Origin of the sequence: Haloferax gibbonsii ATCC 33959 (genome assembly GCF_000336775.1) — an archaeon.
GTDB lineage: Archaea > Halobacteriota > Halobacteria > Halobacteriales > Haloferacaceae > Haloferax > Haloferax gibbonsii.
This window is the reverse complement of record NZ_AOLJ01000005.1, coordinates 1-115,343: the sequence shown is the minus strand read 5'-3', so window position 1 is coordinate 115,343 and position 115,343 is coordinate 1. Positions and strand designations below refer to the sequence as shown.

97 protein-coding genes and 3 pseudogenes are annotated in these 115,343 nt (G+C 64.5%); 41 read left to right on the top strand and 59 right to left on the bottom strand.

Annotation, left to right across the window (positions count from 1 at the left end):
• Window positions 1-111 precede the first annotated feature (111 nt).
• Window positions 112-876 carry an IclR family transcriptional regulator gene (locus C454_RS01780; protein WP_004972015.1) on the bottom strand — a complete coding sequence of 255 codons (765 nt, stop codon included), beginning with the start codon at window positions 874-876 and terminating at the stop codon, window positions 112-114.
• Between the two features lie 362 nt (window positions 877-1,238).
• On the opposite strand from C454_RS01780, the gene C454_RS01775 reads away from it, so the two are divergent.
• Window positions 1,239-2,651, top strand: a complete 1,413-nt coding sequence (locus tag C454_RS01775; RefSeq protein WP_004972013.1) for an amidohydrolase — start codon at window positions 1,239-1,241, stop codon at window positions 2,649-2,651.
• Between the two features lie 77 nt (window positions 2,652-2,728).
• Here C454_RS01775 and C454_RS01770 read toward each other — a convergent pair whose 3' ends face one another.
• Window positions 2,729-3,433, bottom strand: a complete 705-nt coding sequence (locus C454_RS01770) for a creatininase family protein (protein ID WP_049904908.1) — start codon at window positions 3,431-3,433, stop codon at window positions 2,729-2,731.
• A 161-nt stretch (window positions 3,434-3,594) separates the two neighbouring features.
• Here C454_RS01770 and C454_RS01765 point away from each other — a divergent pair, with 161 nt between their 5' ends.
• The 4 genes from C454_RS01765 to C454_RS01750 all read left to right on the top strand — a co-directional run bounded on the left by C454_RS01765 (window position 3,595) and on the right by C454_RS01750 (window position 9,931).
• Window positions 3,595-5,238: an ABC transporter substrate-binding protein gene (locus tag C454_RS01765; protein WP_049904919.1), complete on the top strand. Its 1,644-nt coding sequence runs from the start codon at window positions 3,595-3,597 to the stop codon at window positions 5,236-5,238.
• 60 nt (window positions 5,239-5,298) lie between these two features.
• Window positions 5,299-6,306, top strand: a complete 1,008-nt coding sequence (locus tag C454_RS01760; protein WP_049904907.1) for an ABC transporter permease — start codon at window positions 5,299-5,301, stop codon at window positions 6,304-6,306.
• A complete protein-coding gene (locus tag C454_RS01755; RefSeq protein ID WP_193363448.1) occupies window positions 6,299-7,279 on the top strand; it encodes an ABC transporter permease in 981 nt (326 codons plus the stop codon). The genes C454_RS01760 and C454_RS01755 overlap by 8 nt, the downstream gene beginning before the upstream one ends.
• Window positions 7,280-7,459: 180 nt before the next feature.
• Window positions 7,460-9,931: a dipeptide ABC transporter ATP-binding protein gene (locus C454_RS01750; RefSeq protein ID WP_004972002.1), complete on the top strand. Its 2,472-nt coding sequence runs from the start codon at window positions 7,460-7,462 to the stop codon at window positions 9,929-9,931.
• Between the two features lie 27 nt (window positions 9,932-9,958).
• Here C454_RS01750 and C454_RS01745 read toward each other — a convergent pair whose 3' ends face one another.
• Entirely contained in the window at window positions 9,959-10,783 is an 825-nt protein-coding gene (locus C454_RS01745; RefSeq protein WP_004971999.1) for a polysaccharide deacetylase family protein, read from the bottom strand.
• Between the two features lie 97 nt (window positions 10,784-10,880).
• Window positions 10,881-11,834 carry a TIGR03560 family F420-dependent LLM class oxidoreductase gene (locus tag C454_RS01740; RefSeq protein ID WP_004971997.1) on the bottom strand — a complete coding sequence of 318 codons (954 nt, stop codon included), beginning with the start codon at window positions 11,832-11,834 and terminating at the stop codon, window positions 10,881-10,883.
• Between the two features lie 174 nt (window positions 11,835-12,008).
• Between C454_RS01740 and C454_RS01735 the strand changes: the two genes are divergently transcribed.
• The 4 genes from C454_RS01735 (at window position 12,009) to C454_RS01715 (ending at window position 16,467) form a co-directional block, all read left to right on the top strand.
• On the top strand, window positions 12,009-12,734 hold the full coding sequence (locus C454_RS01735; RefSeq protein WP_004971995.1) for an SDR family NAD(P)-dependent oxidoreductase: 726 nt from the start codon (window positions 12,009-12,011) through the stop codon (window positions 12,732-12,734).
• Window positions 12,735-13,340: 606 nt separating this feature from the next.
• The gene (locus C454_RS01725) at window positions 13,341-13,748 is read left to right on the top strand and encodes a PPC domain-containing DNA-binding protein (RefSeq protein ID WP_004971991.1); all 408 of its coding nucleotides are present in this window, start codon (window positions 13,341-13,343) and stop codon (window positions 13,746-13,748) included.
• A gap of 547 nt (window positions 13,749-14,295) precedes the next feature.
• Window positions 14,296-15,159: an HFX_2341 family transcriptional regulator domain-containing protein gene (locus C454_RS01720; protein WP_004971989.1), complete on the top strand. Its 864-nt coding sequence runs from the start codon at window positions 14,296-14,298 to the stop codon at window positions 15,157-15,159.
• A 78-nt stretch (window positions 15,160-15,237) separates the two neighbouring features.
• A complete protein-coding gene (locus C454_RS01715) occupies window positions 15,238-16,467 on the top strand; it encodes a PQQ-binding-like beta-propeller repeat protein (protein ID WP_004971987.1) in 1,230 nt (409 codons plus the stop codon).
• 65 nt (window positions 16,468-16,532) lie between these two features.
• On the opposite strand, the gene C454_RS01710 is transcribed toward C454_RS01715, so the two are convergent.
• The 4 genes from C454_RS01710 to C454_RS01695 all read right to left on the bottom strand — a co-directional run bounded on the left by C454_RS01710 (window position 16,533) and on the right by C454_RS01695 (window position 20,858).
• Window positions 16,533-18,161 (bottom strand): hypothetical protein, encoded by a 1,629-nt coding sequence (locus tag C454_RS01710; protein ID WP_004971984.1) that lies wholly within the window; start codon window positions 18,159-18,161, stop codon window positions 16,533-16,535.
• The gene (locus C454_RS01705) at window positions 18,158-18,934 is read right to left on the bottom strand and encodes an ABC transporter ATP-binding protein (RefSeq protein WP_004971982.1); all 777 of its coding nucleotides are present in this window, start codon (window positions 18,932-18,934) and stop codon (window positions 18,158-18,160) included. The genes C454_RS01710 and C454_RS01705 overlap by 4 nt, the downstream gene beginning before the upstream one ends.
• A gap of 86 nt (window positions 18,935-19,020) precedes the next feature.
• A complete protein-coding gene (locus tag C454_RS01700) occupies window positions 19,021-19,887 on the bottom strand; it encodes a DUF7847 domain-containing protein (protein WP_004971979.1) in 867 nt (288 codons plus the stop codon).
• Between the two features lie 152 nt (window positions 19,888-20,039).
• Window positions 20,040-20,858 carry an alpha/beta fold hydrolase gene (locus C454_RS01695; RefSeq protein ID WP_004971977.1) on the bottom strand — a complete coding sequence of 273 codons (819 nt, stop codon included), beginning with the start codon at window positions 20,856-20,858 and terminating at the stop codon, window positions 20,040-20,042.
• Between the two features lie 133 nt (window positions 20,859-20,991).
• Here C454_RS01695 and C454_RS01690 point away from each other — a divergent pair, with 133 nt between their 5' ends.
• Window positions 20,992-21,678 carry a helix-turn-helix domain-containing protein gene (locus C454_RS01690; RefSeq protein ID WP_049904906.1) on the top strand — a complete coding sequence of 229 codons (687 nt, stop codon included), beginning with the start codon at window positions 20,992-20,994 and terminating at the stop codon, window positions 21,676-21,678.
• A gap of 43 nt (window positions 21,679-21,721) precedes the next feature.
• Here C454_RS01690 and C454_RS01685 read toward each other — a convergent pair whose 3' ends face one another.
• Both C454_RS01685 and C454_RS01680 read right to left on the bottom strand, forming a co-directional pair.
• Window positions 21,722-22,945 (bottom strand): outer membrane protein assembly factor BamB family protein, encoded by a 1,224-nt coding sequence (locus C454_RS01685; RefSeq protein WP_049904905.1) that lies wholly within the window; start codon window positions 22,943-22,945, stop codon window positions 21,722-21,724.
• A complete protein-coding gene (locus C454_RS01680) occupies window positions 22,942-24,231 on the bottom strand; it encodes an outer membrane protein assembly factor BamB family protein (protein ID WP_004971971.1) in 1,290 nt (429 codons plus the stop codon). The genes C454_RS01685 and C454_RS01680 overlap by 4 nt, the downstream gene beginning before the upstream one ends.
• A gap of 129 nt (window positions 24,232-24,360) precedes the next feature.
• Between C454_RS01680 and C454_RS01675 the strand changes: the two genes are divergently transcribed.
• Together C454_RS01675 and C454_RS01670 are read left to right on the top strand one after the other, a co-directional pair.
• Window positions 24,361-25,551: a PQQ-binding-like beta-propeller repeat protein gene (locus C454_RS01675; protein WP_004971968.1), complete on the top strand. Its 1,191-nt coding sequence runs from the start codon at window positions 24,361-24,363 to the stop codon at window positions 25,549-25,551.
• Complete coding sequence (locus C454_RS01670; RefSeq protein WP_004971965.1) at window positions 25,541-26,797, top strand: outer membrane protein assembly factor BamB family protein; 1,257 nt, start codon at window positions 25,541-25,543, stop codon at window positions 26,795-26,797. Before C454_RS01675 ends, C454_RS01670 begins: the two co-directional genes overlap by 11 nt.
• 45 nt (window positions 26,798-26,842) lie before the next feature.
• Here C454_RS01670 and C454_RS01665 read toward each other — a convergent pair whose 3' ends face one another.
• On the bottom strand, window positions 26,843-27,157 hold the full coding sequence (locus C454_RS01665) for a hypothetical protein (RefSeq protein WP_004971963.1): 315 nt from the start codon (window positions 27,155-27,157) through the stop codon (window positions 26,843-26,845).
• A gap of 124 nt (window positions 27,158-27,281) precedes the next feature.
• Between C454_RS01665 and C454_RS01660 the strand changes: the two genes are divergently transcribed.
• Complete coding sequence (locus tag C454_RS01660; protein WP_004971961.1) at window positions 27,282-28,292, top strand: HEAT repeat domain-containing protein; 1,011 nt, start codon at window positions 27,282-27,284, stop codon at window positions 28,290-28,292.
• 80 nt (window positions 28,293-28,372) lie between these two features.
• Here the strand turns inward: C454_RS01660 and C454_RS01655 are convergent, their stop codons facing one another.
• The 4 genes from C454_RS01655 to C454_RS01640 all read right to left on the bottom strand — a co-directional run bounded on the left by C454_RS01655 (window position 28,373) and on the right by C454_RS01640 (window position 33,055).
• Window positions 28,373-29,509, bottom strand: a complete 1,137-nt coding sequence (locus tag C454_RS01655) for an ABC transporter ATP-binding protein (RefSeq protein WP_004971959.1) — start codon at window positions 29,507-29,509, stop codon at window positions 28,373-28,375.
• Window positions 29,510-29,511: 2 nt separating this feature from the next.
• A complete protein-coding gene (locus tag C454_RS01650; RefSeq protein WP_049904904.1) occupies window positions 29,512-30,510 on the bottom strand; it encodes a carbohydrate ABC transporter permease in 999 nt (332 codons plus the stop codon).
• A complete protein-coding gene (locus C454_RS01645) occupies window positions 30,510-31,502 on the bottom strand; it encodes a carbohydrate ABC transporter permease (RefSeq protein WP_004971956.1) in 993 nt (330 codons plus the stop codon). The genes C454_RS01650 and C454_RS01645 overlap by 1 nt, the downstream gene beginning before the upstream one ends.
• 62 nt (window positions 31,503-31,564) lie before the next feature.
• Window positions 31,565-33,055: an extracellular solute-binding protein gene (locus tag C454_RS01640; RefSeq protein ID WP_049904903.1), complete on the bottom strand. Its 1,491-nt coding sequence runs from the start codon at window positions 33,053-33,055 to the stop codon at window positions 31,565-31,567.
• Window positions 33,056-33,152: 97 nt separating this feature from the next.
• Here C454_RS01640 and C454_RS01635 point away from each other — a divergent pair, with 97 nt between their 5' ends.
• The 3 genes from C454_RS01635 to C454_RS01625 all read left to right on the top strand — a co-directional run bounded on the left by C454_RS01635 (window position 33,153) and on the right by C454_RS01625 (window position 37,616).
• Window positions 33,153-35,162, top strand: a complete 2,010-nt coding sequence (locus tag C454_RS01635; RefSeq protein ID WP_004971949.1) for a glycoside hydrolase family 15 protein — start codon at window positions 33,153-33,155, stop codon at window positions 35,160-35,162.
• 107 nt (window positions 35,163-35,269) lie between these two features.
• Window positions 35,270-36,334 carry a TrmB family transcriptional regulator gene (locus C454_RS01630; protein WP_004971946.1) on the top strand — a complete coding sequence of 355 codons (1,065 nt, stop codon included), beginning with the start codon at window positions 35,270-35,272 and terminating at the stop codon, window positions 36,332-36,334.
• 235 nt (window positions 36,335-36,569) lie between these two features.
• Entirely contained in the window at window positions 36,570-37,616 is a 1,047-nt protein-coding gene (locus C454_RS01625) for a PAS domain-containing sensor histidine kinase (protein WP_004971945.1), read from the top strand.
• A 101-nt stretch (window positions 37,617-37,717) separates the two neighbouring features.
• On the opposite strand, the gene C454_RS01620 is transcribed toward C454_RS01625, so the two are convergent.
• The 5 genes from C454_RS01620 to C454_RS01600 all read right to left on the bottom strand — a co-directional run bounded on the left by C454_RS01620 (window position 37,718) and on the right by C454_RS01600 (window position 43,842).
• Window positions 37,718-38,572, bottom strand: a complete 855-nt coding sequence (locus tag C454_RS01620) for an MBL fold metallo-hydrolase (protein WP_004971943.1) — start codon at window positions 38,570-38,572, stop codon at window positions 37,718-37,720.
• A 90-nt stretch (window positions 38,573-38,662) separates the two neighbouring features.
• Window positions 38,663-40,468: a hybrid sensor histidine kinase/response regulator gene (locus tag C454_RS01615; RefSeq protein WP_004971942.1), complete on the bottom strand. Its 1,806-nt coding sequence runs from the start codon at window positions 40,466-40,468 to the stop codon at window positions 38,663-38,665.
• A gap of 188 nt (window positions 40,469-40,656) precedes the next feature.
• The gene (locus tag C454_RS01610) at window positions 40,657-42,153 is read right to left on the bottom strand and encodes a TrkH family potassium uptake protein (protein ID WP_049904902.1); all 1,497 of its coding nucleotides are present in this window, start codon (window positions 42,151-42,153) and stop codon (window positions 40,657-40,659) included.
• Window positions 42,150-43,487 (bottom strand): Trk system potassium transporter TrkA, encoded by a 1,338-nt coding sequence (trkA, locus tag C454_RS01605; protein ID WP_004971939.1) that lies wholly within the window; start codon window positions 43,485-43,487, stop codon window positions 42,150-42,152. The genes C454_RS01610 and trkA overlap by 4 nt, the downstream gene beginning before the upstream one ends.
• A 103-nt stretch (window positions 43,488-43,590) precedes the next feature.
• Entirely contained in the window at window positions 43,591-43,842 is a 252-nt protein-coding gene (locus C454_RS01600; RefSeq protein ID WP_004971938.1) for a hypothetical protein, read from the bottom strand.
• Window positions 43,843-44,293: 451 nt separating this feature from the next.
• On the opposite strand from C454_RS01600, the gene C454_RS01595 reads away from it, so the two are divergent.
• From C454_RS01595 to C454_RS01575, 6 genes are all read left to right on the top strand, one after another.
• Window positions 44,294-47,326: a PGF-pre-PGF domain-containing protein gene (locus C454_RS01595; RefSeq protein ID WP_049904901.1), complete on the top strand. Its 3,033-nt coding sequence runs from the start codon at window positions 44,294-44,296 to the stop codon at window positions 47,324-47,326.
• Between the two features lie 324 nt (window positions 47,327-47,650).
• Entirely contained in the window at window positions 47,651-48,304 is a 654-nt protein-coding gene (locus tag C454_RS01590) for a ribonuclease HI family protein (RefSeq protein ID WP_049904916.1), read from the top strand.
• A gap of 328 nt (window positions 48,305-48,632) precedes the next feature.
• A complete protein-coding gene (locus C454_RS21100) occupies window positions 48,633-48,755 on the top strand; it encodes a hypothetical protein (protein WP_004971932.1) in 123 nt (40 codons plus the stop codon).
• The gene (locus C454_RS01585; RefSeq protein WP_004971930.1) at window positions 48,756-50,042 is read left to right on the top strand and encodes an RNA-guided endonuclease InsQ/TnpB family protein; all 1,287 of its coding nucleotides are present in this window, start codon (window positions 48,756-48,758) and stop codon (window positions 50,040-50,042) included.
• Window positions 50,043-50,061: 19 nt separating this feature from the next.
• Window positions 50,062-50,364: a hypothetical protein gene (locus C454_RS01580; protein ID WP_049904900.1), complete on the top strand. Its 303-nt coding sequence runs from the start codon at window positions 50,062-50,064 to the stop codon at window positions 50,362-50,364.
• 320 nt (window positions 50,365-50,684) lie between these two features.
• Window positions 50,685-52,238, top strand: coding sequence for a glycoside hydrolase family 43 protein (locus tag C454_RS01575; protein ID WP_004971927.1), 1,554 nt, complete (start codon window positions 50,685-50,687; stop codon window positions 52,236-52,238).
• Between the two features lie 71 nt (window positions 52,239-52,309).
• Here C454_RS01575 and C454_RS19685 read toward each other — a convergent pair.
• A pseudogene (locus tag C454_RS19685) lies at window positions 52,310-52,740 on the bottom strand (hypothetical protein).
• A 95-nt stretch (window positions 52,741-52,835) separates the two neighbouring features.
• Between C454_RS19685 and C454_RS20230 the strand changes: the two are divergent.
• Window positions 52,836-53,273 (top strand): hypothetical protein, encoded by a 438-nt coding sequence (locus tag C454_RS20230; protein ID WP_074795656.1) that lies wholly within the window; start codon window positions 52,836-52,838, stop codon window positions 53,271-53,273.
• On the opposite strand, the gene C454_RS19680 is transcribed toward C454_RS20230, so the two are convergent.
• The 8 genes from C454_RS19680 to C454_RS01535 all read right to left on the bottom strand — a co-directional run bounded on the left by C454_RS19680 (window position 53,270) and on the right by C454_RS01535 (window position 62,710).
• Window positions 53,270-54,037: an IS6 family transposase gene (locus C454_RS19680; RefSeq protein WP_081605176.1), complete on the bottom strand. Its 768-nt coding sequence runs from the start codon at window positions 54,035-54,037 to the stop codon at window positions 53,270-53,272. The genes C454_RS20230 and C454_RS19680 overlap by 4 nt on opposite strands.
• 700 nt (window positions 54,038-54,737) lie before the next feature.
• Window positions 54,738-56,381 (bottom strand): BCCT family transporter, encoded by a 1,644-nt coding sequence (locus C454_RS01565; protein ID WP_004971919.1) that lies wholly within the window; start codon window positions 56,379-56,381, stop codon window positions 54,738-54,740.
• A gap of 226 nt (window positions 56,382-56,607) precedes the next feature.
• Window positions 56,608-57,366, bottom strand: coding sequence for an HpcH/HpaI aldolase family protein (locus tag C454_RS01560; protein ID WP_004971917.1), 759 nt, complete (start codon window positions 57,364-57,366; stop codon window positions 56,608-56,610).
• A 152-nt stretch (window positions 57,367-57,518) separates the two neighbouring features.
• Complete coding sequence (locus tag C454_RS01555; RefSeq protein ID WP_004971916.1) at window positions 57,519-58,283, bottom strand: IclR family transcriptional regulator; 765 nt, start codon at window positions 58,281-58,283, stop codon at window positions 57,519-57,521.
• Between the two features lie 344 nt (window positions 58,284-58,627).
• A complete protein-coding gene (gene xacF / locus C454_RS01550; protein ID WP_004971914.1) occupies window positions 58,628-60,076 on the bottom strand; it encodes a 2,5-dioxovalerate dehydrogenase in 1,449 nt (482 codons plus the stop codon).
• Window positions 60,077-60,203: 127 nt separating this feature from the next.
• The gene (locus C454_RS01545; RefSeq protein WP_004971912.1) at window positions 60,204-60,650 is read right to left on the bottom strand and encodes a universal stress protein; all 447 of its coding nucleotides are present in this window, start codon (window positions 60,648-60,650) and stop codon (window positions 60,204-60,206) included.
• Between the two features lie 60 nt (window positions 60,651-60,710).
• Window positions 60,711-61,121 (bottom strand): EamA family transporter, encoded by a 411-nt coding sequence (locus C454_RS01540; RefSeq protein ID WP_004971910.1) that lies wholly within the window; start codon window positions 61,119-61,121, stop codon window positions 60,711-60,713.
• Window positions 61,122-61,462: 341 nt separating this feature from the next.
• Entirely contained in the window at window positions 61,463-62,710 is a 1,248-nt protein-coding gene (locus C454_RS01535; RefSeq protein ID WP_081605173.1) for a saccharopine dehydrogenase family protein, read from the bottom strand.
• A gap of 169 nt (window positions 62,711-62,879) precedes the next feature.
• Here C454_RS01535 and C454_RS01530 point away from each other — a divergent pair, with 169 nt between their 5' ends.
• Window positions 62,880-63,107 (top strand): hypothetical protein, encoded by a 228-nt coding sequence (locus C454_RS01530; RefSeq protein ID WP_004971905.1) that lies wholly within the window; start codon window positions 62,880-62,882, stop codon window positions 63,105-63,107.
• Between the two features lie 70 nt (window positions 63,108-63,177).
• On the opposite strand, the gene C454_RS01525 is transcribed toward C454_RS01530, so the two are convergent.
• Window positions 63,178-64,224 carry a zinc-binding dehydrogenase gene (locus C454_RS01525; RefSeq protein WP_049904898.1) on the bottom strand — a complete coding sequence of 349 codons (1,047 nt, stop codon included), beginning with the start codon at window positions 64,222-64,224 and terminating at the stop codon, window positions 63,178-63,180.
• Between the two features lie 2 nt (window positions 64,225-64,226).
• A complete protein-coding gene (locus C454_RS01520; protein ID WP_004971900.1) occupies window positions 64,227-65,033 on the bottom strand; it encodes an aldo/keto reductase in 807 nt (268 codons plus the stop codon).
• 137 nt (window positions 65,034-65,170) lie between these two features.
• Here C454_RS01520 and C454_RS01515 point away from each other — a divergent pair, with 137 nt between their 5' ends.
• Window positions 65,171-65,515, top strand: a complete 345-nt coding sequence (locus C454_RS01515) for a hypothetical protein (RefSeq protein ID WP_004971898.1) — start codon at window positions 65,171-65,173, stop codon at window positions 65,513-65,515.
• A 240-nt stretch (window positions 65,516-65,755) separates the two neighbouring features.
• Window positions 65,756-66,919, top strand: coding sequence for an MFS transporter (locus tag C454_RS01510; RefSeq protein ID WP_004971896.1), 1,164 nt, complete (start codon window positions 65,756-65,758; stop codon window positions 66,917-66,919).
• A gap of 100 nt (window positions 66,920-67,019) precedes the next feature.
• Here C454_RS01510 and C454_RS01505 read toward each other — a convergent pair whose 3' ends face one another.
• The 8 genes from C454_RS01505 to C454_RS01470 form a co-directional block, all read right to left on the bottom strand.
• Window positions 67,020-67,691 carry an ABC transporter permease gene (locus C454_RS01505; protein ID WP_004971894.1) on the bottom strand — a complete coding sequence of 224 codons (672 nt, stop codon included), beginning with the start codon at window positions 67,689-67,691 and terminating at the stop codon, window positions 67,020-67,022.
• On the bottom strand, window positions 67,684-68,721 hold the full coding sequence (locus C454_RS01500; RefSeq protein WP_004971892.1) for an ABC transporter ATP-binding protein: 1,038 nt from the start codon (window positions 68,719-68,721) through the stop codon (window positions 67,684-67,686). The genes C454_RS01505 and C454_RS01500 overlap by 8 nt, the downstream gene beginning before the upstream one ends.
• Window positions 68,718-69,467, bottom strand: a complete 750-nt coding sequence (locus tag C454_RS01495) for an ABC transporter permease (protein WP_004971890.1) — start codon at window positions 69,465-69,467, stop codon at window positions 68,718-68,720. Before C454_RS01495 ends, C454_RS01500 begins: the two co-directional genes overlap by 4 nt.
• 1 nt (window position 69,468) lies before the next feature.
• Complete coding sequence (locus tag C454_RS01490; RefSeq protein ID WP_081605172.1) at window positions 69,469-70,410, bottom strand: glycine betaine ABC transporter substrate-binding protein; 942 nt, start codon at window positions 70,408-70,410, stop codon at window positions 69,469-69,471.
• 343 nt (window positions 70,411-70,753) lie between these two features.
• Window positions 70,754-71,440 (bottom strand): RraA family protein, encoded by a 687-nt coding sequence (locus tag C454_RS01485; RefSeq protein WP_081605171.1) that lies wholly within the window; start codon window positions 71,438-71,440, stop codon window positions 70,754-70,756.
• A 50-nt stretch (window positions 71,441-71,490) separates the two neighbouring features.
• A complete protein-coding gene (locus C454_RS01480) occupies window positions 71,491-71,889 on the bottom strand; it encodes a Rieske (2Fe-2S) protein (RefSeq protein WP_004971883.1) in 399 nt (132 codons plus the stop codon).
• On the bottom strand, window positions 71,886-73,046 hold the full coding sequence (locus tag C454_RS01475; RefSeq protein ID WP_049904896.1) for an amidohydrolase family protein: 1,161 nt from the start codon (window positions 73,044-73,046) through the stop codon (window positions 71,886-71,888). Before C454_RS01475 ends, C454_RS01480 begins: the two co-directional genes overlap by 4 nt.
• A 105-nt stretch (window positions 73,047-73,151) precedes the next feature.
• The gene (locus C454_RS01470) at window positions 73,152-73,928 is read right to left on the bottom strand and encodes an IclR family transcriptional regulator (protein ID WP_004971879.1); all 777 of its coding nucleotides are present in this window, start codon (window positions 73,926-73,928) and stop codon (window positions 73,152-73,154) included.
• A 985-nt stretch (window positions 73,929-74,913) separates the two neighbouring features.
• On the opposite strand from C454_RS01470, the gene C454_RS01465 reads away from it, so the two are divergent.
• Window positions 74,914-78,084 carry a right-handed parallel beta-helix repeat-containing protein gene (locus C454_RS01465; RefSeq protein WP_004971876.1) on the top strand — a complete coding sequence of 1,057 codons (3,171 nt, stop codon included), beginning with the start codon at window positions 74,914-74,916 and terminating at the stop codon, window positions 78,082-78,084.
• Between the two features lie 488 nt (window positions 78,085-78,572).
• Window positions 78,573-79,613 carry an NAD(P)-dependent alcohol dehydrogenase gene (locus tag C454_RS01460; RefSeq protein WP_004971875.1) on the top strand — a complete coding sequence of 347 codons (1,041 nt, stop codon included), beginning with the start codon at window positions 78,573-78,575 and terminating at the stop codon, window positions 79,611-79,613.
• Here C454_RS01460 and C454_RS01455 read toward each other — a convergent pair.
• The 14 genes from C454_RS01455 to C454_RS01390 all read right to left on the bottom strand — a co-directional run bounded on the left by C454_RS01455 (window position 79,608) and on the right by C454_RS01390 (window position 95,968).
• Window positions 79,608-80,375 (bottom strand): SDR family NAD(P)-dependent oxidoreductase, encoded by a 768-nt coding sequence (locus tag C454_RS01455; RefSeq protein ID WP_004971873.1) that lies wholly within the window; start codon window positions 80,373-80,375, stop codon window positions 79,608-79,610. The two genes, C454_RS01460 and C454_RS01455, sit on opposite strands and share 6 nt — an antisense overlap.
• 126 nt (window positions 80,376-80,501) lie before the next feature.
• Complete coding sequence (locus C454_RS01450; protein ID WP_004971870.1) at window positions 80,502-81,800, bottom strand: TRAP transporter large permease; 1,299 nt, start codon at window positions 81,798-81,800, stop codon at window positions 80,502-80,504.
• Between the two features lie 48 nt (window positions 81,801-81,848).
• Window positions 81,849-82,400, bottom strand: a complete 552-nt coding sequence (locus C454_RS01445; RefSeq protein WP_004971867.1) for a TRAP transporter small permease — start codon at window positions 82,398-82,400, stop codon at window positions 81,849-81,851.
• A 25-nt stretch (window positions 82,401-82,425) separates the two neighbouring features.
• Complete coding sequence (locus tag C454_RS01440; protein ID WP_239639873.1) at window positions 82,426-83,496, bottom strand: TRAP transporter substrate-binding protein; 1,071 nt, start codon at window positions 83,494-83,496, stop codon at window positions 82,426-82,428.
• 169 nt (window positions 83,497-83,665) lie between these two features.
• A complete protein-coding gene (locus C454_RS01435) occupies window positions 83,666-84,619 on the bottom strand; it encodes a mannonate dehydratase (protein WP_231608335.1) in 954 nt (317 codons plus the stop codon).
• 196 nt (window positions 84,620-84,815) lie between these two features.
• Window positions 84,816-85,589 (bottom strand): IclR family transcriptional regulator, encoded by a 774-nt coding sequence (locus C454_RS01430; RefSeq protein ID WP_008096797.1) that lies wholly within the window; start codon window positions 85,587-85,589, stop codon window positions 84,816-84,818.
• A gap of 570 nt (window positions 85,590-86,159) precedes the next feature.
• Window positions 86,160-88,103 carry an archaea-specific SMC-related protein gene (locus C454_RS01425; RefSeq protein ID WP_004971858.1) on the bottom strand — a complete coding sequence of 648 codons (1,944 nt, stop codon included), beginning with the start codon at window positions 88,101-88,103 and terminating at the stop codon, window positions 86,160-86,162.
• A gap of 204 nt (window positions 88,104-88,307) precedes the next feature.
• Window positions 88,308-88,949, bottom strand: a complete 642-nt coding sequence (rdfA, locus tag C454_RS01420) for a rod-determining factor RdfA (RefSeq protein ID WP_004971857.1) — start codon at window positions 88,947-88,949, stop codon at window positions 88,308-88,310.
• 101 nt (window positions 88,950-89,050) lie between these two features.
• On the bottom strand, window positions 89,051-90,340 hold the full coding sequence (locus C454_RS01415) for a sensor histidine kinase (protein WP_004971856.1): 1,290 nt from the start codon (window positions 90,338-90,340) through the stop codon (window positions 89,051-89,053).
• A 204-nt stretch (window positions 90,341-90,544) separates the two neighbouring features.
• Complete coding sequence (locus tag C454_RS01410) at window positions 90,545-91,504, bottom strand: energy-coupling factor transporter transmembrane component T (RefSeq protein WP_004971854.1); 960 nt, start codon at window positions 91,502-91,504, stop codon at window positions 90,545-90,547.
• The gene (locus tag C454_RS01405; protein ID WP_004971851.1) at window positions 91,501-93,327 is read right to left on the bottom strand and encodes an ABC transporter ATP-binding protein; all 1,827 of its coding nucleotides are present in this window, start codon (window positions 93,325-93,327) and stop codon (window positions 91,501-91,503) included. Before C454_RS01405 ends, C454_RS01410 begins: the two co-directional genes overlap by 4 nt.
• Before the next feature lie 18 nt (window positions 93,328-93,345).
• A complete protein-coding gene (locus tag C454_RS01400; protein WP_239639867.1) occupies window positions 93,346-94,155 on the bottom strand; it encodes a hypothetical protein in 810 nt (269 codons plus the stop codon).
• Window positions 94,156-94,440: 285 nt separating this feature from the next.
• On the bottom strand, window positions 94,441-95,238 hold the full coding sequence (locus C454_RS01395) for a sugar phosphate isomerase/epimerase family protein (protein ID WP_004971846.1): 798 nt from the start codon (window positions 95,236-95,238) through the stop codon (window positions 94,441-94,443).
• Entirely contained in the window at window positions 95,231-95,968 is a 738-nt protein-coding gene (locus C454_RS01390) for a 2-phosphosulfolactate phosphatase (protein ID WP_049904895.1), read from the bottom strand. Before C454_RS01390 ends, C454_RS01395 begins: the two co-directional genes overlap by 8 nt.
• An 810-nt stretch (window positions 95,969-96,778) precedes the next feature.
• Here C454_RS01390 and C454_RS01385 point away from each other — a divergent pair.
• The 6 genes from C454_RS01385 (at window position 96,779) to C454_RS01360 (ending at window position 102,117) form a co-directional block, all read left to right on the top strand.
• Window positions 96,779-97,222: a DoxX family protein gene (locus tag C454_RS01385; RefSeq protein WP_004971843.1), complete on the top strand. Its 444-nt coding sequence runs from the start codon at window positions 96,779-96,781 to the stop codon at window positions 97,220-97,222.
• A gap of 96 nt (window positions 97,223-97,318) precedes the next feature.
• Window positions 97,319-98,293 carry a deoxyhypusine synthase gene (locus C454_RS01380; protein ID WP_004971841.1) on the top strand — a complete coding sequence of 325 codons (975 nt, stop codon included), beginning with the start codon at window positions 97,319-97,321 and terminating at the stop codon, window positions 98,291-98,293.
• Between the two features lie 161 nt (window positions 98,294-98,454).
• A complete protein-coding gene (locus C454_RS01375) occupies window positions 98,455-99,558 on the top strand; it encodes an extracellular solute-binding protein (protein WP_004971839.1) in 1,104 nt (367 codons plus the stop codon).
• Window positions 99,559-99,560: 2 nt separating this feature from the next.
• Window positions 99,561-100,499, top strand: coding sequence for an ABC transporter permease (locus C454_RS01370; RefSeq protein WP_004971837.1), 939 nt, complete (start codon window positions 99,561-99,563; stop codon window positions 100,497-100,499).
• A complete protein-coding gene (locus tag C454_RS01365) occupies window positions 100,496-101,377 on the top strand; it encodes an ABC transporter permease (RefSeq protein WP_004971835.1) in 882 nt (293 codons plus the stop codon). Before C454_RS01370 ends, C454_RS01365 begins: the two co-directional genes overlap by 4 nt.
• Window positions 101,377-102,117, top strand: a complete 741-nt coding sequence (locus C454_RS01360; protein WP_004971833.1) for an ABC transporter ATP-binding protein — start codon at window positions 101,377-101,379, stop codon at window positions 102,115-102,117. Before C454_RS01365 ends, C454_RS01360 begins: the two co-directional genes overlap by 1 nt.
• Window positions 102,118-102,133: 16 nt before the next feature.
• On the opposite strand, the gene C454_RS01355 is transcribed toward C454_RS01360, so the two are convergent.
• The gene (locus C454_RS01355; RefSeq protein WP_239639866.1) at window positions 102,134-103,384 is read right to left on the bottom strand and encodes a DUF6498-containing protein; all 1,251 of its coding nucleotides are present in this window, start codon (window positions 103,382-103,384) and stop codon (window positions 102,134-102,136) included.
• A gap of 122 nt (window positions 103,385-103,506) precedes the next feature.
• On the opposite strand from C454_RS01355, the gene C454_RS01350 reads away from it, so the two are divergent.
• On the top strand, window positions 103,507-103,854 hold the full coding sequence (locus tag C454_RS01350) for a hypothetical protein (RefSeq protein ID WP_004971829.1): 348 nt from the start codon (window positions 103,507-103,509) through the stop codon (window positions 103,852-103,854).
• Window positions 103,855-103,927: 73 nt separating this feature from the next.
• Window positions 103,928-105,355, top strand: a complete 1,428-nt coding sequence (locus C454_RS01345; protein ID WP_004971827.1) for a DUF6498-containing protein — start codon at window positions 103,928-103,930, stop codon at window positions 105,353-105,355.
• A 109-nt stretch (window positions 105,356-105,464) separates the two neighbouring features.
• Here the strand turns inward: C454_RS01345 and C454_RS01340 are convergent, their stop codons facing one another.
• The 3 genes from C454_RS01340 to C454_RS01330 form a co-directional block, all read right to left on the bottom strand.
• Window positions 105,465-105,776 carry a DUF7521 family protein gene (locus C454_RS01340; RefSeq protein WP_004971825.1) on the bottom strand — a complete coding sequence of 104 codons (312 nt, stop codon included), beginning with the start codon at window positions 105,774-105,776 and terminating at the stop codon, window positions 105,465-105,467.
• A 1-nt stretch (window position 105,777) separates the two neighbouring features.
• Window positions 105,778-106,149: an ArsR/SmtB family transcription factor gene (locus C454_RS01335; RefSeq protein WP_004971823.1), complete on the bottom strand. Its 372-nt coding sequence runs from the start codon at window positions 106,147-106,149 to the stop codon at window positions 105,778-105,780.
• Between the two features lie 343 nt (window positions 106,150-106,492).
• Window positions 106,493-107,677, bottom strand: a complete 1,185-nt coding sequence (locus tag C454_RS01330) for a LolA family protein (protein ID WP_049904893.1) — start codon at window positions 107,675-107,677, stop codon at window positions 106,493-106,495.
• 343 nt (window positions 107,678-108,020) lie between these two features.
• On the opposite strand from C454_RS01330, the gene C454_RS01325 reads away from it, so the two are divergent.
• The 5 genes from C454_RS01325 (at window position 108,021) to C454_RS01310 (ending at window position 114,622) form a co-directional block, all read left to right on the top strand.
• Window positions 108,021-108,587 (top strand): hypothetical protein, encoded by a 567-nt coding sequence (locus C454_RS01325; RefSeq protein WP_004971818.1) that lies wholly within the window; start codon window positions 108,021-108,023, stop codon window positions 108,585-108,587.
• Window positions 108,588-108,676: 89 nt separating this feature from the next.
• A complete protein-coding gene (locus C454_RS01320) occupies window positions 108,677-110,242 on the top strand; it encodes a PAS domain S-box protein (protein ID WP_004971817.1) in 1,566 nt (521 codons plus the stop codon).
• A 733-nt stretch (window positions 110,243-110,975) separates the two neighbouring features.
• Window positions 110,976-113,840 carry a bacterio-opsin activator domain-containing protein gene (locus C454_RS01315; protein ID WP_004971814.1) on the top strand — a complete coding sequence of 955 codons (2,865 nt, stop codon included), beginning with the start codon at window positions 110,976-110,978 and terminating at the stop codon, window positions 113,838-113,840.
• A gap of 116 nt (window positions 113,841-113,956) precedes the next feature.
• The gene (locus tag C454_RS20225) at window positions 113,957-114,100 is read left to right on the top strand and encodes a rubrerythrin-like domain-containing protein (protein ID WP_004971811.1); all 144 of its coding nucleotides are present in this window, start codon (window positions 113,957-113,959) and stop codon (window positions 114,098-114,100) included.
• Between the two features lie 60 nt (window positions 114,101-114,160).
• Window positions 114,161-114,622 (top strand): nucleoside deaminase, encoded by a 462-nt coding sequence (locus C454_RS01310; protein ID WP_275039246.1) that lies wholly within the window; start codon window positions 114,161-114,163, stop codon window positions 114,620-114,622.
• 422 nt (window positions 114,623-115,044) lie between these two features.
• On the opposite strand, the pseudogene C454_RS21320 reads toward C454_RS01310, so the two are convergent.
• Together C454_RS21320 and C454_RS01305 are read right to left on the bottom strand one after the other, a co-directional pair.
• Window positions 115,045-115,128, bottom strand: a pseudogene (locus tag C454_RS21320) (IS6 family transposase); the annotation flags it as partial.
• Window positions 115,129-115,142: 14 nt separating this feature from the next.
• Window positions 115,143-115,343, bottom strand: a pseudogene (locus C454_RS01305) (integrase core domain-containing protein); the annotation flags it as partial.

Here is a 115,343-nt window from a genome sequence, read left to right as displayed (position 1 = left end):
TCTCGTTTTTTCGCACCCGCGTCGAGACGCACTCCGGGCTGAGCGCCCCGTTTCGAGTTACACTATTAGGTGTGTCACGAGTCGAGTGAATCCGACGGCCGCGAACCGCGCTCAAGAGAGCGCGATGCTCAGTTCGAGTTCCTCGGCGATGCCGAGGAGGACCTCGGTGAGTCGGTCGAACTGCTCGCCTTTCATCCGATTGGACGGGCCGGCGACGCTCAGCGCGCCGAACACGTCGCCGTCCGGTCCCATGACGGGAGCCCCGACCGCGCGGACGCCGCTGATCTGTTCTTCGACGTTCAGCGCGTAGCCGCGCTCTCTGATTTCGGCGAGTTCGTCGAACAGCGCCTCCTCGTCGTGAATCGTCTGCTCCGTCTCCTGCGGGAGACCGACCCGGTCGATGATTTCGTGGACCCGCTCTGTCGGCATGTGGGCGAGGATGGCCTTCCCGCTCGCCGTCGAGTGGAGGTAGACGCGCTTTCCCACGGTCGACTGCGTCCAGACGCCGTGTTTTCCGGGCGAGGTGTGGACGTACACTCCTCGGCCGTGCTCTTCGACGGTGAAGATGGAGCGCCGCTCGGACTCCTCGGCGAGCACGTTGGTGTAGTGTTCGGCTTTCCCGAAACGGCGTTTCCGCGTCCGGACGAAGTTCCCGAGGCCGAGGAAGCGAAGCCCGAGATGGTAGGTATCGCCCTCTTTGACCACGTATTCCTGCGCTTCGAGGGTCGTCACGTGGGTGTGCGCGGTACTCGGAGCGATGTCGAGTTCGCGGGCGATTTCGGTCACGCCGGCACCGTCGCGTTCCCGGAGTAATTCGACGATTCTGAGGGTTGTGACCGTCGTTTTGAGCGAGCGGTCGTTCGCGTTTGTGGTCATTACCTGCGGGTCGTCACCACGACACATAGTATTTTCGGCTCTCCCGAATGATGATTGCTAGATGATGAATCTAGGGCGTACCGACGCCGAAACGAGTCGTTTGTGAACGATACGCACGATACGTGCCCGATTCGGAGGATACCACCCCGTCCCTGATTCGGCGAGCGAGACAATCGAAACCGGGAGATAGCGGCTCGAACGCCCCGGGTATCCGGTGCTACGCCGCTTTCTCGGTTTCGGCGTCTCCCACCGCTCACATTCGCCCCTCGTGAATCACAATCTCTAACCCGAATATGGCGCCTGAACGTCCACCGCTCCGGAAGTGTTATTATGGTTTCTCCAGTCGAAGCACACGAGACGCAATGAATCACAACGAGACGTTCGAGACGGTCGAGTCGCTGGAGGCGGAACTCGTCTCGCTCACCGAGTCGCTCTGGGAGACGCCCGAGCTCGGGCTTCACGAGACCGAGTCAGCCGAGTTGCTCTCGTCGGTTCTCCGCGACGCCGGGTTCGACGTCACCGAGGGTCTCGGCGGGATGCCGACGGCGTTCAGCGCGACCTACGGCGAGGGCGAACCGCACGTCGGCATCCTCGGCGAGTACGACGCTCTTCCCGGACTGTCGCAGACGGTGTCGTCGAGCAGAGAGCCGGTCGAGGCCGGCGCGCCGGGCCACGGCTGCGGGCACAACCTCTTCGGAGTCGCCGGTGTCGGGGCCGCGCTCGCCGCGAAGCGCGCCATCGACGACGGGCGGGCCGAGGGGACGGTCACGTTCTTCGGCTGTCCCGCTGAGGAGATACTCGTCGGCAAGGTGTTCATGGCCCGCGACGGGGCGTTCGACGACCTCGACGCCGCGCTCACGTGGCATCCGAGCCACCTCAGCGCGCCGTTCATGGCCCAGACGCTCGCGATGAACTCCGTCGAGTACACGTTCTACGGCGAGTCGGCCCACGCCGCCGACAGCCCCCAGTCCGGTCGGAGCGCGCTCGACGCGGTCGAACTGCTGAACACCGGGTCGGAGTTCATGCGCGAGCACGTCTCCGACGACGCCCGCATCCACTACACCATCCCCGACGGCGGCGGCGCGCCGAACGTCGTCCCCGCGGAGGCGACGGCGTGGTTCTACGTCCGCGCGCCGACTCGCGACGAGGTCGACCGCATCACCGACTGGCTCGACGACGTGGCCGAGGGCGCGGCGCTCATGACTCAGACGACGGTGTCGCGGCGGTTCCACACCGGCTGTTACGACTACGTGGCGAATCACGCGCTGTCCGACCAACTGTTGGAGAACATGCGACTCGCCGGTCCCATCCCGTACACCGACGAGGACCGCGAGTTCGCGGCGGAGCTTCAGGAGACGCTCTCGGCCGAGACCATCGAGGCGCGGACGGCGCAACTCTCCGAAGAGCGACGCGAGGCGGCGCGCTCGTCGGTGCTGTATCCCGACGCCCAACCCTCCTACGACGTGGGGACAGTGCTCAACGGCTCCACGGACGTCGGCGACGTGAGCTGGATTACGCCGACCGCGCAGTTCTGGGCGGCGTCGTGGCCGGTTGGGACGCCGTCGCACACGTGGCAGGCGGTCGCCGCAAACGGGAGCTTCGGGTCGAAGGCGGCCGTGTACGCCGCGAAGGTCCTCGCGGCGACGACGCTCGACCTCCTCTCGGACGAGGCGCTGGTGGCGGCGGCCCGCGAGGAGTTCGAGGCGTCGGTGCCCGGCGAGTACGAGTCGGCGCTGCCGGAGGGGACGGAACCGCCGTTCCACCTCACGCTGTAGGCGGTGGACGTCGGTAAAATCTCGTTTCGTTCGGGGTTTCGTCGCTACAGTTCGTCTCTCGGTCGTCGAGCGTCGCGTTACTCCAGTTCCGACCGGAGGTGCGTCAGGATGCGCTCGGTCGTCGCCTCGATGACTTCTTCGAGGAACTCGGGGTCGGACTGCGTCGGGTCGCCGAGGCCGCCTTCGACGGTCAGGTCGTCGAAGTGGGCGTACTGGCGGACTTCGTAGCGGTTCTTCTTCGTCTGCGGCGTCTTGCGGTCGCCGTGGACGAGTTCGGGGCGGTAGTGCTCGATGACGCTCGTCTCGTACTCGCCGGCGTGACCCCACTCGGTGCCGAACCGCTCTTCTAACTGGTCGCGGGCGAAGTCGGTCCAGTGGGCGTAGTACGAGTCGAGTCCGTGGTCGCGCTGGAGCCGGTCGAGCGCGAGCTTGTGCGGTTCGATGTTGCCACCGTGGAAGTTGGCGACGAGAAACCGGGTCGCGCCGTGGCGCTGGACCGACCGGCCCACGTCGATGATTATCTCCTGGTACGTGTCGGCTCCGAGCGAGACGGTCCCCGCGTAGTTGATGTGGTGCTCCGAGTAGCCGTACGGGAGAACCGGCAGAACGAGGAGGTTCAGGTCGTGTTCCGGGGCCGCCGCGGCGAGTTCCGCGGTCAGGTTCTCCGCCCGGATGGAGTCGACCGAGGTCGGGAGGTGCGTCGAGTGCTGTTCGGTTGCTCCGCAGGGGAGCACGACGAAGTCCGCCTCGTCGAACGCGGTTTCGGCTTCCTGCCACGTCATCTCCGCTAGGAGTGACTGTGACTCCGTTGAGTCCATACGGAGATACGCACAGTTGTCGTATATAATACTTCACGAAGCGGCAGCCTGAGGTAATAAGAGGAAACGGATGTACAGTATGCAAATGCTTATGGTGGTGATGCCGAAATGATTCGGCGTCAATGATGAGAGAGAGTGTCTCACGTAGAAACATACTGAAAGCGACGGGTGCGTCGATACCCGTCTTACTCGCCGGCTGTACGTCCGACTCCGGTTCCGAAACGACGACCGAGGGCGACGGCGGCGGCGGAACGACCACGAGCGGCGGGACGGAGACGACCACCGGGAGCTCCGACGCGACGATAAACATCGGACAGTCGCTGAACCCCGTCCGATTCGACCCGATAACGCAGCTTTCGAACCCCGACGCGCTCGTCGCGAACCGGGTGTTCAGCCAGCTGTACACCTACGGCGAGGGGACGGACGTGGTCCCGAACCTCGCGACGAGCATGCCGACCATCGAACGGGACAACACCCGTTATATCGTCGAAATCGTCGACAACGCGATGTTCCACAACGGCGACCCGGTCACCGCCGAGGACGTGGCCTACTCGTTCCGCGCGCCGATAGAAGAGGAGACGCCCCTCTTGGGCATCTTCAGCGTCATCGATTCGGTCGAGGCCATCGACGAGACGACGGTCCAGTTCGACCTCTCGAACCCCTACGCGATGTTCCAGCACGTCCTCACCCATCAGGTCGTGCCGGAGGCCGTCCGCGAGGAGGACAAAGAGGCGTTCAGCACCCAACAGCCCATCGGTTCGGGGCCGTTCAAGTTCGTCGAGTGGGAAGAGAGCAACTACGTCACGCTCGAACGCTGGGACGACTACTGGGGCGACGAACTGCCCAACGTCGCGGGCGTCGAGTTCACGCCCATCACGGAGTCGACGACGCGCGTCACCAACCTCCGGACGGGCGACGTGGACGTCATCGAGACGATTCCGCCCCGACTCTGGGACACCGTCGAGAGCACCGAAGACACGAGCATCTCCGAAATCGAGAGCGTCGGGTACTTCTACGTCGCGTTCAACTGCAACGAGGGCCCGACCGCCGACAAGCGCGTCCGCGAGGCCATCGACTACAGCTTCTCGATGGACGACGCGGTCGACCGCTACATCGACCCGGCCGGCCTCCGTCAGTACGGCCCGCTTCCGGGGCCGATGGTCGAAGAGTGGGACATGCCGCTCGAAGAGTGGATGGAGATTCCGAACGACAAGGACGTCGAGCAGGCGACGGCGCTGTTCGAGGAGGCGGGCGTCCCCGCCGACTGGGACGCGAAGATTATCGTCCCGCCGGACGACAACCGCGAGAACATCGGCCTCTCCATCGCCAACGGCATCAAGGAGGCCGGCTACGAGGCCCACGTCGAACGGCTCGACTGGGGCGCGATGCTCAGCCGCGCGTACACCGGCAACGCCTCGGACTACAACATCTACGTCCTCGGGTGGGTCCGCTACCCCGACCCGGACGACTTCATGTTCAACCTGTTCCACGAGGAGTCCGAGGGCGTGAACCAGGGCGTCTACTACAAGAACGACGAGGTCATGGACCAGATTAAGGGCGCGCGCGAATCGACCGACCGCGACGAGCGCCAACAGCTCTACCAGTCCGCCATCTCGACGCTCTTGGAGGACAAAGTCCACCTCCCCGCGTTCAACTACAAGAACTCCTACGGCGTGAAGTCCACCGTCAGCGACTTCCAGGTCCACCCGGTCTCGCCGCAGAACCCGCGGCTCCTCACCGGCTACAACAACGTCTCTGTCGACAGATGACGTTACCTTGTCGGTAACAGTTACCAAACGTTATATGCTCACTCCCCATCCACTCCACCCATGACGACAACCGGTTACATCGGACGGCGATTACTCCAAATCGTTCCGGTCATGCTGTTCGTCGTTACGGTCACGTTCGTCCTCATCAACTCGATACCCGGCGACCCGGTTCGCATCCTCGTCGGGCCGGCCGCCGACGCGGCGGCTATCGAGGCCGCCCGCGCGAAGTACGGCCTCGACCAACCGCTGTACGTCCGGTACGTCAGGTACCTCGCGGCGGTCGCGACGGGCGACTTCGGGACGAGCATCCACTACGGTGGGGTCGCGGTGACGGAGAAAATCTTCGAGCGGCTCCCGGTGACGCTCTTGCTCCTCGCGTCGAGTTTCACCCTCGCAATCGGCACCGCAATTCCGCTGGGCATCTTCGCCGCCAAGAACCGTAACAACGGCTACGACCACCTCGCCCGCGTCACGTCGCTCATCGGCGTCAGCACGCCGAGCTTCTGGGTCGGCCTGCTGCTCATCATCGTGTTCGCGTACTACGGCGACCTCCTGCCGCCGAGCGGGCTCATCATGCCGTGGGCCGACCCCGCGTCGGTCGACGGGGCGACGTCGAGACTGGACGTGCTCGTGACTGCGGCGTCGCATCTGATACTCCCCTCTATCACGCTGGGGACGCTTCAGATGGCGGCTATCACGCGCATCGAGCGGTCGTCGATGCTCGAAGTGCTCAACAAGGACTACGTCCAGCTCGCCCGCGCCTACGGCGTCTCGGAGCGGACGATTCTCCGGCGGCAGGCGTTCAAGAACGCGCAACTGCCGGTGCTTACCGTCATCGGCATCCAGATGACGACCGCCCTCGGCGGCGCGGTGCTGACCGAGACGGTCTTCAACATCAACGGGATGGGGAACCTCATCATCACCGCGGTCCGGGCGCAGGACTACCAGCTCATCATGGGCACGACGATATTCTTCGCCATCGTGTTCGTCCTCGGCGTGCTCGTCGTGGACGTGCTGTACGCGGTCATCGACCCGCGCATCTCCTACGGGGGTGGTTCCGGTGAGTGATTCGACGGCCGCCGTCGGCGACTCGGCCCGCACGGGCGGCGTCGCGGACGCCGACGAGCGCTCCGCCGTCTCGCGCTCCTCGCAGGTGCTCCGACAGCTCAATCGCAACTCGGCGTCGCGCGTCGGCCTCTACGTCATCGGGCTCGTGACGCTCGTCGCGCTGTTGACGACTATCGACGCCGACCTGTTCGACTACCAGTTCGCGGCGACGTTCTGGTACCACCCGGAGAACGACCCGGCGGGAAGCACCATCCTGCTTCCGCCGGTCGGCATCGAAAACAGCTTCGGGACGGGGTCGTGGGCGCATCCGCTCGGGACGGACCACCGCGGCCGCGACATCCTCGTCAGGCTGGTCTACGGCACCCGCATCGCCGTCCAGGTGGGTCTCATCGCGACGGGCATCGGGATGACCATCGGGACGGTCGTCGGCGCGGTCTCCGGCTACTACGGCGGCTGGGTGGACGACGTGCTCCAGCGGTTCGTCGAATCGCTGTACGCGATTCCGTTCCTCATCCTCGTCATCGCCATCATGTCCGCGTTCGGCCGTGAACTCGGCATCGCCATCGTCGGCGTCTCCATCACGACGATTCCGGTGTTCACGCGGCTGATTCGCTCACAGGTGCTGAGCGTCCGGGAGATGGAGTACGTCGAGGCCGCGAAGGCCGCCGGCGTGCGCGACCGCCACATCATCTTCCGCCACATCATCCCGAACAGCTTCGCGCCGGTGCTCGTCCAGTCGACGCTGCAGGTCGGCGTGAACATCCTCATCGTCGCGTCGCTGTCGTTCCTCGGGTTCGGGGTCCAACCCCCGACGCCGTCGTGGGGGCAGATGCTCGCCCACTCGCGGCAGTACATGATCGTCAACCCGTGGTTCAGTATCTGGCCCGGCCTCGCGATTCTCGCGACGGTCATCGGCTTCAACCTGCTGGGCGACGGCCTGCGCGACGCAATCGACCCGCGGTCGAACGACTGACGATGAACGGACCACACGTCTCACCGACCGTCCGCCGCGGGGCCGGGAGCCGCCCGGCCTCCGCCAGTCGCTCGCTCGCCGAACTATCGCTCCCTTCCCGGGACGGCGTCGGAACTCGCTCTCGCGGTTCTGCAGAGGCACCCATCTCACGCACCGACGCCCCCCACCACTCCACGACCAATGTCTGATACGCTACTCACCGTCCGCGACCTGCACACCCACTTCCGCACCGACGCGGGGACCGTTCGGGCCGTCGACGGTATCTCGTTCGAGGTACAGCGCGGCGAAGTGCTCGGCTTAGTCGGCGAGAGCGGCGCCGGAAAGAGCGTCGCGGCGCGGAGCATCATGCGCCTCATCGACTCGCCGGGCGTCATCGTCAACGGCGAGGTCCGCTTCGAAGACGACCTGCTCGTCGGCGTCGAGCGCGGCGACGACCCCGACGACGAACCGCGTCAGGACCCCGAGATGCTGTCGAGCCGCGAGATTCGCGAGCGTATCCGGGGCCGCGAAATCGCGATGATATTTCAGGACCCCACGGAGAGCCTCAACCCGGTGTTCACCGTCGGCGAGCAGTTGAGCGAGATTATCGGGCTCAACCGCGACGTGTCGGCGGTCGAGGCCGAGGCCATCGCCGTCGAGCGCCTCCGCGAGGTCGGCATCCCCGAGGCCGAACGCCGGATGGACGACTACCCCCACGAGTTCTCCGGCGGGATGCGCCAGCGCGTCCTCATCGCGATGGCGTTCGCGTGCGAACCGAGCCTCGTCGTCGCCGACGAGCCGACCACCGCGCTCGACGTGACCGTCGAGGCGCAGATTCTCGACCTCGTGAAGGACCTCGCGGCCCGCTACGACACCTCGTTCGTCTGGGTCACCCACGACATGGGTGTCGTCGCCGAGATATGCGACCGCGTCGCCGTGATGTACCTCGGCGAAATCGTCGAGCAGGCGACCGTCGACGACCTCTTTCACGACACGAAACACCCCTACACCGAGGCGCTTCTCGGGTCGATTCCGCGGCCCGACCGCGACGTGGACGGCCTGTCGCCCATCGAGGGCATCATGCCGGAGGCCATCAACCCGCCGAGCGGCTGTCGCTTCCACACGCGGTGCCCGCACGCCCGAGAGGCGTGTCTGCACGTCCACCCCGACGCCCGACTCGTCGACGAGGGCGGCGAAGGAGACGGCGACGTGGCGATACAGGCCGGTGACGGAACCGCCGTCACCGAAGTCGCCGCCGCGCCGCACCGGGCGGCGTGCCTGCGCAACGACTCGTTCGCCGAGGCGGGCTACTGGGAGAGCGCCCCGCTCGACGACGCCGAGTCCGCCTCCGGGTCGGCCGCCACAGAGTCGGATTCCGCCGAGACCGGTGACGCCGCCGAGACTGGGACCGGTTCAACCTTCGACCCCGACGCCGACCCGCTCCTCAGCGTCCGCGACCTGCGGAAGTACTTCGACGCGAGCGACGGCTTCCTCGACCGCCTCCGGTTCGACCGCGACGCGGGACTGCTTCCCTTCTCGGTCGACCGCGAGTACGTTCGCGCGGTCGACGGCGTCTCGTTCGACATCCTGCCCGGCGAGACGCTCGGCCTCGTCGGCGAGTCCGGCTGCGGGAAGTCCACGCTCGCGCGGACGCTCCTCCGGTTGGTCGACCCGACCTCCGGCGACATCGTCTTCGACGGGGAGAACCTCGCCGAACTGTCGAAAGAGGAGCTTCGCAAGCGCCGCAAACGCATGCAGTTCGTCTTTCAGGACCCGCAGGCGTCGCTCGACCCGCGGATGACCGTCGGCGAAATCGTCGAGGAGCCGATGCAGGCCCACGGGCTCTACGAGGGCGAACGCGAGGCGCGGGCGCGCGAACTGCTGGAGACGGTCGGCCTCGACGCCGACCACTACAACCGCTACCCCCACCAGTTCTCGGGCGGCCAGCGCCAGCGGGTCAACCTCGCGCGGGCGCTCTCGGTCGACCCCGACTTCATCGTCTGCGACGAGCCGACCTCGGCGCTCGACGCGTCGGTGCAGGCGCAGGTGCTCAACACGATGAAGGAACTTCAGGACGAGTTCGGGCTGACGTACCTCTTCATCAGCCACGACCTGAGCGTCATCCGCCACGTCTGCGACCGCGTGGCCGTGATGTACCTCGGCGAACTGGTCGAACTCGCGGACAAGGACGACCTGTTCGAGTCGCCGAAACACCCCTACACGCGGGCGCTCCTCTCGTCGATTCCGGTGCCCGACCCGCGGGTGTCCCGCGAGACCGTCCCGCTGTCCGGCGACGTGCCGTCGCCGATTCACCCGCCGAGCGGCTGCCGGTTCCACACTCGGTGTCCGAGCCTCGTCGCCCCGGAGGACCTCGACCTCGGCGACGAGGACTGGGACCGCGTGCGCCGGTTCGTCAGAGCCGTCCAGCGCGAGTCCCCGGATGTCGTCGCCGACGATGCTCGCGCGACCTACTTCCCAGACGGCCTCCCCGCCGGCGACGCCGGCACGACCGTGGAGCGCGCGCTCTCGCTCGCGGCCGGCGGCGCGTGGCGCGACGCCGCGTCGCTCCTGACCGAGACGTTCGTCGAACCCAGCGTCTGTACCTCCGAGGTGCCGGCGCTGGACTCGCCCGACGAACTCGACCGTATCGTCAGCTGTCACCACTACTCCTGAAAAAGCGCCGCCGGCTTTACCTCGCCCTCACGCCGACCCGAACCGGTCGGCGACTTCGTCCACGGTTTCGAAGGCGACGCCCGGCGCGTCGGCGACGTGTTCGACGAACGATTCGAGCCGGGCGAGCCGGTGGGACTGCCCGATGACCTGCGGGTGCATCGTGAGGACGAACACGCCGCCGTCGACGTTGTCCACCATCCAGTCGAACTGCTCGCGCCACTGGCGGAACACCGCTTTCTCGTTCGCGTAGCCCCGCTCGCGGTTGAAGGCGAACGCCGGGAAGTCGTCGCGTTGCCACGAGACAGGCACCTCGACGATGTCGGTCTCGGTGCCGCGTTCGAACGGCGCGTCGGCGGGCGCGGCCCACCCCTCGCGGATGCGGTACGGCTCGAAGTCGGTCGCCATCTGGCTCGAGTCCCACTCGAAGCCGAGCTCGTCGAGGATGCCGAGCGTGTGGGTCGAAAAGTCCCACGAGGGCGAACGGTAGCCGGTCGGCCGCCGACCCGTGAGGTCGACGATGCTCTCGACGCCACGTTTCACGTCGTCGTACTCCGCCGCTCGCGACTCGTACTGTCGCGGGCGGGTGTGGGACCAGCCGTGGTGCTGGACGTCGTGGCCGCGGCTCCACACCTCCTCGGCGGCCTCGGGGAAGCTATCGATGGTGTGGCCCGGCGTGAACCACGTGGTCTCCACGCCGAACTCGTCCAAGAGGTCGAGGACGCGGGGCGCGCCCACGTCGACGCCGAAGAGTCCTCTCGACAGTTTCGTCGGGCTGTCCGGCGATTCGAACGAGTGTATCCACGAGGAGACGCCGTCGAAGTCGAAGGTGAGGCAGACGCTGTGGTGAGTCACGCTTCGACGTACGAAAATAGATGTGATAGCTGTTTCCATGCCGCACTCGCGGGACGCGGCCCACGCCGGGTCGATTCGCGGACTCCCGACCCGCAGGTTACCGAAACGCCGGCGCGACGCGCTCGGCGAACAGCTCGGCGCTCGTGGTCTCGGGGAAGTCCACGAACTCCACGACGACCTCGCCGAAGCCCATCTCGTCGAACGTCTCCAGTCGCTCGCGGACCTGCTCCGGCGTGCCGACGAGCGGGTACTCGCTGTCGGCGACGTTCTCGGGTTTGAACCGCGGGAAGTGCTCGTCGAGCAGGGCGTCGAGTTCCGCCTCGTCCTCGCGGAGCAGACACCGTGCGAACCACGAGCGCTCTATCTCCTCGAACGGACGGCCGTAGCCCTCGCAGTGGCGTTCCAGCACGTCCAGTTTGTGTTGCATCACCTCCGGCGGCCCCCAGAAGTTCCACGAATCGGCGTACTGGGCGGTGATTCGGAGCGTGAACGACTCGCCGCCGCCGCCGACCATGATGGGCGGATGCGGGTCTCGGACGGGATGCGGCTGACACATCGCCTCGTCGAGGGTGTAGTAGTCGCCGTCGAAGCTGACCGTCTCCTCGGTCCACAGGCGCTTGAGCATCCGAATCGACTCCTCGAGCATCCGGAGGCGAGTCGGGGCGTCCGGCCAGTCGTAGCCGTAGGCCCGCGCCTCGCTCTCCTTCCAGCCGGCACCCATGCCGAGTTTCAGCCGTCCGTCGCTCACGGCGTCGAGCGTCGCGGCCTGCTTGGCGAGGAGCGCGGGGTTTCGGAAGTGGTTGTTCACCGTCTTCGGGTAGAGGTACACGTCCTCGGTCTCGCGGGCGATGGCGGCCAGCGTGACGAAACACTCCGTCGTCGGGCCGCTGCCGGTCATGACGTGGTCGGGGACGGCGACGCCGTCGAAGCCGAGGTTCTCCATCGCCACGGCGAACTCGACCTGCGCGTCCCACGAAATCTCGTCGCAGAACGCCAACTGGGAGTGAACGGAGTCGCCGGCGCTGGTCGGAACGTTGACTGCGAACTGCATACGAACGGCTCACGCGCGACCACGAAAACAGTTACCACTCCACTCACCGCGTTATTCGCCTCGACCGCGTCGTTCGCACCGCGCTCGGCTCCGACAGTACCGCTCGTCGGCACCCCGACAGTACCGCTCGCCGCCACCCCAACACGTACTACGGTTCGCGCCCTCCCGAACCACATGACGGACAATCAGCGCGCGGCAGTCGTGACCGGCGCGTCCAGCGGTATCGGGCGGGCGGTCGTCGAGCGACTCCGAGCGGACTACGACTACGTCGCTTGCTTCGATATCGAGACCGGCGAGACCGACTGGGACGACGAGCGCGTCCACGAGTTCGCCGTCGACGTTCGCGACCCCGACGCGGTCGCGGACGCGGTGGCGGCGGTCGAATCGGTCGCCGACGTGGCGGCGCTCGTGAACAACGCGGGCATCTCGCGGGCCGTCTCTCTCGCGGACCTCGACCCGGACGAGTGGGACCGCGTCCTCGACGTGAACCTCAAGGGGCAGTACGTCGTCGCCCGCGCCGTCGCGCCGGCCATGGTCGAGCGCGGCGAGGGTGCCATCGTCAACGTGTCGAGCGTCGCCGGCCTCCGCGGGAGCGCCACCGGCGGCGTCCACTACTCCTCATCGAAGGCGGGCGTCTTCGGGCTCACGAAGGGGCTGGCGAAACAGCTCGGCCCCGAGGTGCGCGTCAACTGCGTCGCGCCGGGGCTCGTCGAGACGCCGCTTCTCACCGAGTCGAACCTCTGGACCGAGGAGGCGCTCGCCGAGTACGCCGCCGACCTCCCGCTCGAACGCATCGGGACGCCCGAGGAGGTCGCCGACGTGGTCGCGTTCCTCTGCGACGGCGCGGGCTACGTGACGGGCACGGTGCTGACGGTCGACGGCGGGTCGATGCTCCGGTGACTCGCCGGCCTACCGCGGTCACGGACAGTTCCGAGTTGCGCCGGGCCGAACCGAGTTGGTCGTCAAATATATCGAAAACAAACATATATCAAATACCGGAACTACTGTCGCTCGTCCGAATACCTTCGGGCGATTCGCCGTCGGTCGGTCTCTCCGTCGGTTCGACACGCCCCGCCCGTCGGTCGCGATAACGCTGCCCGGCGAAAGAACGCGCTACTCCGCCTCTGTGCCGGATTCCATCCACTTTCTGTGCGTCCGAGATGACGACCGGACGAGCGCGGTCGGATTGGTTGTCGTGTCCGCGGTCATCCGTGACTTCGACGACCACCCCGCCGACCGAATCCGTCTATTAGAGGGACAAGCCGTCTATCACGGGCCGGAAACTGGGGATACTGGCGAATGGGAAGATTGGCCCGCGGTCATCGATTTGATGTGACAGTGGGCGGGCGGGGAGTCGAGAACGAGACCCGACTAACATACGTGTGAATCGACTGTTCTTGTGACTATCTAGAAGTCAAACAATTTGGAACCCCGTTCGTCCCGCAACGTTGAGCCTTTCAAAACATATTACGCCGCCGCCGCTGTACCGGACGCTCGGGCACAACCATGGACTACGTCAAAGAAGACGACACGGTCGTCGTCAGGCTGGACCCCGGCGAACAGGTCCTCGACTCGCTCGCGACGGTGCGCGACGAGTTCGACATCGAACACGGCTTTCTCACGGGTATCGGCGCGGTCGACTCCGTCACGCTCGGCCACTACGACGTGGGCGACCAGGAGTACCTCGAAGAGGAGTTCACGGGCCAGTTCGAGGTGACGAGCTTCCTCGGCAACATCGGCCCCGACAAGATTCACACGCACATTCAGGTCGGCACGCGCGACTTCGAGACGCTCGGCGGCCACTGTTCCGGCGCGCGCGTCTCCGGGACGTTCGAGGTCGTCATCCACCTCGGCGAGACGCCGTTGACCCACCACCTCGACGAGCGGACCGGTCTCGACGTGTTCGACATCTGAACCGGGCCGGACCGGGGCGGGCCGAACTGAACCGGACTGACCCGAGTGAGCCGCAGTGCGGACACTCGGTTCCTTTTCTGCGCGGCTGTCGCGGGTCGGGAGCGGCGCGCTCGTCGGGCGACGAGTGAGTTCGGAGAAAGAAAAGACGGTGCTGTCGGGGCGTCGGCCGGCGGTGGAGGGCCGAAGCGAGGGGGGCTGGAGGGCGCGTGGTCGGCGGACTGGCCGACGCCCCGAGCGCACCGAACGAGGGTTCCGGGGGGTCGTCCGCCGACGCGGGGTCCGCCGCGGGGACGCGACCGGGGACCGGTGGTCGCGCCGCCGTCGGCGGGTCGCAACCGCCGGTCCGTTGGAGCGCGGCCGGCGGCAACTATTCGTAGTCGACAACCCACATTGGCGGTTCCTCGGCAACTACCGTAAGTTACGTGAGTAGCATGAATAGCGTGTATAGATCTCGATTCGGAGTTTATGGGTCCTCTACCGTTCGCTCACGCGAGAATCTCCCAACCGAATGACTTTCGACGCGGGAAGTCGTGGCCGAGAGTGACAGATGAAACGACACCTCCGCGTTCACATCGTCCCCCTGTGGCGCGAACACGACCGCATCGTCGGCCCCATCGAGGACGACCGGCCGGACAAGGTCTACCTCCTCGAACACGGGGACCCCGCGGTCGAGCGCCCGACCTACCACGACGCGGTCGTCGACCGCATCGCCGACGTGGTCGGCACCCCGCCTGACGTCGAGTACCTCGACCTCTTCGACATGTACGAGGTGATGGGCGCGATTACGACCATCGCCGACTGGCACCCCGACGACTTCGTCCGCGTCAACGTCACCGCCGGCACAAAGCGCGCGGCCGTCGGCGCGACGATGGCCTGCATGGACGAACGCACCGACGCCGAACCGTACGTCGTCGACCCCGAGGTCCGGCCGCACGGCCTCGACGCGCCGGTCACCGAGGGCTTCGCGCAGGCGTCGCTCCTGACGACCTACCAAATCGACTCGCCCTCCCCCGACCAGGTCGCCGCGCTCGCCATCATCGAGGCCCACGACACCGACGCCAAACACGCGAAGAAGAAGACGCTCATCACCGAGGCGGCCCGCTACGGCCTCGAGTTCATGCGCGGCCGCGTCGACGGCGAGGCCGCCGACTACGAACCCGTCACCGGCGACTACAACGTCCTCGACAACCGCGTCACCGCGACGCTCGAACATCAGGGCTACGTCACCGTCACCCAGCGCGGCACCCGCCGCTACCTCGAACTCACGGAGGAGGGCAGACAGACGCTCCGCGCGTTCCGACACCGCGCCGAATCGGTCGTCTCGGACCTCGAAGCGCGGACCGACGACCCGTCCGAGAACGTCGATTTCGCCCTCGACAACCCGGTCGACGCGCTCGTCGAGGGCCGGTAAGCTGCGTCGTTAGTCTCTCCTTTTCGCTGTCGCCCCAGGGACAACTGTTAGTACGGTAGCGACGGGACACAGACATGTATGCCCTCCAACATGCACACGCGCAGAGCCGTCCTCGCGGCCGGCGGCGCGACCGCCCTCGCGTCGCTCTCAGGCTGTGTCGCCCGCGCGTTCAGCACCCTCGACGTCGAGCGCGACTACCGACGCGACGCGCCCGTCGGCGACGTGACGGGCGCGTGGCCGACCTACCAGCGCGACTTCGCCAACACCGGTTACACGACCGACTCCGGCCCCTCGGCGGACGCGGGCGTCGAGCGAATCGCGTCCGGCGACGCGGCGCTCGCCACCTCAGTCGCGGTCGCCGACGCCCGCGGCGTGCTCGGCTACAGCGACGGGGACGGCGAGGACGGCGTGTATCGCGCGCTCGACCTCGACGCCGAGACCGCTCCCGCGGACTCCGACGACGCGTGGACCGTCGACTACGCCCACGGGAAGTCCACGCCCACGCTCGCCGGCGACGCGATGTTCGTCTCGACCGCGGAGTTCGTCGCGGCCTACGACGCCCGGACCGGCGAGCGGTGCTGGCGGACGAGCGAGGGCGGGTACGGGACTCCCGCGAACGCGCCGGTGCTCGCCGCGGAAACGCTCGTCGACGGCGGCGGTTCGACCGTCTTCGGGCGCGACCCCGCGACCGGAGAGGAGCGATGGAGCTATGACGCCGGCAGGGCCTCGCCCGGTCTCGCCGCCCGCGACGGCGTCGTCTACACGCCAATCGGCGTCGACCACGAGCAGACCGGCGTCGCCGCGCTCGACGCCGCGACCGGCGAGGAGCGGTGGCGGCGCGAGGATCTCCCGCAGAGCGCCGTCCCGCTCACGGTGGACGACGCCCATCTCTACTACAGCGCTCACCGCGGGAACGTGCTCGCCCTCGCCCTCGAAGACGGGTCGACGCAGTGGCGGGCGTCGGTCCCGCTCCCGGAGAACGGAAGCCCGCAGACAGCCGTCGCGGACGACACGCTTCACGTCCAGTCCTCGCGGGGGAGTCTCGCCGCGTTCGACGCCGGCGACGGCGCGACGAAGTGGACGCTGTCGCTCGATGCGGATACGTTCGCCCGCCCGCCGGTCGTCGCCGGCGACACCCGGTTCGTGGCGAGCGACGACCGCCTCTCGGCCGTCTCGGCGGCGTCCAGCGAGGTACTGTGGTCGAAGGCGCTCGACGTCCGACCCACCGGCGGCCTGTCGGTCCGCGGGTCGGAACTCTACTTCGCCGGGACGGGCAGGAACCCCGGCGTGTTCCGCGTAGCGGACTGAGGCCAGCGGGCCGTCGCCGCGGTTGCGGCGCGACGCCGAGTTCACACCTCACGACGCGCTCGCCGTCACTCGAACGTGTACGTCCGGTACCGTCGAACCGCGTACCGGTACGAACCGTAGGAGACGCCGACGGTCACGAGGAGGTACAGCCCGAGCCCGGCGGCGAGAAGCGGCGTCGCGGAGAGGTGCCCGGTGACGCCGAACCACGTGGCGACGAGGCCGATGACGGTGCCGGGGCCGACGACGAACATGAACGCCATCAGCACGAGCGTCGAGGGGACGACGGTCGTCGCGCCCCAGAACTCGCGTTCCTCGTATATCGGGTACGCCGCGCCGATGCCGACCGCGAAGGCCGCGGCGGCGACGCACATGAACACGCCGACGAGCGCGAAGCCGACCGCCGACAGCGGCGACGTGCCGAGGGCGACGGTCGCCAGCGGGAGCGCCGCGGCGACCGGCACCCCGAGAATCACGCCGGCGAGCACGCGACCGCGAACCAGTTCCCGCGGCGCAGTCGGAGTCAACAGCAACATCGGGAACTGCGGGCGGTCGTCGCCGATGGGGTTGAGACCGAACGTCGCGCCCGCGAGGTAGGTTCCCAGGCCGGCCCCGCTCGCGGCGAGCAGCGGGCCGAGGCCGTCGGCCGAAGACTGGACGATGGTCGTACCGAGCGGGCCGAGGAAGAACACCAGCATCACGAGGTGCGTGAACTTCTGGGGGTGGCGGACGCCGCGGACGAGTAGTCCCCACGCGACGTGGCCGCCGTTCGTCCCCGCGAGCGGTTTCGGCGTCGAGAAGCCGCCGGTCGAATCGGTCGCCTTCGCGCCTGCCGCCGACGAGCCTCGGTCGCCCCCCGTCGCGCGGTCGGTGAACCAGAGGGCGCTCGCCTGTCGGGTGGCGACGACGAGGCCAACGGGCGTGAGTGCGACGATGGCCGCGAAGGTGACGACGGCGGCCGCCGAGAACGGTCGGGCGAGTGGAGTCCCGACGAATGCGAGCGCGAGGTAGTCTGCGAGCGGGCCGACCGTCAGCGTCGCCGCCAGCCACTCGAGCGGGAGCGACCCCTCGGCCAGCAACCGCCCGAACGACTGCGAGACGAGGACGAGCCCGACCATCGCGACGAAGCCGACGACCTTGAGCGTGCGTCGGACGCCGGGCAGGCGCTTGAACGCGCGGAGTACGGCGACGCCGACCGCGTAGCCCCAGACGGTCGTACAGCACGCCAGCGGGGCCGCGACGACGGCCGTCGTGAGCAACAGCGACGGCGCGCCGAGGCCGGCCGTGAACGTCGCGGCGACGACCGCGAGCGGGAGCCCGAACCAGAGTCCAATTCGACAGATTTCGGCGGTGATGAGTCCGATGACGACGGCCCGCGGATGAACCGTCGTGAGCACGAGCGACTCGTTTTCGACGCGGCCGATGCGTTCGAGCGTTCGGAACGTCGCGAGGAGCGCGAGCCCCACCGGTATCGCGGTGGCGACGAGGTCGAAGAAGGGAATCTCGGTCACGGACTGCGCGCCCCGGCCGACGACGTAGACGGCCGGGAGCGAAAACAGGAGGCTGCCGCCGAAAAACAGCAAGAGCAGCAGCAGGCCGATGATTCGGCGCGTCTCGGAGGCGTACCCCCGGAGGCTCCGCACGAACTCGGCGCGCCCGATTCGCAGGCCGTGGCGAACGTCTCGTCGGAGGCTCATTCGTCGGCGACACCCGACAGCTGCGTCTCGTCGCTCGTGACCGCGAGGAACGCGTCTTCGAGCGAGCCCTCGCCGCCCGTCTGGGCGCGCGATTTCACCTCGTCGGGCGTCCCCTCGGCGACGACGCGACCGTCGAACAGGACGCCGACCTCGTCGGCGACGGCCTCGACCACGGGGAGGATGTGCGTCGAGAGGAAGACCGTCGCCCCCGCGTCGGCCACGTCGCCGATGGAGGTCCGAATCTGTCTCGCCGCGCGGGGGTCGAGCCCGGAGGTCGGCTCGTCGAGAAACAGCACGTCCGGCTCGTGGAGCACGCTCTGGATGAACGCGGTCTTCTGTTTCATCCCCTTCGAGTACGTGCCGATGCGCTTGTTCGCGTCGCCGACGAGGCCGAACCGGTCGAGCAGGTCGTCGATGCGCGCCTCGGCGGTCTCCGACGGGATGTCGCGGAGATCGGCGACGTAATCGAGCTGCTCGCGGGCGCTGAACTCGTCGTACAGCGGCGGCGTCTCCGGGAGGTAGCCGACGTGCGGCGCGAGTTTCCTGCGGTCGCTCACGTCGAGTCCGCAGATGCGGACCGAGCCCGAGGTGGGCTGTGAGAGCCCCGTCAGGATGCGCATCGTCGTCGTCTTCCCCGCGCCGTTCGGCCCGAGAAATCCGTACACCGTTCCGCTCGGAATCGACAGCGAAACGCCGTCGAGCGCGACCTCGGAGCCGTAGGACTTCCTGAGGTCGGTCGCTTCGACGGCGACGTCCGCGTTGGTGGAGGGCATGGGACGGCCCGCGTTTCGCCCCCCGGACGCCTAACGGTTGCGAATTGATACACGACCGACAGAAATGGCGGCGGTTCGCAGCGTAGTCAGGCGTTTACTCCCTCGGAGTTCGCCGGTCGAATCGACCGGTAGAACGCGGTCGAGTAGGCGGCGAAGAAGCCGCCGGTGAGACCGCTGACGAGGACGAGGCCGACCGCGATGGCGACCATGCCGACGACGCCGACGGTCGGAAGGCTCGAAAACGCCGACGCGGCGGTCGCGCCGGTTTCCGACCCGGCCACCGCGGCCCCCTGATGCTGGAGCGACGGGGTGAGTAGGAGTGAGGCCACGCCGCCGACCACGCCGGCGAGGAGGCCGCCGAGTCCGACGATGACGGAGTAGCCGAAGACCGACACGAGGTTGTTCCTGACGCATGAGATGCTGCGCTTGACGCCGTCGACCGCGCCGAGGTCGTCGATAACGATGGCGTGACCGAAGAACTGCATGACGAACACCACGGCGAGGTAGGTGAGGGTCACGGCGAGGACGATGACGGCCAGAACCGCGAGCGTGGCGGTCCCCGGTTGGCTGCCGCTCCCGATGAGGAGGAGGCCAAAGAACAGCGAGGCGAAGACGCCGATGAACGCCAACACGAGGTTGACCGCGAGCAGGCTGAAGTAGACCGCGAGCAGCGAGACGTAGTGCGACTTCCCCTCGTTGACGAGCGTCCCGAGCGAGGTGTGACCGTCGATGGCCTCGTTGGCCATGCCGAGGACGCCACCGAGGAAGAACGGGACGACGAACACGGTGAGGCCGCTGAATCCCAGCGAGACGATGCTTCCGATGAGCGGGCTGACCGCCTGCGCGAACAGCGACGGGAGTTGGATGAGGCTGAACGCCGCGGCGACGACGAACAGTATCGGGTTCCGTCTGAGAGAGCCGGCGGCTGTGCCGATGGCTTGGAGGGCTGCCATACCGACCACGTCTCCGCACCGAGCAAAGAATGTTGGGTTGACAGGTCGTCTCGCGCGTCCGGTCTCCGACCCTCGATTCGGTCGCAAACGAGCGCGAGACGGCTCGTGTCTCTGAGATTGCGATTACACCTGTACCCGTGTAATCGACGTTTTCACGCGTGACTGGCCCGATCACGGAGGAACGAATCGACCGCGGCCGCGACCCGCTCGGGGTCGTCGCCGGGGCCGCCGTGACCGAGCGCGTCGAACTCGACGAACCGACTGGTCGGCAGGGAGTCGTGGACGTTTCGGGCGCTCTCGCGGAGGAAGTCGGGGCCGCCGGTGCCGGCCATGACCACGGTGGGTGCGTCAACGTCCAGGCGGGCCGGAAGCCGGTAGCGTTCGACGGCGCGGTTCATCCGGACGACCTCCTCGGCGAGGGCCACGCAGTCGGGCCAGACGGGCCACTCGTCGAGCCACGCGTCGAGGTCGTCGATGCCGTCGGGGTGGAGCACCTGCTCGACGTAGCGTTTGACCGCCTCGCGCCGCTCTCCCGCCTCGACGAGCGCGGCCATGCGCTCCGAGAGGTCCGCCTCTCTCCGGTACGCCTCCGGGAGCACCGCCGGCTCGTAGGCGGCGACGGCGGCCACCCGCGCGTCGGTCGCCGCTTCGAGAGCCGTGAGCGCGCCGAAGGAGTGACCGAACAGCGCCGGGTCGCGTCCGGTCGCCTCGCGAATCTCGTCGACGGCTTCCCGGACGTACTCGACCTCGCGCTCCAGCACCGCCTCGGCGGGCGTCGTCTCGACGTCGTCCAGACAGGTGCCGAAGCCGGGTCGCTCCGGGACGACGACCTCGTAGCCGTCGAGGTGCGGGACGACCGCGTCCCAGTACGCCGGCGGTGCCATCCCGCCGTGACAGCACAGAAGCGGCGCGCCGCTCCCGAATCGCTCGTCGGACAGTTCTGTTCCGCGTTCGAATCGAATCGGTTGCATCGCGGCCTCGCTTGTCGCCGGCGGCGACTAAGTCGCACTCTCAGCCGTGCGGTCGTTTAAGTGGCCTCCGAGGGCGGGCGACCGCCTCGGCCGCTTCGACACGTCCATGACCGACCGCCGAGACAGCGGACGTATGGGTCTCATCGCCGAGTTCGACATCGACTGCGACGCGCTCCCGCTGACCGGGGTCGCGGCGGCGGTTCCGGAGGCGACGCTCGCGTTGGAACTCCAGTACAACCACGGCGAGCGGCCGATGTTCATCGTGACGGTCACCGGCGGGGCACACCGGGCACTCGAAACCGCCATCGACGACGCCGTCGACGTGGCCGACTGGACGCGAATCGGCGAGTCGGGCGAGACCCGCCGGTATCAGGCCGTCCCGGCGCTGAGCTTCGAAGAACAGCTCGGTGACAGCCTCGACGACCTCGCCGGGCTGGAGGCCCTCGCCACCGCCGACGCCATCATCGAGCGCATCGAGGTCCGACGGGGTGGTTGGCGACAGACTGGTTGGTTCGCGGACCGCGACGCGTTCGGGCGGTTCGCATCGTTCTGGCGGCGGAACGCCGGCTTCGGGCTCCGGCGCCTCGCCCGCGACGGCGACCCCGAACCGCCGGGCGAGGGGCTCACCGACCGACAGGACGAGGCGCTCCGGACGGCGTACGAACTGGGTTACTTCGACATCCCCCGCGGGGCCACCCTGCGGGAGGTCGCCGACGAACTCGGCATCACCGCTTCTTCGACCTCCGAGCGACTCCGACGGGCGCAGACCCGGCTCATCGCCGAGACGGTGGCGACGACGTGGCCGCCGCTTCCGAACTGACGGGTCGACGAACCACTCGGGTCGGTCGCGTCCGAAGACCGACCTAACTGAGTCGGACGACGGCGCCCCGGCCGGCGAAGTAGACGCCGCCCTCGGCGACGCTCGGGCCGATGTCGAAGCGCTGGCGTTTGCCCGCCGCCAGCTCTTGTCGCGTGTTTCCGGTGGGGGCGTCGAGGACGGTTATCGCACCCCCGCTGTCGTCGTGCGTCGGGACGAACACCTTCCCCGCGCCGACGGCGATGCCGCTCGCGTAGCTTCCGGCGTAGTTTCGGTTGTCCCAGCAGCGGGTCCCGTCGGCCAACGCGAGCGTGACCAACCGGTCGTCGGTCGCGACGTACACCCGGCTGCCGTCGGTCGCGATGGTCTCGGGCCGCCTCGGTCGACTCTCGCCGCCCGCCCGCTGCGGTTCGAGTCGATAGCGCCAGCGCTCCGCGCCCGTCTCGGCGTCGAGTCCGAGCACGCTCCCGGCACCGGTCCCGACGAGGACGGTTCCCTCGACCACCGAGACGTTGCACGCGATTCGGGCGCTCGTCTTCGCGCGCCAGCGCTCCGTCCCGTCGGCCGTCGCCAGCGCCCGGACGTAGGTGTCGTCGCCGGCGGTGTAGACGGTGTCGCCGGCGACGGCGGGCGTCGAGTCGGAGGGGAACCCGGTCGCGGCCCGCCAGCGGGTCTCGCCGGTCGAACGCGACAGCGCGTGAGTCGCGACGCCCGCTTGGACGTAGACGGTGTCGCCCGCGACGATGGGGCTCGCGCCGAAGATGCCGCCGCCGAGTCCCTCCCGCTTCCAGCGTCGGTCACCCGTCGCCGCGTCGAAGGCGTGGGTCTCCTCGCGGGTCACGACGACGAGCGTTCCGTCGCCGACTGCGGGCGCGGGCTCGGGGTCGGTGAGCGGTCTGGTCCACGTTCGCTCGCCCGTGTCGGCGTCGACCGCGGAGAGTTCGTCGTCCATGTCGTGGACGTAGACGGTGCCGTCGGCGACGACCGGGACGTGGTGGCCCACGTAGGTCTCCACGGGCACCGTCCAATCGACGGCGAGGTCGCCCTCGGGGACGGCCTCGGACGCGACGGCCCCGGTGTTCGTCGTCGGACCCATCACGCCGCGCCAGTCCGCGGTCGCCGGCTCGACGGGGTCGTACTCGGGGCACTCCCCGCTCGTCGGGTTGTGCTCCGACCGCGTTCCGAGACAGCCCGCCGCGCCGACGGCGGCGGCGCTTCCGAGACTCGCCAAGAGTCGACGCCGAGTCGGTCGCTGGCCGGTGTCGGTCATGCGACCTTCACCACCCCGTGGTGCGCGTGGGTCAGATACATCGCTTCCTCGGTGATGACCGGCGACGCCATCGGCCGCCTGTAGTACGGTTCGGCGAAGTAGTTCCCCGACTGGAGCCACTCGTCGGCGTCGCCGCCCCACAGCCGCGTCCCGTCGGCGGCGTCGACGGCTCCGGTTCGGAGGTAGACTCGCCCGTCGGCGACGGGCGGGCGAGCGAGATACGGGAGGGTCGTCGGGTCGCGGTCGTGGCTCGGTGGCGCTTCGTTCACCACGCGCCAGCGCTCGCCGCCATCGGTCCGGGAGAGCGCGTAGAGGTTCTTCGCGCCGACGTAGACTCGCTCGCCGTCGACCGTCGGCGGGCCGGCGGCCTCCGAGCCGGTCACGAACCGCCAGCGCTCCTTGCCGGTGTCGGCGTCGAGCGCGTAGACGGTTCCGCCGACGGTCGCGTACAGCGCGTCGTCGGTGACGGCGAGGCCGTTGGGCGACCGGCCGTACCGGCCGTCGAGCACCGTCCGCCAGCGCCGCCCGCCGCCGTGGTCGTAGCCGAGGACGACGACCGCCTCGCGCTCCCGCTCGAACGGCGTGAAGGCGGCGTAGACGCCGCGGTCGTCGGCGACGGGCATCGTCGTCTCGACCGGCTCGTCCGGGCCGACGAGGAGTTCGAGCGCCCCCGGCCGGTCGGCGGTCCACAGCCGGTTCCCGTCGCTTCCGACGGCGTGCAGGCGGCCGTTCCCGCTTTCGACGTACAGTCTGTTCCCGTACGCCGTCGGGGTTCCCAGCCGGCCGCCGAGGTCCGCGGCCCACTCGCTCGACCCGTCGCTTCCGACGGCGTGGAGGGTTCCGTCGTAGCCTCCGACGACGACGATTCCCGGGTCGTCGCCGACGACCGCGGGGCCGCCGCTGAGCCCGTCCGGGAAGCCTTCGACCCACCGGACCGACCCGGACGCGGCGTCAATCGCGGCCAGCGGGCTGGTGAAGTCGTCCGGCCTGTAATAGTGGGTAGCGACTCCGGTGACGTAGACGGCCCCGTCGGCGACGACCGGCGGGGCGAGCGCGCCGTAGAGCGGCGGGTCGAGGCTCCCCCGCGAGACGCTCCACGAGACGGTTCCCTCGGGCGGGCCGGCCGGTGCGTGGCCCGTCGCCTGCGGGTCGTAGCCGGTGGTCGGCCACGCCGTCGTCGGCGCGTCGAACGTCGCGTCCGGAGACGGTGGTGAGCCACCGCACCCGGCGACCCCGCCCGCGAGCGCGACTCCGCCGGCGGCCAGTACCTCGCGTCTGGAGAGCATACGACCGCCGTCTCGGCGCGGGATAAAAACCTTCGTGGCTCCCCGCTCGAAGGGTTCGCCGGCCGCGGCCGGTCGCGCCGCCGTCGAAACCAACAGGAGTATTATCAGCCGGCCCACACGTCCTCGCTGATGCCCTCCTATTCGCGACGCGACGCGCTGAAGGCTCTCCCGGCGCTCGCCGCTGGCCTCGCCGGCTGTGCGAGTCTCACGGGCCACGAGGACTCGCTCCCGATGCCGACCGCGTGGACGGCGGGCGTTCGGACTCCGACCCGCGCCCTGCGCCCGCCGTCCGGCCCCCTGCTCGTCGGAACCGGGAGCCCGTTTCACGCCGACCCGATGGTGTCCGCGCTCGACCCCGAGACCGGCGAGGAGCGCTGGGCGGTGACCGGCCGGAAGGGCTACCGGTCGCCGCTCGGCGTCGACGACCAGTATGCGTACCTGTTCTCGAAGGCGGGACGGGCTACGGCGGTCGATTACGAGGCGGGCGAGCGAGCGTGGAACATCGGGCTGACGGGCGTCGGTAGCGCCGACCCGGGCGTCGTTCAGTACCCGCCGGTCGTCGCCGACGACACCGTCGTCTTCCCCATCTCGGGCACGGAAAACGACGTGGTGGACCGACTGCTCGGGCTGTCCCGCGAGGACGGCGAGCGGCGTTTTCGCGCCGAACTTCCGGCGTCGCTGGCCGGCGCGCCCGCGTCCGCACCCGCCGGCGACGGCTCCCAAGCCGGCGTCATTGCGCCCATTCTGGACGGAACAGTCCGCCGGTTCGCCACGGATGAGTCCGAATCGTGGCGCGCCGACGTGGGGGCGTCCCCGTCGTCGGTGGCGGTCGCCGGCGACACCGTCTTCGTCGGGAGCGCGACCGAGGAACTGTTGGCGCTCGACGCGGCGACCGGCGAGCTTCGGTGGCGCGGGTCGCTCCGAAACACCGTGTTCGCCCGGCCGCTCGTCTCCGACGGCCGCGTGTACGTCGGCGGCGCGGACTACTTCCTGTACGCCTTCGACGCCGAGACGGGAACCCGACTGTGGCGGCGCGAACTGGCCGGCCCCGTGACCTGCGGACCGACCCGCGTCGGCGACCGACTGGTGACCGTCGTGGGGTCGGACCTCCTCGTCCGGGGGCACAGCGGGACCGTCCCGTTCGAACCGACCGCGCTGTACGTCCACGCGACCGACGGCACCCTCCTCGGCGAGTACCGGTTCGAGGGCTACCTCGACGGCGGCACGGTGAACTGGGTCGTCGCCGCGGGCGACGGCGTCTACGTCGGACAGGAGTGGCAACTCGCTCGCCTCGACGCGGAGGTGCTCGATGCCGAGTGAGCGTCCGGTGCGGACGGGTTCGGCCGGAAGCCGGGAGCAAACCGTCACCCGCCGCGAGGTGCTCGGGACGCTCGCGGCCGTCGGCTCGCTCTCCGTCGCCGGCTGTAGCTCGATTCCCGGATTCGGCGGGAGACGACCGGTCTGGCGACGCGATATCGACGGGGCGTTCATGGCCGGCCCGCCCGCCGTCACCGACGGACTGGTCCTCGCCGGGATGCAGGACAAGGCGTTGTACGGCCTGCGGCGCGAGGACGGGTCGACCGCCGTCCGGTTCGAGACCGGCGGCCCGATAGAGACGCGACCCGTCGCCCCGCCGTCCGGCGGCCCGTACCACGTCCACAGCACCGACGGCGACCTCTACGCCGTCGATTCCTCGGGCGACGAACTGTGGCGCGACGAGGGCACGGCCCATCGAGCGAGACTCGTCCGCACCGAGTCGCTCGTCGCCGAACTCGACTTCGCCGGCCCCGAGAACACGCTCACCGGATACGACCCACAGACTGGCGACCGACGCTTCGAACGGGCGGTTTCGTCGTACTCCCTCGACGGTGTCGCCGACGACTCGGTCGTGGTTCGCGTGCCGGTGAGCGAGACCGAATCGCGCGTCGTCTCGCTCTCGCCGGCGGACGGGAGCGTCCGGTGGCGGACCGAATCCCAGCCGCGGCACCCCGCGGTCGTCGCGGACTCCCGACTCGCCGTCGCCGTGTGGGACGGGACGCTGGTGGCCTACGAACCGTCGAACGGGAGCGTTCGCTGGCGAACCTCTGTCAGCAGCCCCGGGCGCACGATGGTCCTCGGGTCGCAGTTGTACCTTTCCCACGACCGACCGGACGGGCACGCGGAACTGCTCGCGTTCGACCGGAAGACGGGCGAGAAGCGGTGGGCGAATCCCGTGGGCTATCAGATCCGGTCGGTCGAGGCCACGGACGACGCGGTGTTCGTCGGAAGCCGCGTCGACGACCCCGACGGCGGGATGCTCGGCCGAATCGACCGCTTCGACCTCGACGGCACGCGGCGGTGGCAGACCGTAACCGGACTCCCGTCGCTGGACTCGCTCGCCGTCACGGGCTCCCGCGTCGTCGCCGGCTGGGACCGGGGCTTCGAGGTGCTTTCCCGGGAGTCGGGCCAGACGCGGTGGTCGTACGAACCAGACTCGCACAGCCGACTCTCTCTCCGCGTCGAGCCGTCGTCGGTGTTCGTCTCGTACGTCGACGACGGCGCAGTCGCGCGGTTCCCGCTGGAGTGACCGCGAGGACGACGCGGCTCGTTGCCTCGCGTCGCTTCGACTCGACTACGCGGCCACCGCGGCACGCCGGTAGTGGATGAGTGCCGTCGCACCGGCGACCAGCCCAACAGCGATAGTCACGCCGTGGAACGCCACCGGAGGGACCGCCTCGACGACCCCAGCCGAGGACGTGGCGACCAGCGTTGTTCGGACGGCGCCGAGCCCCACTTCGGCCGCGAGAAGTGGCGCGAGCAGGAACGTTGCTCCGACCTCCGCGCTCCACCTCGTCGGGTTTCGGTCGCGGCGTCTCGCGTGTCGATACGTCGCGGCCGCGGTCACACTCCCAAGGAGCGCCGCCGCGGCAAGCGTAATCGGGCTCACGGTTCTGTCGTCGCTCCGCGAAAATGTAGTCTTTTTGTCTGTTCTGTTCGGTGTCGACGACGCGGTCTCCCACCAACTTATTGACGTACCGAGGAGATACTTCGCTAACGAGGCACACGAACCGATGGACGACACACGTCACGCGCCCCCGCTGGAGCGCCTCGTCGAATCAGCCGAAAACCGCGCCTACGAGGCGGTGAGCGGGGCGCTCGGGGAGCTCCGAACGGCGTCGACCGAGGACCGAAAACGGGCGCTCCGAGAGCTTCGGCGCCTCGCCGACGACCGGCCGACCGCGTTCGAGTCGGTCCTTCCCGCCGTCACGCCCTTTCTCACCGACGACGACCGCGCCGTCCGGCTGTTGACCGCGAAGGCGCTCGTCGCGGTCGCGGAGGCCGCTCCCGACGCGGTCGCTCCCGCCGTTCCGTCGCTCGCCGAGCGACTCGCCGACGAGGACGAGTTCTACTACGTCCGCGCCCGGTCGGCCGAGGCGCTGGGCTACGTCGCGCTCGAACACCCCGACGCGGTCGCCTCGCCGGAGGTGCTCGCGGACCTCCGCGTCGGTCTCTCGTTCGACGAACCCGAGGTGAAACAGAAGCTGGCGAAGGCGCTCGAATGCGTGGCGCTCGGCGACCCCGGTCGACTTCGCCACCGCGTCTCGGCGCTCGCCGAACACCTCGACGACCGGGACGAACTCGTTCGCTATCACCTCTGTACGGCGGTGGCGGTCGTCGGCTGCGACGCGCCGGATTCGCTCGCCGAGGCTCGGGCGGCGCTCTCGGCACGGCTCGCCGACGAGAACGCCTTCGTCCGGGGCCGCGCCGCCGAAGCGCTCGGACTGTCAGTCCGCGGGGGCGGCGAGGCGGTTCGGGTACCGGATTCGGTGCTCGACGCGGAATCCGACGAGGCGGACGAGTTCGTCGCCGAACGGGTCCGCTTTCTCCGGGCGGCGTCGGAGGGAGAATCACTGGAGTCACCGGCCGAAGGCGTTGGGTCGCTGGCCGGCGTTCGGGGCACGACCGACGACGCGGTCGACGAGATGACGTCGCCAGACGCCGACGGGAAGTGCCCCCACTGCGGCGTCGACCTCCCCGAGGGCGCGCCGCCGATGTGTCCGAGCTGTGGCGCTCCGTACTGAGTCGAGCGCGCGGTTACTTCCGGTAGCCTCCGGGAGTTACTGCGTCTCGCCGTCGCCGACGGCGAGGTTGCCGGGTCGCTTCAGTCGTCTGCGTCGGCCGTCGTCTCGGTCTCTAACTCGGCTGAAACGGGGGGAAGGCCGTGGGCGAGTGCGTTTCCTGACGCCGTATCGAAGAGGTGGACGTTCCCCCGGTCTATCACCACTTCGACGTCCGTGTCTTCTCGAATCGTCGAGTCGGGCTCAACGCTCATCAGCAACTGGTCATCAGCCCCTGACTGGTCCATCGAGGTTCGGCCTTCGCCCAACAGCATGTACGCGAATATCTCGTCGCCCATCGGTTCGAGAATATCGACGCGCGTGGCGATGAGCGAAGAGGGGTCTTCGACTTCGACGCGCGCTCCGCTGGGATAGATGTCTTCGGGACGAATCCCGATGGTTACCTCGTCACCCACGTCCACAGCCTCGACAGACGCCGGATCGAACGCGAGCGAGAAGTTTGCTGTCGAGAGCGCGTCTTCTGTGACCGTCGCCTCGGCGAAGTTCATCGAGGGCGAGCCGATGAAGCCGGCGACGAACAGGTTCGCGGGCTCGTTGTAACAGACGAGCGGCGGGTCGATCTGCTGGAGTTGGCCAGCGTCAAGGACGGCGATACGGTCCGAGAGCGTCATCGCCTCTTCTTGGTCGTGGGTGACGTAGATGATGGTCGTGTCCAGTTCCTTGTGGAGGCGCTGGAGTTCGGTTCGCATGTGGACCTTGAGCTTCGCGTCGAGGTTCGCTAACGGCTCGTCCATGAGAAAGACATCGGGCTCACGGACGATGGCGCGGGCGATGGCGACGCGTTGTCGCTGGCCGCCGGACATCTCGTCGGGCATGCGTTCGAGCATGCCCTGCAGCTGGACNTCGTAGTTGCGGAGGCGGAGCCCGAAGGAGATGTTGTCGTAGACGTCCATGTGGGGGAACAGCGCGATGTTCTGGAACACCATCGCGACGCCGCGGTCCTTCGGCGGGAGGTTCGTCACCTCGCGGTCACCGATGTGGATTTCACCCTCACTCGGCTTCGTGAGTCCAGCGATACTTTCCATCGTCGTCGACTTCCCACAGCCTGACGGGCCGACAAAGCAGATGAATTCGCCGTGGCCGATGTCGAGGTTCATGTCGTCGACCGCCGTTACGTCGTCGTAGTGCTTGCTTACGTGTTCGAGTCGTACTCGTGCCATTGTTATTCTTTAAGTGCTCCTGCGGTCAGTCCGCTGACGATGCGTTCCTGTGCGATGATGACGAGGACGACGACGGGGATGACCCCCACAACACTCGCTGCGGCCATGAGGTTGTACTGCGTCGTGTACTGAGTCTGGTAGCTGAGAATCCCGCCGACAATCGGCGACCACTTGGACGCTTCGGGTGACGTCGCCATAATCGAGCTGAAAAAGTACTCGTTGTAGACGCTGATGAACGTGAGGACGCCCGCGGTCGCCACGCCGGGTGCCGAAAGCGGCACGATGACGCGGAACAGTGCGCCCAGTCGGGTCGTTCCCTCTACCCGCGCCGCGTCCTCCAACCCGTCGGGAATCTGCCCGTAGAAGGTCGTGAGGATGAATATCGACAGCGGCAGGAACAGCGCGCTGAACGGCATGACCATCGACCCCGGGGTGTTCAGCAGTCGGGGCGGCGTGAATAGCGGGACACCTATGAACGGAATCGTTATCGGGGCGTTACCGGCGAACGCCTGAAACAGCGGAATGACGAACGCTGCGGGCGGGAAGTAACTGATTGCGAGGATACCGAGCATCAACAGCGCGCGCCCGGGGAACTCGATTCGCCCGAACACGTAGCCTGCGAGGCTCGCGACGAGGAGGACGATAACCGTCGTCGTGGCAGCTAGCACGAAGCTATTCAGCACGTACAGGTGGAACGGGACCTGTTCGAAGACGGTAACGAACGCTGCCGGATTGAACCCCTTCGGAACGGGGAGCGGGAACGTGCCGCTGACGCCGAATAGGTCGACCGTCGGGAGGAAACTCCCGGAAAGCAGGTTCTCCTGCGGCGTCACCGCGAGGACGAGCAGCCAGTAGAACGGGAACACTGTCGTGACCATGAAAAACGCCATCGCGACGTAGAACAACGCTCGATACACCCGTCGTGGGTTGTGGATCGCATTCCGTGCCCACCGCGCGAGCGGACCGGCATCGTCTGCCGTGCCGTCGGCTTCGCTGGACATTATATCGCGTCCTCCCCCTGCCACAGGATGATTCCCATCACGACGACGCCGATGATGGCCGCTGTCACGAACGCGATAGCGGCGGATGTCCCCTCGTGCGTGTTGAACGTCGAGACGACCATGCAGGAGAGTGATGGGACCACGGTACAGCTCGAGACCGTATCGATGATACCGTACACGCGCATCGCCTGCACCGAGCGGAATAATACTGCAACTCCGATGGTCGGCAGGATGAGCGGGAGCGTGATGTATCTGAACTGCTGCCACTTGCTCGCACCGGCGACGCGGGCCACGTCGTACAGGCTGCGATTGATGCTCTGGAGCCCGGCAAGGATGAGGAGCGCCATGAACGCCGAGGTCTTCCAGATGTCGGCGACGATAATGATGAACGTCGCGCTGATTGTGTCGTTCAGCGTGTTGGTCGGTGCCACTACTCCGAGGTCGGCGAGAATCGGCGTCGCGAATCCGACGTTCGAGTCGAACATCAAGAAGAACATCATCCCCTGGATGACGATTGGAACGGCCCATGGAATGATAATCGCCGCACGGACCCACCGCCGGCCGTAGAAGTCTTGATCTAAGACGAGCGCTTGACCCAGTCCGATGAGGGTCTCGAACAAGACGCTGGCCACGGCGAAGATGAGGGTGATTACGAGGGCGCTATCGAGGAGACTCGCGGCGTCGAATCCGGTCGGGAGGAACGTCGTTCCGCCGGGGAGGAACCGGTTTTTCTCCCCGGTGAACAGCGCGACGTAGTTGTCGAGACCAACGAAACGGACACTAGAGAGGTCGGTCGAGACGGCGTACAGTGACAGCTCGAACGTCCGCAAGAGCGGGTAGATGGCCACGATACCAAGCAGGACGAATACCGGGGTGAGCAGTAGGTACGCGTACTGCGTGTCGCTCAGGTTCTCCAGCCACCGCAAGAAGACGACGACTGGCCCCGACTGCCGTGACTCACGTGCCGGCTCTGCAGCCGTATCGGCGCTCATACTATCCCTCCGAGAGGTGTGGGACTCATGTTTGATCTGTTGAGTGTGGAGCTCTCAGCTCGTCAGTCGCTTCTCTCAGTCTCTTCGAGGCTGGATTGGAGCGTCGCCATCGCCTCGGCCGAAGACACCTCTTGTCCGACCGCGCGATTTGCTTGTTCTGCGATTTTGCTCGATTGGTTGTTCCAGACCGACGTAACCGGTCGGGCCATCGTGTTCTCACCGGCGACACGGAGCGTGTCCATGTAGTCACCGGTCGGTTCGAGCTCCGCAGCCGTCTCGGAGTTGAACAGGCTCGCCCGCGGCGGTAGCCACCCCTCGACCTCCAGGAGGAACAGTTGGAACTCCTCGCGCATCGACGCTTGGATGACTTGGGTCACAGCGTCGAGCTTCTGGCTGTTCGGGTTGACAGTAATGTGCCAGCCGCCGAGTGCAGAGGTGGACCCACCGGTTCCGGGGAACTGCGCCTCGCTTTCGGGGACGCCGTAGGGAAGCGGCATCGTCCCGAGGTCGTCACCGAACTCCGACGCTGCTTGGTTAATCGCGTACGGCCAGTTGCGGTGGAACACGGCGTTCCCGTCGACGAACGGTGCGAGCGAACTGTCTTCGATCCACCCGAGGATGTTCGTCGGTGTGAAGCCACCGCCGTAGTCGCTGAACTGCCCGTCGAAGCTCTCGTCGTGGACGAACTTTCGCATCATATTCAACGAGTTGACGACCGGGTCCGACTCGACGGTGACGGGTCGTTCGCCGACGGGACCGAAGAGGTTCTCGCGACCACCGAAGTAGGCACCGCCCCACGAAGACAGCACCTCGTTGAAGGTACAACAGGCGGTGCCGACGTAGATATCCCACTGGGTGGTGAAGCCGTAATCGACGCCCGAGAGCTCCTGTGCCTCGGCAGCGATGTTCGACCACCGTTTCCACGTCATCGGCTCGGTGGCCCAGTTCTCCTCGGTCGGATTGTAGCCGGCCTCTTCGACGAGATCTTTCCGGTACAACATCGTCGGGTAGTCGGGGTACAGCGGAACACCGAACAGGTCCCCGCTGGCGGGGTCGATGGCCGTCTCAGTGAACCCGCCGAAGTACTCGTTTTCGATGGTCGAAAGCGCACTCTCGGGGAGAACCTCAGAGAGGTTAGCGAGCTGTCCCCGCTGGATGAAGATGTTCACCCAGCCGTTGTCCATCATGAACATGTCCGGCGTCGTCTCCTGAGAGCTCAAGAGCCGGTTGTACGTCGAGCGACGCTTCCCGCTGTCCGGCTGGCCCGGCTGGAACTCGACGCGGATGTCGTCCGAGAGCCCCCCTTTCTCGTGTAGCGCAGTACGGAGCTGGTCCGCGTGGTCCTGTGCGACAGTCGCGTCAAAGCCCCAGACGACGGTCGTTCCGCCGCTTTCGGACTCACCGACCTGTCCACCGGTCTCGGAGCCGTTGCCGAACATACTCGCACAGCCGGAGAGGCCCGCTGTGACTCCCGTCGCACCTGCAGCGGCGATAAACCGCCGTCGTGAGACGCTCTTCTTCGTCGTCTTGCTCGTCTCTGGGTTCGTTGTCATCGTCCGAATTGTTCATCAAAATAGGCCCACTTATACTTTAGGGATTATCTTTGAGATATCACAAGAACTTTATCTGAACTCTGTGGCCAGTAGGTGTATGGGACTCCGACGGTCACTCGACGATTACAAGCAGAACGAAGACGCGACCGACGTATTTCCGGGCGAACGGCGCACGCGACAAGGCAGATTCAGCGGGTCGGACCAACGCCTCGTTCACGTTTCACCAGCCGGGTCACTCCGAGACTACTCGTACCCACTTTCGGGCTTCGGCGGCATCGTGTCCTCACGCTTCGGTATCCGTATCGGCGACGCCGTCGAGTGGTTCGATGCGCTCGACGCGGGGTGCCAGACGTACCGAGCGGGCCGGTCGCTCGTCGAGACGACGCACCGTCTCGATGGATTCGACGTGATACAACGCGACGTTACCGATGGACTCGTCCACACGACGACGTTTGAGCTTGGCGACGATGCACCGGAAGATATCGAACTGGTCGGGTTCGTCGAGATCAGCCCGGAGGGGCGAGACGGGCGGGTCGGGCAGCTAGTCCACGACGACGCTATCGAGGTGTACCACAACCGAGAACACGACTATCTCGGCACCTCGACCGAGTTCGTGGAGTGTACGCCCCAAGTGCTCGAGCGGTTCGACGAGATACTCGCCGCGGAATCGCGGTCGTTTCCGGAGTTCGGCGCGTCCGAAGAGTACGAGGAGAGCCGCCTCACCGGCGGCGTTGGTGTCCGCGTCGCTTTCGAGGACGGTGAGACCAGTCTCGTCACCCTGCTGTCGGACATCGAAACGCAGTCGCGCTCGGATGCGCTCTCTGCGGTCGCGACCCGGACGCGACGAACCAACAGCGATTCAGCCGCGCTCCTCGCGACGGCACGGCAGGCAGGACAGTACCCCACGGTCGCGGACCAACTCGTCGCGACTGACCTTTCGGTCCTTGAGTTACTCTCCGCACCGACTGGGGCCCGAATTGCGGGTCCGGACTTCGACCCGTACTACCAGTACTCCGGCGGCTACGGCTACACGTGGTTCCGAGACGACGGAGAAGTTTCGACGTTTCTCTTGGAAGCCGACGAGTCGCTCGGGTTCGATGCAGCCGAGATACACCGACAGAGCGCCGAGTTCTACCTGCGGACGCAGTTACCTGACGGCCGGTGGCCTCACCGAGTGTGGCCGATGAACGGCCGGCTTGCGCCGGGATGGGCGAACGGCCACATCGAGGGCACGGAAACGCAGTACCAAGCCGACCAGACTGCGAGCGTCCTCGTTTTCCTCGCCGAGTACCTCTCGGCGTACCGACAGTCGCTCCGAAACGTCACCGTCGAGGCCATCGAGAACGCGTTACAGTCGGGAGTCGACGGGCTCGACAGTTCGCTGGAAGACGATGGCTTCCCGACGGTGTGCGAAAACGCGTGGGAGAATACGAATGGTCGTTTCACGCACACTGCCGCGAAGTTCGTTCAGGCCTACAGTACGATTGCGGCCGTCACGTGCGATGCGGCCACCAGAGAGCGCGCAGCTACGCGGGCAACGCAGGTTTTCGACGCACTCGATATGGCGTGGTCCCCCGACGAGGGTATCTACGCGCTCCGATTAGACGCCGGTGACGGTGACTTGGACGACCGCGTCGACAGCACTACTTTCTCGCTCGTCGACGCCTATCTCGCCTACCGGGCCATCGAGGACATCGACGAAACGCGACTGCGGCGGCTCGAGCGCCATCTCCACACCGCGTTCTCCAGGCTCTGGAAAGAGACCGACGACATCTCCGGACTCACGCGATTCGAGGGCGATACGTGGCGGCGGCGGGGGCAGGGAAGCGAGAAGGTTTGGACCGTCTCGACGGGTTGGGGCGCGTACGCGGCCGAGAAGTCGATTCGGCTCTTCTCGTCGACCGACGAATACGACCCCGAAAAATGGGCGGACCGGTTGTTCGACGAAATTGACCTCGACGGCAGTCTGTGCCTTCCATCGGGGTACCTCCCAGAGCAGTTCTTCGACACCGGCGCGCCGGACAGCGCGACGCCGTTGGGTTGGTCCCACGCCATTCGACTGGCCACGCACGCGTCCCGTGTCACCCGAGGTGCCCGCACCGAGTAGGGTTGTTACACTCGAACAACGGAGTTCGAGGCGGTCACGCGCCGGACAGCACCCTGTCTGTACTCCCATACTAAGATTTATCCCCCGCCTTGGCCGAACACTTGGGTATGGTGGAAGACGAGGTGGTGGACAGCCTCATGCGGATCGGGCTCTCGGACAAGGAGTCGCGAGCATACGTGACGATACTCCGTAACGGGGCGACGACAATCCGGGTCGTCTCCGAAGAGGCTGACATCTCTAAGAGTTACGCGTACGATATCGTCGGAAAACTCGAGGAGCGCGACCTCATCGAAATCGACGACCACGTCCAACCGACGCAGTTACGAGCGATTCCGCCCGCAGAGGGTATCGACAATCTCGTTTCTCAACTACAGACCGTCGAGTCCCAGTTAGAGGACCTGTTTGACTCCGAGAGCTACGAACAGCAGAAGTTCAGTATCATCAAGTCTCGACGGACGATACTCGCTCAGCTCAACAAGCTGATCGACGCCGCTGAATCCGAACTCGTTCTCGCACTTCCCGCATCGGTTCTTCATCGGGTCGAAGACTCGCTCAGAGATGCCCAGAGCCGGGGAGTATTTTGTATGCTTCTCGTCACGGAGTACGACGGCACGAGTTCGATCGACGGTGCGACCGGGAGTATCATCCAGACGTGGAGCGCCCCGGCACCAGTGACGCTTACCGTTGACCGGGGTGACGGTATCATCGCCTCGGCAGATGCGATACTGAACTCGAACTCGGATGAGTACGCCATCTATCACGCCGAGGAGCATATCGTCTCCTCGTTGTTCGACTCGTTTATCGCCAACTACTGGCCGATGGGCGAGCAGGTGCACGTCGGGTCGAAAAGCCAACTGCCGGCGACGTTCACGAGCTTCCGCCACGCGGTGTTCGACGCGACGCTACATCTGATGGACGGCGCCGTCGTCACGGCCGAGATGGACATCCGTCCCACCCAGAGTAACGCGGCGTTCGAGACGACTACTGGGACGATCGTGGCGGTGAAACAGAGCCTCGTCCGGCCCTTCTCGAACGACTTTCCGACTCAGGAGTCGTTCGTCGTTGAGACGTCTGACGACACGTTTACCGTCGGCGGCTCGAAGGCGTTCTTGGAGGATTTCGAGGCCCGACGCGTCGTTTTCCGGTCGGTCAGCGATACAGAACAGGAATAGCGTTTCCTGCGCGTACTCACCGACCAGTCGCAGTGGACTGCTCCAAGTGGGACTCCTCGGTTATCCTTCCGGTCGGCTCGAGCCGACTTCCTTCGACGTCACTCGATTAGCGCGAACGTCCGGTTTGCTCATCCACGACGGAATCCCACCCTTCAGAACGGAGCTTTGACGCCGGCTACTCCGCCGTCGGACTCCGGGACTGGTACTTATTTCACTCGCCTCGAAACACCCCGGTATGAGTAACAGCTCGCTTGGTCAACGGCGCGATTTCCAGGACCTGTTCGACCAGCTTGATGGGGTCGCGCTTTGGACGGTATCCGCGCCCGGCGAGTTCGACTACATTAGCGCTGGCTTCGAAGACATCTGGGGGATACCACCCGAGGCGGTCATGGACGACATCGCGCTGTTGCTCGACGCCATCCATCCCGAGGACCGCGACCGGGTGCGACAGAATATCGAGGCCTCAGCCCAAGGGGCCCACGACGAGGCGTACGAGGGCCGCGTCGTTCGACCCGATGGGTCGATTCGCTGGGTGCTGACGCGGCAGGTGCTCCTCCGCGATGACGACGGTGACGTCTCGGAGGTCGTCGGCGTCTGTACGGACATCACGGAGCAGAAACGCCGGGAGCGAGAACTCGAACTGCTGAACCGAATCGTCCGCCACGATATCCGCAACGATATGGGGGTCGTACTCGGGTGGGCGGAGATGCTCGAAGACCACGTCGATGATGACAGGAGCGAGTACCTCCAGAAAATCCTCGACAGCGGTGAGCACGTCGTCGAACTGACCGAGGTCGCACGCGACTACGTGGAGACGATTGCATCGAACGAGAGTGTCACTATCGCGTCGGTACCGATTCGCTCGATTCTCGAAACCGAGCTATCGATTCGCAGGGAGTCTTTCCCGGAGGCCACGTTCGTGGTCGAGGGAACGCTCCCCGACGTCGAGGTCGCCGGAAATAGCATGCTCAGTTCGGTGTTTCGGAACCTCCTGAACAACGCCGTCCAACACAACGACAAGGACGCGCCTCGCGTCGAGATCTCGTGTACGGCCCGAGACGACGACGTCGAGGTTCGAATCGCCGACAACGGGCCGGGCATCCCGGACGACAGGAAAGAACTCGCGTTCGGAAAAGGTGACCGAGGTCTCGGGAGCCCCGGCACGGGTATCGGACTCTACCTCGTCGACACCCTGGTCACGCAGTACGGCGGTTCGGTCCGGGTCGAAGACAACGAACCGACGGGTGCTGTCTTCGTCGTCGAACTCCCGTGCACCGACTGACTCGACCGCGGTTTCTGTGGTACAGTACGACATCGCCGTTGAGTGGGGGCGCCGCGCGACGTCGCCGGTGAGGCAGGAGAATTCGGTGACGTGTTAGAGATTCACTCGCCGCCGAGACGCGCCGGTGGGACGACGCCCGGCCGGCCGAGTCGGAAGCGGTCGCCGACTTCGACCTCCTCGATCACGTGCGGGTACTCGAACGTCGTCGCGGCCTTCGAGAGCGCGCCGGGGTCCGCGTGAATCGACCGCCAGCGCCGCCAGTGCTCGGGAATCAGGCGGTCGATGCCGAGCGCGTTCGTGGCCTCGATGATTTCGTCCGCGTCGTTGTAGAGCTTGCGCGTGATGACCTCGCCGTCTTGGACGACGCGGGCGTCGGTTCCGTAGGAGAGCATCCCGAGGTCGATGTCGAACTCCGCACCGATCTCGTGGAACGCCTCGCAGGGCCGGTTGTCGCCGCCGTGGAAGATGGTTCCCGTCTCGTGCTCGATAACGTACGTCACCGTGCCGGTCGCGTCCGGGTCGTACCCGCCTCTGACGTGGACGGTGAGGTCGCCGACCTCGTAGCTGTCGCCGGGTTCGACGGCCGTCCGCTTGTCCTCGTCGATCGCGCTCACGTCGAAGTTCTCGTAGCACTCGACGGGCGCGTGGACGTCGCCGCCGTGGTCGAGAAGCGGGCCGAACGAGGGCGGCCAGAAGTGGTCGCGGTGGTCGTGGGTGCAGAAGACCGCGTCGCAGGCGTCCGCCCACTGCGGCTCCATCGGCACCGGCGACATCCGAGCGACGTACTCGCGGTCCCGCTCGGTACTGAAGTAGGGGTCGATGTAGATGGCGGTCTCCGGCGTCCGTATCGCCCAGCCGGCGACGCCGAGATACCACAGCGAGACTCCCTCCTCGACGTCGACGCCGTTGAGTTCCTCCCGGGCCCACCATTCGCCCCAATCGCTCGTAATCGTCATCGTACGCTCCGCGCCGCGCTGCCGGATTCGCCGTGATAGTACATGTGACAGCGGTCCGCACGGGGCCTGTAAAAGCTTCCGGCGTGGGGCTCAGTCGTCGACATCAGCGAACGTGACTCCCGTAATCTCGAATCGTGCCCCGCCGGCGTCAGAGTCGGCGACGCTAACGTCCCATCCGTGGGCCTCGGCGACCTGCTTGACGATTGCGAGCCCGAATCCGGTACCCGTACGCGAGGTTGTGCGGCCGGCTTCGAAGATGGTGTCGCGGCGCTCGGCTGGGATGCCGACACCGTCGTCCTCGACGTAGAAGCCGTCCGGAAGTTCACCAACTGTCACCGCCACGCCGTCTCCACCGTGTTCGATGCTGTTCCTGACGAGGTTCTCGACGAGCTGTTGGAGCCGACTTCGGTCAGCGATGACCGTCGCCGTCACGTCCGTCTGGAGTTCAGCGCCGGCCGTTTCGATGGTCTCCCAGCAGTCGGAGACGAGCGGACCCAAGGACACCGGTTCCAGTTCACCGACGTTGTCGCCCTTTCGGGCGAGCGTGAGCAGGTCTTCGATGAGGTCGTCGATGCGGTTCAACGCCCGCGCGGCGGTCGCAAGACGGTCGCTTTCGTGGTCTTGGCGGGCCAGTTCCACGTTCCCAGCAGCCACGTTCAGCGGGTTCCGGAGGTCGTGGCTGACGACGCTCGCAAACTCGCTCAGCCGCTCGTTTTGGCGCTGGAGCTGTTGCTCTCGCTTTCGCTGTTCGGTCGTGTCGCGATACATCCAGAGGTGGCCGGTCCCCTCGGGGAGTTCGATCGGTTCGTAGCTTCGGTTGAGCGTCCGACCGTTCGTCAGAGCGACTGTCTCGTTGTGGATCGACTCTGTCCCGGCGATCAGTTCGTCGACGCGCTCGACGAAGCCCTCCGAGTCAACCGCGAGTTCGCTGGCCATCTGCGCCAGTTCCCGACAGTCTGCGCCGATGAGTTCCGTCGACGGTTCCGAGACATCGAACAGTTCGAGCAGTCGCTCGTTAATGGCGAGGACGGTTCGGTCGCTGTTTTCGGCGAGGACGCCGACCGGGAGCGACCGAATGAGCGTCGAGAGCAGGGCGTTGGTCCGTTCGAGTTCGTCCTCACGGTGGGTTCGTTCGGTCACGTCCTGGAACAACGAGATGATGCCGACGACCGCACCGTCGTCGTTAGTGATGGTTCGGTTGTGCCACTCACAGCGGATGTGTTCGCCGTCCTTTCGGACGTTCTCGTCGATGCTGTGGTAGCCGCCCTCCGCGACTGCAAGCTGGTCTGTCACGGCGTCGACGTTGTCGTAACTATCGTCCGCGACGATGAGTTCCCAGCTGTGGCCGCGGAGTTCCGCTTCGGTATAGCCCAGAATCTCCTCGCCGCGCTCGTTGAGCCCGACGATTTGGAAGTCGCTGTCGTACTCGAGGACGCCGAGCGGAGACTGTTCGATGAACAGGGAGAGGCGTTGTTCGCTCGTCTCGAGCGCGCGCTGTGAGCGGTACTGCTCGACCGCGTTTTCGATACGGTTGGCGAGTACGGTGTACTGGCTGGTCCCGTGTTCCTTCTGGAGGTACTCGGTGACGCCCGCGGAGATTGCGTCGCTCGCGACCTCCTCGCTTCCCTTGCCAGTAAAGAGGATGAAGGGGAGGTCCGGCGCGTCCTCGCGGAGGGCTTCGAGGAAATCCAATCCGTCGCGCTCGGGCATGTCGTAGTCCGAGACGACGCAGTCGAACTCCGTGTCTGCCACGCGGTCGAGCCCCTCGGCGACCGAGGTGGCCGTCTCGACCCGGAACCGGTCGTGTTCCCGTTCGAGGAACGTCGCCGTTAGTTCGGTGAAGTCCTCGTCGTCGTCGACGTACAAGACGACCACCTCATCCACTAACTCGCTCATATCTATCCCGCTTGAATGTTCGCTAAGTAGATACTTAAGGGTGGGCGCGGTCGGAGGAACACGACTCTCCCGTGTCGGAGTAGTTGACCTCCACGCTCAGCGTGACCCGACGAGTCCCAAGAGGGTGATGAGCGCCCGGACATCGAGAAGTGGAACGCAAGTAAACTAGTGTCATTTCACCTCGCTTTTCACGACCGCCAGTAGGACGGCGTCAGTAACACCAGCACCGGAATGATTTCGATCCGACCGACCCACATGAGGAAGGTCATCACGATCTTCGTCGACTGCGGGAACGGCTCGTAGCTCTCGAGTGGTCCCGCGATTCCGAACGCCGGCCCGACATTGAAGAACGTGGCTGCCGCAGCGCTCATGGCCTCGAATTCGGTGACTGACAGCTGTACTCGGGATGCGTCGACGACGACGAAGATTGTCGCGACGATGAAGAACACGAGACTAACCAGCGTGTAGGCGTAGATGTCCCGGACCGTCTCTTCGTCGACGACGTTCCCACTGTGGCGGACTGGTCGGACCGCGCTCGGGTTCGAGGCCGTAAACAGGTCTCGGCTGAATGCTTTCACGACGACGAGCCACCGGAGGGTCTTGATCGAACAGGTCGTGCTACCGGCCATCCCACCGATGAACATACAGACGAACAGGAGGTGTTTGGCCGCTGCCGACCAGAGGTTGAAATCCGTGCTCGCGTACCCTGTCGTCGTCATTATCGAGACGACCTGAAAGAGTGCGTGCCGAGCTATCTGTTCGAGGCTCGTATAGGGAGCACCGTCGACCAACAACACTCCCCCGACACCGACCGTGAAGAACCCGAGCAGTCCGACGTAGAAGCGGAATTCGTCACTATTGCGGAGTCGGTCGAAGTTCCCCTGAAAGGCGAAGTACAGTAGAATGAAACTCGTGGCACCGATTGCCATGAACGGGATAATCGCCCACTGAACGGCGGGCGAGAAGGCGGCGATGCTGTCGCCACGGGGTGAAAAGCCACTCGTCGAGATGGTCGTAAACGCATGCGCTACGGCGTCGTACAGCGTCATCTCCGGCGCGTATCCGATCAAATGGAGTCCGTAGAGAACTGCCACCTGGAGCCCGGTCAGGCCGATGTAGATCTTCCAGAGAAGGGCGGCTGTTTCCGAAATCCGGGGTGTGAGCTTGTTGACGTCCTGTATCTGGGTTTCGGTCTCCATGAGCTGTGCACCGCCGACGGACAGTTGGGAGAGGACAGCCGTCGCCAGAACGAGAATGCCGAGTCCACCGAGCCATTGCAGGACCGCTCGCCACATGAGGATGGCCCGCGAGTGGCGTTCGAAATCCACGATGACCGTCGCGCCGGTCGTCGTGATTCCGCTCATACTCTCGAATAGGGCGTTCACCGGCGTTGCAAGCATTCCATCGCCGGCAAGAACGAATGGGGCCGCACCGACGAGCGCGATGCTCAACCACGTCAGCGAGACCATCAGAAACGCCTCCCGCGCTCGGAGGTCACGCTCGTCGGTGAGCTGTTCGAGCCCGACCCCGAGGAGCGTTGTACCAAGTATCGGGAGGATGAACGGGAGCAGCGCCGTTCCGTCGTAGAGAGCGATTCCGAGTGGAAGGAGGAGTGGCACCCACAGCCATTTGAGAATCGTCCCGACCAGTCGACAGCTAACCCGCCAATCGACGCGAATTCTCATACGAGCTCCATAACGCGAGAGAGGACGTCTGCGGCTACGAAGAGAACGACGTGGTCACCTGCGTTGATGACGGTCCCGCCACGGGGAACGATGAACTCCTGATCGCGAGTGATCGCACCGATAACCACATCGGATGGAAGCTCAGTAACGCTCTCGTGGATGGGGCGTCCCGCGAGCACGCTTGCCTCGTCGACCTCGATCTCTAGCACTTCTGCCTGGCGACCTTCGATGAGCGAGAGGTTTTCGACCTGTCCCTCCTGTGTGAAGCGGACGATTTCCTCCGCGGTCGCTTCACGGGGGTTGATCGCGACGTCGGTTCCGACCGCTTCGAATAAGCTTGCGTACTGGCCTTGCTCGACGACGGCGACCGTACGAGCGACACCGATGTTCTTTGCGAGCAACGAGACCAAGAGGTTCTTTTCGTCGCTGTCGGTCGCCGCGATGACTGCGTCCGCCCGGTCGATGTGTTCACCGACAAGGAAGTCCACGTCCGTCGCGTCGTGTACCATCACGATTGTTCCGGGAAGGTCTTCGGCGAGTTGGCGGCCGCGATCCGCGTCTTGTTCGATCAGACGGGGTTCGAGGCCGCGCTCTTCGAGCAGCCTAGCCGTGTGATACCCGATGTCACTCCCACCAACGACGACGATATCGCGAGCCTCATCCGCGGTTTCGGCTGAGGCAACAGTTTTCGAAAACGCTTGGACGCTCTCCGGACTGCCGATGACGATCACTTTGTTTCCGGCTTCGATTCGGGTCTGTCCACGGGCGATTACGACATCGCCCTCCTGAACTAGTGCAGCGAACGTGAGCGCATCGAACTTGTCCGCCTCTTCGACGGTCCGTCCGACGATTTCACTATCTGCCGCCACTTCGAACTCGGCCATCTGGACGAGTCCACCGGCGAACGGGTCGACGTCGACGGCGGCCGGGAGCCCGACGACGCGGACGATATCGTTGGCCGTCAGCAGGTTCGTCGAGACCATGAAATCAACCCCGAACGCCCTCTCTGATCGCGTCCACGTATCGAGGAAGTTTGCGTTCCGGACCCGAGCAATAGTGAAGACATCGCCCGTCGTCTTCGCCGTCCCGCAGGTGACTAAGTTCGTCTCGTCGTCGTCCGTGCTGGCGATGAGCATATCCGCCTCGGCGATGCCTGCCTCTTCGAGTATTCCGAGCGAGGTCCCATCCCCTTCAATCGCCAATATATCGCTCGAATACGTGAGCTCCTCGACTTTCTCCGGATTAACATCGATGACGGTGACGTCGTGACTCTCAGCGAGACTGATCGCGATGTTCGCTCCGACTTCACCAGCCCCGACGACAATCACGCGCATGGCTGTCCTCTGGACGTAACCATTAGGATACCTAACGCATGGGACCTACTAAAAAGCCGTTCTCGGTATTCCGGGTCTGGAATCATCTTTCTCGGACTGGGTGCTACAGGGGCAGGATGCGGAGCAGGGACAGCTGCCACACGAACAGCAGAGCGAGGAGTGTCACCACCGAGTAGTGTAACCGAGCGGACCGAGTCCAGTAGCCATCGCGCCACGCGAACCCGGTCGTGACGACGGCGCCGGCGGTTCCAACGAGGGCGATGTACCGGAGCACCTTGCCGGCCCGAAGTGCCAGCGACGGCGAGGCAATCTCCGCGTTGAAGTTGATCCAGGCCAGCAGGAAGATCACCAGCACTGCGAGCCAGCAGTAGAACCAGCAACGCTAACTAGTACTCCCGGACGCACAGGGAATCTGCAGTGCAGAGGCCACTCCGATTAACGACCCGACCTATTGGATATAAAGAATTAACCAATTACTGAGAAACCCTTGGGTGACTATGGAGAACAGACTCCGGATGTGGCGACGGACCTTGCTTGGACTATCCATAGCCAACGTCCTTCCACTCGTCGGAATTATCCTATTCGATTGAGTGCATCACACCCGCCGGCGTGTCGGCGTCACCGCCACACGGCTGCGACTACGGTTCTGATTTCTCAAATGACATTTGTCTCATTCGGTGAAACACCGTCTCAGCCAATGACTATACTTGCGGTTGAATTCGTACTGAATATATGAATGAAACCGCGTTACGGACGGCCGTCGACCGCAGTCGGCGCAGCCGAGGGTTGGACGGAGTGAGTGCCTGATGGGCACGACGGGCAGCCGCCGCGTACTCGTGGTAATAACACTCCTCGTCGTTTCGTTGGGTGTCGGTGCCACCGTCTTTTCGGGGGCGGTAGCCGCCGATATGCCGGATGCCTCACAGTGTAGCGCTATTTCGTGGACGAATCAGACCATTTCGGGACAAACGTACTACGAGGTCGACAGTCTCGACAAACTCCAGTGTATCGAGGACAGGGGACTCGGAAACAACTACGTCCTGACCCGAGATATCAACGCGAGCGAGACGTCGACGTGGGACAGCAGCAATGGGTTCGACCCGATTGGCAACAAAAGCAATGAGTTCATGGGCACCTTCGACGGTGACAACCACACGATTTCGGGGCTGACTATCAACCGAGGTGGGGCGTACTCCGTTGGCCTGTTCAGCGAGGTCGGTCCGGGAGGAACGGTCAGAGCGGTTGGCCTCGAGGGCGGGTTCGTCACCGGTGCCAGAAGGGTCGGACAGCTCGCCGGGTTTAACAATGGGACGGTCGAGGGTTCCCACGCCACCGGTGAGGTCACCGGGCGGGAACGGGTTGGCGGCCTGGTCGGCCGGAACGACGGGACGATTCGTCGTTCCTACGCCAACGGGGACCGCAGTAGTGCAGACGACTGGGTCGGCGGGCTGGTCGGTTACAACCGGGGGACGGTTACTCGCTCCTTCGCGGCGAGAGCCGTCGTCGGAGAGGGGGGTGGCTTCGATGGCGCTTCTGTTGGTGGGCTCGTCGGCGTCACCACCGGAACGATAGCGGATTCCTACGCCACTGGCGCGGTTTCCGGAAGCTGGTACGTCGGTGGGGTGCTCGGGGCCTACCAGATGGCCTCCGGGGGGACGGTTCAGCGTTCGTACGCCACCGGGGCACTCAGTATCGGCGACGAGACACAGGGTATCGGTGGCATCGTCGGTGGCACCGCTGTTAGTCCTGTTACCGTGGAGCGGTCCTATTGGGACGTGGGAACGACGAACGAGTCGAGTGTGAACCATGGAAATGGCTGGGACCCGATAACTGTGACCGAAGTCGACGGCTTCGGAGCGACGTCCGATACCGCCCCCGCTCCCGAGATGCGGGGGGCGAGTGCGGAGACGAACATGACCGGCCTCGACTTCACCAACACGTGGGAGATGGTCGAACGCGAGGAGACGGACGCGGCGACGGACGGCTATCCGATACTGCGGGGCATCGACCGGACGGCGCAGCTTCGAGCGCAGGGTATCGCAAAGCCAGTCGTCGAGTCCATTACCCGGAACGACCCAGACGTTCAGGCAACCACCGCCGAACGCGTGAACCTCACCGTGACGTTCTCGGAGCCGGTCACCGGCGTCGACGCCGACGATTTCACGCTTGCAACCACTGGCACCGCGACAACAACCAACGGGGACGACGACATCTCGGTTACCGGTGCTGACAGCCGATACGTCGTCACCGTCGACACCGTCTCGGGCACGGGCGACCTCCGAGTCGACCTCGTCGACGACGACAGTATCACCGACGCGGACGGGAACGCGCTGGTCGAAGCCGGAGCAGCCGGGAGTCCCGACGGGAGCTATACGGACGGCGAGTCGTTCGCCGTCGACAACACGGGGCCGTCGTTCGCCTCCAGTGAGAACTGGACCGTCGCCGAAAACACCGTCATTGCAGCCGACGTGAACGCCACCGACGGAAACGGCAACGACACCGACATCATCTACTCGCTCGTCGGTGGAGTGGATCGGTCAGCGTTCAACACCAACGCCACCACCGGCACCCTCTCGTTCGACAGCGCACCGGACTTCGAGAACGCGACCGATGCCGACGGAGACAACGAGTACGTGGTCGACGTGCAGGCGGCTGATGAGTTCGGCATCAACACCACCGAGACGATCACCGTCACCGTGAGCGATGCTGCCGAACCCCGGCTCGCACCCGACAACGGCTCACAAACGACTCGCGAGGACACCGTGCTCTCGATCGCCGACGGCGAGAGCGCCGACCTCCTAGAACTAGGGACCGCCACCGACGCTGGCAACTCACTGACCGTGGTCAACGGCACGATGTTCAGCGACGGGAGAGTCCTCACGCTCGGCTCGGGGGCGAATCTCACCGTCTACGGGAACGGAAGCTGGACGTACGACCCGAACGGGCAGTTCGAGTCCCTCGATGATGGGGAGAACACGACGGACAACTTCACCTACACCGTTTCGGATGTCGACGGTGATACTGCACGTGGGACGATCACGGTAACGATCATCGGCGTCGACGAACCCGCCCGTCGCTCGGGGTCGTCTTCGTCGTCCTCGTCGTCCAGTGATGAGCCCGACGTTCGCGTAACCGTCGGCGACGGCGGGGCCGAGGGCACGTGGCGCGTCGACGTCTCGGACCCCTCGACCGACAAGCCGGTCGAGATTCTGCTCGGAGAGGCCAGTCCTGACGATGCCGAACGCGACCTATCACTCACTGGTCTGCGGATGAACGTCGACGACAGCTCGGATTTCGAACTCGACATCACGACCGGCGACGCCGGAAGCGACGAAACCGAGCCGTCGTTCACCGCTGAAACGGGGTCGCAGTCGGTGGGGACGATCGCCGTCAACCACACAATTGCCGACGAGGATGTCGAAAACGTCACATTCACGGTTAGTCTCCGCAAGTCACGCCTCGCCGACTCGGACCTCGATCCCGACTCTGTCGCACTTTACCGCGACGAGACGACCCAGTGGAACCGGCTGCCGACCACTATCGTCGAGGAGACTGATGCACAGTATACGTTGGAAGCCACCTCGCCAGGACTGTCGACGTTCGTGATCGGAGCGGCTCCAGTTGTAAATACGACCGACACGACGGTCACAACTGACAAACCAACCACGACGACCGAACCGAACACCACGGACACGACGGTCACAACTGACGAGCCGGCCACGACGGCTGGTGACGCGCCTGGATTCGGCGTCGGGCTGACAGTAATCGCGATGTTGGTTAGCGCTTTCGGCGTCCGACGAGCTGGGTACCGGTCGAAAGAGGACTCCGATTCACCGTGAGACCGGCGATCTCGTTCACGAAGTGAGTGCCGCCAGACACGGTCACGACTTGCGTGGGTGTGGGTCGAACGCGTCCGTTTCGACCGGCGAGGTCCGAACCGGACGTGAGGCTTCGTCTTGAACTGGACAGTGCCGTCTGGTGAAGTGCCACCGCTGTTCTACCCGAGGAGGCTGTCGTACCGACGTCCCTCGCCAACCAACCTGAAGGAATTATCTCGTTCGACGACCGAGTGCTGCTATGCAGCTGTTCGACGGGCTGGTGAGTGCATCCAGGTGCGACAGGGCGAGGGACCGGAGCGGAAGCCGGGGAGAGGTGTCGGCGACGTGACCGAGGAGTCGCTTCCCGCCGAACACCTCTCACCACTCGCCACGCTCGTCGACGAGGTCCTCGCGGGCGTCGGTTACGAGATGGCAGCCGCCACCGACGTCATCGACGACGCCGTCCCCGGCTACGGCGGCCTGTTCGACCCCGCGACGACCCCGGGTGAGTTGCGGCGCGCGCTCGATGACCTGCTGTCGTCGGAACTCACTCACCCGTCAGTCCCCGCACCGACCGACGATTCGTTCATCCTGTACGTCGATGGCAGTTCGCGCGGCAACCCCGGTCCGGCGGGTGCGGGCGCGGTCATCATGGACGCAGAAGAGAACCAACTCGCACGGCTCGGCCGTCCCGTCGGGTCTCGGACGGGAAACAACACCGCCGAGTACGTCGCCCTCCAACTCGGGTTATCCGAACTGGTGTCTCGCTACGAGCCACACAGCCTCGAAGTCCGAATCGACTCGATGACAGTCATCCGCGATGTCTGGGGAGGTAACGAGCCGACAGAACCGGGCGTCGAGACGTACAGCGAGGCTATCGCCGCAGCGCTGTCGAGCGTCCCGAACCACCGGTACACGCATCTGGCTGACCGCGACCCGAACCCCGCCGATGCGCTGGCGACAGTCGGTACCGACATCGCAGCCTTGGGGCCGGGATAGCTCGTCTCGTCGCGGGTGTCCCGAACTCCCGTCGGCGACGTGCCCACCCCGCTCGCGCGAGCCGCAACCCACCCGGTCACCATGTGCCACATCGTTTCGAACTGACGCCAGTGAGTGGCCGTGGCTTTTACCTGAATTGAGGCGCTAAGGCCACTTCCTCAACGAGCGAGTAGGGAGGGGATACAGCGTTCACAAGAGCAGGGCTCTTGTGTGCGGACGAGACGCAAGCGTCTGGTCAACGCCGCACAGTTCTCAAACACGTCCGACGCTCGGCCCACAGGTCCACGCAATCACAACTCTTATTTGTGTAGTTTGTGTATTGTGTGGTATGGCAACGCGCAAGAACATCTCTATCCGCGACGACCAAGCCGAGTGGGTCGAGGACAACCACCTCAACCTCTCGTCGTTCGTCCAAGAGAAACTTGACGAACTTATCGAAGAACGCTCGTAGATGAACTACAACTACAGGTATCGACTTCGACCGTCTGACGCTCTCGCAGACCAGTTAGCGTGGACTGTCGATACCTGTAGACAGGTCTACAACCACTTCCTCCACCGTCTCAATCGAGTAGACAATACCTCGTCGTACTCCGAACAGAAACGCTTGCCAAGCCTCAAGAAGTGGTGGAACGACCTGAAAAGCGTTCACTCGAAGGTTCTTCAGAAAGTCGTTCAACGGTTGTACGACAATCTCTCGACGCTTCGCGGGCGCAAAGACAACGGCTACCGCGTCGGGACGCTCAAGTGGAAAGCACCGGGCGAGTACCGCAGTTTCACCTACAGTCAATCAGGCTTCAAGCTCAAGAACACGAGCGGTCGGACCCGACTGTGGCTCTCGAAACTCGGAGAAATCCCGCTCACCTTCCACCGCGACCTGCCCGACGACGCCGACATCAAGACCGTCACCGTCAAACAGGAACCCACCGGGGAGTGGTTCGCCATCCTCGGCGTCGAAACCCCAGACGACCCACCCGCGAAACCCGAGAATCCCGAGAAGTGTGTCGGCATCGATGTGGGGATTTGCAAGTACGCCCATGACACGGACGGCACCGCCGTCGAATCTCTCGACCTATCGGACGAACGCGAACGGTTGGAGCGCGCCCAACGCGACCTCTCGCGGAAGAAACACGGGTCAGAGAATTGGGAGAAACAGCGCCGTGTTGTGGCCGAACGTCACGCCGACCTCAAGCGAAAGCGCCGGGACTTCCTCCACAAGCTCTCGAACTACTACGCCCGTGAGTACGACTTCGTGGCCGTGGAAGACTTGAATACGAAGAGTTTGGTCGAACTGCCGGGAAACTCGCGCAACCGCGCAGGCGCGGCGTGGGGGACGTTCCTGCGGATGCTCGAATACAAGTGCGAACGCGAAGGGACGCACTTCGTCGCCGTGAATCCGCGTGGGACGACCAAAGAGTGTGCATCCTGTGGCGTTTCAACGGACAAGCCGTTGTGGGTTCGCGAACACTCGTGTCCGGCGTGTGGGTTCGAAGCAGACAGGGATGCAAATGCGGCGTGGAACATTCTTTCTCGCGGTATCAGGAAGCGGTTAGGAGCGGGACGCTCCGAATCAACGTCCTCAGAAACGCGTCGCGTTTCTGATGGGCGAACGAGAGATTTGCTCTCGTTAACGCCTGTGGAGACTGCGCTCCCTGTGGATGCCTCGGTATCTGCAAAGCGCGTCGTGGAAACAGGAAGCCCCACCCTCAAGGAGCGAACGGCGAAAGCCGTGAGCGAGTAGGGTGGGGTAGTTCACTGGACTGGAGGATCTCGAGGAACGAGTCGGGACCGCCCTCAACCGAATCGGCGAACTGCAAGCGGGTACTCGGGTCCAGTCGGACACCTTCTTCTCGCAACCGTTCATGCGCGACCACACCGAGTTCGACTCGTTTGCCGCGTTCTGCGATCAGAGCCCGTGGGCGTTCGACGACGTTGCCGACGTACGGGACGTCTCGCGTGCCCGACTCGACGAGTACGTCGCCGGCAGAACTGATTTCGAGACGTGGGAGGAGATGAAGACCCGGGCCGCCGAAGAAGAGATTATCGACCAAATCGTCTCCTGATTACGGAAGTCTGAGGAGATAGCCCCATGCTTTAGCGCGGGCATGAATCCGGCAGGATGTTTTGCAGAACTAATACAGTTCATACGGACACCGAGCTCGGACGGTCTGCTCGCGGGAGTTACGCTGTGTTTCGGATGGATGAACGTCGCTCGCGGCGGGGTCGTCGACTGCAACTCGATTCGGTTCGTCTCACGCGGGACACATCGGTCGTCGGCCACCCGATGCCCTCAGTACCGAATGTCTGGTGAGAGCGTTCAACGCCGTGCAATCGAGGGACCTGAACACAACGTTTATTCATGCGTTACTTGTTGTCGGCTATCATGAAACACACCTCGGCAGTCTGGGACCCGAACCTCGACGACGGCCGGTATCGGAACCCGATCATTTACGCGGACTACTCCGACCCCGACGTGGTTCGCGTGGGTGATGACTTCTTCATGACAGCTTCGAGCTTCAACGCCGTCCCGGGGCTTCCGATACTCCACTCGCGCGACCTCGTGAACTGGCGACTCATCAACCACGCCATCGACGAGCTACCACCCGATTTCGACCGTCCGCAGCACGGGAACGGTGTCTGGGCACCCTCCATCAACTACCACGAGGGGACGTTCTACATCTTCTACGGCGACCCCGACCGCGGCGTCTACATGACCAAGACCGACGACCCCCGGGGTCGGTGGTCCGACCTGACGCTCGTGCACGAGGCCGAGGGGTGGATCGACACGGCACCGCTGTGGGACGACGACGGGAACGCGTATCTCGCCCACGCGTTCGCGAAGAGCCGTGCCGGATTCAACAGCGTGCTCAACGTCGCCCCGATGGCACCCGACGGGACACACATCACCGGCGAAAGCCGACAGGTGTTCGACGGCCACGACGACCACCCGACAATCGAGGGGCCGAAGCTGTACAAGCGAGACGGGAGTTATTACATCTTCGCGCCCGCCGGCGGCGTTAGCGACGGGTGGCAGACGGTCCTGCGTTCGGACGACATCTACGGCCCGTACGACGACCGAATCGTCCTCGCCCAGGGAGAGACACCGATTAACGGGCCGCATCAGGGAGCACTGGTGGGCTTGGACAGCGGCGAGGACTGGTTCGTCCACTTCCAAGAGGTCGACCCGTACGGCCGCATCGTCCACCTCCAGCCGGTCGCTTGGGCCGACGGGTGGCCCGTCATCGGTCGCGACGAGGACGGCGATGGGACCGGCGAGCCGGTCCGAACGCGCGAAAAGCCCGACGTCGCCGCTGAGACGCTTCCGACGATGGTCCCGCAGACCTCCGACGACTTCGAAGCGGCCCGCTTAGGGCTCCAGTGGCAGTGGCACGGGAACCCGAAGTTCGGTTGGCACTCGCTTACTGACCGCCCCGACGCACTCCGTTTATTCCAACAGCGTGTCGATGCGTCTGAGAATCTGTGGTCCGTCCCGAGCCTCCTCCTCCAGAAGTTCCCCGCCCCGGCGTTCACGGCGACGACGGAGGTCCGGTGCGGTCTCCAAGAGGGAGCCGGACACGGGGGGCTTCTCGTCATGGGCTCCGAGTACGCCTACCTCAGTGTCCGCAAGACCACGGACGGAGTCAGTCTGATACAGGGTCGCAACACCAGCCCGTCGGAGGATGACCCTGACACGGTCGTTGAACGAGTACCCCTCCGGGGCTCGTCCGCACGACTGCGGGCGACTGTCGAAGATGGGGGCCGCGTCCAGTTCGCGTACGCGACCGACGATACCGGCTTCGAGTCGATTGGAGAGCCGTTCCAAGCCCAGCAGGGACGCTGGATCGGTGCCAAAATCGGTCTGTTCGTCGCGCAGTCGAGCGAATCTGCGGTCGACGGTGGATACTGCGACTTCGAGTACTTCGAGGTCAGCGACTAAGCTGTCTCCAGAGACGCGAACTATTTCGTCTATTTAACAGTAATTTTATAAGTCTTTTAGGGAGGCACTGTCTAGTTAGTGACCTCCTCAACCGGCGTTCGTCCGTCGAGCGATTGATGCGGTCGGTGGAAGTTATAGTATTGCGCAAATTGTATAAACCNTTCGACATCGAGAATCAGCTTTGTCTCGATGTCTATTGCAGCGTACAACCAAGACCATTCGCCATTGATTTTGACAGCGGTCTCGTCGACTGCAACCCGCTTCGGCTTCGCCTCAGGCGGGTTGTGACCGCTGTCAGCCAGCCGATGTACCCATTGCCAAACAGCTTGATGAGACCGTTCAACGCCGAGCAATCGAAGAATTTCTTTTGTCTCTCTAAGTGAACACCCGGTCGCGTGGAGCTGGAGGCGAACACCCTGACGGGTGTCGCCGTCCGCTCACGCTCCCAAGTTTCTTCTAAATCCGCCGCAAAGCACTCGCTGAGAAGGTCTGCGAGCGTCATGATCAATTCACTCAAGGACCTGCTCGTTCCTCAAACTGGCTTAACTAGACAGTGCCGAGTGGGATTTATTTGTCGGCGAATATTTTATTAGCGATATGGGTCAGTATTTTATTCGAACGACAGAAATTGATAAATCTGAAAGAGAAGAAGTGGTGCGCGAGATCGCGAGAGCAGTCCTGAGTTCAAGCAGACGTGATGTTTCAAAAATCCATATTGAAGCGATGGATGGGCTTGAAAAGAAGGTAGAGTTCAAACGACTCCAGAATATCAAAAATATAGAATATAAAGATAACTATCTGGACGAAACATTTGAAGCAACTCCAGAAGCAGTTGATGCCGTTTTGAACCTATTTTCAACGCCACTTATTAGAGCAATCTTCTACGACAGTAGTGACACTCCCATTTTCGCAAGACATGAGATGTCTTCAATAAAATTCGATATTGACGAAGATACATTTGCCGAGGTCTCACAGAGTATAGGTGACAAATCTAGTCAGTATATCGAAGAAAGCAATTTGGGCGGCACTGTCTAGTTAGTCGCCTCCTCGACCGGTGTTCGTCCGTCGAGCGCTTGATGCGGTCTTTGAAAGTTGTAGTATTGCACAAATTGTATGAACCACTCGCGGACGCTTCCGTGACTTCCCACCCACGAATTATGGAAGCGGTCGACTCGCACTTTGAGGGTGTGAAACCACGTTTCGATGAGGTTTCGCTCGACGTAGTCAAGCCGACCGCTCAATCCTAATCGAGAGAGGGCAGTCTGATAGCCGTAGCCATCAACGAGAAACACAGTGTCTGAGAGATCGTGTTTCTCGGAAAGTCGATGGAGAAACGCAGCAGCCGGGTCGGTACCATGTCGTCCAAACAATTCGACGTCAAGAATCAGCTTTGTCTCGGTGTCTATTGCAGCGTACAGCCAAGACCACTCACCATTGATTTTGACAGCGGTCTCGTCGACCGCAACCCGCTTCGGCTTCGCCTCAGGCGGGTTGTGACCGCTGTCGGCCAGCCGATGTACCCATTGCCAAACCGCTTGGTGGGAGCGTTCAACGCCGAGTAATCGAAGAATTTCTTTTGTCTCTCTAAGTGAACANGCCAGCCGATGTACCCATTGCCAAACCGCTTGGTGGGAGCGTTCAACGCCGAGTAATCGAAGAATTTCTTTTGTCTCTCTAAGTGAACAACCGGTCGCGTGGAGCTGGACGGCGAACGCCCTGACGGGCGTTGCCGTCCGCTCACGCTCCCAAGTTTCTTCTAAATCCGTCGCAAAGCACTCGCTGAGCAGGTCTGCGAGCATCTTGACCAACTAACTCAACGACCTGCTCGTTCCTCAAACTGGCTTAACTAGACAGTGCCNAAAGCACTCGCTGAGCAGGTCTGCGAGCATCTTGACCAACTAACTCAACGACCTGCTCGTTCCTCAAACTGGCTTAACTAGACAGTGCCTTTAGGGACATAGTAACATAAAATAAACATACAATATAGAAGTGAAGGGGTCACGAGAGGGAACGCGATAACCGTACGTTCGGGGGCGATGTGGTTAACGCCAGAACGAAGCGGTGTCTGGCAGCGAATTCGGGTGGTGATACCCCGATCACCCACTGCAAGTTGTGGATTCGAACCCCGAGAGTGGGATTCGAACACCGGCTGAGGGATCGGTAGATGGCTTGTAAATTCTGTCCAACACTATTCGTTCAGAGTTCCCTGTTCGGGTGTGCCGGATTCGACATCTCCGACCCGTTCGAACCGAAATCCCGAATACAAACTGAACGTTCAACTCATCTCTGGGGTAATAGCGCTACAGCGTCAAACGAGTACTGAGACGTTCACGAGCAGCCATGGTCGGGAGACTCCACCAGTCTCGGGCAGCTATCGACTGCTCTCACAATACTCGGCCGTCGCGCGGTCGGTCCGCTCCCGATGGTGTGGAGAAACAATTGACCGGGTCTTGGTGAAGTCCCGAACTACATCAAATCCGATTCGTTACCGATATTTGACTAATCATTGTCCGTACTCTTATCAGAATTACTTTGTGACTGTTTCGCCGACGAGATCCAGTTCACAAGCGCGTTCGACGACCCCCAGTCTTCTTCGCGCGTGAGTAGGACGGGACGGCTCTTCTCCAGTTGATACGCGAACCCGACCACCGTCACCAAGGCGAGAAGCGCCATCGGGAGCCCGGCGATAATCGTGAAGTTCTGGAGGATTCCCACGCCGCCGATTATCAGGAGCAGCGACGTGAGTAGCCCGATAACCACGCCCCAGACGAACCGATTGGCAATTGACGGGTGCTGTGTTCCCCCGCTGGTGGTGAGGATGGCCAAACTGATCGTCGCGGAGTCGATGGTCGTGATGAGGAAGGTGAACACGAGCAGTAAGAACAGCACGACGAACAGTTCCCCGAACGGCAGTTGTGCCAGAATCGGGTACGTGGCGACTGAGATTCCGTAGGAATCGATGATGGACAGCAGGTCGACCTGCCCCGAGTGCTGGAGCAGCATGGAGTAGCCGCCCATGGTGACGAACCACGGAAGCGTTGCGGCGGTACCGCCGACCATCGCGCCGAAGATGACCTGTTTGAGCGTCCGACCGCGGCTGATGCGCGCGATGAAGATGCCGGTCATCGGGGCGAAGCTAATCCACCACGCCCAGTAGAACACCGTCCACGAGCCGACCCACGACTGCCCGCCGCCCACGTTGACGTACAGCGACATATCGACGAAGTTCGCGATGTACCTCCCCATGCCAGCGGTCCCAAGGTTGAATATCGACGCGAACGGCGAGAAGACGAGAATGCAGACGAGGATGAACAGGAAGAGTACCACGTTGAACGTGGACACTCGCTTTATTCCCTTTTCGATTCCCAACACGGCCGAAGCGGTGTAGCCGACCGTCAGCCCCGTCACGAGGGCGATAATCCCGAAGTCACCGACCGACACGCCGTAGTTGTACGACAGTCCGGTGATGAACTGTTGGGCGGCGAGGCCGACGGTGACGGTCGCGCCGCCGGCCGCGGCGACCACGGCGATGACGTCGACGACCTTCAGCCATGGCTTATCCAAGTTGTTCACGCCCAGAAGCGGTGCGAACACCGAGGAGGGTTTCATCGGCGCGTCCTTGCGGTGGACGTAGTACGCGAGCGGGACCGAGAGTATCATGTGGTTGACCCACGGCGAGATGCCCCAGTGGAACATCGTGTACTGCATCGCGCCGATCATCGCACCGACCGATTGTGGTTGCGCGTTGACTAAGGGAGGGACGGTCTCGTAGTGAGACAGCGTCTCTGCGGCCCCCCAGAACACGATTCCGGCCCCGAAGGTCGCCGCGAACACCATCATGATGTACGACCCGTAGCTGAACTCCGGCGGCTCGTCCGGCTTGCCTAATTTAATCTCTCCCCACGGGCTGATCATCACGAACAGGAAGAATATTACGAGCGCGAAAATCAGCGCCTGAAAGTACCACGAGAGGTTCGTCGTGATGACTTCGTTGACGTTCCCGATCACGGTGCTCGACGCTTTCGGGTAAAAGGCTAACGCCGAGACGAGAACGCCCGTTAGGAAGACCCCGATCGCGAACACGGGGGTGTCGATCTCGTCGTACAGGTTGGCGATCTCATCGCGGATTGGTGAGCCTGTCATTGGAATAGTTACGTCCGGGTGAAGTTACTGCGCACTGGCCCGAGCCGGTAGAACGTCTTCTGCGTCTCCGCGACTCGGAGACGGAGTACGCGTTCCGCAGTTCCCACAAACTGCCTGTTAATACCTGACATACACTACGTGTGGTCAATCTTTATATATTTAAATCCTTTGGATCTCTACTCAAATTGGTAGTCGCGCACAGCGGCCGCCGCCGTGTCGTGACTGCTCAGCGCTCGACCGCCCCGGCCAACTCCGAGAAGGCGTTGCGGAGAACGGGGGCGTCCTCGGCGAGCGTGACGTATTGGACCCCCGTCTCGAGCCACTTTTCTGCCTGCGTTGGCGTGTCGGCGTACGTTCCCACGACCGTGCCGGAGTCTTTGGCCTTGCGGACGACGGACCGCATGGTCTCGACGACGTCTTCGTGCTGTACGTCGCCGGGGACGCCCAGCGATTGCGAGAGGTCGTACGGTCCCAGAAACAGGACGTCGATGCCGTCGACGTCGAGGATGGAATCGATGTTCTCGACCGCTTTAACGCCCTCTACCTGCAACGCCAGCACCGTCTCTTCGTTCTGCGTCGATTCGAACTCGGGTCCCCCCTCGTACGTTCCGGCGCGGCCGTAGGGCGAGAGTCCGCGTTCACCTACCGGGTGGAACTTGGCCGCGTTCACCGCGCGTCGAGCGTCGTCCGCGGTTTCCACCTGCGGGACCTGCACGCCGTCGGCGCCGACGTCCAGGGCCCGCTGGATTTCGCCCGGCGCGTTCTCCCGGACCCTAACGACCGCCGACCCACCCTGTGACTGCGCGCCGGCACAGGCCCGCATGGTCGACTGAGCGGTGGCGGGGCCGTGTTCTTGGTCGATGACGACGAAGTCGAACCCCGCCACGGTCGCGATTTCGGAGACCATCATCGAGTTCACGATCTGAAACGTGCCGAGGACGGAATCACCGTCTACGATCCGCTCGCGGAGAGAATTTCCAGGCATATCGACCACGTTTCGAGGGCCAAAGTATCAATCTGCCGCTGGCCGCACTACTCCGGGTGTTTCGCGTGATAGAATACTGTTCGGCGTCGCGGGGGGCTCCCGATGGCACTTTCGAGCGCGCCCGAGGGACCGGGGAACGGTAGCCCCGCGCGTCAGTAATCGCGGAGGTTCAACTCGATCCGGTTTCTGACCTGCTTGAGGTGCGTGGGTAGCTCCGTCGTCAGCCGCTCACCGACTACCTCCGTCGCGGGCCCCGACGCGCTCAGCGCACCGATGACAGCGTCATCGCCGTTCAGAACCGGAACCCCGACGCATCGCAGTCCCTGTCCGTACTCTTCGTCGTCTACCGAGTATCCTCGCTCGCGTATCTCGGCTAACTCCGAGTGGAGCGTCTCGCGCTCCGTTATCGTGTTTTCCGACCGCTTCGGAAGGCCGTGTTGGTCGAGAATCGATTCGACCCGACGCTTCGGCAAGTGCGCGAGAATCGCCTTTCCGGTGGCGGTGCAGTGTAGCTCGTGAACTTCGCCGGCCCGCGTCGACAGGCGGATGCGGTCATCGCCTCTCGTCCGGTAGAGGTACACGCCCTTCCCCCGGTCCTCGACGCTGATGTTGACGAGTAGTCCGGTCTCCCGAGAGAGCTCGTCGGCGTGCGGCCGAGCGACCTCGTATATCTCCGTGTTCGTGCGGGCGCTCTCGCCGAGTTCCAGAAACCGGAGGCTGAGTTCGTAGCCTCGCTCGCCGTCGACCACGTACCCGTGTTCGCGGAGCGTGCTCAGATGGTTGTGAGCCGTGCTCTTCGAGACTCCCGCGTGAGTGGCTACGTCGCTGACGCTCGGGGCCGTCCGCGCTTCCAGCGCCTCGAGTATCGCCAGCAGCGTTTCGTCCGACCGTATCGGCCGGGTCGCTTTCTCGGTCATGTGACCCCTACCGCGTCCAGCCCATAGAATGTTTCCCAACCGATAATCGTTCAGCGTGGTCGAACGCTCGTTTGAAAAATTATCGACGCCTTTGGTGACGGTTTGTGACACCGCTGGTGGACTGTTGTTTTGGTACGGACATGTTTTACAGGCCTATGCTTGTAACGAATTTGGCGGACAAACGACCGCTCGGCAGGCACGAACCCGTTCGATGCCATAGAACGCCCCGTCGACGTCCCGTGGTCTCGTCGTGTTAGTACCCTGTCGAATGCGGACGCGACGCTCTGCGTGGTCGGGAAGAAAAAACGGCGAAAAGTGCGGGGCGCGTGAACCCGGAACCGGGCTCAGTAGTTGAGATACACCGTCTTCGACGTCGTGAAGAAGTCGAGGCCGGCGTCACCCTGTTCGCGCCACGTCTCGCTCGACGACGACTTCATGCCGCCGAAGGGGACGTGGAGTTCGAGACCGGTCGTCTTCTCGTTGATCTTGACGACGCCGGCTTCGACGTCGTCGGCGAACTGATGGGCCTCGCTGAGGTCCTGTGTGACGATACTGGCGGAGAGGCCGTATTTCGTGTCGTTGGCGAGCGTCACCGCCTCTTCGTAGGAACTCGCGGGGATGACGCCCACGACCGGCCCGAAAATCTCCTCTTGTGCGATGCGCATCTCGCTGGATACGTCCGAGAAGACCGTCGGCTCGACGAAGTAGCCCGACTCGTGGCGCGGTGCTTCGGGGACGGACCCACCGGTTTCGAGGGTCGCACCCTCCGAGACGCCGACGTCGATGTAGTCCAGCGTGCCTTCGAGCTCGGATTTACTGACGTGCGGCCCCATGTCGTAGCCGTCCAGTGCCGGTCCGATGCTGATGTCCTCCGCGGCGGCCACGAGTTCGTCGACGAACTCGTCGTAGACGTCTTCGTGGACGATGGCTCGGGACGCCGCGGTACAGGCCTGTCCGGTCCCGCCGAACGCGCCGTCGGAGACGATTTCTGCGGCGGTGCCGACGTCGGCGCTCGGCATCACGACCGTCGGGTTCTTCCCGCCCATCTCGAGTTGGATGCGCTTGCCGTCCGCCGCGGCCGTCTCGCCGACCTGCTGTCCCACGACCGTGCTCCCGGTGAAGGAAATCGCGTCGATGTCGTCGTGGGTCGTGAGCGTGCCGCCGACCTCGCTGCCCGAGCCGGTGATGACGTTGAGCACGCCGTCCGGAAGGCCGGCTTCGTCGAGGCACTTGGCCACTTCGTGTGCGACAGCGGGCGCTCGAGACGCGGGCTTGAGAACGACGGTGTTCCCGGTGACGAGCGCGGGCGCGAGCTTCCACGTCGGGATGGCGATGGGGTAGTTCCACGGCGTGATCAGCCCGACCGTGCCCAGCGGCTCGGTCTTGGTTTCGAGGCGCGTGTCCTGTGAACTCGACGCTTTGACGTCGCCACCCAGGTCCAGCGCCTTCTCGGCGAAATAGTACAGGATACCGACGGCCCGGGCCACTTCGCCCGTCGCCTCGGGGAGCGCTTTTCCTTCCTCCCGAGCAAGGAGTTCTGCGACCTCGTCGGACCGGGATTCGAGACGCGACGCGGCGCGGCGGAGAATCGCACCGCGCTCGGGCGCTGGGGTGTCTTCCCACGCCGCTTGAGCCGCGACCGCGGCATCGACCGCGTCTCGGGTGTCGTCGGCCGTCGACGACGGGAACTCGCCGATTACGTCGTCCGGGTCCGCGGGGTTCCGCACCTCGAACGTCTCGCCTGATTCAGAGCCTGTCCACTTGCCGTTACAGTAGTTATTGAACACCGGCATCTACTCTCATTCACAGAACCCTCATTATAATATCTGTCGGTCTTGTCAATACGGGCGCCGTCGCGGTCGTTCGCGGTCGCCGTCTCTCTCCCGGGCTACGCCGGTGGTCTCGGAGTGGCGCGTACCGCTACTGGCTACTCGTTGGGACGTTGAGCACCGGCACTTCGGAACTGAGCATCACGCGCTGCGTGACGCTTCCGAACAGGGCCTTCCCCGTCGGCGACCTGCGTCGTCCCCCGACGACGATGTAGCGCGTGTCGACGCTGTCGGCGTACGTCGTGATTTGCTCCGCCGGGTCGCCGACGCGGACGACGTTCTCTATCTCCGCTGTCTCGTGTTCGAGTTCTCCGTTCGCCGCCGCCCGCTCGATAATCTCCGCTCCGACGCGTCTGACCTCGTGGTTCTCGGTGACTTCCTGCCCCTCGACCTCTTTTTCGAGGGTGTCAACGAGGTCCGTACGCTGGAGCACGTGAAGCGAGTGAAGCGGTTCGTCGAGGTCCGCGGCGAGAGCCGACGCCTTCGAGAGTACGGTCGCTGCTCGGTCCGAATCGTCGATTGCGGTCACGATTGCCATATCCTCCGTATAGAGGTCAGGTGACTAATTTCCTTGGGAGGCGGTATAGCCCTACGTCGCTCACTGCGCGAGCAGTATCACTGCGCCGACCGCCAGCGCGATGCCCGCGATTTTGACCTGACCGAGCGATTCCTCCAGGAAGACGACCGCGAGGAGCGTCGTTCCGAGGAGGTACATTCCGCTGATGCTCGTCGCAACGGCGGCGGAGCCCTGACTGAGCGCGATGTAGTAGCTGATCGTTCCGAGTCCGAGGAACAGTCCGCCCGCGAGTGCGAACCCGATTCCCCTCGTGGAGACGACGACCGGACCGCCGCGCCACAGGAGGTACGAGGCGGCTGCGGTGAGTCCAGCGACGTAGGTGTAGATGACGGCTTGCTCCGCCGGCAGTGACTTCGTTGCGACTTTGGCGAGAAACGCCCAGCCCGCGTAGAGCGCCATCGACCCGAACGCGAAGATAACTGTCTTCGACATAGCGTGCGTTACCCGTATGTCAGGGACAACCGGTATTGATTCTTTGGCTGTCCGTGACGGAACTCACCCGGAAGAAAGCCTGCCCACGTCCCTCTCTCCCTCCCGCTCGGCCTGCGTCCAAGGAACGCGTCGCTCGTCGGGTCAATCAGACCCCCTGGGGAGGTAGTACTCGCACGTTCTACAGACGAACTCGCTGTCGTGGTACGTCTCGACGGCGACGAGGGTTTCGTCGCAGTTTGGACATCGCATACGGGACCACGTCGTCTCGACAGTAGGTTAAATCTTTATACGACAAATGTCGAATCAAGAGGGACAGCGACCGATACTCTCGGCGCGTTCGCTTACGTGGACGTCGCGGCCTGCTTAGGCGGCGTCTGTTCTTCGGTCAGCTCGAAGCCGCGCGCTTCCATCATCTCGAAGTATCGGTCGGCGTCCATACCGCTGGTCTCGGTCACGAAGATGCCGTCCTTGTCCACGGCACCCTCGGCCATGAGCTGAAGCGTCACCGACAGCGGCACGCCGACGTAGCAGCCGTACTCCCGCATCATCGAGATTTCGTTGCCGTCGAAGAACGGGAACGGCTGTTCGAAGTGGTAGACCGCGGTCCCCGCTTCTCCGGCCGCCGTCCCCGTGACTTCCGACGAGAGAATCGTCTGTGGCGTCCACTCCGTCTCGCTGGAGAGTTCCTCGGGTGCCTGCCACTCAGCGTCTCGCTGTCGGCCGGCGCGCTTGACCTGCGACTGGGCGACTTCGAGGGGGTCGACGGTCCCGCCTTCGACCTCGATGGGGTCCGCGTCGAACGCGTCCATCGCGTGGAGCGTCCGCTCGTATTCGGTCCACTCGTCGTGCCAGACGCCGCGGGTGATGATTCGGTCGACGTTCGTCTCCTGTGCGATGGGTGCCTTCGGGAACGTGATGGGTTCGGGATGGGAGATGACGTACGTCTCCTGTTCCCCGATGGGGCCGGGGAACTCGAACGTCCGCTCCTGGGAGAACGGCGGGAGGTCGTTGATGACCTCTCCGTCTTCCCAGCGGGCCCGCTCGTCGACGTTCGGGTCGTGTTCGTAGGTGACGGTGTCGGTGAGGCCGGCGGTCGTCTGGCTGAGGAGCCGCCACATCCCCCAGTAGAAGTTCACGTCCTCGACGTCGTCGAACTCGTCGCAGCCGACCATGCCGAGCGCGATCGTGCTGACGAGGCCGCCGTTCGCGAACCACAGCGAACAGCCCGCCTCAGCGAACTCGTCGGACCGGCTGAGCACGGCGTCGAAGTCGAAGGCGTTCAGGTCGACACCGGTGAGGTCGCCGACCTTGACGATGGCGTCGAGGACGTTCTCTTCGAACTGGTACGGGAGTCCGTTCACCACGTACGCCGCGTCGTCGAGGACGCGGGCGATGTCGTCCGCGCTCGTCGCGTCCACGGGTTCGAACGTGACGCGGTCGTCGTCGATTAGTTCGACGAGCCGGCGGGCATTCTTCTCGTCGGCGTCCGCGACGACGATTTCGTCGAAGTCGCTGGTTCGGTACAGGTCGTACACGCAGGCGGAGGTCATCGCTCCGGAACCGCCAAGGACTACGGTCTTACCGCTCATAATACAGTAGGATATGCATGATTAACCGACTTAATTCTATGGACTCTCACAGTACCTGTAATCATCTGATTTGCGGACATCAATCTCACCAACACTCACGTTCTCGATGGCACGGCGAGGCGTCCAAGAGGCTATACTACCTCGCTGGGATACTAGCTGTACGAACATCATGTCGAAAACAGCGCTCTTTGCGTTCGCGGCGATGGCGCTCTACGCGGGCTGGGCGTTTCTCGCCAAACTCCCGACACGAACCCTGCCACCGGAGCAGGCCGTCATCTACACGTACGTCGCCGGGCTCACCGCCGCGACCGGGTATCTCCTCTGGCAAGGCGGACCGGTCGTCGTTTCCACGAAGGGACCGGACTCGCACTCGCAGGCGGTCTCTTTCTCGGGTTAGGAACGATAACGTACTACATCGCCTTCGGGAATTTTGTCGTGTCGAGCGTACCGGTCTCTTCGAATACGCGCTACGGTTCCACCACGATGTTCCCGACGTAATCGTTCCGGGCGAAGTGACGCTGTGCCTCGCGGACCTCAGAGAGCGGGTACGTCTCGGCGAGCACTGGTTCGATGTCGCCGTTCTCGATGTAGCGAACCAAGTCTCGGAACTCGCTTCGCGTCCCCATCGTCGACCCGACGACGTCGATTTGCTTCAGATACACCGTTCGGAGGTCGATTTCGGTGACGGGACCGGCGACAGCACCGGCGGTCACGAGGCTGCCGCCCGGTCGGAGCGCTTCGAGAAGCGCCTGGAACAACTCGCCACCGACGACGTCGGCCACGACGTCGACGTGCCCGTCTTCGGTCCAGTGTTCTATCGCTGACGGGACGTCCGCTTCGTCGCGTGCGATGACCGCGTCTGCACCCACCTCGCGAACCGCGTCCGATTTCCCGCTACTCGTCAGTCCGAGCACGCGTGCACCGCGTCGCCGTGCGAGTTGGACGAGTCCGGTTCCGACGCCTCCAGAGGCACCGGTGACGAGCACGTCGTCGCCAGCTCCGACGTTCGCGCGATTCAACATCCGTTCGGCCGTCACGTACGCCGTCGGGAACGTCGCGAGTTCAGGAGCAGAGAGGGAACTCTCTAGTTCGTGTGCGTTTTCGGCCGGAACGACCGAGTACTCCGCGTACCCTCCGTCGCGTTCGCTTCCGACGAGGTCCGCGTTCACAAGCGATTGGAACTCGCTGGGAGCGTCAGCGTAGAGCGCGTTATCCACGAGGACTCGCTCACCGATTCGGTCCTTCGAGACGTTCGGACCGACGTCGGCGATTGTCCCCGCGATGTCTCCTCCCTGGATGATCGGGAAATCGAGCCGCCCTTTCCAGCCGGCATCGTCGTCGCCGTATGCCGCCTCCCGAGTCCAGATGTCCGTGTTGTTCAGTCCACACGCTTCGACCTCGACGAGTACGTCATCGGAACCGGGCTGGGGCACCGGAACGTCTTTTCGGTACGCTAACTTCTCCAGCCCACCGTGTCCGGTGAGCAATACTGCGTTCATGGTCTCCGGTGCCATATTTAGGTTTCTTCCCAGGGCATCGGCTCGTCGTGGATCATCACGCTCGACTCGCGTGTGACGGTTCGCTCTTCCCGGGAGATGGCGTCGATTCGGGCGACGTCGTCCGCCGTGAGCTCTAGTTGTCGGGCGTCCCAGTTCGCCGCGACATGGTCGCCGGTCGCCTTCGGAACCACCGCGACTCGCTCTTTGCTCAACAACCAGGCCAGACTCACCTGTGCTGGGGTCACGTCGTGCTTCTCGGCGATGTCGATCAGAGCCGGCATCTCCATCACTTTCCCCCCGACGAGCGGACGATACGCGACCAGCCAGTAGTCGTGTTTCCGGGCGTGTTCGAGCAGGTGTTGCTGCTGTAAGAGCGGGTGCATCTCGACCTGATGGGCGAAGACGGGAACGTCGAGGACGTCCATCGCCTCGTCGAGCAAGGGTATCGAATAATTGCTGAGGCCGATGTTGTCGATGAGTCCCTGCTCGTACAGTTCCGTGAACGCCGCCATCGTCTCTTCGACGTCGTAGGCCTTCAGTGGATAGTGGACGTACAGCAGGTCGATGGTCTCGACGCCGAGCGCGTCCAGGCTCTCTTTCGTGCTTTCGAGCACGCGGTCGTAGCTGAGGTTGCTCGGCCGGACCTTCGTCGCGACGGTTATCTCTTCGCGCGGGACGTCCGACCGTTGGATAGCTTCACCGACGTATTTCTCGGTGTCGTACTGCTGTGCGGTGTCGACGTGCCGATAGCCGTGACCGAGCGCAGTGAGAACGCTGTCGACGCATCTCTGTCGCTGGTCAGGGTACCAGGTTCCGATACCCATCTCAAACGTGCTACTATGACTCACGACACCAACTACCAACGAGCGAGGTATAACGCTTTGCCCCTCGGAAGCACCTGACTCCGACCAGGTCGGGACCGAGGCGAAGTTTCTTTGCGGTTGCTTGACGAGGTGTGAGTATGACCGACAGTTCTGACACAGACCGCCCCGACGACGTTCCGCCGTGGTGGGACGAGAACGTGGAGATTCGCGAGGAGCTCGACCTCCCGGGCTACGACGCACCGAAGTTCGAAGACGACGTCTCCGTCCACACGGTCGTCGAGGAGCTCGAAGCGAGCCACGGCTGCAACATCCGGCTCGTCGACCCGTCGCCGTCGAAACTGAGCACGTGGCAGATACGGCTCGACGGCGAACCAATCGAGTCGGTCCACCGGTCGCGCGACAGTAGCGCGAACACCGTCTTCTCTATCACGTCGTCGGCGTTCAAATCGCTCGTCGAGGACGCGGTCGCCGAGCGAGAGTGACCGCACGTCTCACTCGGCAATTTTAATTGCCATCGCCGTGGACCGGGACATAACACGCTGCAAGCAGAGCCTGAGACCGGTCGCTCGTCTCGTCACGCTCCGGGCGGAGTTCCTCCCGCGGTGCGGGCCGCCCCCTCGACCGTGCGAGCAGTTCGCTTACTCGCCCCCGACGGCGGCCGAGATTCACCGACGACCGAGACTCACTGACGACTCACCAGACACCATGACACACCCACACCAATGCTAGAGACGTTTCGCGGGTACAACGGCAGACAACTGAACCTCCACGCGCTCGGTATCGTCGTATCGCTCTCCGGTCTGCTCGTCGTCGCACCGATGCTCCCGGAGATCATCGACTACTTCGGGGTCAGCGCGGCCGAGGCCGGCGTGTCCATCTCGTTCATGTGGGCGTGCAACGCCGCCGCGCAGTTCCCCGGCGGTCGGTACTCCGACCGCCTCTCGGCCGGCGTCGTGTTGCTCGGCAGCCAGGGCGTGATGATTCTCGGATTCCTCGTCTTGGCGGCGGCGACGACGTTCCCGGTGTTCGTCGCGGGGCTCGGCCTCATCGGCGCGGGCTACGGGCTGTTCGAACCCGCCGGATTCGTCCTGCTGCAGACTCACTTCGAGGAGAACCGCGGGCGCGCTTTCGGTATCCGAGACGCGGCCGTCAACCTCGGAAGCGCGCTGTCGGCGGTGCTCGCGGTCGCCATCGTCGGGACGTTCTCGTGGCGGGACGCGTTCGTCCCGGTCGTCGTATTGCTGGTTCTCGTCGGGGTCGGGACCCACAGACTCAACCGCGGCGAGTACGCCGTCTCGCGCGTGGCGCTCGACCCCAAAGCGGTGTGCTCTCGGCTCTTTCGGGAGCGCGAGACGTACGCCGTCCTCGTTGTCATGTCCGTCTCGATGTTCCTCTGGCAGGGCAGCGCGAGTTTTCTCCCGGCGTATCTGCAGGCGGTGAAGTCGTTCTCGTCGTTCGAGGCGACGGTCGCCTTCGCGAGCATGTTCGTCGTCGGCATGGTGGTTACGCCCGTCGCCGGCGCGCTCAGCGACGCGTGGTCTCCCACCGGGATGGGCGTCACCGCGATGGGATTCGGTGTCGTCGGGCTCTCGACGCTCGTGCTCGTCGACTCCCCCATCGGCGTCGGGCTCGGACTCGTCGCCTACGCCGTCGCCATCACTGCCATCTGGCCGGTCATGTACGTCTATCTCAGCGACGTGCTGGCGACGGAGACGATCGGCGGCGACCTCGGCGTCCTCAGAACGGTGTACTTCGCCGTCGGCAGTCTCGGCCCCGCGTACATCGGGACCGCCGCCACGAGACTGGGCTACACGTCGGCGTTCGCGAGCCTGCTCGTCGGCTTTGGGCTCGCAGCGATACCGCTGGTGTGGCTCGGGCGACGCTGATTCGAACGGCTCGTCGGCTGTGTCGTGTCGCTGCCGACGATGCGGTGACAAGAGGGTACGAGGGGCAACCGTATCGGGGACTCGTTTGGCGGATGTCGGTTCAGGCCTCCGCGACTGCACCGCCGCTCTGCGTGGTCTGCGTGTTGAGGTTCCGCTCGGCGACGCCGAGAATGGTGTCGAGCGAAATCGCCAACACCGCGCCGGGAATCGCGCCGGCGAGAATCTGCGGCGTGTTGAACAGTTGGATGCCGGTGACGACCCAGTCGCCGAGCCCCCCGGCACCGATGAAGATGGCGAGGTACGCCGTTCCGACGTTCATCACGGTGCTGGTCCTGATGCCGGCGAAGATGACTGGGACGGCCAACGGGAGTTGGATTTGACGGAGGATTTCGCGGTCGGTCATGCCCATCCCTTCCGCCGCTCGGATGGTTCCCTCGTCGACGTCCTCGATGCCGGCGATGGTGTTCGTGATGATGGGCAACAGCGCGTACACCCACATCGCGAGCAACGCCGAGTTGAAGCCGATGCCGACGAACGGGAAGACGAGCGCGATGACGGCCAGCGGCGGGACCGTCTGGGAGATGTTCCCCGACGAGAGCACCCACGTCTTCGCTCGCTCGTTTCGCGTCGCGAGGATACCTGCCGTCACCGCGACGACTATCGCACCGACCTGCGCGACGAGCACCAAGATGAGATGCTCGCGCAGCAGGTCGACGAACGTGTCGAAGTTGTTGAGCAGGTAGTTCGTCGCCTCGACGAGCAGGTTACTCATGCGTGAGTTCCTCCCGCGTTGGTCCGTTACTGTGGCGGAGGTGTTTGAGGGTCACCGTCCCGACGACGCTGTCGTCTCGGACGACCGGGAGGTCGTCGCAGTCGGATTCGAGCAGCACCGAGAGCGCCGTCTCGGCGCTTTGCCCGGCGGTGACGTACGGCGGCGTTCCCGCGCCGTCCGCCGCGGCGGCTTCGAACTCCGGGCGCTCCCGAGCCAGTTCGGAGACGGACTTCCCCACGAGCGAGCCGTCCGTGTCCATGACGTCTTCGACCGGCAGCACCTGCAGTTTCTTCAGGCCGCGGTTCGACCCGATGAAGTCCTCGACGAACTCGTTCGCCGGGTTCTCGAGGATGTTCTCGGGCGTGTCGTACTGGACGACTTCGCCCACGTCGTAAATCGCGATTTTGTCACCCATCTTCAGCGCCTCGTCGATGTCGTGGGTGACGAACAGAATCGTGGTGTTGATCTGCTCTTGAATCTCGAGGAACTCGTCTTGGAGGTTGTCGCGGGTGATGGGGTCGAGCGCCCCGAACGGCTCGTCCATCAACATCAGGTCCGGGTCGGCCGCGAGGGCGCGGGCGACGCCGACGCGCTGGCGCTGGCCGCCGGACAGTTCCCGCGGGTAGTTCTCCCGGTACTGGTCCGGAGGAAGGTCCATGAGCGACAGGAGCTCGTCGACCCGGCTCTCGATGCGGTCTTCGTCCCAGCCTTTCAGCCGCGGGACCGTTCCCACGTTCTCCGCGACGGTCATGTGGTCGAACAGGCCGATGTCCTGGATGACGTAACCGATGCTTCGCCGAAGGCTCGTCTTCTCGACGTTCTGTACGTCTTCACCCTCGAACCGGACCGCTCCGTCGGTCGGGTCTTCGAGGCGGTTGACGAGCTTCATCGTGGTCGTCTTGCCGCAGCCCGACGGCCCGACGAGGACGGTCGTCGTCCCCGCTTCGACGCTGAAACTCACACCGTCGAGCGCCACTGTCTGCCCGTACTCTTTCCGAACGTTTTCGAACTCGATTGCGTGTTGACTCATGAGAGTATCCTCCAAATCGCGCGGGTCGGTCGTGCTTGGTCTATCTGCTCTCCGTTACGAAGTCTGAACAACTGCTCGCTGACCGCGAAGCAGTAATCGAACGCCAGCGTCAGCACCACCAGCACGACGGTCGTGACGACTATCATCGGGATATTACGCTCGCGGATGCCTTGGAAGATGAAATCCCCCAACCCGCCGGCTCCGACGAACGCCCCGATGGCGGCGACGCCGATGATGATGACGACTGCGTTCCGCAGTCCGGTCATGATGACCGGGAGCGCCATCGGGACCTGAATCTGTCGCAGGCGCTCGATACGGGTCATACCCAGCCCCCGTCCGGACTGGATGACCGCGTCGTCGACGCCGTTGAGCCCGACGTAGGTGTTCCTGACGAGCGGAAGCTGCGAGTACAACACCAGCGAGACGATGACCGGCGGTTCCCCGATTCCGAAGACGGGGATGAGCAGTCCGAACAGCGCGATGCTCGGCACCGTCATGGCGACGCCGGCGAGCCAGAGAACGACCGTGGCCGCGGTGTCGTTGAACGTTATCAGGACGCCGAGCGAGATACCGATGGGTATCGCGAGCAGCATCGAGATAGCGATGATATCGATGTGCTCCAGCGTCAACACGAGCAGGTCGCCGGCGTACCGGGAGACGAACGACTGGTACTCTCCGAGCGTGGAGTTTAACGTCACCGACGCGAGGGCGGTGAGAGCCGCTTCGAGGGATGTCGTTGATGGCATGTCAGATGAGTCCTTCGGAGCTCAGGTGGTCGCGAGCGATGCTCGCCGGGTCCCTGTCTTCCTCGCTGGCCTCGAGCGCCATCTGCTGCATCTTCTCGGTGGTGACGCTCGGTGCCACCTCGTCCAGCGTCTCCTTGACGACGGGGTTCTCCTCGACGGCAGCCTGCTGTATCATGGGGACGATCCAGTACTTCGAGAAGTGACCCTTGTCGTCGTCGAGGATGCGCAGGTCGTACTTGTATATCTGCGGCTGCGTCTGCCAGCCCGAAGTCGCGACGGCCTGGCCGTCGTTGAGAATCTGGTAGTTCAGGCCGCCGTATCCGACCTTCCGGAGCTTCACTTCGTCCCACGCGGACTGCTCGATGCCGTAGTCGTCGATGAGGGCGGGGAGACCGTCCTCTCGTTCCGCGTATTCCGTGTAGGACACGAACGTCATGTCCGTGTTCCCGTCGTTGACGTACGAGGCGAAGTCGCTGATCGTTTCGATGCCGTGTTCGCTCGCCCAATCGGGGCGGGCGACGATGGTCCACGACGCGTCAGCCCCCGTGGGTTCCGTCAGCGTCAGTCCCCACTCTTCTTCGGCGGCGCTCTTCGACTCGCTGTATATCTGCTCCCCGTCGGGAATGACGTTCGATTTCCCGAGAATCTGGTGCCAGAGCGTTCCGGTGTACGTCCAGTAGCAGTCGATTTCGTCGTTCTTGAGCGCGTTGAAACACTGGGAGGTGCCGCCGAGCCCCGTCTCGTCGTTGACCGTCAGGTCGGTGTTCTCCCGGAGGGCGGCAATCGCCATGTGCCCGAGAATCTCCTGTTCCGCGAACTGCTTCGAACCGATGGTGATGCTGTCGCCGCTGCCGCCGCCGTCTACGATACTGGAACAGCCCGCCATGCTTGCGATACCGATTGCTCCCGCTGACTGAAGGAACGCTCTCCTACTGTTGTGCATGATTCATCCTGATGAACTTGGCCGGAGATATTTATAATTTATCCTCAGACAGTTTTTGCCGCCCGAACTGGGCGAACCCTGCGCGTCTTAGATGATGGACGCACGCACATTCAAAAATAGCATCTAACCAACATTAACATCCGCTCTCGCTCTCCCGTCCAGCGGATCGGAGCAGCGCCGGACGACCTCGGAAGCCGGTCTCGCGGGAGCGGGTTCGCTCACGACCGCAATCCCGCCTCTCCGAGCGACTGAGTAGCGTGCTGCTCCGTGCTCACCCATTCGGGGTCGCGCCGTCGTCCTTCGCAGGTTGTTATGGGACGCTCCGCTGTCGTCTCGAAAACGCCTAGAACGTCTCGTGTTCCTCGTAGGCGTCGAACGCCCCGACACCCTCTTCGAGGGCGGCCCGGACCGCGTCTTCGGACGACGCCATCTCGTGGGCGTCCTCGGCGACGTCCTCAGCGATTTCCTGGGGAACGACGACGACGCCGTCTCCGTCGCCGACGACGATGTCGCCGGGTGAGACTTCGACCCCGCCGACCACGGCGTCGGTGCCCCAGTCGAGCAGTTCCCAGCGGAAGATACAGTCTACGGGGGTCGTGTACCGATTGAACACGGGGAAGCCGCGCTCTCGGATGACGCTCGTGTCGCGGACGCCGCCGTCGATGACGGCACCGGCCACGCCCGACGGTTGGAGCGAGGTCACTTCGAGCTCGCCGAGGTGGGCCGAGTTCGTGTCGTTGGTGTCGTAGATCATGACGCCGTCTTTGGGAACGTCCTCGTGCATCTCGAGGAAGCGCCTGAGTACCTCGTCGGCGTTGACGCTTCGGTTCGGTCGCCCGACGATGGGGAACGCGCTTCCGACCACGGTCATGCCGTCGTCGAGCGGCGTGAGTTCGGGGTCGAGCGTCTGCTCTTCGTACCCGTACTCGTGCATCACGTCTGCCACCGCCGGCGTGTACAGGTCTTCGTATTTGGCGAGCAGTTCCTTGTCGACTTGTCGTTTTCTTTCTGTAGTGGATTGATTGCTCATCGGTTTGGGTTGGTGTGGTGTGGTTGGGGGGTGTGGTGTTCGGATAGCGATTACAGCGTGACGACGACGTAGCCGGACTCGTTGCGAACGGGAATTGACCGGAGTTTACAGCCGTCGTCGACGAGGCAGTCGCCGGTCGTAGCGTCGAACTCCCAGCCGTGCCACGGACAGCTGAGAATCTCTCCTTCTCGGCACCACTCGAGCTCGGTCGTGAGCGTGTCCCGGTCGTGTTCCGCTTCGACGGTTCCGCTCACCATCCCCTCACAGAGGGGGCCGCCCTGGTGAGCACACCAGTTCGGGTAGGCGTACAGCTCGCCGTCGATGTTGAACACGCCGATCTCCTTCCCGTTCAGGAGCGCGATGACGCGTTCGCCGTCGGTGAGTTCGTCGGACCGCGCGACGACGTGTTCGTCGTCGTCGAGCGGAAGATTCTGTGCGTTCTTGCTCATGAGACGTCGATGTCGAAGACTTCTGCCGAGTTTCCGTACAACACCTTGTTACGGTCCTCCTCGGAGAAGTTACCGAGGTATTTCAGCAGCGCTTCCGTGTTGTCGATGTCGAAGTGGGGGTGGTCCGTCGCGAACATGAGCACGTCGCCGCCCCACATCTCCACGAGCTGTTGCATCATGACCGGGTCGTTCGGCTCGTCGAGCGGTTGCGTGGCGAAGTAGAACTGGTCGCGAACGTACTCCTCCGGCGTCTTCTCAAGCAGCGGGACCTCGCTCCGGCGCTGCTTGTACTCCCGGTTTAGACGGAAGATGAGCGAGAGCCACGCGATTCCCGCCTCCTGGAACACGAAGTCGACCCCGGGGAACTTCGCCGGCGTCCCGTTCTCGAAGAGGCTCGTCAGCGTCAGGAACTGGGAGTAGACGTGTGCGAGCGCGTGGTTCGCCATGTACGTCTGCAGTTCGTGCTGGAGCGTGGGGAAGTCGAGGGCGAGTCCCGGAGCCGCCGCCCCGTGGAAGACGACGGGAAGGTCGTTATCCTCCGCCGCGCGGTAGATGGGGTCGTACTTCTCGTCGCCGAGTGGCGTCTTCGTCCCGGTCGAGTTCAGGAACACGCCGCAGATCTGGTCTTCCTTGGCGAATCGGTCGATTTCCTCCGCGGCGGCCGACGGGTCGTGTGGGACGACCGACGCCAGGCCGTGGAAGTTGTCGTGTCCGTCGAGGAAGCGCTCGACGAGCACTTTGTTGGCTGCCTCGTTGAGCGCTACCGCCTTGTCGGTCTGCCGGACCATGTTGAGCTCCGGCAGCATGTTGACGATGGGGTAGTCGACGTGGAACTCCCGCGACAGGACGTCGTCGATGTCCTCTTTCGGCTCCGTGACCTGCATCAGCTCCGTCGGGAGTTTCCCGCTCAGGTCGCGGTTGTAGTTGTCCGTCGGGTACATCCCGTCGTACGAGGACGTCCCCGGTTGCAGGTAGTACTCGATTTCCCGCTTGTACGGGTCGTCGAGGTGCTTCAGCAGGTCCCGTTGAATCTCCTCGTTTCTGAAGGACGTGTGGACGTCCATGTCGATGACCGGCACTTCCTTGAGCTGGTCTGCGAGGGGGTTTGACCTGGCTTGCTCACTACGTTCGGCGAGTCGCTTGCGTTGGTCAGCCATACGATTCCAATGTTGGATACAATCGTTATAAATGTTCTCCTCAGACAGAGTGCCGGAGATGAATCGAAATATTTTGTCACACGAAACAGAACTGATTCCGGGTGATTAGTACGTTCCCTCGGTTCGCGTGATGTTGAGACTGATAACGTTCGCCGCACTCTTGACGGCCTCCGCGAGGGTTTCGCGGTAGTACTCTCCGGTGAATTTCATCGCCGGCCCGGAGACGCTGATTGCACCGAGCGCGCGGTCGTCCTTGTCGAGAATCGGGGACGCAACGCACCGAAGCCCCTTTTCGTACTCCTCGAGGTCCAACGCGAGTTGGCGTTCGCGAACCGTTTCGAGGCTTTCTTCGAGCTCCGCGCGGTCCGTGATAGTGTTTTGAGTGTATCTCGTCAGGCCGTGGACGTCCTCGAATTCGTCTAACACCGAGTCCGGCGAAAAGGCGAGTATCGCCTTTCCCGTCGCGGAGCAGTGGAGGTCGTGGTACTCGCCGGCGGCCGTCGAAAATCGCACTTCATGTTCGCTCTGTGTCCGATAGAGATAGACGCCGCGGCCGTGTTCTACGGTCGATAAGTTGGTTAACTCCCCCGTCTCGTTGGCGACTTTGTCCGCTTCCGGGCGACCGAACGAGAACAGCGGCCCGCGGTTTCGTGCGACCTCCCCGAGTCTGAGGAACCGTAGCCCCAGATAGTACCGGTCTCCGTCCTTAACGATGAACCCCTGCTGACGGAGCGTACTGAGGTGGTTGTGGACCGTGCTTTTGGTGATTCCCGTCTCGTCGGCGATGTCTTGGATGCGCCCTCCGCCCAGTTCCTCCAGTCCGTTGAGGATTTCGAGCAACGTCAGATCGGAGTTGATGGGATTCTTGGCTTTGTGTGTCATATGCTAGCGTCGGTTTCGTGGGGACTTTATTGTTTCGCATCACGAAATCGAACGTATCGTGTTCTGAGACACCGGCTCGAACTACGCTTGCGTACGACTGTGTTCGTCCTGAGGCGAGCAATCTAAGCGGGGTCCGGTTTGAAGTTTCTGTAAATCGTCCCGCCTGCCAGCGCGCCCGTTTTATCTCACGAAACGCGGGTTCGCTATCCACTCTCGACACCTTCCGACGAGTGCTGTCGGACCGAAGTCGCGTTACGAGTTACTGCCGCGGTGGATAACCGCGTGGCTACTCGCAGCAGCCGAGATTTAGATTACAGTAGTACTGGTGTAATCTCTGACCACCGTCTATCTCGCACACGTCCTGTACTGCCCCGATACCATGGCGCGAGACTTCACGGGTCGTTGCGTGATTCCTCACTGGTGTACCGAGGTTCTCGTAATATATAGGAAATAAATTCATTCTGCAAAATTTATAGATTCTCCGTGTGACGAGTTCTTCGTACTGAGATTTCAGAACTATTCAGTCTTCAATAACGATTTACAAATCGTCTATAACAGGTTAGAATTCTCTAACTTAACATTTTTCTACAGTATTGTAGACAAATATTGTTTGAATAGAGGACATATACTTCTGTAACAAAGTTGACTCTCATCTACTACTTGTTCGCTCGCTATTCGATTTAACTCGCAAAGATAGCAGCGAGCGTCCTGTTTGCGTGCGCTCATTGCTAATCTCTCACTGTTGTTCGAGTTCGGAGTCTCGTCGGCGACCTACTGGTGAGTTATTATTGATATCTTATATATCTTAGTTCATTTCAATATTGTATACTTATCTACTCAGCCAGTGATTCGCATCACGGTCGGCGTCTCGCCGTGTGAAAATTAAGTCGTGACGGCCGCCGGCTGACCGCCGTCGATTTCAGAGCCGAGTACCACTTCATTTATATCACGCGGAAGGCACTTACAACGTATCTCCGACCGACGCATGACGCTCTCTACTTCCTCCCATCTCACTCGGACTCGACAGGCGCTCGTCGTACTCGTCGTCGCGGCGCTTTTCGTCCCCCTCGTCGGCCCGGTCGCGGCCGTCGAAAACGAGACCAGCACGACGTTCGTGGAATCGGACATCACCGCGGATACGACGTGGACGCCGGAGGATGGCCCCTACCGGATCATCCAGAGCGTCCACGTAGACCCCGGGACGACGCTGACGATACGACCCGGAACCGACGTTCAGCTCGCCGAGGGAATCACACTCTCCGTCGACGGCTCGCTCGTCGTCGACGGCACAGCGGACCGACCGGTAACGGTTTCACGGTCCGCGGGTGCCGCGGCCGACCGCCGGTGGGCGAGCATCCGCTACAACGGGACGAGCGAGTCCCGGCTCGTCGTGCGCAATACGACCCTGCAGGGCGGGACGAGCGGCATCACCGTGGCCCGCGCAGACGGTTCGATTACGATTACCGACTCGACGTTCCGGGACTTCTCGAACGCCGGGCTGTCGGTCGGCGACACCGCGTCGACGCCCCGGATTACCATCGAGCGGTCGACGTTCCGACGCATCGACGGGCACGCGGTTCGGGCGACGCCCCTGACGGGCGCGACCGGCGAGACCTCGATTACGGCGTCACCCGCGGAGCGCGATGAGCGGTCGAACCACACGCTGTCGCTCGATGCCGGCGTCGGCGTGACCTTCGACACGATAGAACTCCGGTACGCCGACGCCGGATCCGTCGACGACGTCGACGCGGAGAGCATCGCCCGCATCGGTCTCGACAGCAACCGAAACGGAACGATAGAGCGGTCGTTCGACTCGTTCGTCACGGACGTCTCGGCGCGGGACGGTCGCGTGCGAATCTCGCTGTCGAGGCCGGTCAACATTCCGAGCGACGGCCGACTCCTCGTGGAGTACGGCGACGTGGTCAACCCGGAGACGCGCGGAATCTACCCCGTTGCGGTCGACCTCCGGAACTCGGGGATTCCGCAACTCTCGGACGGCGTTCGGGGCTCGCTCGTCGTCGGAAACGTCACGTCGCCGGTCGACGAGCGCGCCGCGTCCACGACGCGCGTGCGACAACTCACCGTTCGCGAGTCGACGTTCCGCGATATCAACGGGAGCGGTGTCTTCGCCGCCGCCGACAGCGTCGACCGGCTCTGGGTGTTGAACAGCGATATCTCGGCGACTGCGGGGAGCGGAATTGCGGTTCGCGCGGCTCGGAGCGATTCGACGTTGTTGAACAACGAAATCACCGCGGATGACGCCGGCATCCAACTCGACGCTCGCGACGAGACGACGGCGAGCGTGGTCGGAAACGAGGTTCGCGGCGCTCAGACTGGCATCCGTATCCGCCAGTCGGGGACCCAACTCCCCCGGCCGGGTGCGGTTACCATCCGTGACAACACGCTCGCGGACAACGTCGGTCACGGCGTCGACCTCACCGCTCGCAGTCTCGAACTGAATCTGCAACTCACCGACAACGCGATTCGCGGTAACGGCGGGGACGCCGTCCACGTCAACAACTGGCTGACGAGGGGGAGCGACGTTCGCGGGAACCGCCTCGTCGAGAACGGCGGCGACGGCTTCGCCCTCGATGGGACCGTCGTGTCGGGTCTCACACTGGCGGACAACGCTGTCCGGGACAACGGAGGAGCGGGACTGGAGCTCCGGACGGGAGCGGCGGCACGCGAGGTCGCCGTCCGGAATAACACCGTCCGCGATAACGGGGGTCACGCCGTTTCGGTCCGCTCGGACCTGATTATTCACCGGACGAACGTCAGCGAGAACCGACTGGCGAACAACGCCGGCGCGGGGCTGCTCGTCGCCAGCCCGATAACGCACCGCGGCGAGCTTTCGGTCGCCAACAACACTATCGCCGCCAACTCCTACGGCGTCGTCGTCCGCGGGGTCGTCGAGACCGACGTCCGGGACAACGACATCGTGTTCAACACGAACGCCTTTGCGGACCCGGTTCCCGTTTCGAGGGTGACGCCGGGAACGGGGGTGTACGTCGCGGAGGGGGCGTCCGGTGCGATCATCAACCAGGCTGAGTCGACGGTTCCGCTGGAAGAACTCGTCGCCAATCCCGAGTTGACACAGCGGCTCACGGTCGCTCGGCTCTGGGACGACACGGTCGTCGTCCTACGGACGGACGGCGAGAGCGAGACGCGGAGCGCGGAAGCCAGCGCCCTGACGATTCGTCGCGTGAGCGGCGCGCTTCCGACCGGCATCGGGGTCCAAACGGCCGGCGAGGGAACCAGGACCCACCACGTCGTCAACAACAGTATCTACGGCCAAGACCGCGGTCTGACGGTCGATATCGAGCGGCTGATCAGCGCGAACGCGACCGCCCGAATCGTGGTGGACCCGATTCGCACCGTCGACGCCGAGTCCAACTACTGGGGCGCTGCCAGCGGTCCGTATCACTCGTCGATTCTCCCGTCCGGAGAGGGGAACCCCGTCGTCACCGAGCGCGGCTGGGTCGATTTCACTCCGTTCCGAACCGCGGCACCCGAGGAGTTGTACACTCGGCCGACTGCCCGAATCGACGCCCCGGCGACAGCGACCGCCGCGGACGACCTCCGACTGTCCGGGGCCGGCTCGACGAGCGACACCTCCCCAGTCGGTCGCTATCACTTCTTCGTGAACGGGACCGAGCGGGTGCAATCGACCCCCGAACTCAGCGTCACGATGAGCGAGCAGCCCCTCGACGTCGGGTTAGCCGTCGAGAGCCGACTCGGTATCGACAGCGACACCGTCACGGCGACGATTGGTGTCGCGGCGCCCGAAGCGACTCCATCGGTGACGACGGCGGCCTCGCCGAACACGGCGGGGGCGACGACCACGTCTCAGTCGCCGACGAACGATTCGACCGACGACGGGTTCCTCGGCGGACTGGCCTCGATGTGGGGGCTTCTCGGAAGCGGGCTCTACGTGGGTGCGCTGGGTCTCGGCGGCTACGGGATGGCGCTGACGCTTCAGCGTCGGTCGCCCCCGGTGAGCGGCCTTCGAATACAACTGTTGGCGGGCGCGGCCGTCCTCGTCTGGCTCGTCGGCGGCCTCGTCGGTACCGCTTCGCTGATCGGCGTCGGTCTCGCCGCGGGTGTCGCGTGGGCCGGACTCACCGGCGTCGCGTACGTCTTGGCGATGCGAGGATGAACGCGGCCAACGCGCCCCACGACGACCGCGGCGGGGAGAGTCCCACCACGCGACGGCGTATCGTGACGTTCGGCCCCGCGGCAGCAGGCGTGTCACGCTGTGGTTCTGTCGCGTGTCCTACCTCAATCAGTGCAAAACCGGAATAGAAGCGGTCGTTTTAGTGTGTGAATTGAACAATCTCGTCGGCCGAACTCTCGATGTGTTGTTGTGGATAATAATATTCGAATGTAATCTGTGCCCATTTGTGATTTCTAACCCCACAAACCCGGAGTATACTATTGGTAATGTAAATAATCCGAATATTTTAGATTATTCTGAGCTCGTAGTAGTGCTCACACATAGAACTATGCTAAGATTAGTCTGAATCAGTCACCAATCCTCTAAGAGAGCGAGCCCACCGGCCGAACGTGGTGAATACACTCCACGCCATCGACCATCGTGACCCACACGGCAAAAGGAATATAACCGTAATTCTCTTCGGTACAAGCATGCGAACCTGCGAGCTCACAGCTGTTAGTGAATTCACACTTGTCGAGCGAGACCTCCCGACAATCGCCCCCGACGAAGTCCTGGTTCGAATCGACCGCGTCGGCATCTGCGGGTCCGACTTACACTACTACCAACACGGGGAAAACGGGGGCAACGTCGTCGAGTTCCCACACGTCCTCGGTCACGAGGCCGCCGGTACCGTCGTCGAGGTAGGCGACGAGGTCTCCCGCGTCGGTCCCGACGACCGCGTGGCAATCGAACCCGGTCTCCCGTGCGGAGAGTGCGAGTACTGCGCCGGCGACGACACCTACCACCTCTGTGAGGATATGGAGTACATGTCTTCGCCGCCGGTCGAGGGCGCGCTGACCGAGTACGTCGCGTGGCCCGCCGAGTACCTGTACGCGCTTCCGGACTCGGTGTCGCTCCGGGAGGGCGCGCTCGCGGAGCCCCTGAGCGTCGCGATGCACGCGTGTCAGCGCGGCGGCGTCTCCGACGGTGACACGGTGTTGGTCACCGGCGGCGGCCCCATCGGTCAGCTCGTCTCGGAAGTCGCGATGGCCCGCGGGGCCGAGACGGTCGTCCTGACCGACGTCGTCCCCGAAAAGCTCGAACTGGCCGAGTCCCGCGGCGTCGACTACGCGGTCGACGTGACGGAGTCCGACCCCGTCGAGACGATTCACGAACACGTCGACGAACGCGGCGTCGACGTGGTCCTCGAGAGCTCCGGCTTCGGCGGCGCCATCGAGACGACGACCGAGGCCGTCAAACGCGGCGGCACCGTCGTCTTCGTCGGCATCCCCCTCGAACCCGAGTTCCCCACCGACATCGTCGAGACCATCGGCCAAGAGTACGACCTGAAGGGGTCGTTCAGGTTCAGTAACACGTACCCGAAGGCCATCGAAGGAATCGAGACGGGCCGGTTCGACGTGGACAGTATCGTGACCTTCGAGTCGTCGTTCGAGGACACGCAGGCCGCCTTCGACCGCGCGGCCGAGCCCGAGGAAGTAAAAGGCGTAATCCGCGTCAGCGACGAGTTATAACGCGTTGTCGTTGTAGCCGCCGTCGACCGTGATGACCGCGCCCGTCGTGAACGACGCCGCGTCGCTGGCGAGGTAGACGGCCGCGCCCGCGATTTCGTCCGGCGTCGCGACGCGCTCCATCGGCGTTCCCTCGTCTATCTTCTCTCGCAGTTCGGTTCCCTCGTTGAAGCCGTCGCCCGCGAGCGGAGTCTTGACGAACCCCGGTTCGATGGCGTTGACGCGAACGTCGGGCGCGAGGTCGGCCGACGCGGCGCGCGTGAGCCCGTTCACGCCGCTCTTCGCGGCGCAGTAGGCCGGGCGCTCCTCGCGGGCCTGCCGTGCGGACATCGAGGAGATGTTCACGATACTTCCGGACTCCATCTCGCGGCCGAAGACGCGGCACGCCCGAAAGACGCCCGTCAGGTTCACGTCGATGTCTTGGTTCCACTGGTCGTCGCTCATCTCCGAGACGGACGCTCTCGCGACCGACCCCGCCGAGTTCACGAGGATGTCGATGTCGCCGATGGCGTCGCTGGCGACCTCGTAGAGGTTCTCTATCGACTCGTTGTCTCGAACGTCGCACGTCACTTCGGCCGTCTTCGCGCCGCGGTCGCGGAGCTCCTCGGCGGTCTCCTCGACGGCGTCCGCGCTGCGACTCGTCGCCACAACGTCGGCACCGTCGTCGGCGAAGGCGAGCGCGATGGCCCGACCGATGCCGCTCGTGCCGCCGATGACGACCGCAGCGCTATCCGATACGGTAACCGTGGGTGATGTCTCCACCATATCCGATTCCACCGACTACGGCATGCTAACTCTTGCGGTCGGCAGACGAACTCACGAACCGAACCGCTTCCGTTCCGTCGTCTACGCGCCGGCGGTGGCCGCTGTAAAAAGAAATTGGAGCGCCGCTCAGGCGAGCCCTATCGCGCGGGGCAGCCAGAGGACGAGCTCCGGGAAGACGATAATCGACAGGAGGGTCAACAGAAGCGGCAGGTAGAACGGGACCATGTGCCGAGTAATCCGTTCGAGCGAGACGCCGGTGACGGCGTTGAGCACGAACAGGATGACGCCGAACGGCGGCGTGAGCAGGCCGATCATCAGCGTGACGATCATCACGACGCCGAAGTGAATCGGGCTGATTGCGGTCTGCTCGACGATGGGGAGGAACACCGGCGTGAGGATGGTTATCGCCGCAATCGTCTCCAGCATCAGCCCGACGATGAACAGGACGCCCGCGATGAGCAACATGAGCACGAGCGGGTCCGTCGAGACGCCCGTGATGGCCTGTGCGAGAATCTCCGGGAGCTGTGCGCGCCGGATGAGAAAGCCGTACAGGGACGCCGCCGCGACGATGAACGTGAGCGTCGCGGTGTGGGTCATCCCCTCGTCGAACGACGCGACGAGTTCCTCACGGGAGAGGCCGTCGTAGAAGACGGTCCCAATGATGAGCGTGTAGAACAGCGCGACTGCGCCCGCCTCGGTCGCGGTGAACCAGCCGCCCAGAATCCCGCCGATGATGAGCGCCGGAGTGCCGAGCGCGGGCAGCGCCCGGTAACAGGTCCGGCCGATTTCGCCGAGCGACCACCAGTCGCCCTTCTCGTAGCCGTTCCGATGGGCGTAGAAACTACACAGCGCCATCAGTCCGACGCCCATCACCAGCCCCGGGACGAGTCCGGCGATGAACAGCGTGCCAATGGAGACCTGCGCGAGAATCCCGTAGATGATGAGCGGGACGCTCGGCGGGATAATCGGGCCGATGATGGACGACGACCCGGTGACGGCGACGCTGAATCCCTGGTCGTATCCTTCCTCGCGCATCGCGCGGTACTCGATGGCGCCGAGGCCCGCGGCGTCCGCCGCGGCGGTCCCCGTCATTCCGGAGAAGATGATACTGGCGACGATGTTGACGTGGGCGAGCCCGCCGCGAATCGGGCCGACGATGGCCTTCGCGAAGTCGAAGATGACGTCCGTCAGACCGAGCTTGTTCATCAACAGCCCCGTCTGGAGGAACAGCGGAATCGCCAACAGCACGAACGAGTTGGTCCCCGAGACCATCGTCTGGGCGACCAGAAGCGGCTCGAACGGAATCGACGTGGTCCACATGAGGATGAGACTCGTCAGCCCCAGCGCGTACACGACGGGAACCTCGAACAGGTACAGGACGAGGAGAACGCCGATGAACAGCCCGAGCAGAACGACATCGGCCATTATCGGGTCCCTCCCTGAAGCGGGCGCGTCTCGGCGCGGAGGCGGTGCTCACTCTGCATTTTCGTCTTCTCCTTTGATGTCCTCGATGATCGTTTCTGGCGCGACGGCGACGAGCCACAGGTCGCGAAGCGCGTAGATACCGATACAGACACCGCCGACGACGGCGGGAACGTACAGCCACGCTTCGGTGAACGGCGGGTGCGACGGGAGCGCTCCCATCCCGAATCCCCGGTTCTGTAGGTACAGCGGGTACGCTCCCGAGACCATGACGCCGACGAACGCGAGGATGAGGAGCGTCCGAAGACCGGTCAGCACCCGGATGACGCCGTCGGAGAGCCGCGAGACGAGGAGGTCGAGCGAGATGTGCTGTCGCTTTCGACTGGCGACCGCCGCGCCGAAGAACGTGATGTACACGAGCAGCATCTGCGAGAGATTGACCGTCCACGGGAGACTCGACCCGAGTATCGAACCCAGGACCCAGCGGGTCAGAATCTGTAACCCGACGACGAGTATCATCAGCACGTAGAGTGCTAACGCGATGGATGTGACCAACCCGTCGAAAAGCCGGCCGAGTTTCGTTGCGAGATTTACTTCTTCCATGGGTGCTCTACGAGTAAGCGTCCGCTCAAATGTTTCGCACTTCTTCGAGCGACGGTTCCCAGTTCTCCTCGAACTGCGTTTGGAGCGGTTCTTTCGCCGCCTCTAACCACGCGTCTCGGTCGGGTTCGACCACGTTCATTCCCTGTTCTTTCAGCGCTTCGATGGCCTGCGACTCCGATTCAGCGATGCTGCTGCTGAGCTCTTGGATGCTCGACGTCAACGAGTCGACCATCGTCGTCTGGTCCTCGTCGGAGATGTCCGACAGCGCCTGGGTGCCGAGCGTGAACCACCCCGTCGACGCGAGGTGCTTGGTCAGCGTGTAGTAGTCCTGCACCTCGTACAGCGAGGACGACCGGACGGTCTCGGCGGGGTTCTCTTGGGCGTCGACGACGCCCTGCTGCAGCGCGCTGTAGAGTTCGTCGAAGGCGACGGTGGTCGGACTCGCGCCGATGCCGCTCCAGATGTTCACCCACGGAGTGAGGTCGGGCACCCGCAGGTTGGTTCCCTGAATGTCCTCGGGCGTCTCGAAGGCCTTGTTCCCGGACGTGTGTCGGTAGCCGCGGTACACCGGCTCGTTCACGAGCATCTGTTTACCCTGCTCGCGGAGACGCTGTCGGCCGTCGTCGAAGAACTCCGTCTGGAAGGCGCGTCGCTGCTGTTCCCAGCCCTCGAAGACGAACGGCGACTCGACCCAGAAGTTCTTGGGGTCGTAGTCGATGACCCAGCGCGTCCCGATGATGGTCCCGTCGATGGAGCCGATTTGCGTCTGTTCCATGACCTCCTTTTCGCCACCGAAGGACTCTTCGATGGTGATCGCCACTCGCCCCTCGGTCTCCGATTCGACGGAAGAGGCCCACTCCTTGGCCATCTCGTTGATGACGTGCCCGCTGGGGAAGACGCTCCCGATGATGAGCGACTGGCTCTGACCGCCGCCACCGCTCTCCGTCGTATCGGTGTCTGAGTCATCCGAACCGGTCGTGCCGTCGGTTCCGGAGCCGGAACCGCCGCCCATGCAGCCAGCCATCGATGCGATTGCCCCGGTGCCAGTGAGTAGCCCGAGCTGTTCCATGAAGCTCCGTCGGCTTTGTCTACGCATACCATTCACAACGATTCTACACTGGTACTTATATCTATCGCAATAATTCATTTTAATAATATATCATAGGATAGATGTCAACTGCTCTGGATAGTGCGACTCGCTACTCGCCGCAGTCGCCGGCAGTCACCGGTCGAGTCGAGGCGAGGCCGACGGTCGGGCTACGGCGTTACTGTCCGCGTTCGATGAGGCCCTTCATGTAGCCGATTGCGAACAGCCGGCCCATGTCGGTGTACCCCGCGTGGGCTTCCGCTCGGTCCTCCTCGCCGAGCATCTTGGGGACGTGGTCGGGGCGAATCGCCCCGTCGAAGCCGATGTCTTGGTACGCTTCCATCGCCGCCGCCATGTCGGTGGGCCCGTCGTCGTGCCACGTCTCCACGAACGACTCGGGCGTCCCTTCGACGTCGCGGAAGTGGACGAAGTGAATCCGCTCTCCGAGGCGTCGAATCGCCGACGGGACGTCTTCGCCCATCGCGGCGAAGTTCCCCTGGCAGAACGTGACGCCGTGGTTGGGGCTCTCGTGGAGTTCCAAGACGCGCTCGTACCGTTCGAGCGACGTGACGAGGCGGGGAACCCCCCGAAGCTCCTCGACCGGCGGGTCGTCCGGGTGGAGCGCCATCTTGACGCCCGCCTCCTCGGCAACCGGAACGACCTCGTCCAGGAAGTACTGGAGGTTGTCCCACAGTTCTTCCTCGGTGATGCCCGCCGCGGGGTGGTCCTCGGCGCGCTCCATCCACTCGTGGTCGTACCCGGTGACGAGCGAGTCACCGCGGTCCGGAATCGAATCGGAGGTTCTGAGGACGCCGACGGGGTTTTCGGTCCACACCCAACAGTACACGTCGATGCCGAGGCGTCCCATGTTCCGAAGCAGTCGTTTCACCGTCTCGATCTCCTCGTCTCGACCCTCCTGACCGAGGACCGTTCGCTCCATGGGCGGGCGGTCCTCGACGACGTCCAGTGAGAATCCGTGGTCTGCGAACCGATTTCGGGTTTCGAGTAACGTCTCGTACTCCCACCAGTCGTCGACGCCCCAGAACCGTACGACGGCGCTTTCGACGCCGAGTTGCTTGGCGAGGGTCCACCGTCTGTCCGGGGAGGGAGGCAGCATCACTGCTGGATTCATACACTCACATCCCAGACTCACTCCAAGTAAAAGCGTTTCGCACAGATGTCGGCGTCGTCGTCCGGTGAACCACCGAATCGTCCCCTAGAGCCACTCTACAGCCAGTTTCGAAACCATAACGTATCTTCGTGAGATTCCAATCCACTCATGGTGGACCGACTTCGTCCGAATCGATGAAACGACCGGGAGACGGCGCTCAGTCGTACGCGTACTTGACCTCGATGACGTTCTTCCGGTCTCTGAGCGCCGGGAACAGTTCGTCCACGATTCGGTCGTCGTTGAACCGCTCTTTCGGTCCGGAAAGCGACACCGCGCCGATGACCGACCCGTCGCTGACCAGCGGAACCGCGATGGACCGAATCCCGTCTCTCCGCTCTTCGTCTTCGAGCGCGTACCCCCGCTCCCGTATCGTCTCGAGTTCTTCGAGGAGCGCGTCCCGGTCGCTGATCGTGTGGTCGGTCTTCGTCGGGAGCCCGTACTCGTCGACGATTTCGGTCACCCGCTCGCCGGGGAGTTCCGCGAGAATCGCCTTTCCGAGCGCGGTCCAATGCATGTGGGTGAACTCGCCGATCGGCGCGTTGTCGTACACCGCCTTGTCGCCCTCGGCCTGGTAGACGATGACCCGCTGTCCGTTCTCCTCGACGCCGAGATTCGCCACCTCGCCGGTCGACTCCGCGAGGTCCTTGATTTCGGACCGCGACGCGCCGTACACGTCCAAGCGCCCCCGGGTGATGCTTCCGTCGCGGAGGAACCGAAGGCCGAGTCGGTACCCGTGTTCGTCCTTGACGACGTACCCCGCCGCCTCGAGGGTTTTCAGATGCACGTGCGCGGTACTGGTCGGCACCCCGAGCGCGTCCGCGACGTCGTTAATCCGCACCGTTCCTTGCTCTCGCAGAACGCCGATTACCCGGTACGAGCGCATGACCGCCTTCACGCGCTTGCCGCCGCCTTCGCTTTCGTTAGGTGCCATAGTTCGCCTTTCGGAGCGGGACAGATAAATTCTACTGATGGTGGAAACGTCCCACGGAGTCGGGAGCTACCGCGGCCGACGCCGTCGCACGCGGGTTTGCCCTCGCTTCCGTCGTACCGATACCGTGGGGTGGCTCTCTGGTGATTGACGAATGTTCATAATTAATCCGAATCGCTGAGTGATTCGCCACGAAAGATTCGATTCCCGTTCAACTAGACACGTGTGCTCACGCGGCACACCGAGAACAGAGGCGCTCGTTCACGTCACTTGACTCTACTATTAGTAGAATCGCAGTCCGTCGCGAACAACCCGGCTCCGTCGACGATTCCGGTTTCGGACGGGTTCACCAGCACGAAACGAGCCGACGGGACACGCGAACTCCGCCGCTCGCGTCCCGGCCACACGTCCGTCTCTGCGACGTCACTTCGACTGGAATCTGTCGTGCATAACAGGCCTACCCGTGTAACCCCGGGGTGGGTTCGGGCATCTCCTCGAACAATTCGGTTTCAGCGGTTGCGATTACAGAGCTACGTCTGTCACGGGAGGGTCGTTTCGGACCGCAACTCGGGGTCACGGTGCCCGAAGTCGTCGGTACGAGTCCGGGAGGCCCCGCTCGTTCTCGCCGGACAGGCCGACGACGACGTAGTCGGCATCCCGACCGACGTAGGCGAGGAGCCTGCGAACGTGCTCGGCGTCGATGGCCTCGACCGAGTCGAGAACGAAGAACGGGACCTCGTCGGACACCTCGTGGACGAGGTAGCCGGCGACGGCGAACACGAGACCGATAAGCTCGCGCTCGGAGGTCGGGAGGTGGTCGATAACGTCCTCGTAGACGGTGCCATCGTCCGTCCGGCGCTCGATGTGCGGGACGAACCGCCCCGCGGGAGTCGCGCCCGCGTCATCGAGGGAATCTCCGTCGCTCCGTCGCTCGATCCAGAAACGGGCGAGGCGGTCGTATTCGAGGGCGTCGAGAACGTCCGCCATTCGGTCGTTGAACGCCGAGACGGCCGCGCGTTCGAGCCGTTCGATACGACCGCGAAGCTCGCCGATTCGGTCGTCGATTCCGTCCTGCCGCGCTTCGAGGTCCGCCCGCCGGTCGAGTTGGGCTTCGAGGGAATCGAGGTCGTCGACGACGGCGGCGCGCTCCTCGCGTCGCCGTTCCAACTCGAACTCGACCCGGTTGACCTCCCGGTGGGCGGCGAGGACCGCGGCGCGGTCGTCCGCCTCCGCGGTCCCGGCGTCGCGTCTCAGGTCGGCGATGCCCGATTCGAGGTCGTCGCGTCGGGCTTCGAGGTCCTCGACTCGCGCCCGGCGCTCGGCGCGCTCGCGGCGTAACTCCTCGCGCCGTGTTTCGAGGTCGCGTCGCCGTCGTCGCTGGTCTTCGAGTTCCGACCGGCGTTCTTGCAGTCGTTCGAGACGCTCGGTGAGTTCGGCGCGCTCCTCGCGACGGTCGTCGCGGAGCGTCCGGAGTTGGTCGAGCGTCGATTCGATGCTCGCTTCGGGGACCGAGGTCCCGCACGTCCAGCAGACGACCCGGTCGGCGTCGTCGGGCCCGCCCTCTTCGCCCGCGCTCGCGGCGACGGGCGATACCCCCGACGTGAGGAACTGCTCGTTGAACCGTAACGTTCGCTGAACGTCGGTGATGTCCGCGTCTAACCGTCGTTTTCTCTCGCGCGACTCGGAGAGCTCGTCGGTCAGGTCGTCGAGTTCGCCGGCGGGGTCGGTGGGGCACGACGCGAGTTCCGATTCGACTTCGTCGAGTTCGGCGTCGAGCGCGTCGAGCGACTCCCGCTCGGCTTCGAGTTCGAACTTGGCGTCGTCGAGCGCCGCGTTCAACTCCCGTAATCGGTCCGCTCGCGCCTCCGCGTCCGGCGCGTCGGTGTCGGTTTCCCTCCGCGCGTCAGCGTCGGGGTCGACCGCCGACGGCTCGATGCGAGCGAGCGCTTCTCGTCGGTCCGCCAACTCGGCTTCCAAGCGCTCGACGGCCGCGTCGAGTTCGTCGCGGCGCTCGCGGAGTTGCGGGCGCTCGGATTCGAGCGCGGACAGCTCCGCGATTCGGTCGTCTAACTCGGCGCGCTCGGCGCGGAGGTCGGCGATTTCCTCGCTGACGGCGTCGGTATCGACCGAGTGCGTGACGAACTCCCGCAGGTCGCGGTCGCCGGTCACCGCCTGCCGGGCCTCGTTGGAGCCGAGCAGGAACGCGAACAGGTCCGCGGTCGTCGAGTCTTCGAGATACGGGTCGCCGGACGCGACGACGCGGTCTCCCTCCCTCACGAACGCCCGCGTGTACACCTCGCTCTCGACGGCGAGTTCGACCCGGCCGCCGTCAGCGCTCTCCTCAAACGGGGGTTCATCGCTTCCCAGCGCGGCCGCGAGACCCCACAGGAGCGGTGTTCGGTCGGCCTCGTTCCGTCCCGCGACGACGGAGACGCCGGGCTCGAACTCGACGGTCGCGTCGTCGAGACCGGCGAATCGCGCGACGGTCAGGCGGGCTGGTCCGTTCGTCGTGGCCATACGATGTTCGACACGGGGGTCCGTGAAAACAGTTGGTGACGCTTCCAAAACTCGTTCCAACGCTATCATTGGAACGTGTTTCTTGTCCCGAGCGCCACGAACTCGTTCCACAGCTGTCGATGGAACGCTTTTCGACCCGAGGACTCGCGAGAGTTCGGTCGTCACCGGTCGCTCGATACCGCGGTTCGGAGCGCGCGAACCGGACTACTCGCAGTCGCAGCCGCCCCGGTCGATGAGGTCTTCGACCGTGTACTGGGAGTTACAGCCCGGGCAGTGGACGCGAACGTCGACGTACACCTCGGCGGCGTCGGGAGCGAAGTCGAGTTCGTCGGCGGCCGCGAGGTCGGACAGCGACTTGTCGGTGACGCGCTCGACGCGACCCAGCAGGCGTCGAATGGTCTGGGACCGGCGCGCGCGGAGATTACCGTCGTCGCGGTCGGTCCCCGACGGCGGCGTCACGCCGCGGTACGAGGTGAGATACGTCCGCATCGCCCGGTGCGAGACGAAATCGGCTTCGAGTCGCTCTACGTCGACGCCGGCGCGTTCGAGTCGGCGGACCGCCTCCGTTCGCGCCCCACTCGAAACGCCGTCGTCGGTGAGCACACGGTACAGGTTCTCGACCTCGCCGTCGATGACGCGCTCGTTCCGTTCGTCGAGCGCCGCGCGGAGGAACCGTCGGTTGAACGCGTCGGCGAGGTCACGGAGACTCGACCGCGCGTCCGCCTCGGCGGTCCAGCGCCGTTCGAGCTCCGCGCCGAACCCGTCGAGACCGCGCTCGCGGAGCAGTCGGCTGACCTTGCTCTCGGGGCCGCGCTTTCCACCCGGGGAGTCGTGTGGGTCGCTCACTACCGACTGCTATTCGGGGAGTACACATATGCTTGACGCGCTGTGAGACGCGATACCGGGGAAGGTCAAAGAGGGTACAAAGGCGAAGTCGAGACGGGGCGTCAGTAGTTAGCGGCGTCGCCGCGGCCGGTCGACGCCCCCCGACCGGCCGGCGATTCGCGGTCCGAGTGCACGGCGGCGAAGTCGTCTCGGTCGTCCGCGTCGACGCCCGCCACCGGGTGCGACGCCGAGGGAGACGACTCGGTGTCACTGAGCCCCTCGGCGACTCGGTCGGCGGGGGAGGTCGCGGCGTGTCCGGCGAGCTTGAGCCTGACGGCGACGGTGACACCGCCATCGGGGTCGTTTTCGACCGCGACGGTTCCGTCGAACTGCTCGACGAGCGCGGCGACGAGCGAGAGACCGGACCGAGACTCGGGAGAGCCCGCGACGGTCTCGCCCGCGTCCGGGAAGGTGCCTTCCGGGAACGGCGGGCCGTCGTCGGAGATGCGGACGGTCACGGTCTCCGCGCCGCGCTCGGCGCGCAAGCGGATTCGCGGAGGTTCGGCGTCCGCCCGCTCGACGGCCGTGACGAGGAGGTTTCGGAAGACCGCGGAGAGCATGCTGTGGGCGAGGACGTCCACCTCGGGAAGGTCTCCGGAGACGACCACGTCGGCGTCGTGCGCGGCGCGGACCTTCCGAAGCTCCGTCTCGATGGTCTCGGCCAGCGGCTTCGGTTCGAGGTCGGCGGTCCGCTCCGAGGTGAGCACGTCGGTGAACTGCGCCGTGCTCTCGGTGAGGTCGATGATGCCGTTGCTCGCGGCGACGATGTTCTCCAGTCGCTCGTCGGCCGCCGACCCCGCCTCCTTCCGCACGACCGACGCCCACCCGCGGATGACCAGCGCGTCGTTTCGGATGTCGTGGTGGAGGACGCGGTTGAGGACGGCGAGCTGCTCGCGCTGTTGGCGGAGTTCGGTCTCCCGTCGCTGTCGCGCGACGGTCCACCGGTAGAGGCCGAACACGAGGAGCGCCGCGCCGACCGCCTGCGCGCCGTCTTCGAACAGATAGCTGAACCAGACGGGCTGTTCGACGAACTCGTCGAGGAAGTCGGTTAGCGCGAACAAGTACGAGGCCGCGACGCCGCCCGCAAGCGGGTAGAAGACGGACGGGTCGCGTACTCGTCGGACCACGAACAGGCACGCGAAGAGGACGGCGACGACGACGCCCTCGCCGACGAGGTCGAGCGCCGTCGTCGTCGGGTCCGGCGGGAGCGCCACGACCTGCGCGCCGACCGGGATAACCGACCCGACGGCGACTACCCACGGGAGGTATCGCTGTGCTGCTCCGGTGGGTTCCTCGCCCGTCGATTCCGGTTCGTCGGCGGATACGCTCTCCGCCCGAGCTTCGGAGTTCATCTCGGGACACCTCGCCCCGAGCGTCTCCCGCGGACGACCGCCGGCTTCTGTCTCGTTCGCATACTCTCGTTGACGGCGATGACCGACGAAGTGGTTGCTATGTGGATTGTCTGCCTCACTTTCCGTTCGGTAGCTGCACCCTGTGTCCGGTAGTCGTACGGAGCCGTACAGAGTCGAACATAGTCCGGGGTCGCCGGGCGTCGGTCAGGTAAACACCCAGACCGCGGCGACGAACAGCAGCGACCCGAAGACGAAGGTGACGTCTCGCGTCCGAACCATCATGCCCTCGGTCCGGAGGGCCTGACTCCGTTCGTCGCCCAGCGAGCGCGAGAACCCCTTCGTCTCCATCGCCTCCACGGTGACCCGCGCGCGCTTCGCCACGTTGAAAATCAGCGGGTAGAACGCCTTGACGGAGAGCGTCAGCAGGTAGTAGAAGTAGCGCCACCTGAACAGCCCCTGTTTTTCGGGTACCTTACTCCGGAGGCGGAAGGAGTTGATGAGCGCGTGATACTCCTCGACGAGAAGCGGCATCATCCGGTAGCCGTACGCGATTGCGAACGTGAGCTGTCGGGGGACGCCCAAGCGCAACATCCCCTTGCTGAGTTTCTGCGGGCTCATCGCCGAGAAGACGGCGAGGCTGATGACCGAGATAATCGTGAGCTTGAGGAAGAACGGGACGAGCGCCCCGACGGCGTCGATGCCGACTTCCTGGCTGGTCGTGGCGGTATGGATACCCCGGCCGACCGCGGCCGCGACGATGCTTCCGGTTTCGGCGAACACGCTCGCGTCGCCCGCCATGACGCCCGCGACGACCCGACCGGCGTTCTCGCCCAAGTGACCGACCGCTCGAACCGTCCCGCCGATGAGCGGGACCAACACCACGAAAAAGCCGACGTTGGTGACTTGGCCGAACAGGAGCAACGCGAGCAGGTACTTGCTGACCTGCGAGAGCGCGGCGAGCGCGAAGGCCGCCGCGAGCAGGATGGCCAGCGGAAGCGTGTCGTAGAACAGCCACGGGATAATCATGAACAGCACGGTCCACAGCAGGACGACTCGCGGGTCGAAGCTGTTCAACAGCGCGTCCTCGTTGTCGTAGGCCGTCCGCATCAAATCGACCTTGATGTCGGCGACCGAGATGTCGGTGAGCGCGTCGACGTACTTCATCGCGACCCTCCGTTCGACTCAACGTCGCCCCCGACGTCTCCGACATCGGCGACACCGCCGTCGGCGAACGCGTCGTCCTCGAACGAACGAGCCAGCGTCTCGCACATCGCGTCGGTGCTGAGCGCGGGGGATTCCAGCCCGAGTCGCCGGCTCAGTTCGACCACCTGCGGCTGTCGCAAATCGGTCTCCGCGAGGAGGTCCGGGTCGGAGAACACGGCCGCCGGCGGCGCGTCCGCGAGCACCTCGCCCTCGCCCATGACGAGGACGCGGTTGGCCCACGCCGCGACCAGTTGCAGGTCGTGCGAGGCGACGACGACGGTCTCGACGCGGCTCTCGGCCTTTCGGAGCATTCCGGTCACTTCGCGGCGGCTCTGGAGGTCGAGACTGCCCGTGGGCTCGTCCAAGAGGACGACCGTCGGGTCGGTCGCGAGTCCGATGCCCAGCGACGCGCGGCGCTGCTGGCCGAGGCTCATCAGTCGACCGTCGCGGTCGGCGAGGTGTTCGAGGTCCAGATACGCGAGAATCTCGTCGACGCGTTCGTCCGCGTTCGGGGCGTCGCGGTTCTCGAGGTAGTAGGCGACGTCCTTGCGGACGGTGTCCTCGACGAACATCTCCTCGGGGTTCTGGTGGATGTAGACGGTGTCGTCGGCCAACTGCTCGGGAAGCGTCTCGCTCGTATCGCGGCCGAGGACCGTCACCGCCCCCTGGTCCGGGGACTCTAACCCCGTAATCAACCGCAACAGCGTCGACTTCCCGGACCCGTTGGCACCGACCAGTGCGACCCGGTCGCCCTCGTACAGTTCGAGGTCCAGGCCGTCGAGCACGCGATTGTACCCCTCGCGAAGCGTCGGGTAGCCGTGACCGACGTCCCGCATCGTCACTACCGCGTCCCCGTCCCGCTCGCGCTCGGTCAGCCCGGCGGCGTCTGCACCTGTTGCCACCGCGCCGCCGTCGACGGCGGCCCGAGAGCCGCGCGTCGCCGCGGGCTGAAACGCCGTTGCCGCCTCGTCGACGGTCACGGGATACCGACCGCTGGGCAGGGTTCCCACCTCGGTCGGGAGCCCGTCGGCAATCTGCGTGACCTGCGGCGGGTGGATGTCGTGGGCGAGCAGGTCGTCGAGCCTGTTGAGCCCGACTTCGACCGGCTCTTTCCAGGCGACTCCGCCGTCGGAGACGAGCACCATCTCGTCGCAGTAGTCGGCGATGAACTCGGAGTGGTGTTCGATGACGATTATCGTCTTGTCCCGCTCCTCGTTGAGTCGTCGGAGCTGTTCGTACGTCTCGCGGGCGTTTCGGGGGTCGAGCTGCGCGGCGGGCTCGTCGACGAAGATGAACTCGGGGTCCATCGCGAGCACCCCCGCGAGCGCGACGAGGTGTTGTTGGCCGCCGCTCAACTCCCAGATGAATCGGTCCGCGAGGTGGTCGAGACCGAGGGTTTCGAGGGCGCGGGTCGCCCGTTCGGCGTAGTCGTCGAGGCCGTAGTTGAGCGGTGCGAACTCCACGTCGCCCCGGACGGTCTCCTGAACGAGCTGGTTCTCGAAGTCCTGGAAGACGTAGCCGACGGTCTTCGAAAGCTCGGCGACGTCCGACTCGCGGGTGTCGGTGCCGGCGACGGTGACGCCCCCGTCGAACGTCCCCTCGAAGAAGTGCGGGATGAGGCCGTTGAACGTCTTACACAGGGTCGTCTTGCCGCTGCCGTTGCCACCGACGACGGCCGTGAACTCGCCCGGCTCGATGGTCACGCTCGCGTCGCGCAATACCGCCTCGTCGCCGCCGGGGTACCGAAACGTCAGGTTCTCCACGACGATGTTGTTGCTGCTCATAAAAAACAAAGAATGGGTTCAGTCCTGCAGGCCGTCGACCTTGCGCTGGCGGTAGGCGACGAGCCCGAACGAGATGACCGCCGCGATGGCGATCGGCACGAACAGGAACGCTTGGCCGTACGTTTCGACGAACTCCGGCGTGAACGTGATGAGCCCGCCGCTGGTCTCGCTCAGCGTCTCGAACGCGAACGCGACGGGTATCAGCGCCACCCACGCTATCAGTCGCTTCAGGGACGTGCGCGTGAACATCGGGCCGTCGCGCCCCTCGACGGGACTCATGCCGAGTAACGGTTCGATCTTCCCGCGGAGCCGCGGGTAGAGGAACAGGGTCGGAATCGCCCCGAAGACGACGCCGGCGATGATAATCTGAAGCAGGGCACCGATTCCTTCGGTGGCCCACACGGTCTCGGGGAGCCACGAAATCGCTTCGAGCTCTTCGACGCCGATGTAGAACTTCCCGACGTCGATGAACCACGCCGCGGTCTCTTCCATCGCCTTCGCGAGGAAGCCCAGCGCCGCGATCTGCTTGACGTCTTTCGGGTCCGTGATGAGCGACATCACGAAGAACCACGACAGCGTGACGACGATTAGCCCCTCGACCGCTCCGAGCGCGCTGAAGTCACCGATGAGAATCTCTCCGAAGACGATGCCGCCGACCGGAATCGCGAGACAGGCCCAAAACGAGCGGAACAGAAGGACGACCGACATCGCAACGAACCAGAACGGTCCGATAGAGAGGCCTAACCCGCCTATCGAGAACTCCGGGAGAAGTTCCGTAATCATGCTCTGCAGACCGTGTAGCGACATGACGAGGATGAACGCCATCATGTCCCTATGGTCGAAACTGAACGCACTACTCGAGTTGTTGGACGTTGTCACCATCCGGGTGGTGGTGGTTAAGCAACCTGTTTAACGCTTGGTATGAGTACGACGTACGACTGTATATCCGACTGTACTCTGTAGAGTTATCGGTGGCAGTACATAGCAACCTCGTCAGTATGTCGTTCGGCCGGACTCCCTTCGTTCCCTGCGCTCGCAGGCCGGTTCGGATGCTATCGAAGTGGCTGTGTCTGTTCGCGTCGAAAAAGAACCGAGTGGCGGCGACGCCGACCGTCAGGCGTCGGTCGCGCCCACGCAGCGCTCGACGTCCGCGCGGGACTTCATCTCCAAGACGTTGTACGGGGCGTCGATGTCCGCGGCCACCGACCGGAAGGACGGAAGCGGCTCGTGTGCGTCCTCGGTGCCGTCGTTGTCGTGGAGGTGCGCGACGTGGATGCGGTCGCCGAACCGGTCGACGAACCGCCGGTAATCGACGCCCGTCGCCTTCGCGTGCCCCACGTCGAGAGTCAGTTTCAGGAACTCGTCGTCGACGCCGACGTCATCGAGAAACGAGGCGAGGCGGTCCGGCGTCGCCGTGTGCCGACGCGTTCCCGGTTTGTCGCGCTGGTTTTCGAGACAGACCGGAACGCCCGCCTCGGCGGCGAACTCGGCGCACTCGCGGAGCGTCTGGACCGCCTGCGCGCGGGTGTGTTCGCGGACGTGTTCGGGGTACCGAGTCCGAACCGAGCCCCCGTGGACGATGACGCCGCCGGCGTCGATTGCCGCGGCGAGTTCGATTGCCTCTTCGGTCGCCGCGACCGCGGCCTCTCGAAGGTGCTCGTTGACGTTACCGGGCGCGACGTCGAGGTGCGGGCCGTGGACCGTGTAGCTCACGTCGAGTTCGTCTGCGACCGCGCGCAGGCGCTCGGCGTCTCGCTCGTCCGCCCGAACGTCCAGATAGCCCGCGCGGAGTTCGACGTGGTTCAGGTCGAACCCGCGGAGGAACTCGGCGAACGACGCGACGTCGGCCGCGTAGCGGATGTCCATCGACGCGCCGAACCGCGGTCGCTGGACGGGCGTCGCCTCAGACATCGACTTGGCTCGCGGGAACGAGGCGGTCGCCGCGGAGGACGGGTACGACCGAGCGAGAGTCGATGGCCGTCTCGAACTCGTGGAGGTCGCGCCGCCGAATCTCGTGTTTCTGTTCGTATCGCGGCCCTTTCGCCGTCACGAGGAGGCGCGCGTACCGCTCGCGGTCGCGGTCGGTGAGGCCGTCGCCGTGGAGGTAGTCGTCGATGAGCGCCGCGCCGAGCGTGTCGTCGGGCGTCGGCTGACCGCTCGACCCGCTGGCGACGATCGTTATCGGTCGCCCGCGGTCTTCCAAGAGGTCCGCGACCGCCGCGGCGTTCGTGTAGCCGCCGACGAACACCTCGACACCGGGACCCCCGCGCTCGCGGAGCGTCGAGACCGCCCGCCCGCCGTTCGTGGAAGTCATCGCGGTCGGCCGCCCGGCGAGGTCCAGTCGCTGGACGTAGCTCGGCGAGTTGAAGAAGTCGTAGCCGGGGTTCGGCTCGTAGTCGTCGGTCTTGCCGCCGCCGATGAGACACTCGGGGTGGTCCTCCCGATACGCCGGTTCGTCGCCGCGCTCGTCGGTCACGTGGACGTACTCCGCACCGAGCGCGAGCAGTTCCGCCACGGTCGCCGAGAAGTGGGTCACGTCGACCACGACGTAGTCGCCCGGAGCCGGTTCTGCCGGGATGTTCTCACAGCCCTCTATCAATGTCTCTGCGAACACCGCTGTCTGTCGTCCATCTGCGGACATAGCCCACGTTCTCTACAACACCTACAAGTCAATTGCTAGTAGCGATATATATCGAACCGTACTGTCCGTAGTTATCTTCGCCCGCCGGCAGGTCCCCGGCGGTACGACTCGTCACTCGCGCGTACCGCGTCGTCCGGTCGTGTGAACCACCTCGGGATCAAGCCCCGAGACACTCGTCTCGATTCATCTGTAGAAACGTGTTCGGCTCAATGGCTATCGGGCGCTCGACTATCGCCTTCGACGAGAGAATAGTCAGGAAGTTATACTAAAATAAGTATGAAATATTATATATCTACCACCGAGTTCTCTCTCGAAATCAGGCACCGACCGCGCCGTCGCTCGCGGGATACCCGAGCCGCTTCGACTGCGTTCTCGCACCACGACTGCGAGTTCGGCTCGCTCGACAGTATCCGCGGAAAACGGCTTAACTACGGCTCAAGAATCCGTTTTCAAGTGCAAGCGTCGTCGGTAGGTTAATCGCACCCGGTAGCGCGGTTTTTCGGGGCGAGCGTTACACACATTCTCTTGGTTAAACGTGTGAAACTGCTGAAAAGACCGGATACGACGAATGGGACGAGTTCGATTACGAACGTCTCGCGTCCGTCACGGCGGGTCGGAAAGAACGTTCGAGTGGGGTCGCAATCTCACAACGGCAGTCTTCAATTTTAGTGGAAATATTTCATATTTCATATATTATTACTATACGACTATTGATTTTCGAAAGCTGCGGTTTCGGTCTCCGGTTCGGTATCGACGCCGGGTCGCCGACGCCGACAGCGTCTTTGACCGCCGGTCCAACGTCGATTCGAAATGGCTCTCGCCGCCGAACGACTCCGCCGATTCAAGACGCCGCTCCGCTACGTGATGGGCGCGCTCTACGTCCTCGCGGGAGTGATGCACTTCGTCGTGCCGAACGCGTACGCGCAGGTCGTCCCGCCGGTCTTCCCGGCGGCGCTCGCGCTCGTGTACATCTCGGGCGTCGCCGAAATCGCCCTCGGCGTCGGCGTCGTCTTCCGCCGCACCCAACGCATCGCCGCGTGGGGACTCATCGCGCTACTGGTCGCGGTCTTCCCCGCGAACGTCTACATGGCGACGAGCGACATCGTCCTCGAAGGTGTTCCGGCGGCACTTCGGGAGCCCTCCGACGCCGCGCTGTGGCTCCGACTGCCGCTTCAGGGCGTGCTCGTCGCGTGGGCGTGGTGGTACACTCGCCCGGAGTCCGACGGCGGTGTCGACTCGTCGTCGAACTGGTGACCGTCGCCGAGCGGATTGGTGTCCACCCCCACGCAGTCCGGCTGTTTTCGGAACCGAACGGAACTGATTCAAGCGCGCCGGTGCGAGCCGTAGCCGATGACCGAAGACGACACTCACGACCACGTCGTCCCCGGAAGCGACGAGGCCATCGATTCGGCCGACGTTCGGGGCTACGACTTCGACGGCGCGTTCGACTTCGACGAGTTCCTCGACGCGTACGCGACGACCGGCTTTCAGGCGACGCAGCTCGCCGAAGCCATCGACATCGCCGAGGAGATGCAGGAGGCGGACGCGACCGTCTACCTGACGTTCACCTCGAACATCATCTCGTCGGGGCTGCGCGAGGCCGTCGCCTACCTCGTCCGCGAGGGCTTCGTCGACGTGCTCATCACCACCTCCGGCTCGCTGACCGAGGACGTCATCAAGACCGCGAAACCGTTCAAGATGGGCTCGTGGGACGCCGACGAGGGCGAACTCCGCGAGCGCGGCATCAACCGCCTCGGCAACATCTACGTCCCCTCCGACCGGTACGTCTGGCTCGAACAGTACCTCTATGACTTCTTCGAGGACTTCTTCGCCGAAGAGAAGGTGCGGACGCCGACGGCGTTCGCCCGCGAGCTGGGCGAGACGCTCGACGACGAGCACTCGGTGTTGAAGCAGGCGGCCGACAACGACGTGCCGGTCTACTGCCCGGCGCTCACCGACGCCGAGGTGGGCAACTTCCTGTACTACTACCGACAGGGCTACGACAAGGACGTCGGCATCGAGATTCTCGACGACTACGACTCGCTCATCCAGAACGGGCTACTCGCCGACGAAACCGGTCTCATCGCCGTCGGCGGGGGCGTCCCCAAGCACCACGCCATCATGACGAACCTCTTCCGCGGCGGCGCGGACTACGTCGTCTACATCTCGACGGGGATGGAGGGCGACGGCTCGCTGTCGGGCGCGCCCCCGAACGAGGCCGTGTCGTGGGGGAAAATCAAGGACCACGACACGAACTACACGCAAATCGAAGCCGAGGCGACGCTCGTCTTCCCGCTTCTCGTCGCCGGCGCGTTCAAGAACTAGCGGGACTCCGTATCCTATTGTTCCCTTTGTAGCACTATGTTGGAGTCTCAGCCGTCGAAACGGCTACGTTAGACTCATAGCAATTTCCTTTAGCGGCCGGTCGTGTTGCCCGAGTGATGGTATCAACCAGGAGAAATTTCATCGGGGGTTCTGCCGCGGCGTTGGCGGGTCTCGCCGGCTGTCTGACGACGAGTAATTCCGAACGTGACGCCGCTTCGACTGGCTCCGGCGGCGGCGACGCGGAGACGTACGAGGTCGGGTATCAGGACTTCCAGACGAACATCGAGGCCACCGCGTTCCCCGATACGCTGTACTTCTACTGCGTGCAGTCCGGGTGGATGAACTGGCCGTCGCTGATGCAGTCGTTCGAGGATTCCTACGGCGTGGCGGTCCACGACGACGACCGCTCGTCGGGCGAGGCGCTCCAGCACATGCGCTCGCACTCGAACAACATGACTCACTCCGGGTACAACGGCGGCTACACCTACGGCATCGTCGCCCGGAACGAGGGCTTCACGCAGGCGTACAAGCCGCAGGGATGGGACAGAGTGCCGGACTCGCTCAAGACCGACGACGGGCACGTCACGGCGACCCGCCGGGTGACGACGGCCGTGACCTACCGGAAGGACATCTACGAGGAACGCGGCCTCGACGAGCCGACCACGTGGGAGGACCTGCTCCAGCCCGAAATCATGCAGGACCTGGCGCTCCAGACCCCGCAGGCGGCGGTCGGGCTCGCGGCGGCGCTCTCCATCAACAACGCCCGCGGCGGCAGCATGGACGACCTTCAGCCCGTCATCGACTACTACGAGCGGATTCAGGAGGGCGGCGCGGAGTTCACCGACAACTTCCTCGCGCAGTTCTCCCGCGGGGAGTACGCGACGTTCGTCCGGTACGACTACTCCGGCCTTGACCTCAAGTACAACAACGACGAGGTCGCAGAGGAGAACGTCGGCGTCGCGCTCTTGGGCGGCGAAAACGGCAATAAGGGCGCGCTCAACATGCCGTACGGCTACGCGCTCTTGGAGGGCGCGCCGAATCCGGCGGCGGGCAAGCTGTTCATGGACTACGTCCTCTCGCTGGAGGGCCAACAGCAGTTCCTCGACGCCTACGTCAGGCCGATTCGCTCCTCGGAGCTGGAGCTTCCCGACGAGTTCATCGACCCTGCCGAGTACGACCGGACGGAGTTCCAAGTCGACTACGGTCAGTTGGTCGACCGGCAGGAGGACATCATCCGAGAGATAACGCGCGGCGCGAACATCTGAGGATGTCCGACCGACACGCCGAGAACAGTCCGCTCTCGACGCTCCGGGCGCTCACGGCGCGGGTGGTCGGCGCGTTCGAAACCGTCGCGAACCCCGTCACCGAGCGAGAGCGCGAGTACCGCCGCATCGTCGCGCTGTGCGCGCCGTTTTCGGTGCTGTTGCTCGTCGCGGGTCTGTATCCCCTCTCCGAGGTCGTTCGCATCAGCGTCTCGACGGCCCAGTACGAGTCGGTCGGGTTCTCGCTCGACGCCTACGCGACGCTGTTCGGGGACCCCTACTACCGCCGGGTAGCGTTCAACTCCCTGTGGCTGACCACCGGGACGACGCTCGTCTCGGTCGGGCTCGCCGTCCCCATCGCGCACGCCCTCGAGAAGTACGACCTCCCCGGCGAGGACCTCCTCGTCACGCTCGTCTCGTTCCCCATCAGCCTCCCCGGCATCGTCGCCGCGTTCATGATTCTGGTGCTGTTCGGGAACAACGGCGTCGTCACCGCGGTCGCGGCCGCCCTCACCGGGAGCCGCCCCACCGACCTCGCCTTTGCGGTCAGCGTCCCGGGGCTGTTCGTCGCCTTCGTGTACTCGATGGTGCCGCGCGCGACGCTCATCCTCCGCGGGACGTACGCCGAGGTCGACTCGGCCGCCGAGGAGGCCGCACAGGCGCTCGGCGCGACGCCGTTCGAGACGTTCCGGCACGTCACGCTCCCGCAGATTCGACCGGGCATCACCGGCGCGCTGATTCTCACGTTCCGGACGGGACTGGCGATTTTCGGGACGCTCGTCGTCATCCAGACGCTCGTCGTCTGGACGCTCCAGCTCTCGCGGGAACTCGGCGTCGGCTACGACGTGCAGGTCGCCGGCGCGATGGCGACCGTCTACTTCGCGTTCACCTTCCTGTTCACCGTTCTCGGACTTCGGTACACCAGCGCGGAGGTCGGCATATGACGCCGTCCCTCTCGCGTCGGTTCGGGCGGTCTGTCGTGACGCTGACCTTGTTCGCGACGGTCGCGTTCCTCATCGCACCCATCGTCCTCACGGTCGTCGCCTCGTTCGCTACGAGTTGGACCGGTGTCCTCCCATCGGGGTTCGTCACCTTCGAGAACTGGCGGGCGGTGCTGGGGCTCGCGGACACGATCGGCTCACAGCGCAGCATGGGATGGAGCCCCCTGTTCAGCCTCCCGCTCGGCGGCGAGACGCTTTCGGTGTTGGTCCCGGCGGAGTTGGCGTTCAGCATCGGGCTGGCGCTCGGCGGCGTCCTCATCAACCTCGTCGTCGGCGTTCCCATCGCGTACGCGGTCTCCCGCTACGAGTTCCCGGGCAAAGAGTGGGTCAACGCCGTCTCCGTGCTCCCGCTCGTTCCGGGCGTCATCTTGGGCGTCGCGTTCCTTCGAGCGTACCCGGACCTCTCGGCGACGAGCTTCGGGCTCATCGTCGGCTACTCGCTATTGAAAGCACCGTTCATGGTGATGGCAGTCCAAAGCGAGTTCGAGTCGATGCCGCTGCGGCAACTGGAGGAATCGGCTCGCTCGCTGGGCGCGTCGTGGCCGCGGGCGTTCCTGACGGTCATCGTGCCGAACGCCCGCTCGGGCATCGTCTCGGGGGCCATCATCTGTTGGGCGCTCGCGGCCGCGGAGTTCAACTTCTCGTACATCGTCTGGGCGAAAGGCACCCAGCCGCTGGCGCTCTTCTTGCAGCGACACATCTCGAACAGCTCGTTCACCAAGGCGGCGGCCGCCGTGTCGATGTTCTTTTTCATCATCGTCGCGGTCACCCTCCTCCTACAGCGGGTCGGTCGCCGCGGATTCGACACCAGAGGTAGCTAATGGCAGACGTGACACTAGACGCGGTTCGGAAAGACTACGACGACACGACGGCGCTGGACGGCGTTTCGCTCACCGTCTCGGACGGCGAGATTCTGGGCGTGCTCGGCCCCTCGGGGTGCGGGAAGACGACGACGCTCCGGACCGTCGCCGGCTTCGAGACGCCGACCGACGGGACGGTCAGGTTCGACGACGAGGACGTGACGAACGTTCCCCCGGAGAACCGCAACGTCGGGTTGGTCTTCCAGGAGTACGCCCTGTTCGACAACATGACCGTCGCCGAGAACGTCGCGTTCGGGCTGAAGATGCGGGGCGTCGGAAAGCGCGAGCGACGGACGCGGGCCCGAGAGTTGCTCGAAATGCTCGATATCGGCGAGATGGGCGACCGCGACCCGACGACCCTCTCGGGCGGCCAACAACAGCGCGTCGGGCTGGCGCGCGCGCTCGCCATCGAGCCGAACGTCCTCCTGTTGGACGAGCCGATGACGGGGCTCGACGCCCAACTGAAGGCGCGCCTGCGGACGGAAATCGGCGCGCTACTGGCGGAGTTGGACGTCACCGGCCTCTACGTCACCCACGACCAGGAGGAGGCGATGGTGATGTGCGACCGCGTCGCCGTGCTGAACGAGGGTCGCGTCGAGCAGGTCGGCACGCCCCGAGAGATATACGAGTCGCCGGCGAACGAGTTCGTCTCGGAGTTCGTCGCGCTCGACGCGCCTGACCTCCCGTTCGTTAGGTGGTGATTCGCCCGCAGCCGATTTACGCGCCCGTCGTCGCCCCCCTCGCGGCCGCCGCCGACCGGCCACTGGTTTCGGCGGCGTCCAGCGGGAGGTGGGGAAGTCGGTATACCCTGCCATCGCATTCCACCCGGAGCGTCTCGGTTCCGAACAGTCGGTCGGTGACAGTCCGAGCGCGCTCCATCTCGGCGCGGGACTCGCGGGAGAGTCGCCATTGCGGCCCGAGCAGTCGGTCGTAGCCGACGAGTTTCCCATCCCCGGTTTCTTCGCTGGCGATGCGGTACTCCATCGCCAGATACCGAAACGACCGGTCGAAGACGCCCAGCGCGGTGAACACCCCGGCGACTACCATGGCTCCCCCGAACAGTTCGACCGCGACGCCGTCTGTCGTCGCGGTGCTGAGCAGGCCGACCAGCGTCAATCCGGCCACCAGCAGGACCGAAAGCGGGGAGCGAAGCCCGCGGACGACCCCGCCAACGACGACCGCCGACGGCTTCGGTCGGACGATGTCTGAGCCGTCCCGCGAGCTCTCGATTCGCTCCCACTCGGGGACGTCGGGAGCGAGTCCGAGTTCGACCGACGTGCGCTCGTCGTACGCTTCCAGTCGGTCGCGGTAGACGTCGACGATATCGGCGAGCAGTTTCACCGCGAGGACGAACGCCAGCACGAACGGCGGCGGGGCACCCGCGATGACGAATCCCCCGCCGATGAGGAGCGCCGAGCCGGTTCCCGCCATCGACACGAGCGCCGACTGAAGCGGTTGCTGTGGCGGGACCGACGCGTGGGTCCCGCCGAGGAGGTAGCGGCCCACGTCCACGGCCCGGCCGACGACGACGGCGAGCACGCCCAACCCGACGGAGACCGACTCGGCGTCGGTGAGCGTCGCGCCCGTTGTCTCGCCGACGCCGCCGACCCCGATTGCACCGAAGAGGGCCCAACCCACGCTTCCGATGGCGAGGGCCATCAGGATGGCCGGGAGGTTCGCGACCTGAATCGACAGCGGCAGGACGGGCAGTCCGACGCGCCCGCGCTTTTCCGACAGGGCACCGAACACGAGCCACGAAAAGCCGTTCGCGTCGTAGGTCGGTTTGCCCTCCGCGAACAGCGCCTTCACCGCGGCACCGACGAGACACGCGCCGAGTTCGACCCAGTAGACCGCCAACAGCGCCACGAGCGACCAGTCGAGCGCGAGCACGCCGACGAGCGGGACGGCGTTGACCGCCATCAACACCGCCACCTTCGCCCGCCGCTTCTCCCTGGGGGTGAACTGCATTGCAGACGGCGAGGCGTTCCGACTCGAGATAGTTAGGTGGTCTGGCTCACGTCGGGCGGTTGGAGCCGACTTCCCGCGACCGGTAAACAAGGTTGATGCTGTCAACAAATTATATAGAACGTATGCGTCCCTCCATTCGATACCTCGCCTCCCTCGTCGTCGGTCTCGTCGTCGCCGGTGTGGCCGTCTCGGCCGCCGACGCGCCGGGATTGCTTCCCGTGGCAATCGCTCCGCTGTACGCGGCGACGACCGCGCTCGTCCTCCGCCACCGCGACGGGTGGGTGCGACTCTTCCGCTTCGGAGACAACCGCTGGAGCGACCGAAAGCGGGGTGCGCTCGGGGGCGGCATCGGCGCACTCAGTTTCTCGCTGCTACTCTCTCTCTCGGTCCCCGCCGGCATCACCGGAATCGGACTGATGTTCTTCGGACAGGCGCTCGCGGTCGCCGACTACGAGTCGCTCCCCGAGTAGTCGCGTGCCGCCGAGACGCTTCGAGAGCGGGTTTCATCAGATATATGACCGGATGAGCGAAACGACCACTCCGATGGCCCCTCCACGGTACGGCGACGTCCCGACTTCGTCTCTCCCCGCCGGCATCGGGTTCCTCCCGGTGCTCTCGGCGAACCTCCTCCCGCTCGCCGGCGTGCTGTGGTTCGGCTGGAACCCGGGGACGCTCCTCGCGGTCTACGTCCTCGAACTGCTGTTTTTGTTCCCGCTTTCGGGCGTGAAGGCGCTGTTCGCCGGCCGGCCGCCGACCTCGTCCCGCGAGGACGGCGTCTTCAGCCTGTCCGACAACGACCTCGTCGACAAGCGCGGAAGCGTCACCGTTCACGACCGACTCCCACCGGTGTACCCGCGAAACGTCCCGTTTGCGACCGCCGTCGTCGGCGGCGGCGCGTGGGTCGGCGTCTTCCTCCTCGCGCCGCTCTCGGAGGTCGTCTCGGTGCTCGACGTGCTCGCCCGGCCGGAGGCGGTCGTCAGCGTCGCCGCGCTCGTCGTCGGGCAGGTCGGCGAGACCGCCGCCGAGTTCCTCCGGCGCGACCGATACGCCGAGCGCTCGCCGTACGCCCTCGTCGAGATTCCCGCCCGGCAAGCGATGTTTCTCGCGTGTTTCCTGTTCGTCGTCATCCTCGGCGGCGCGACGGTCGCGCTCGCGGGGTTCGTGTTCGTGAAACTGCTCTTCGAGTGGTCCGGCTTCCGCGCAGAGCAGGGCGGCGGCGGCCGGCTGACGAGTTGGCTTTCCGGGCCCGACGGCGACGCGACCCGCGGCGAAATCGACGTTCCCGACGGCCGACCCTCGGTCGCAATCGACGCGGACCGTCGCGCGGTGGTCGCGGCCGCGGTCTGGCGCGCAGCCACCACGACGGGACCGTTCTACGTCACCATGGCCGCGATGGTCTGGATCGGCGGGACCGCGTTCGTCGTCGAGGAGTCCTCGCTCGCGGTCTGGGTCGGGTTCGGTCTCTTTGCGCTCGCCCTCCTCGCGTTCATGCTCGTCGGCGACATCGTCGAGAGCGTGCTCGCGAGCGGGTGGCTGACCTACCGACGTTTCGGCGACCGCCTCGTCGTTCACGACCGCCTGACGAACGAGTCGCAGTGGGCGGCGGCGGTCGGCGACCTGCGCGACGCCGAAGTCGTGGCGACTCGGCCCACCGACCGCTACCTCGGAACGCGGACCATCGCGGCGACGGTCGGCTGGGGCGACGACGAGACGGAACACACGCTCGGACCTGTCGCGGACGCCGAGGCGTTCGTCGACTCGTTCGACCTCCCGGTCGGCTCAACCGACCTCCTGCCGCTCGACCGCCGGTTCGTCGGGGCCGCCATCGCTTCGGTCGTCCTCACCGCGGTCGGCGTCGTCACCGTGGTTTTCACTCCGCTCGGGCCCTCCACGAGTTGGCTGCTCGCGCTGTTCCTGTTCCCGGTTTTCGCCATCGTCCCCAAGGGGTTCTGGAAGCTCGCGCACTCGTGAGGCGGGACGACCAGAGCGGTTTGTGAGCGAACGAAAAGTGAGGAAAAACAGGCGCGTGAGTGAACGAGTAGAGTCCCGACGAGGCCACCCGAGACGACCCGGGGACGGACTACCCTCGCGAATGTAACGAGTAGGCGATGAGCACGACGCCACAGAACTGAAACAGCCGCGTGACGAGCGTGAGCGGCTGTTGGTACTGGAGGCCGATGTAGCCCTCGCGCAGGAGCACCGACCCGACGAAGGCGACGCCGAACGCGACGGCCGTGAGGAGGAACAGACCTGCGGAGAGCGCCCGCATCGTCCGGCTGTCGTGGCGGCGGTAGCCGCGATAGGCCTGATAGCCGACGTAGCTCCCGACGAGCGTCGACCCGAGAGCGAGCGAGACGATGAGCCAGTCGAGGACCGCGGATAGCGACGTCATCTCAGAGGTCCTCCCACATCCGTTTGAACCGGTCTGCGGTGTCGGCCTCCCCCTCGCCGGGGAACGACTCGTCGCCGGTGCGCGTCAGCGACGCCTCGAACGAGCCGTCGTCTAATTCGACGGAGAACTCGGAGAGCGTGGCGGCGTAGACGCTGTAGTGGTTGTTACTGGTTCGAATCTCGGTCTGCTCGTCGAGGAGTCCGTACGCTTGTAATCGTTCCACCCGACGGTAGACCGTCGGTTTGGACATCTCACACTCGTCGGCAAGCTCTTGTGCGGACATTGGTTTGATACTCGTCGCTGCGAGGATGTCCCGGGCGTACTCGTCGCTGAGGAGGTCGAGAATATCACCCAGCGCCGGTTCCTCACTCACGGTGGTCGAATGACTGCTCGTCGGACTAATAGGCCCACGGGTTTCCACCCCTGTTGGTCGCGGCGACCGATTCGGGACGGGTGTACGATGGGGCTGTCGGGATAGCACGGTGGGGCTGCGGGTTAGCGCGGGGATACTGCGGGGCAGTACGGCGATGCTGTGGAGGGGCTGTCGCGTCAGCGATGACCGCGATGGGTGCCGGGGTGCTGTCAGAGGGCACAGAACGGTACTGCTCGGGAGGGCAGTACGGTGTTGGTTCGGCGGGGCCCATCGCAGTTCAACCGATGCGCCGGGAGATAATATAAAAAGGGGGCCAGTTTCTGACCCAGAAACTCGCGCGGTTTCAGGCGGGACAGCCGACCGAGCGACCGACTTCGACGAGGCGGTCCGTCTCGACGCCGGTCCCGCGAACGGTGTAGCCGTAGCCGTCGCAGTTCCACGACACCGAGGTGGTCGGTCCGTAGTCGATAGTCGCCGGCCGGCCGTCCACCGTCGCGTCGCGCTCGTCGGCGTCGATATCCAGCGTGTAGTTGAACTTCGCGACCGTGAGTTCGCGGCCGCCGGCGGCGTAACGGAGTCCGACCCCGTCGATGCGGCCGGTGGTCCGCGTGGCGTAGACCAGTTCGAACGCGGGCGGGACCGTCGGCTCGGGGACCGAAACCGAACTCCGCGCTTCCAGGTCGGCCCTGCTCCGGAACCACTCCGTGTTCGGCGTGTTCGGTCGCTCGACGGTCGTGTTCGCACCGATTTCCGGCCGGAACGCGTCCGCCGACACAGCCGCATCGAACGTGACGTTCGTGTACGTGGTCGTCACAGAGCGTCGGGACCCGTCTGCCGTCCACGCCGTCTGTTTGCGAAGCGGGTAGAACCGCTCGGCGTCGAGCCACAGCCGCTGGTGGTAGCCCGCCTCGCTTCGATTCGTGTCGGGCGCGATATCGATGACGTACGCTTCGCGCCCGTCGACGGTGTCGGTCTCGACGAATTCGACGACGTAGCTGTGATTCGCGTCGGCCCGCGGGGCGGCACCGGCATGTCGCGGCACGACGGGCAGCGGCGACACGCCGATAGACTGCGGGCGACCGGCGTCGTCGGTCAGCCCCGCGGCCGCGACGAGGAGTTGGAGTCGCTCGGCCGTCCGCGACTCGGTCGGCGGGCCCGTCAGCTCGATGGCGGTCACGGTGTCCCGGTCAGTGTCGTGAAGCCAGAGCGTCGAGCCGTTCGAGACCTGCCGGTCGTACTGTCGGTTCGCCGCGTTCCGAAAGTGAACGCGCTTCCGCTCCGTCTCCGGGACGAGCGTCACGTCGGCGACGGTGCGAGACGTGACCGTTCCATCGGTTCGAATCTCGACCGTCTGCGTTCCGGCGAGCGCGTCGACTGCGCGGTAGCGCTCGGTTACGTTCGCGTCGACCGAGGGGCTCGCGTCGCCTATCGCGCCGCCCGTCGTCCAGAGGACCGCGGGGAGCGCGACGGCGACGAGCACGAACACGGCGAGTGTACGTCGGTTGGGTCGGAGTGGAGGGCGAGTCATACTGGGAGCACTCTGACAGGGAGTTCGACTGCGTGTCGGGGGGCCGACGGCTAAATACTTCTGGACGACGGGGGCGGTCGAAACCCGACCGGACCCATAGCTACTCCCTTCGCGGCTGAGATGACCGGGCCATGTCGCCCTCCACTATAGTAGCGTTTGCAGCTGGTTACACATCCAATCGCACGACAGCGTGCGATTGAGTGTGGATTGACTTGCAAACGCTACTATAGCTCCGCAACCCGAAGGCGGGCGTGGCTCTGCGCCCCTCCAGTGAGGACTCGTCCAAGCGTTCGTCCTCGACACGCTCGGCCTCCTCGTCGGCGGCTTCGGCGACTATCGCTGGGTGACGAGCGGACGCGCGACCGCGTCGGCGTCGGCACACCGCAAGCGGGTCGTTTTCGTCGGGGCGCTGTTCGTCGGCTGGGCGCTGGCTATCGTCCCGACCGCTGTGTTTCAGTTGGTCCTCGACGAGCGTCTGTCTACGGTCCCGTACTTCGTCCTCCCGACGCTCACGGCGCTTTCGGTCTTCGCGGGCGCGTCGCTCCTCGCCTACCGCGCCGACGCTGGGTGGTACCGAAAGCGACGAAACAGACTCGTCGGCGGGGCCGCGGGCGGCTGTACCGGCGTGCTGGCCGGGGTGTTCGGCTTCGTCGTCTACTCGTGGTATCTTCTGGCGACGCAGACGAACTACAGTCTCAATGGCGGAGCCGGAATCGTCGCGGCCGCGTGCGTCGGTGCCGCCGCCGGCTACGCCCGAACTGAAAGCGACCGAGCGCGCGAGTACCTCGTCTTGCTACTGGTGTCGGCGCTCTCGCTGTCGCTCGCGGTTGGACTTGTGACGCTCGCGCTTGCTGGCTATCTGGCGTTCGTCGCCGAGACGACGCTCGTCGGTCGGTTCGTTGACGGATGATTCACCGCCCGAGCAGCGACGCGCTCTAGTCCGTTCGCCGCCCGAATCGCCGAGCAGTTTATGAGCATGTGGATGGTACTCAACCAGTAATGTCAAGCGAGCGGAGCGAATTGTTCGAACACATCGAGTCCGACCTCATTCTTCGAGAGTTCTTTCAGGAGGTGACCGAATACGCGATATTTCTCCTCGATGCGGACGGGTTCGTGGCGACGTGGAACGAGGGTGCGAGACGGATAAAGGGCTACGAGCGAGACGAGATTATCGGTCGTCACCTGTCTGTCTTTTATCCCACCGACGGGGACGGCGCGTCCCCCGAGACGGTGCTCTCAATCGCCGAGTCCGAGGGAAGCTACGAGGAGCAGGGGTGGCGGGTCCGGAAGGACGGGTCGCGCATCCTCGCGCACGTAATCGTCCGCGCGCTGAGCGACGACGACGGGGAGCTCAGAGGCTTCACGAAAATCGTCCGAGACGTCACCGAGACCTACGAGTACCGACAGGAGTTAGAGCGGAACCGCGACCGCCTCGAACGCACCGAACAACTGGCCGACATCGGCGGATGGGAGGTCGACTACGAGACCGGCGAGCTGCGACTGACCGACGGGACCAAGCGGCTGGTCGACATCCCGCCCGACGCGGAGGTGACGCTCGACGGACTCGGAGACTTCTTTCACGAGGACGACCGCGCTGTCATCGACGAGGCCATCGAGAACGCGCGGGTCGACGGCGAGCCCTTCGACGTCGAAATGCGGGTGGTAACGGCCACCGGGCGAACGCGATGGGTGCAAGTTCGCGGTGAGCCGACGGACAGCGGCGCCAACGTCCGCGGCGCGGTGCGCGACATCTCGGACAGGAAAGAACGCGAAGAGCGGCTCATGGTGTTGAACCGAGTGCTTCGCCACAACCTTCGGAACAACCTCAACGTCGTCAGCGGGTACGCGAGCGAGCTGAAACGGGACCTCGAGGCGCTCGACAGCCCGTCGATAGACGAAGACGACTACGAGCGGTTGCACGAGACGCTGGCGAAACTCAGCGAGACGAGCAGGGGCATCGATTCGGAACTGCGGACGCTCGACACGCTGGTCGCCGCGGCGAGCCGATTCTCGACGGAGGCGATGGTCTCGAAGACGGACCGAATCATCGAGAACGCCGACAGCCTCGTGTCGACCGGCGAGAAAGCCCGGCAGTTCGAGAACGCCGTGGAGGGGAGCACGGACAGACACCCGGTCGGCGTCGGCGACGTCTTCGCCGACCTCAAACGGACGTACGAACGGAAGCACCCCGAGGCGGAGGTTCGAATCGGACCGAGCGAACAGACCGTGCTCGCGAGCACGCACTCGCTGTACCTCGCGCTCGACGAACTCGTACAGAACGCCATCGTCCACAACGACAGGGACCGCCCCGTCGTCGCGGTCTGGTCGCGACGCCTCTCGGGAGAGCGGGTCGCAATCGCGGTCGAGGACAACGGTCCCGGTATCCCGCAGACCGAGCGGGAGATTCTGAAACGCGGGAAAGAGACGCCCCTGACGCACGGAAGCGGAATGGGGCTGTGGACCGTCCACTGGTTCGTCACGCAGTTCGACGGCGAGGTGTCCATCTCTGACCGCGCCGAGGGCGGGTCGACGGTCGAAGTCAGACTCCCCGCGCCGGAGAACTGACTCGGCGTATTAGATATTAATTGAACTATCCAGATAGTTCAGATAATTCGGATTATCCGAATTCTTCTGATAGTGGAAATCCGTCAGGATACCCACAGTATTCTAACAATGCCGGTACTGCGAAGATGGCCGTCGAGAAGCACGGCCCAGAACGGCATCATACTTCGAGGAATTCAGGTTAGGTGGATTATTCACCGTGTCCGGTTCGAGCCCCGGAGCGGTCGAAGACGGGCAGTCTCACTCGCATCCGACGGAGAGGCGCGGTCAGAAGAGCACCGTCACCGCAGTACTGAGAACTCCAGTTAGTCGAAGAATCGTCGTTATCGTGGCTACCCGCGTAGTTCCAGTTATCCACATATGCGCCGAACCCGAGTCGTGCGGGTCGCTTAGATTTTCGTGGTTATCTGAATAATCCGCATCTCGCGTAGAATCTCCGTGAGGCCGGTAACGTGCGGTGGTGACGACGTGTGAGCAGTCTAAATTATCTGGATTAGTTGGGTAGTCGGAGAAACGCACATTGTTTGAGCTACCCGGCTACTCCGCGTGGTGCACATGAGAGCGCGACCGCGAACAACCCGCGTAGTTGGAAGAACCCACATTCCCTGGTGAATCCGAAATATTCAACACACCCACATAATCAGACAAACTTGGAAAATCTGAATTATCCAAAGTAGCCAAAGTTGCGATGGTAAGATAGCGAACGCCTTTGTCAACGGGGGTTCGGTCTCTAGCCATGGCCGGTGTCCCCGATTCTGGCAGCGTGCTGGTCGTCGGCGAGAGCGACTGGGTGACGCGGTTCGCCGAGGGACTCGATTCGCGACCCGGCGTCGCCGTGTTGAAAGCCGAGACGAAGGCGGCGGCACTCCGCGCAGTCGAAGCGGACGAGGTCGACTGCGTCGTTGTCGACGCCGACCTCGCGGACGCGACCGCCGTCGACCTCCTCACAGACGTTCGCTCGGCGGTCGCGACCCTTCCCGTGGTCGTCGCCACGGACGGCGGGAGCGACGTCCTCGCTAGCGAGGTCCTCGGTGCGGGCGCGACTGACTACGTCGCGCTTGACGCCGACTCGCCGGACGTCGAAACACTCCTCGCGCGGACCGGACGGGCGCTCCGGTCGGCGCGGCAGACGGCCGGCGAGCGCGAACGCGCCAGGCAGTTCGACGCGACGTTCGACGACGAACGGACGGCGACGTGGGTGCTCGACGGGGAGGGGTCGTTGACTCGGGCGAACCGGACGGCGCGGGAACTCCTCGACGCGCCGGTCGACCCGCTCGTCGGCGGGGCCTTCTGGTCACTCCCGTGGTGGTCGAAAGGAGACGACCCGACGAGCGACGACGTGCGACGGCTCACCGAGGACGCGCTCGAAGGGACGGCCGGGAACGCGGTGGTCCCACAGCCGTCGGAGGCCGGAAGGCGACGCATCGTCGAGCTATCGGTCCGCCCCGTGACCGACGAGCGCGGGGAGGTCGCATCGGTCGTGGTCGAGGGTATCGACATCACAGCGCGGGTGTCCCTCGAACGAGACCTCCGCCGCTCCGAGGAACTCCACCGCGTCACGCTCAACAACATGACCGATACGGTCCTCATCACCGACGAGTCGGGGGCCTACACCTACGTCTGCCCGAACGTCCACTTCATCTTCGGCTACACCGCAGACGAGTTGCGCGAACGGGTCCCCATCGACGAACTGCTGGGGGAGGACCTCTTCGACCGCGACGAACTCGCGGAGCGCGGCGTCCTGAAAAACATCGAGAGCACGGTGACCGACAAAGCCGGCCGCGAACACACGCTCCTCGTCAACGTCCGCGAGGTCTCGATTCGGGACGGGACGCTGCTTTTCAGTTGCCGCGATATCACGAAGCGCAAGCAGCGCGAGGACGCGCTGACGACGCTCCACGAGACGGCTCGCGAGTTCCTCTACACGGGGACTCACCGACAAATCGCCCAGCGCGTCGTCGACGATACGCCCGGCGTGCTCGCGCTCGATGCCAGCGCCGTCTACCTCTTCGACGCCGACGCCAACGCGCTCAGGCCGGCGGCGTACTCGCCGGCGATGCGGGAGGCCCACGGCCCGCTCCCGACAGTGCCCGCGGACGGGGAGACGCTCCCGAGCCACAGTTTCGTCGAGGACAGTCCGCTGTACTTCGACGACGTGCACGAGGCCGACCGGTTGGAGAACTCCGTGACCGGCCTCCGGAGCGTCGCGTACGTCCCACTCGGAGACCACGGCGTGTTCGTCGCCGGCTCGACCGAGGTCGGAGCCTTCGACGCGGTGGCGCGGGAGCTGACCGACCTGCTCGCGGTGACCGCCGAGGCGGCGCTCGACCGCGTCACGCGCGAATCCCGGCTCCGCGAACAAGACCGGACGCTCCAGCGACAGAACGACCGGCTCACCGAGCTAAACCGAATCAACGAGACCATCCGCGAAATCGACCAAGCGCTCGTCGGAGCCCAGACGCGAGAGGAGATAGACTACACCGTCTGCGAGCTGCTGACCGCCGCCGACCGATTCGCGTTCGCGTGGGTCGGCTCCGTCGACCCCATCGGCGAGACCGTCGAGCCCCGCGCGTGGGCCGGCGACGAGCGGGGCTATCTCGACAGCACTACGTTCGAAGTCGCGGCGTCGTCGGTCGAGCCGGCGGGACGCACGGCGGCGACCGGAGAGGTGACCACCGTTCCCAACGTCGCGTCCGGTTTCCGGGACGAACCATGGCGGAAGGGCGCGCTCACCCGAGACTACCTGTCGGTGCTCAGCATCCCGCTCGTCTATAACGACCTCTCGCACGGCGTGTTGACGGTGTACGCGACGACGCACGACGCCTTCGACGAGACGGCGACCGCCGTCTTGGCCGAGCTCGGCGAGACCATCGCGTCGGCGCTGAGCGCCCTCGAACGAAAGAACGCACTGCTCACCACGGCCGTCACCCGCGTCGGGTTCGCCGTCGACGACCCCACGTTCGTCCTCTCGCGACTCGCCCGCGACACGGGGTGCACGCTCACCTACCGCGGAGGGGTCCAACAGTCCGCCGAAGGAAACTACGTGTTCGTCACCGTCGAAGACGGGGCGGTCGAATCCGTCGCGGCCGCGGCCGACGAACTGGTCGCCGTCGCCGACGTGCGACGGATAAGCACCGACGGGGACGCCGGCGTCCTGCGCCTGCGCTTGACGCAGCCGTTTCTCGCACCGGAGCTCGCGGACCACGGTGCCGTCCTCGGAGAGGTGCGAGCGACCCCCGAGGAGACGACGCTCGTCGTCGACGTCCCCGAGAGCATCGACGTTCGGAACGTCACGCACCTCGTTGACGAAGCGTTCGCCGGCGTCGAACTCCGCACCAAACAGACGCTCGACCGCTCGACCGAGCGCGACCTCTTCTCGCGGTTCCTCGACAAGCTGACAGAGCGACAGCTCGAGGTGCTTCAGACGGCCTACTACAGCGGCTACTTCGAATCGCCGAGGGAGAACACGGGCGAAGACGTCGCCGCGACGCTCGGCATCTCACCGCCGGCGTTCTACAAACACGTCCGGACCGTCCAGCGGAAACTGTTCTCGACGCTGTTCGACGAGCACTCCGGGTCCGTCTCCGGAAGGTCCGGGTAGGTTCGTTATCTAGCCGGTGTTCCCTCGACTGGTTTGGTATGTAACTGCTTCATATTCCCTTGTACGCCGATTACGCATGGGCAGAGCGTCCGGGACACGACCGGCGCTCGCGAACCATGAGAGATGTCGAATCCACCCCCGGCGAGGAAGGAACGTACGAATGCTTCGAGTGCGGCGGTATCGTCCTCACCGAACACAACCCGCTGCGCTGTCCGGACTGTGGCGGGGCGATGCGCAACCGGCGGACGGCGATCGAGTAACCGCGCGAGGGCGCGGCCGTCGTTCGATTTAAGCCGCTCGGCGTGGAGACCGTAGGCGACGTGACGACTCACCTCGACGACTTCGACCACGAGGCGCACATGCGCGAGAGTTTCGAACTCGCCCGCGAGGCCGCCGCCCGCGGCGACGAACCGTTCGGCTCCGTCCTCGTCCGCGACGACGAGGTCGTCATGCGCGACTCGAACCGCATCGTGACGGAGTCCGACATTCGTCGGCATCCCGAGTTACAGCTCGCCTATCGGGCGTGCCGAGAGTACGACCCCGACGAGCGGGCGGAGACGGTGATGTACACCAGCACGGAGCCCTGCCCGATGTGCGCCGGCGGGATGGCGACCGCCGGCTTCGCGCGCGTCGTGTACGGCGTCGGCGGCGACGAAATCGGAGCGTTCACGGGGTCGAGTCCCGGCGTCCGGTCGGCGGCGATTCTCGACGGCGTCACCGAGGTAGTCGGCCCGGTACTGAACGAGGAGGCCCGCCGAGTTCACCGAGAGTACGAGTGGTAGCCGACGGTTCGGAGGCCCCGACCGGCCGCGGCCGAACGTCGGTACAGCCACGCGCGGACGCCGCGACTGCAGTGACCCAGAATTGTCAGGTATTAGTAAGTTCTATCGAATGTCCTCGATACTAACTTATTTTTGTCGGTCGATGAGCGGAACGTGCTAATACAGATTCTATCAATATCAGCCCTAAGCCGCGTATAAGGCGGGAGTGTGGATGTCTCTCAGGAACACCGCCGGGTGAATCCATACATTCCCACTCATCTTAGAATTTCTAAACGGGATAGACAAGAGAATACAAAGTTTTCGCAGATAAAAGTCATATTCGACCACAGAACAGGAGGTAACGAGTGAAAAGAGAGCCGCCAACTAAATACCAATTTCTATACTATCATTTCTTTCTGAGATAATTGACCACGGGGCACTGTCTAGTTAGTGACCTCCTCAACCGGCGTTCGTCCGTCGAGCGATTGATGCGGTCGGTGGAAGTTATAGTATTGCGCAAATTGTATAAACCNGGCACTGTCTAGTTAGTGACCTCCTCAACCGGCGTTCGTCCGTCGAGCGATTGATGCGGTCGGTGGAAGTTATAGTATTGCGCAAATTGTATAAACCACTCGCGGACGCTCCCATGACTGCCCACCCACGAATTATGGAAGCGGTCGACTCGCACTTTGAGGGTGTGAAACCACGTTTCGATGAGGTTTCGCTCGACGTAGTCAAGCCG

Coding starts and splice junctions, on each gene's coding strand:
- C454_RS01520 (WP_004971900.1), bottom strand. CDS start 65,033: ATGGGTATCGGAACCTGGTACCCTGACCAGCGACAGAGATGCGTCGAC.
- C454_RS01320 (WP_004971817.1), top strand. CDS start 108,677: ATGTCAAGCGAGCGGAGCGAATTGTTCGAACACATCGAGTCCGACCTC.
- C454_RS01615 (WP_004971942.1), bottom strand. CDS start 40,468: ATGAGCGAGTTAGTGGATGAGGTGGTCGTCTTGTACGTCGACGACGAC.
- C454_RS01415 (WP_004971856.1), bottom strand. CDS start 90,340: ATGAACTCCGAAGCTCGGGCGGAGAGCGTATCCGCCGACGAACCGGAA.
- C454_RS01410 (WP_004971854.1), bottom strand. CDS start 91,504: ATGAAGTACGTCGACGCGCTCACCGACATCTCGGTCGCCGACATCAAG.
- C454_RS01720 (WP_004971989.1), top strand. CDS start 14,296: ATGAAACGACACCTCCGCGTTCACATCGTCCCCCTGTGGCGCGAACAC.
- C454_RS01345 (WP_004971827.1), top strand. CDS start 103,928: ATGGCCCCTCCACGGTACGGCGACGTCCCGACTTCGTCTCTCCCCGCC.
- C454_RS01645 (WP_004971956.1), bottom strand. CDS start 31,502: ATGAGCGCCGATACGGCTGCAGAGCCGGCACGTGAGTCACGGCAGTCG.
- C454_RS01475 (WP_049904896.1), bottom strand. CDS start 73,046: ATGGCTGACCAACGCAAGCGACTCGCCGAACGTAGTGAGCAAGCCAGG.
- C454_RS21100 (WP_004971932.1), top strand. CDS start 48,633: ATGGCAACGCGCAAGAACATCTCTATCCGCGACGACCAAGCCGAGTGG.
- C454_RS01500 (WP_004971892.1), bottom strand. CDS start 68,721: ATGAGTCAACACGCAATCGAGTTCGAAAACGTTCGGAAAGAGTACGGG.
- C454_RS01465 (WP_004971876.1), top strand. CDS start 74,914: ATGACGCTCTCTACTTCCTCCCATCTCACTCGGACTCGACAGGCGCTC.
- C454_RS01705 (WP_004971982.1), bottom strand. CDS start 18,934: ATGCCCTCCACCAACGCGGACGTCGCCGTCGAAGCGACCGACCTCAGG.
- C454_RS01400 (WP_239639867.1), bottom strand. CDS start 94,155: ATGATGGCGTTCATCCTCGTCATGTCGCTACACGGTCTGCAGAGCATG.
- C454_RS01480 (WP_004971883.1), bottom strand. CDS start 71,889: ATGAGCAAGAACGCACAGAATCTTCCGCTCGACGACGACGAACACGTC.
- C454_RS01315 (WP_004971814.1), top strand. CDS start 110,976: ATGGCCGGTGTCCCCGATTCTGGCAGCGTGCTGGTCGTCGGCGAGAGC.
- C454_RS01750 (WP_004972002.1), top strand. CDS start 7,460: ATGTCTGATACGCTACTCACCGTCCGCGACCTGCACACCCACTTCCGC.
- C454_RS01495 (WP_004971890.1), bottom strand. CDS start 69,467: ATGCCATCAACGACATCCCTCGAAGCGGCTCTCACCGCCCTCGCGTCG.
- C454_RS01630 (WP_004971946.1), top strand. CDS start 35,270: ATGGTGGAAGACGAGGTGGTGGACAGCCTCATGCGGATCGGGCTCTCG.
- C454_RS01595 (WP_049904901.1), top strand. CDS start 44,294: ATGGGCACGACGGGCAGCCGCCGCGTACTCGTGGTAATAACACTCCTC.
- C454_RS01610 (WP_049904902.1), bottom strand. CDS start 42,153: ATGAGAATTCGCGTCGATTGGCGGGTTAGCTGTCGACTGGTCGGGACG.
- C454_RS01510 (WP_004971896.1), top strand. CDS start 65,756: ATGCTAGAGACGTTTCGCGGGTACAACGGCAGACAACTGAACCTCCAC.
- C454_RS01560 (WP_004971917.1), bottom strand. CDS start 57,366: ATGCCTGGAAATTCTCTCCGCGAGCGGATCGTAGACGGTGATTCCGTC.
- C454_RS01765 (WP_049904919.1), top strand. CDS start 3,595: ATGAGAGAGAGTGTCTCACGTAGAAACATACTGAAAGCGACGGGTGCG.
- C454_RS01625 (WP_004971945.1), top strand. CDS start 36,570: ATGAGTAACAGCTCGCTTGGTCAACGGCGCGATTTCCAGGACCTGTTC.
- C454_RS01670 (WP_004971965.1), top strand. CDS start 25,541: ATGCCGAGTGAGCGTCCGGTGCGGACGGGTTCGGCCGGAAGCCGGGAG.
- C454_RS01555 (WP_004971916.1), bottom strand. CDS start 58,283: ATGACCGAGAAAGCGACCCGGCCGATACGGTCGGACGAAACGCTGCTG.
- C454_RS01650 (WP_049904904.1), bottom strand. CDS start 30,510: ATGTCCAGCGAAGCCGACGGCACGGCAGACGATGCCGGTCCGCTCGCG.
- C454_RS01585 (WP_004971930.1), top strand. CDS start 48,756: ATGAACTACAACTACAGGTATCGACTTCGACCGTCTGACGCTCTCGCA.
- C454_RS20230 (WP_074795656.1), top strand. CDS start 52,836: ATGGGTCAGTATTTTATTCGAACGACAGAAATTGATAAATCTGAAAGA.
- C454_RS01725 (WP_004971991.1), top strand. CDS start 13,341: ATGGACTACGTCAAAGAAGACGACACGGTCGTCGTCAGGCTGGACCCC.
- C454_RS01405 (WP_004971851.1), bottom strand. CDS start 93,327: ATGAGCAGCAACAACATCGTCGTGGAGAACCTGACGTTTCGGTACCCC.
- C454_RS01675 (WP_004971968.1), top strand. CDS start 24,361: ATGCCCTCCTATTCGCGACGCGACGCGCTGAAGGCTCTCCCGGCGCTC.
- C454_RS01660 (WP_004971961.1), top strand. CDS start 27,282: ATGGACGACACACGTCACGCGCCCCCGCTGGAGCGCCTCGTCGAATCA.
- C454_RS01710 (WP_004971984.1), bottom strand. CDS start 18,161: ATGAGCCTCCGACGAGACGTTCGCCACGGCCTGCGAATCGGGCGCGCC.
- C454_RS01395 (WP_004971846.1), bottom strand. CDS start 95,238: ATGTCTGAGGCGACGCCCGTCCAGCGACCGCGGTTCGGCGCGTCGATG.
- C454_RS01740 (WP_004971997.1), bottom strand. CDS start 11,834: ATGCAGTTCGCAGTCAACGTTCCGACCAGCGCCGGCGACTCCGTTCAC.
- C454_RS01370 (WP_004971837.1), top strand. CDS start 99,561: ATGTCCGACCGACACGCCGAGAACAGTCCGCTCTCGACGCTCCGGGCG.
- C454_RS01635 (WP_004971949.1), top strand. CDS start 33,153: ATGGGACTCCGACGGTCACTCGACGATTACAAGCAGAACGAAGACGCG.
- C454_RS01685 (WP_049904905.1), bottom strand. CDS start 22,945: ATGACCGACACCGGCCAGCGACCGACTCGGCGTCGACTCTTGGCGAGT.
- C454_RS01385 (WP_004971843.1), top strand. CDS start 96,779: ATGGCTCTCGCCGCCGAACGACTCCGCCGATTCAAGACGCCGCTCCGC.
- C454_RS01365 (WP_004971835.1), top strand. CDS start 100,496: ATGACGCCGTCCCTCTCGCGTCGGTTCGGGCGGTCTGTCGTGACGCTG.
- C454_RS01355 (WP_239639866.1), bottom strand. CDS start 103,384: ATGCAGTTCACCCCCAGGGAGAAGCGGCGGGCGAAGGTGGCGGTGTTG.
- C454_RS01575 (WP_004971927.1), top strand. CDS start 50,685: ATGAAACACACCTCGGCAGTCTGGGACCCGAACCTCGACGACGGCCGG.
- C454_RS01770 (WP_049904908.1), bottom strand. CDS start 3,433: ATGACGTGGCAGGAAGCCGAAACCGCGTTCGACGAGGCGGACTTCGTC.
- C454_RS01440 (WP_239639873.1), bottom strand. CDS start 83,496: ATGCGTAGACAAAGCCGACGGAGCTTCATGGAACAGCTCGGGCTACTC.
- C454_RS01700 (WP_004971979.1), bottom strand. CDS start 19,887: ATGGCAGCCCTCCAAGCCATCGGCACAGCCGCCGGCTCTCTCAGACGG.
- xacF (WP_004971914.1), bottom strand. CDS start 60,076: ATGCCGGTGTTCAATAACTACTGTAACGGCAAGTGGACAGGCTCTGAA.
- C454_RS01350 (WP_004971829.1), top strand. CDS start 103,507: ATGCGTCCCTCCATTCGATACCTCGCCTCCCTCGTCGTCGGTCTCGTC.
- C454_RS01425 (WP_004971858.1), bottom strand. CDS start 88,103: ATGGCCACGACGAACGGACCAGCCCGCCTGACCGTCGCGCGATTCGCC.
- C454_RS01715 (WP_004971987.1), top strand. CDS start 15,238: ATGCCCTCCAACATGCACACGCGCAGAGCCGTCCTCGCGGCCGGCGGC.
- C454_RS01565 (WP_004971919.1), bottom strand. CDS start 56,381: ATGACAGGCTCACCAATCCGCGATGAGATCGCCAACCTGTACGACGAG.
- C454_RS01445 (WP_004971867.1), bottom strand. CDS start 82,400: ATGGAAGAAGTAAATCTCGCAACGAAACTCGGCCGGCTTTTCGACGGG.
- C454_RS01505 (WP_004971894.1), bottom strand. CDS start 67,691: ATGAGTAACCTGCTCGTCGAGGCGACGAACTACCTGCTCAACAACTTC.
- C454_RS01340 (WP_004971825.1), bottom strand. CDS start 105,776: ATGACGTCGCTATCCGCGGTCCTCGACTGGCTCATCGTCTCGCTCGCT.
- C454_RS01620 (WP_004971943.1), bottom strand. CDS start 38,572: ATGACGATTACGAGCGATTGGGGCGAATGGTGGGCCCGGGAGGAACTC.
- C454_RS01530 (WP_004971905.1), top strand. CDS start 62,880: ATGTCGAAAACAGCGCTCTTTGCGTTCGCGGCGATGGCGCTCTACGCG.
- C454_RS01545 (WP_004971912.1), bottom strand. CDS start 60,650: ATGGCAATCGTGACCGCAATCGACGATTCGGACCGAGCAGCGACCGTA.
- C454_RS20225 (WP_004971811.1), top strand. CDS start 113,957: ATGAGAGATGTCGAATCCACCCCCGGCGAGGAAGGAACGTACGAATGC.
- C454_RS01760 (WP_049904907.1), top strand. CDS start 5,299: ATGACGACAACCGGTTACATCGGACGGCGATTACTCCAAATCGTTCCG.
- C454_RS01515 (WP_004971898.1), top strand. CDS start 65,171: ATGACCGACAGTTCTGACACAGACCGCCCCGACGACGTTCCGCCGTGG.
- C454_RS01435 (WP_231608335.1), bottom strand. CDS start 84,619: ATGAATCCAGCAGTGATGCTGCCTCCCTCCCCGGACAGACGGTGGACC.
- C454_RS01460 (WP_004971875.1), top strand. CDS start 78,573: ATGCGAACCTGCGAGCTCACAGCTGTTAGTGAATTCACACTTGTCGAG.
- C454_RS01490 (WP_081605172.1), bottom strand. CDS start 70,410: ATGCACAACAGTAGGAGAGCGTTCCTTCAGTCAGCGGGAGCAATCGGT.
- C454_RS01540 (WP_004971910.1), bottom strand. CDS start 61,121: ATGTCGAAGACAGTTATCTTCGCGTTCGGGTCGATGGCGCTCTACGCG.
- C454_RS01780 (WP_004972015.1), bottom strand. CDS start 876: ATGACCACAAACGCGAACGACCGCTCGCTCAAAACGACGGTCACAACC.
- C454_RS01680 (WP_004971971.1), bottom strand. CDS start 24,231: ATGCTCTCCAGACGCGAGGTACTGGCCGCCGGCGGAGTCGCGCTCGCG.
- C454_RS01775 (WP_004972013.1), top strand. CDS start 1,239: ATGAATCACAACGAGACGTTCGAGACGGTCGAGTCGCTGGAGGCGGAA.
- C454_RS01330 (WP_049904893.1), bottom strand. CDS start 107,677: ATGACTCGCCCTCCACTCCGACCCAACCGACGTACACTCGCCGTGTTC.
- C454_RS01640 (WP_049904903.1), bottom strand. CDS start 33,055: ATGACAACGAACCCAGAGACGAGCAAGACGACGAAGAAGAGCGTCTCA.
- C454_RS01380 (WP_004971841.1), top strand. CDS start 97,319: ATGACCGAAGACGACACTCACGACCACGTCGTCCCCGGAAGCGACGAG.
- C454_RS01450 (WP_004971870.1), bottom strand. CDS start 81,800: ATGGCCGATGTCGTTCTGCTCGGGCTGTTCATCGGCGTTCTCCTCGTC.
- C454_RS01430 (WP_008096797.1), bottom strand. CDS start 85,589: ATGGCACCTAACGAAAGCGAAGGCGGCGGCAAGCGCGTGAAGGCGGTC.
- C454_RS01690 (WP_049904906.1), top strand. CDS start 20,992: ATGGGTCTCATCGCCGAGTTCGACATCGACTGCGACGCGCTCCCGCTG.
- C454_RS01695 (WP_004971977.1), bottom strand. CDS start 20,858: ATGCAACCGATTCGATTCGAACGCGGAACAGAACTGTCCGACGAGCGA.
- C454_RS01535 (WP_081605173.1), bottom strand. CDS start 62,710: ATGAGCGGTAAGACCGTAGTCCTTGGCGGTTCCGGAGCGATGACCTCC.
- trkA (WP_004971939.1), bottom strand. CDS start 43,487: ATGCGCGTGATTGTCGTCGGGGCTGGTGAAGTCGGAGCGAACATCGCG.
- C454_RS01735 (WP_004971995.1), top strand. CDS start 12,009: ATGACGGACAATCAGCGCGCGGCAGTCGTGACCGGCGCGTCCAGCGGT.
- C454_RS01455 (WP_004971873.1), bottom strand. CDS start 80,375: ATGGTGGAGACATCACCCACGGTTACCGTATCGGATAGCGCTGCGGTC.
- C454_RS01485 (WP_081605171.1), bottom strand. CDS start 71,440: ATGAGCAATCAATCCACTACAGAAAGAAAACGACAAGTCGACAAGGAA.
- C454_RS01470 (WP_004971879.1), bottom strand. CDS start 73,928: ATGACACACAAAGCCAAGAATCCCATCAACTCCGATCTGACGTTGCTC.
- C454_RS01390 (WP_049904895.1), bottom strand. CDS start 95,968: ATGTCCGCAGATGGACGACAGACAGCGGTGTTCGCAGAGACATTGATA.
- C454_RS01525 (WP_049904898.1), bottom strand. CDS start 64,224: ATGGCACCGGAGACCATGAACGCAGTATTGCTCACCGGACACGGTGGG.
- C454_RS01360 (WP_004971833.1), top strand. CDS start 101,377: ATGGCAGACGTGACACTAGACGCGGTTCGGAAAGACTACGACGACACG.